Source organism: Acinetobacter sp. 25-47-130, assembly GCF_056779705.1.
Genome location: NZ_JBWYII010000003.1, coordinates 57,672 through 173,014, shown reverse-complemented (window position 1 = coordinate 173,014; position 115,343 = coordinate 57,672). Strand labels below are relative to the sequence as shown.

Below are 115,343 nucleotides of genomic sequence, written 5' to 3'. Positions count from 1 at the left end.
GACATAAAGCCCACCAAAAAGTGAGCAATATTTAGCACCGATCTATTTAATTGATCATAACCAAGATTTCATCATGATCAGATCATAAAATATTCGTATACTGATTTAAAAATGTGTTTTTAGAACGGCACTGGACAATGAAAATTCAGTCGTTCACCGGTAACAGGATGATTGAAACTTAACTGCTCTGCATGCAAACAGAGTCGATCTTTCAAAGCTTGTTGCGCTGGTGTTGCATACAAAGTATCCCCTACGATGGGATGCCCTAAATGCTGCATGTGAACGCGAAGTTGATGTGCTCGACCTGTGATTGGCGTTAATTTTACGCGTGTCACCCACTGATCTTGAATTTGAAATTGTTCAATTGCTTCCCAATGCGTTAACGCTGCTTTATTGTGATGCGCATCTACGATATGCAATGGCGGACGCGATGGGTCGTAAATCACAGGAATATCTACAGTTCCTTGACCTGTTACATATCCCGCGACTAGTGCTTGATAAGTTTTATCCGTTTCACGTTCTTGAAATTGGCGAGAGATCGATTTTTGACCTGTTTTACTGAGTCCAAACACCAATAAGCCGGATGTATCACGATCTAAACGATGAATCAGAAGCGTACGTGGTTCTTCTTGAAGAAGACGATTAATAACGCAATCTTGAAGGTCAGGCGTTTTGCCTGGAACAGAAAGTAATCCAGCTGGTTTGTGAATCACCATAAAATCTTGATCACGATGAATGAGATGTTCCTGAAGAAAATGACTCAAATTTCTATTCCTAGCAGATCGTGAAAACAAGGCGGCAATAATAGAAAGCTTAGCGATAAATTACAATCTTGAAATCGACAAACAGTGATGATTTTTCCGATATCTGATACAAATTAAATCAATCTGACGATTCAAATGAATTAAGTTTTGTTTGTGATATCTAGCTGTCTTTTCTCAGGATAGGAAGCAATTGAGAAAGTGTACAATTTTGCCCAAATGATTCAAAATCTATATGTGCGCCATTGGCTCTCCACAAGCCAATCAAACTCACCATTGCGACCGAATCTAAGCCATAGCGCCTTAAATCTTGAAATGGATCAATTTCTAAAATATCGAATTCAAGGTATTCAGCAATAGACAGTAATATACCCTTTTCAGAAAGAATAAATGAGGACGGCGCACTCAATTCCAGCATTCGAATCATGGCAGAGGTGTTCATATGATGAATACCTTGTTCTACACAGTTCTCAATCCACTGTAAATGTTGGCTCTTCGTTTCTACATGAACAGCATCGTTCACCACACAAATTTGAGGAGTAATCGAAATGATATGCTGTAAAAGTTGCTTTATAGGTGAATTGATCATGCCAGACACAATGAGTTGTTTCTTTTCTGCGAGTAATTCACCCAACTGCGCTACTTTAGAAAATGATTGCTGCTCTTCAATTTCAATCACTTCAATATCTAAAGCCTGCGCTTTTTTAATTAACCGATTTAAATGAATTAATAATTCTTGATGTTGGTCATTGCTATATTCAGTTAAACCTTGAAATCCAAAAACCACCAAGACGCATTGTTCAGCTTCAATGGACCACTTTGCCAAACTCGCGCTGAGTTCAATTTTTTTGGGTGGTGTATAAAAATATGACATTGCCACTTTAATCAGCTAAAGCCAAGAAAACTTCAATGGCATGCAGCGCAATTTCAGCATCTTCAAAAGATTTAGCACCTGAAACTCCCACGGCTCCCACCAATTGCCCTTGATAAATAATGGGTTCCGCACCTTCTAACATTCCCGACAATGAGTGAACAGTCAGAAAACCCAATTGCCCATCTTTGATCAGCTCTTCAAAAATTTGAGATGGGTGGCGGCTCAAAGCTGAACATTTTGCTTTTTCAGCTGACAAATTCGCAGTCATCGGAGAGGCACCATCCATACGTTTCATTGCAAGTAAACTTCCAGTTTCATCTACAACAGAAATACTGACATTCAACTTTTTATCAATCGCATATTGTTGCGCACGCGTCAGTAAAAACTCCGCGTCTTCTAAAGTTAAATAATGTTTTAATTTCATTTCTATTTTAAGTCCGTGAATTTTATACGTGCAAAAAAGCCTACAGTATTTACACTGTAGGCTTATGTTAATAGATTTTCAAAAAAATTCTATTTTAAACGCGCAAATACATTCTTAGCTGCTTGAATAGTGAACGCAATATCCTCATCGGAATGCGCACTTGAGATAAAACCGGCTTCAAAAGCAGAAGGCGCTAAATTTACACCTTCATCCAACATGCCATGGAAGAATTTACGGAACATTTCAACATCGCATTTCAACATTGAATCAAAGCTAGTGATATCTTCTTGATCAGTGAAATACAATCCAAACATACCTCCAACCTGTTGAGTCTTAAATGGTATACCTGCTTCATCAGCGGCAGTCTGTAAACCAATCAATAACTTTTCAAGCTGTGCGGTTAGATTTTCATAGAAACCTGGTTGACGAAGATGTTTAAACATCTCAATCCCAGCTCTCATTGCCAGCGGGTTACCTGACAAAGTTCCTGCTTGGTAAACTTTACCTAGAGGCGCAATACATTCCATCACCTCCCGCTTACCACCAAATGCACCTACAGGCAGACCTGCACCAATAATTTTACCTAGCGTAGTTAAATCAGGTGTAACGCCGTAGTGTGCTTGAGCTCCACCTAATCCCACACGGAAACCGGTCATCACTTCATCAATAATGAATACTGAACCATGCTCATCACACACATCTCGAATGGCTTGCAAGAATCCATCAATTGGTTTAACCAAGTTCATGTTACCTGCAACAGGTTCAACAATAACACCCGCAATTTCGGAACCGAATTTAGCAAAGCATTCTTTTAAAGTCGTAATATCATTGTATGGAAGCGTCAAAGTATGTTTTGCAAAATCAGCAGGAACACCCGCTGATGTAGCCTCGCCTTCACCACTTGTGAGTAGACCAGAACCTGCTTTCACTAAAAGTGAGTCTGAGTGACCATGGTAACAGCCCTCAAACTTAACAATCTTGTCACGACCTGTATACCCACGTGCAAGACGAATCGCAGTCATTGTTGCTTCTGTCCCTGAGTTGGTCATACGTACCAATTCAATCGACGGCATAATTTCACAGATAATATCTGCCAATGTCGTTTCATGCACTGTAGGTGCACCAAAACTTAGACCATCAACAGCGGCGTCTTGAACAGCTTTAATAATCGCAGGGTGTGCATGTCCTAAAATCATTGGTCCCCATGAACCCACATAATCTACATAGCGTTTGCCATCTACATCATACAGGTAGGCACCTTGAGCTTTTTCAATAAATACCGGTGTACCGCCTACACCATTAAAAGCGCGTACTGGCGAATTCACACCACCAGGAATATGTTTGCTGGCTTGTTTAAATAGTTGTTCTTGCTTAGGAGATAAACTCATGAAAATCACTCAACTCAAAAAAGTAAAAAATTTAAGCTTGTTTAGCAAACAGCTCTGACCAATCATAAACACGTTGACCTACGGTTGACATCGAACGACCCAATACATCGCTAATGACAGCACAAAGATCTGCTCCAGCAGCAATCACTTCAGCGCCATTTTCAACCGTCAAACCACCAATCGCGCAAATAGGTACATTTAGTTTTGCTTTTGCAGCTTTTAACGTTTCTAAACCAATATTGCCTGCTTCAGGTTTGGTTTCTGTCGCATAAATTGCGCCAAATGCTACATAATTTGCGCCGTCTGCGATCGCTTGCTCAGCTAGTTCAATAGAATTATTACAACTACGTCCAATTAAGACATTTTTTGGCAATCGTTCTACAGCCTCATGGATTGAACCATCATCTTGACCAAGATGCACACCCACGCCATATTTGACTGCGGCCTCTAAATCATCATTGATGACAAAAGGAACCTTATATTGATTACACATATTCTTCATGTATTCAATTTCATAAGCTTGATCTTCTTTCGCAACGTTTTTACGACGATACTGAAGTACTGCAACTTCATAAGTTGCCATCGCTCCTTCAAGCTTTGCTAATAGAAGTTCAATAGGATCATCGTTGGTGATTAAATACAAACCGCGCATAAAGAATAACTCTAGGCAAATACTAAAAAATTTAAAACATTATAGGACAAAGCCTTCCAAGAACACATTGATAAAATGTAGAAATTAACAGGCTGTATTGTTGACTAAGCGTATTAAAGATATTGATTGAAATGAATTTGAGAAATTTAATCCAAGAAAAAATTGGCTCCAATACGTTTGAATATATTCCATCTAGTTCTTCGAAAGACACACTTAAGTACATAAAGGAAATTTGCGAAAAAAGAGATATGTTGCCTGCGAAGGAGCCTATACCTGGCATTAGTTATAAACGAATCAGTATGAAAACACCTTTTAGCATGTCATGCACAGCAAATGCTTAAGGGATTCCCTCTTCCATTAAAGTACAGTCAATAATTTTGTATAATCTCAATTATGTTAAATAGATGCGTTTAATTATTTGATTCAGTACTTAATTCATAATGTTTGATAACTTCATCAATAATCAATCGTAAAACTTGCCGGCAACTAATGGACATAAATAGCTTCGTCAGAAAGTTTTTTAAAATTAACAATTTGATTGTTTTCTCTTTCAGAGATCTACTGAGGGTAACTCAGATTAAGCCTTTAATTTTCCTATTTTTATTTGTTTATTTAAAGCGCTCGAATAGTATCAAAATGAGTGAAGCACCAATATTATCAATACATTTTCTTAATTCATTCAATTTTATAAAACGTTTTCATATAAATTAATTTTATCATTCATCATAAGCCCCCATTATTTATTCTATTGATGGCTCGCTCTAATTCATCATAATGATGAATACTCTCATCTGTAATTGATTTTTTTAGTATTTTATTTGGGTGAAAAAAAATAGTTTTCATACCAACATTTTTTGCACCTTCTATATCAGCTTTAGGATTGTCACCAATAAAAATACAATCAGAAGGTGTACAATTTAACTGGTTACAAGCGTAAGCAAATATTTTTTTATCGGGCTTTCTCAAGCCAATCGCTTCTGAAACTATGATAGTCGAGAAATATTCGGTAAGACCTAAAGCATAAAAATTATGTTCCTGAAATGGGCTTTTTCCATTGGAGACTAACCCAATCTTATATCCCTTTTGATAAAGATCTGAAATGACTTTTTGGACGTCATCAAAACCAATTGAAAATTTATTGAAATCAGTAATGTAAGAATTAAGTAATTCATCAACAGTAAATTTTTTTATATTAAAATCTTTGATTAATTGACTGTAAACGATATCTTTCCAAACATTTCCATTATCATCCAATTCAATAAATTTTTTTATAAATGCATCTTTTAGTTCTTGTGGTACTAATTGGAAAAAATTTACTTGCCAACTTATAAAACGAATAAGTGACTCATTCCTATTCAAAATAGTTTGATCCAAATCAAACAGAAGTATGTTTCGCATTAAAAATACTCACTCTCATAATAAAAGTTCTATATATAGTTCATCTTCTTTTTTTTCAGTATTATTTAAATTAACATAATATGTATTATATGCGGTTTAACAGAATAATACCGTTAACTCATCTAACTGAATACGTTAATTTTTTTTATTTAATCCCAATATTTATAATTTGGATTTATTCATTGGATCTTAAGCCTTTCCAGCTATCATATAATCATATTTTTGTGTAGCTTTCTTAAAACATTTCATGACAAAAAAAGCCCAGAATCTGCTGAGCGTTTTTAACAATATATAAATTTAGCTATCAATTTTATCAAATTTACGATCTTTCAAACTCAAGTTTCCGCGCAAAATATCCGATAACATTCTCCAGTCTGAAATAAAGCTATACAACGGTTGTTTAAAGCTTGCTGGCTTATTTTTTTCAAAAACAAAATGCCCCACCCACGCGCATGCGTAGCCTGAAACTAATCCGTAGACTAGATATTTAGCTTTACGCTGACGAATCGCTTGAGTAAAAAAATAAATACCGATTGAGCTACCTGCTGCATGTAAACGACGACTCATAATGCTGCGGTGTTCAGTCAAATAAAAACGATAAAATTCTGAGTAATTCTTGATGGGTAATTGAAATTTAGCTTCTTCTTGCGATGAAGACGGCTCTACATAAGCATTCATTGTTGTATTCCTGTCCTTTTTTAGACCACCTTAATTCAAAAAATTGCACTTGAAAAGCTTATCTTACAAATATTGTGATTAATCATTCATTCAAGTAAATGTAAGTGAATTGTCAAGATTGTGGTTCTAACTGAATCAGTTACAATTCCCTTAAATTAAAAGGCAATCAAATGTCTTACTTCTATGAAAATGATTGATCAATTAGGAAAATCACATGCTTGAAATTGAATTAAAGTTTCAGATCCCAGAAGCTCGACGGAATGCGATTTTAAAAGCAATCGATCCAAAAAAGTCTGAACTCATTCAAATGCAAGCAAAGTACTATGACACTCCTGATCGCCTACTCTCTCAGCATGGGATAGCCATTCGACAACGTCTTGAAAATACCAATTGGGTTCAAACCTTAAAAGCGACGAAAAGTAAAAGCCATTTACACCGTTTCGAACATAATCATGATTTAGGTAATCTTGAGGCTGCACCGAATTTAGATTTATCTATTTATTCAGATAATTCCGAAGCTTATGAGGTCTTAAATGACGCATTGAAAGGTGATTTTGACCAATTAGTCTTGCAGTTTGAAACAGACATTCAACGTACAGTTCGAGTGATTAGCTTTGAAGATGCTGAAATTGAAGTGTGTCTAGATATTGGCGTTGTACGATCAGGTGATCGAGAACATGAGATTCATGAAGTAGAGTTTGAACTCAAACAAGGAAAAGTTGAAACATTACTAGCGTTTAGTTTTGAGTGGGTCAAAAAATATCAACTTTGGCTAGATGTTCGAAGTAAAGCTGAGTTTGGAAATTTATTGGTTTCAAATTTAGTTGTAAGCCCAGCGCGAACTGAAAAAGAATGGATCGTTGCAAAAAAAGAAAGCGCAGAAAAAACGATTCGAATGATGATCGGTCATCATATGCAACATTTGCTGCCGAATATTGCTGCGATTTCTGCGGAAGTGGCTGAACAGGAACACATCGAACAAGCACATATTGCTTTGAACTATTTGTTTTTAAGTCTATCTATTTTTAAAGACTGGACATCAAAGAGCACAGATAAATGGGCACATCAGTTATCTGCATTTAAAAGTCATTTTGAAAACCTAAAACATTATGAGCATATGCAACACACCTTAGGTGCTATTCTGCAAAACCCTAAAACTGCTGAAATGCTCAGCAAAGATGTGCTCTACGCCCGAGAAAAATTAAACAACTTAGTCAAATCTACCCAAAACGTTCAACACTATCTTGAACTTTTGAGTTTTAGTTTAGGCAGTTCTAAGAAGGTGCAACCCCAAGACCTCAAAACCTATGCTCAAAATACGCTTCAACAACAGTATAAAGTTTTACAGGAATGTCTAAATGAAGCTGATCCCTCTAACTTTGAAAGTCTTGACCAATTGGCAATACATTTAAGTGAATTAAGATTCAGTTTCCCAGTCTTAACACAAATTTTTGATGTGAAAAATTTACAAAAATACGGCAAGGCGCTTAATGATGCACATTATGCAGCTGAACAATATCAAGTATTATCTTCCTCATCATCCTACTTACAGCAAACAGAATTAGAAGCCAGTGACTGGTTCGCCTTAGGTTGGTTGACGGCAAAGCAAGAAATTTACGCTGAAAAACTTTTGGAAGCGACTGAACAATTCCTAGTCAGTCGAAAATTTATCAAGTCATAAAATTCAAGTCAGAACTTTTCGTCAATGAGAAGTTCTGACTTAAAAACAATCCCAAGTTTGCATCGCCATGTGTACAACACTTTCCAATTGTTCAAAAGTTGCTCCATCACGTGCTTGCAAGCTTAGCCCTTGTAAAATCGTCATATAATAATCTGTCATTGCCTGAATATTAGTTTGTGCACTAATTTCACCTGAGGCTTGGGCAGCTAATAATTTTTCAATTAAATTCGATTTAGATAGCTGTCTTTTTTCCGAAATTGATTGTTGTATTTGTTGATTTTGAATCGAACAGTTCATTGTCGACACGACCAACATACATCCTTTCGGTTTGTCTTTCTGCACCAGTCGTTTTAGATTTTCAATCAAATAGAGTTCCATTGCTAATTTTATGGAATGTGCCTGTTTAAAAATCATTTCCATCGAGCATGATTCATGCTTGAGATAATAGTCAATGCAACGATTAAAGAGCTCAGATTTATCACCATACGTACTATAAAGACTAGGTGCAGTGATTCCCATGGCGAATGTTAAATCACTCATTGACGTGGCTTCATAACCGTATTTCCAAAATAGTGTCATGGCTTTTTCAAGTGCTTGTTCTTCATTAAAACACTTAGGACGTCCACGCCCCTTAGATATTGATTTGGCACTATCCATTTGATTTATTGGCTTTGAACTTTCCTGCATATTCAACCCAATTAATTTTATAATGATCATTAATAAATTAATTGACCCAGATCTTAAATTCAAATATTTTATTTTTATAACAATCATTATGAAATTATTTTCAAGGAGCGTTGGTCAATGAATTCTGAATCTCATCTGACTGAAACCGCTGTTAATTCTCCATCTCCTACAAAAAATCAAGGAAATTGGTTTGCTGTTATTACACTTTCTATCACCGCTTTTATATTAGTGACCAGTGAGTTTCTCCCTATTGGTGTGCTCAATGCAATCGCATTAGATCTCAACATTTCAGTCGGTACTGCTGGCCTGTTCATTACCCTTCCAGGCGTGATGGGTGCTTTCGCAGCACCGCTTATCTCGGTCTGGGTGAAGCAACTTGATCGACGCTATTTATTAATCGCACTCACAGCGGTCATGGTCATTGCAAATTTCATTACGAGCTATTCAGAAAGTTTCACTTGGATTCTATTGAGTCGCTTTTTCTTGGGTATCGCGATAGGCGGATTCTGGGCAACTGCAATCGCCTTAAGTGGTCGTGTTGCACCTCCTCACCTACCCATCGCCAAAGCAACAGCTATCGTCATGGCTGGCGTGACTCTGGCAACTGTGCTGGGTGTTCCGGTTGGAACATGGCTAAGTGAAATTTACGGTTGGCGTAATGCCTTTATGATCACCTCGGTGATTGGTGCCATTATTCTGTTTTTTGAAATTAAATTCCTACCGAAATTACCGCCGACTTCAGCTATTCAATATAGTGATCTACCCGCATTGTTTCGAGATCCAAAAGCTCGTAAAGGGTTAATCATTGTTTTATTTATCGGATTAGCGCATTTTTCAACATACAGTTACTTGGCGCCTTTCTATAAAAATGAAGCAGGATTTGATGGTTCAACCATCAGTTCTTTACTTCTTATTTATGGAGCAGCAGGCTTCGTAGGCAATGCATTCTCCGGTTATAGCAGCAATATCAATGTCCGCTATACGCTTTTTGCTGTTGCATTGTGTTTAGCAATCGTATTCCTTACATTCCCTGTTTATGCCAAATTCTTAACTGGTGCATATATTCTTACAGCATTATGGGGTTTTGCTTTTGGTGCCTTTCCTACGACAGCCAATATCTGGATGTTTTTACATGCGCCACATGCGGTTGAAAAAGGGATGCCTCTTTTTGTCAGTATGTTCCAAATCATGATTGCAGCAGGCGCTTTATTTGGTGGTTTTATGGTAGATCACTTCAATACCAGTACCTTAATTTACAGTGTATTGATTTTTATCTCTTTAGCTGTAATTGCTGTATTTACACATAGTCGAGGATTGAATAATCCTAAAGCTCAGCAATGTACATCAATTAATTGAGTTGAGTTGAGTTGAGTTGAGTTGAGTTGAGTTGAGTTGAGTTGAGTTGAGTTGAGTTGAGTGTAATTTTTTACGCTCAATTCTTAAATAATTCTATGAAATATAAACTCATTTCGTTGAGTGAAATCAATTCAAGAAATTAACGCGCTAAATTCTCAACCATCATTCAAATCGATCAATGCACCAATTCGGTGACATTTGCACAAAAATGATGAATTTTTTCATGAAAAATCCGTTAATCACTCCTCCATATTATTAATTATACCTAAATTATATATTTATCATTATTTATTAGTTGGCATACAAAATGCATTCATTATGATGAGTCTATCGTTTAACGCTAGTTATTCGATTTACTTGAAAATAAAATCAAACATGAATGGTGAATACAATGAATAATTCAAATCCAACAACTTTAAAAGAACTTACATTAGATGAAATTGAAGCAGTATCTGGTGCAGGTTTAGTGACTAATTTGCTTGGTACTGTCGGTTCTCTTGTAGGATTAAAAGATCCTTTAGTGAAAATTGGCACTGGCGTAAATGAAACACTTAATGGAACAATTGATTCACTAGGATTAGGTGTATTAAAAGGTGTTGTAGACACGTTGATTTAATTTTAAAAATCTTATGAACAATAGACTTTTTAATCTTTCAAATCACTCATCAAAAGGCTCGTGAATGAGCCTTTTGATTGATATCCTACAAGATTTTGAACTAGAATGCTCTATACATGGATTGTTCAGCAATACAATAATTTTCCTCTATTTATGGCATCTAAGTTCGGGGTTAATGTGAATTCTTCCGATGAGAAGCTTACTCAACCATAAGATTGGTAAATTCTGCTGCTAAACTTATATACATTCATCCCTAAAAATACACATCAAAAGCTGAACTTTTCTCACTTTGATTAAGTCATTATTTTAAAAAGTAGCAATTTCATACTCGATAATTTTCATTATATTGATAAATTAAATATTTAATTTTTAAAGGTGCGAACTTGAAGACAATTGGTTTATTAGGTGGGATGAGTTGGGAGTCGACTGATTTGTACTATCAACAAATCAATAAGATGGTTCAAACGAAACTTGGCAAGTTACACTCTGCTAAGGTTATTCTTATTAGCGTTGATTTCGCTGAAATTGAGGAGTTACAACGCAAAGGATTATGGGAAGATGCAGGAATCTATTTAAGAGATCAAGCCATACAATTAGAAAAAGCAGGTGCAGATGGCATAGTACTTTGTACAAATACAATGCACAAAGTAGCAACTTATATTGAGGAATCAACCAACGTACCATTTATTCATATAGCAGATGCGACAGCCATGGAAATCATGAGCCAGAAAATTACAAAAATTGGGCTGCTTGGTACTGCATTTACGATGGAACAAGATTTTTATAAAAGCAGATTGGAGGAAAAAGGACTTAAAGTAATAACACCTAATAAAGCGAGTAGAAAAATTGTTCATGATATTATTTACAACGAATTATGTTTAGGCATAATTAGCGAAGCTTCGCAAAAGAAATATATTCATATTGTCGAAGAATTAATATCTTCTGGCGCTGAAGGAATCATTTTAGGATGCACTGAGATTTGTATGCTTATAGGAGATCTAAAATTCTCAGTCCCTCTATTTGATACAACTTCTATTCATGCGCAAGCAGCTGTAGATTTTGTATTATCATAAATATTTCATAGCATAAAAATCATTCAGCTCATGCTAAAAAATATTTAACTGACATCAAAATCTATCATCAAGTACATGAATCGTTGCTCAAGACTAAATTTAATCAAATAAATACATATTTTAAAAATCGCTTTTTTTGATTGATATTCATGCCACAACAATCATCATTTAATCCTCATCGATAGAATTTAGAATGATGTTGAAATCAATAATTTCATCTGCGATTTCTGTCGCCATACGTTCATGAGAAATCATAATGACCGTTTCAACTCGCTCTTGAATAATTTTTAAAATTTTCGAAATTGTTTTCTCATCTAAGGCTGCTGTAGGTTCATCTAAGATCAGAAGCTCTGGTTGTTTTAATAATGCACGAATGATGTTTAATCGTTGTTTTTCACCACCAGAGAAGTTTTTATAAATTTCTTGTATATCATCGTCTAACTCAATTTGATTTTTTTCCAGCAAATGGAGTAAATCGAACTCTTTTAGCCAATGTTTAAGCTCCTCATCAGAATATTTGATCTCAGTATTTTGAATCAAATTTTGTCTTAATGAGGTTGAATAAACGATCGGAGTTTGGCTGACCACAGCAATCTGATCAAATATCTTTTCTGAAAATACTGAAGTGATCTCTAAACTTCTAAAGAATAGTCGTCCAGATTTGATCTTTTCTATTCCCACCAAATAATTGAGGAAACTTGATTTTCCAATACCTGTTCGACCTTGAATTAAATATATTTTTCCACACACGATGTCTAAATTAAAATTTTCAATCGTCTGCTGACCTAGATCAAATGTCACATTTTGAAATGAATACGCCACCTCACTTTCTTTCTGTTCCTCAGCTTTTAGATCATTCGTACTGAATGACTCATGTTCCAATTCAAAATATTCTAGGTACTGATCAATAGCCACAATATGACCTTTCAAATGAATGATATTTTGAGACATCATCATTAACGGAATGGTTAAACCTATAATATAGGTACTGACTAAAACAAAATCACCTGAACTAAAACTTTGATATTCAAACATATAGACTGATAAAACCATGAATACCAAAAGAAAAAATGACACAAATAACAGTTGATATATCATGAGATACTGAAGCTTTTTATAGGTATCCTGAGTCTTTATTTTATAGTCATCGATTCTGCGGCTAAACTCTTCAAATTCGTAATATTTCGAATGACTGAGTTTGATATCATAACTTTGTTGGAGTTTTTCAATCACAAATTGATTCAGTTGATTTCGAGCACCATACATAATCGTAAAGATATCTTGTGTCTTAAAGGTAATGATGAGCGATAAAGCAACTGTACAAGCTGAGAATACGAAAAAATACACACCAAATTCAAGATTGATCGTATTTCCGAGCACATACACCATACCTAAGATTTTAAATACCGTAGGTACAATGACAAAAAATATAGTAAAAATAATTGTACCAAGTGCTTCGCTGCCACGAATTAAATTGGCATTAAATACACCGATATCTTGTTGACGTTGATCTTTTAATTTCAAATCTAGAAAATTAAATACACCAGCTTTAAGCATGGATGCATCAACATTTCTGTTCATCATAGACATGGCAAAATTATTTACATTCTTCATCCCTTCATTGATAAACCAAGCGAGTGCATAAGCTACGGCGAATAAATAGAGTAGATGAATTTGAAAAAAATCTTGAATCGAATAGTAATGATCAGGTTCACTGGTCTGGTCAATCAGCAGCTTAAACAAATACGGTAAACCAACACTCGTACCAATAATTAAAATTTGAAGTATGGCTAAAACGAAGAATACACTTAATCCATTTTCATCATGTTGACGGAATAACATCCACGCCTTTTTAAATTGTTTAATCTTTTCAGTCATCATTCTTTAAATTAGTTATTTTTTGTGATGACTATTTTAAACAATACTAATCAATAAGTTTGGATATTGATCGTAGAAGCTTTGTACTTATAAAGTAGCTAATCATTGATTCTAATGTCTAAAAACTAAGTTCAATCAGCCCAACTAACGATATTTACCATAAATACGCCACGTGTTGTTATCCGCCAATGGATCGCTATATGAGTCATTTCGTTGCTTACGTGGTTTATCGCGAGCATCAACCAACTCGAAATGAGGCTCAACACTTAAGACAATACCATTTACATAAAAACGTGTTCTCGTATATTCACTTTGCCCATGCTGAAATACATAAGTTCTTAAATCTATAAATTCGCGATGCGCAACTAATGCAGCAGTGTCATCATGATCCAACCAGCGACTCATTGCTAAAACTTGTTCAGGCTCAAACTGCCCACACTTCTCTAACACACTGGCAATACCACGAAAAGTCTTTGATTCCTTTGCACGTGTTTTGTTAATGCGAATTCGATCTACATGAAAATAAAACAGCGGTAAATTTAGATGACTCGGTAAATGAATGGCATCTAAAACCTCGTCTTCCATAAAAGGTTGAAATAAATCTTGTGCCCTTTCGATTAGACCTGTCCACTGCTGGTAATATGCAGCAACTTGCTCTTTGCTACCATAATAAATGGGTAGACCTTCGACATTTGCAAGATCGACAGGTGGCCAAATATTCTGTCTCAGTAACGCAATATCACTTTTTAAATTTTGAACTGCGATAGCATCTTGCATAGAAAGGCTCATAAAAATTACTTAGGCTATTTTTAGATTAAGTGAAAGGTTTAGTTTATGCAAGCCTTTGCCTATAATAGTGCTTGAATTAGGTTATTTATTAGGAACAATTCATGGTTCAAAAGATTCAAGCGACTGATGTCACTGAAGAAGAAGCATTGAATGCGATTTTCTTCGAACGTGCTGATGAATTTATTAAGCAAGCCAATGAATTTTGCCGTGTTGAAAAAGGTTCTACTGTTAAACCAGCCGATGCTCGTGGTCAAGTCAGTGCTGCGATGCTATTTGGTACTGCTCGTTTTAATACATGGGTTGCTGCCAATAACTTTAAAGATGGCAATGAAATGCGTGATGCTAAAGAACAAGTGATGTCTTATATCATGCAACAGTTTCATATGATGCTTGAAGATAATTATGACGAATACTGCGAACAGTTTGAGAACTACCTTCGCTTCCGTCGTAATGAAGAGTTTCATGCAAATAAACATGACCACGAACATTAAATAGATTTGCATTGTGTGCATTGGGCCTCCTTTAGGGGGCTTTTTTAATGCTTAAACTCTAATATTCAAACGAAAATGCAATTCAAAAATTGATCAATTTCTCGTATGTTATTCTTATTGATGACTCAACTAAGGATAGCGATGAATCAACTCAACTTTCCCATCGTCGATGCTCATATCCATCAATGGGATCCTTATCACACACCGCATGCTGCCGCTTTAGCTGTTAAACTTTTTGGAAAACATCCAAAAATCTTGGATAAAGTCGTTCGTCTCGTAAAACCTAAAGATTTAATAGAGACAGTAGGACTTACAGATTACATCACAGCACCCTATTTACCAGCGGATTACCACAAAGACATTGGACATTATACTGTGAGCCGCGTTGTACATGTCGAAGCCAGCTGGCATCATAAAAAAGGAACTGGCGTTGTAGAAGAAACGCAATTTATTCAGCAGCTTCCTTTTTCTCAAGAAAACATCAAATTGGCTGGAATCGTTGCAACAGCTGATCCTCGTGAAAGCAATTTCAAAAAAATTCTTAAAATGCATAAAAAGGCATCTCCGCATTTTCGTGGTATTCGAAAAATGGCTGCACATCATGAAGATCCCGGAATTCATGCTTGGAACGATGATCCCCATCTCTACACTGATCGAAAATTTTTAAAAGGTTTTGAAGCCTTAGCCCAGTACAATTTAAGCTTTGATGCTTGGGTTTATTCTAGCCAGCTTAAAGATGTTATTGCTTTGGCAAAACGTTTTCCTGAGACTGCGATTGTCTTAGATCATTTGGGCACACCAGCAGGTTTATTCGGCCCAGTAGGTAAACACACAGGAATCACCCAAACTGCGCGAGACAATATCTATTTCCACTGGAAAGAAGATCTTGCAGAATTAGCTCAATGTCCGAATGTATATACAAAAATGTCTGGACTCTTCATGCCAGTTTTGGGTCATCAATTTCATACACGACGAACACTAGCATCTAAACAACAAATCATTGAATTGGTCTCTCCTATGATTAATCATGCTTTACAATGTTTTGGACCTTATCGTGTCATGTTTGCATCCAACTTTCCAATGGACAAAGTGAGCACATCACTTACAAATATCATTGATGCCTTTAGCGACATAATCGCTGCCTATAATTCAGAAGTTGTTGAACAGATATTTTGTAAAAATGCGCAGCAATTTTATAAGCTTTAAAAAAAAAGGCTCATTCACGATCGAATGAGCCTTTTTGAATCGTACATTGTGGCTCTAAGTTTTAGGCTTTGAAATCATGTCAGGTTGTGGTTTACCATACTGATCTGCCATAACTTCAACCAAAAACTCAGGCTTAATATATTTTTTGATCGCTGCATCTATATCTTTCTTCGTCAGTTTTGCAAATGCCTGATCTCGCTCTAGTCTTGAAAGCTGTGTTTTATTTTGCTCAAGCTGACTGTTCAATCCACGATGAATACGGCGCTCATCCTCTAAATTCGTGACACGCTGTTTCATAATATTGGCTTTAGCCGCTTCAAGCTCTTGCTCCGTCACACCATTCTTTAATAAGTCAGTAAATACTTTATGCACACCTTGAGAAACTTGAGCTGATTTTCCTGCTGCATAATTAGCACTTACACCTAGAGCACCAGCATTGATAAAATTATCCAAACTCAAACTACTTCCAAAGCTGTAAACCAACGCATTTTTTTCACGTAACTCCATGGCAAGGCGTGATGATAATTGTGACTCGCCTAGAATATGGCTCAACACATATAATGCTTCTGCATCAGGATGATTATTACCCACTGGAATGGCAATAACCGCTTGATAATTACCAAATTGACGCTGTTCAGCCAGCGCATGAACTTTTTGAGCAGGATAATCTATATGACTGCCCTGCAAACGTTGGTATGGTTCTTTTGTCTTAGACTGACCTAAAGATGAATTCAAATATTTCAGAATGGCTTTGTCATCAAAATCACCAGTCACCGATATTTGACCATTTTGAGTTGTAAAATACTTTTGGTACAAAGCTTTAATTTGATCATTGGTGATGGTTTCAATTTGCTGCTTTGCTAGCTCAGGTTCAAAATGATATCGCAAATCATCTGGTTCATATCGCTCTACGATTCTAGCGATAGTCAGTCCTGCAACAGTTTCAGGCTCTGTATATGGTCGATTTAATGACGACAATGTTTGCGATTTGATGAGGTCAAACTGACTTTGCTCAAATTTCGGATTATTCATAACGTCGACAATAAACTTGAAGAATTCTGGAAATTTTTCTTTCTTCGCAGATACGTTAATCACAATACCATTATCAACAGCTGAAGCAGATGCTCGACCACCCGCCTCGATTGATTTGTCTGCAATATCTTGCAGGCTATACTGCTCAGATGCTCTCAATAGCAAATAAGACATAAAGCCTAGTGCTTCACCTTGATGCTTGAGTGATTGTGCTGTCCCGAAATTTAAAGATATCGATGCGTAAGTTTTGTCATCGCGTGTTGACGTTGGGAATAGTGCATAATGCATCCCATTTTTCAAAATACCACGCTTGATTTTTTTCTCTAACTTTTCAACATACTGTTTGGAATTTTTTAAGTGCTCAGCCACTTCAGCCTTATACACAGCTGGGTCTTTTAAAGGCTCTTCTTGAGTTGTCACTTGATCTAAAGTTTTTGATTCTTGCTCATGAGCGTCTAGCTCGAGTGCCTTTTTTTGATCCTCAGGCGTAGGTTGTATGTCTCCCGAAATGCGATGCTCAGCAACCAAGAATTGATTTATTGCTTGATTAACTTGATCGACATTTAAACTTTGTATCTCTGCTTGATCTTTAAAATATTTTGCCCAATCCCCATTGGATGAAACCACATAATCACTAATGAAACCGCCCACAGAAGAAGCATTGGTCATCATGCTCTCTTGACCATTTTTAATCATGTTTTTGACACGATTTAATTCTGTTTCATTAAATTGATGCTTTTTCTCAATTCCTTTCTCTAGAGAAAGGGCAACTTTTTTCTCGTCGTGATTAGGAGCATACACTGCCCCCATAAAAACAAGATTAAAATCTGGTGTTAACCATGTCGTCGATTGAACCTGTGTAGCCGTACCTGTTTCTACAATATCTTTGTACAAATGACCACTAGGTTGCATTGTAAATAAATAAGGTGCTAAAGCGAGTGCAGTCTGTGTTTTTTGCTGGGTGCCATTGAGATAAATATTGTATTTGCCTAAATCACTTCCCTTTTGCACGATAAATTGACGATCTTTGATCTTGGTCGAATCAAGCATTGGAACTTGGGTTGACTCAGGAATTTGACGCGCAGGAATTTGATTAAAATTTTTATCCACTGCTTTCAGGATATCCGCTTTATTAAATTTACCTGCAATCACTAGAACTGCATTATTCGGTGCATACCATTGTCGGTAAAATTGATTCAGTTCCTTCATGTTGATTGACTGAAGCTCAGTTAAATCACCAATCGGTAGACGACCTAGATACTGATTTCCGTAAGCAGATTTCCAAATTTGATCCATCAATACTGAAAAAGGTTGATCCATTCGAACCTCACGCTCTCGTTTTACGATTGCGATTTCTGACGGAACAAATTTTTCCTGAAGTACGAGCTTATCCATTCGCTCTGCCTCCAGATACAACATTTCATCAATGGCTTTTTGTTCTGGACGGATGACACTCATATACTGGGTAGAATAGTAGTCAGTCATCGCATTACTCATGAGCGTATGCTGATCTAGACGACGTTGAAACTCATCTCCTTTTACATTTTCTGTGCCTTTAAACGCGAGATGCTCAAGTAAATGTGCTAAACCACCTTTACCTTGTGGGTCATTCAAAGCTCCCGTTAAATACACCATATTCATAAAAATTTTATTTTCTTTAGGTATCGGTGCCAAAATCACCCGTAAACCATTTTCTAGTTTGTATTCTTCAATATTTTGTTCATTCTTGACCAAAACAGGTTGTGCTAAACCGCTAGAACTGACCGCAACGATCATTAAAGTAAGTGAAAGTTTTTTAAAACGAGTTAGCATTGTTCTTCCAATTATTGATATAAAAAAATTGATCACACGCCTGACAAGGGTATGATCAATAGGGTTTATGCTTTAAAGGTAAATTTCAGCTTTCATATAAAGTTTGGCATAGCCAGAAATTTCAATTCTTTGATTCTCTTTAAGTTGGCAATACAACACGCCACCTCGTTCTGAGCTTTGAAAAGCAATAAGTTCTGTTTTATTCAATTTCTCAGCCCACAAGGGTGCTAATCCTGTATGCATAGAACCTGTTACAGGATCTTCATTGATGCCTTTATGTGGTGCAAAATAACGTGCCACATAATCATATTGTTCTGATGCTGCAGTTATAGCAATATCGGGATGATCGGATGCTGTAATACAAGTGCTAACCTCATATGCTTCAGCAATTGCATTAATATTGGCTAAATTAGGTTTGGCATTAAGCACATCTTGTTCACTTTCCAAGACTAAAATATAAGCTTGTTGATTTAGATAAATTTCCTTGATTGGGCGATCGACCACTTCTTTTAATAATTCAGGAAACTCTTCAGTTAAATGAGGGATTCGAACAGGGAAATTCATTGTAATTTTTCCATCATCTTGTCGCGTGATGGTAAAAATTCCTAAATCTTTGACATGAAATTTAATTTTTTTCGCTTGAGTATACTCATTAAAAAGTACATAACTGCTCGCTAAAGTGGCATGACCACAAAAATCGACTTCAACTTTAGGTGTAAACCAACGGATTTCATAATTTTCATCATCAATAATTTTAACAAAAGCCGTTTCAGCCAAATTATTTTCAAATGCAATATTCTGCATGAGTGATGTATCAAGCCATTCTTCACTGACCACTACAGCTGCAGGATTCCCCTTAAACAACGCTGTAGTAAAGGCATCAACTTGATACATTTTCATAAATACACCCCTAATATTTCCAAACTTCTAATTGAGAATAATAATCTTTTATCATTTCAAATCATAGATTAATTTCAATCTTGACTATAAATTATTGCTTCACAAAGATTCGTTCATAAACTGTATATCTCTAATGATCTTCCATAAAAAAACCCTCACATGAGGGTCTTTTGCTATTTACGCTTTTTGAGCGCTTTCTTTAAATCTTTTAATTTAGATTCATGTTTAGAAATTTTCTTAAGTCTCGATTTAATTTGATCTTTCAAATCTTTAATTTTTAACTTGGACTTATTCGCCATATCTTATCTTCCTCGTGTCATTCACTTTAAATTGTTAATGCTTGAATTTACTGACAAGAATGGGCATTCATCCCTAAATTCCCATTCAATTCATGATTAATGGATTAACGATTTTGTTGATCTAAATCAGATTGCTGTTGTGATTGTTGACGGGACTGTTGCTGATTCTGCTGCTGTTGATCTTGTTGCTGTTGCTGCTGATTCGGTTGTTGTTGATGTGGCTGTTGACCTTGTTGACGTTGTTGGTGATTTTGTTGCTGTTGCTCATTTTGATCTTGATTGTATTGATTACTCATTTCATATCTCCATGATTATCAGTTTTTTGATACGGATCTTGAATTCTTTTTTTACTTGAATTAGACCAGTACAAATAACCATAACCCTTTTGCATGAAACTGCGAGCATAGAGCTGTATCAAAATACTGCATCGTAACTTCCATTGTGTAAGCTATATAAATTTCAGAGGATTAAAATTGATATTTGTTACGAGGCTTACAAGGCTCTCTCATTTGTTTACTTGTATTAACGAGACTTATTCCTCTGGTTTTAAATATGGATATGGATTTGTAGCACCATTCGTTAAATAAATTCCATAATGTAAATGTGGAGGTGTATTGATCGCATTGCCAGTATTTCCCACATATCCTAATACTTCACCGACTTCAACCCAGTCACCTTCTTGGATGTGTGCTGCATATTCATCTAAATGTGCATAGTAATGGCGACTTAACTGAGGTCCTACCACCCAGATGACTTTACCTCCCAAACTATTTGTGCCGATACGACTTACAATACCTTGTGTTGTACTCAATACAGGCGTACCTCGTTTGGCAAAAATATCAATTCCTTGATGTGTACGACCATTTGAACGTGCTGCCCCCCAAGTATCTGCTATTTGAGTTACTTTGACTCCTTCAACGGGTATCGCCAACGGCTCTGTCAACGCTTGCTGTTGAAGTTTCCAGTATAAATATGGATATTGTATTCCTGCTGTTGCGCCTGAATTTGGGGGCTGACAAGCAGTAAGCATCCAACTGATTGCAATGAGTGATCCGATAATCCTTTTTTTCATATACAACCTAACATCTTAAATTGAGTTAAATTTTAGCGTCTGATCGACGTTTGCATTGTATTGTTTAAATTAAAAGCACTTGTCAGAAACCAATAAAAGCCTGCTTATACCGATTAAATCGTCAGAATTACATATTTTTTTTGATCAATACGATACTTTCTTTTTTGAATCACGCATAATAGTCACCAATTCCCCGATTTATTTTGTTTGACTTCAATGATCGAATCCTCAGATCAATTCAGGATGTTCATAAATTCTTGATAAGTCAGACCTTTCACTATTTGCACATTATTGAAGTTTTTATATGAAAATCGTCATTCTCAATAAACCTTATGGCGTTCTCTCCCAGTTTCGTAAAGACGAAGCGCATATGACAATGTCTGATTTCGTTGACGATCCGACTTTACGTCTTGCTGGACGTTTAGACATGGACTCTGAAGGTCTAGTGTTTTTAACCAACCATGGTGGTTTAAATCAGTATATTACCAACCCTGCCAATAAGAAATTTAAAACTTATTTGGTTCAAGTTGATGGTGATGTGACTGAAGAGGCTTTAGAACAGCTTCGTAAAGGTGTAGAGCTTAAAGACGGTATGACTCTACCCGCAAAAGCTGTAAAAGTTGAACAGCCTGAGTGGTTATGGGATCGTGATCCTCCTGTTCGTTTCCGTGCTTCTGTACCTACTTCTTGGGTTGAAATTTCGATTTGCGAAGGTCGTAACCGCCAAGTTCGACGTATGACTGCAGCAGTAGGTTTCCCAACTTTACGTCTTATTCGCACTAAAATTGGATCAATCGACTTAGTACAGATGGGTCTTGAATCTGGCGAAACTAGAGAAATTGAACCATTACTTTATCCTGACTTTCAAAATGTTCCTGCAGAAGAGCCATACCGCTCACGCTCTTATGTGAAGAAACCAGGCGGTACAGGTGGCAAGCCGATTAATAAGAAAGTCAATAAAGATGGTACTAAGAAAAAATCGGGTACTAAACGTATTTGGCAAATGGAAGAACATGAGAAACCACGTCGTAAGACCAATGGTACTACTCGCCCAAATACAAAAGCTCCACGTGGACGCGCACGCTAAGCTCAAGCTATTGTATAAAAAGTAAAAAGGATGCGATTGCATCCTTTTTTTATACATAAATTAACTTAAATAATCTCTCATTTTAAGTACACTTTTTCGATTATTTGCTTATTGTGAGTTGATACTTATGAAAAAATTTACGCTTGCTCTTTCAGGTTTTGCATTTTCAACATTCACTTTGGCAAATCCTTTAAGTGTTCATGTGCTTAATCAAGAAACTGGTCTTCCATCCTCAAATATTGCAGTTACCCTTGAAGCGCAGCAGGGTGAAAAATGGGTAAAGCTCAACGAAGCTAAAACGGATGAAAATGGTCGTATCAAGGCTCTATATCCAGCTGAAACAGATCTTCAAAAAGGTGTTTACAGAGTAACTTTTAAAACTGGTGACTGGTTTAAAGCAAACAACAAGCGTACTTTCTTCCCAGAAGTGCCAGTGGTTTTTTTGATTGATGGTAGTTTAGATCATTACCATATTCCGTTGTTATTAAGTTCATATGGTTATTCAACCTATCGAGGGAACTAATGTTTTTTGTTGATCATTTATGACACAAATTTAGCTCACATTATGTGAGCTTTTTTATTTCTTTATTAATTTTAAAAGTTTAATTATCCTATTCAAAAGAATAAGGATTTCTTATGAACATAAAAAAAGCTTTCCTAAAGGCTATTACGCTTCTTTTATTTTTATCAATTCTTTACTACTTCTTTTATGCATTGAATGAAAACAAGTTATCTCACTATTGTGATAACTATATTTGTCTTGAAATCTTATCTTTAGCTGAATTTCTTGGGATAATCACAGCTTAGATCAGCCTATATTTCGTACTGAAGTCCCTAGAATCATGGAAAGATGCCTATAAATTCCATAGAGCAATTGAAACTTTATCCAAGTTTGAAGAACTCAAGATTATTTCAAATCAATATCACACCATCTTATACCAATTAAAAAACTCACTCATCCGCGCTAAAGGTCATGAATTATACAGCTCATTTGATTTAGAAGAGCAAAAATACGAAGATAAATTCAATAATCTGTATTACTACGACAAATTAATAAATCTTCAACAGTGGCTTAATCAAGAAAAAAATGTGAACAAGCATAAAGATTTTAAAGAAGTTTTAAGAACTTTTGAAACTGCTATAGATTCTGCTCATAGACTTGTTTCAGAAGCTCATTTAAGTGAGGTAAATTATGGTCAAAATTACGCCTCAGAAACCGACATAAACAGAAGAAAAGAATCTATAAAAAAGGTTCAAATTGCTTTTGAAAAATACTCAAAAGACAAAACAATATTTGAAAAGCGTTTGGAAGTTCTAAGACGAGAACTGGAGTTATGAAAAACCCATAGCTAAGCATGGGTTTTTCATGAATTTTATGACCTAGGCAAATTAAGCTTTAAGCCATTTCTCAGCTTTAGATTGATCTGAAACCTTAAGATCTACTTCAGTGAGTTCACTAGCACCCGATTGAACTTCAAATTGCATTAATTCATCACGACGGAAAGCATGCACATTAAAAGTACCTTCCAATTTTGCATACTTATCGAGTTGCTTAGTGGTCGCCTTTAAACCATCAACTGCGATAATAATGTCATGAGCAGAAAGCCCAGCTTTAACACCTGCGCCATCACGACGAGCAGACTGAATTAATACACCTTCAGGTTTATCTACAAGTTTTAAACCAAATGGTAAAGATTTATCATGCTTTAAAACATAGTCTAAGCCAAATTCAGGGAACAATTGATCAAGCGGTAACTCATCCGTGGTATTAATCAAATGATTAATTTGTTCAGACCAATCATCACCTGTTAATTCTTGGCATAATTCATAGATGGTACGTTCATGAACCTGTATACCCTTTTGCGCATTTTCATACAGCTTACGCATCAATGCATCAAGACTTGAACCTCTTAAACGTAAACCTAAATCTAGACACAGCGCTACTAAGCAACCCTTGTTATAGTAACTTGTGCCAGCATTGTTAGAGTTTTCGTCTTGACGATAGAATTTGACCCATGCATCAAAACTTGACTCTGCAACAGTTTGAACAAAACGACCTGGATTTTGCAAATAACGATCGATCTGCGCCTTTAACAACTTCAAGTAAGATTCCTGAGAAATCACACCACTACGCAGTAGAATCAAATCATCATAGTAGGACGTAAAGCCTTCAAAAATCCATAACAAAGAGGTATAGCCTTCTTTGTCTAAATCATAATTCACAAAATTTTCAGGGCGAATAAATTTCACCAACCATGAATGAAAATATTCATGGCTACACAAACCTAAGAAACGCTGATAATCAGCGGAAGGTTCAACAGGCTCATTGGACTTAGGTAGATCATCACGTGGAGAAATCAAACTGGTTGAGTTCGGATGCTCTAAACCACCATAACTATTACCCGTCGCGATGGTCATAAAGGTGTAGTTTTCGAAAGGTGCCGAACCAAACATCGATATTTCTGTCGCACAGATTTTCTCAATGTCTTGTTTCATACGTTCGATATTCATCGCATGTTTGCCAGAGACCACAAACTCATGCGGAATACCATTTGCTTCAAAAGCAAAACGAGTTTGATCTGCAAGCTCAAATGGTGCATCAATCAATTCAGCGTAGTTTTTTGCCTTAAGCGTATAGCGACCACGCACTAAACTTTTAGATGCCAATCCTGTAGCGAGTTGGAAATGTTTCAATTCATCTGGCAAAAATAACTCAACTTCTACCGCTTTATCTTCTTGTCCTTCTAAACCTAAACATGCACAAGCAGGATTCACATATAAGCGTGTTTCATCAACATAAGCACCACGTACTGAGAGGTCGTATGCATAGACGTCGTACTCAACCGTAATCAGCTCAAAATCAGTATTAAATAACTGCCACTTATTTTTTTCATTTTTACGAATCTTGAGTATTCGACCATCTTCATCATAGGCACGAACAGACTCAATATGTTTTGAAAACTCTCGAATGAGATAACTTCCTGGAATCCAAGTTGGCAAGCTCAATACTTGAGTTGGTTGAGCAACGAAACGAACAGTAACGTGAATGAGATGCTGACGAAAGTCGTCAAATTCGATCTGATAATGCAACATAATGTCTTAATTGAGAAACTATAGAACCAACTTGTATTTAGAGTAGCATTTTTTTACTTGGAGTTGCGCGATTCGTATTAATTGTCTACAAATCTGACTAGAGTTTCAGAAAAAAAAGGCATAGCATGCGGTGTGCTTGATGATCTATGCCATTGGATTGGCTTATATAGGTAAACCCGTTGAAACTCTACTCTGCTCTACTCATAATTTTTAGTTTTTTTATTGTAAATATCACACATGCTTCCTTGTTCGAAGTTGCACCAGAAAGTTTAGAAGCTGAAGCATGGACTGTCTTAGATCCACAATCAGGTCAAGTCATTACTGAACACAATAGCCATGTCCAACGTGCACCAGCTTCGTTAACCAAAATGATGGTGGCATACATCGTTCTGAAAGACATTCAAGCAGGTAAAATTAACAAAAATGAAGTTATTACTGCCACACCAGTTGTCAATGTAGTTCAATGGGATGAGTCTCAGATGTATCTGAAGCCGACTCAACAAATTACGATTGATCAGCTTTTAGCAGGCTTAATTATCATGTCTGCCAACGATGCTGCTGTCACATTGGCTGAACGAATTTCAGGATCAGTGCCTGCATTTGTTCAACGCATGAATCAAGAAGCCAAAGCAATTGGCATGAAAGATACAAACTTTGCCAATCCTGCGGGCATTACAATGGATATGCACTATTCAACAGCGCATGATTTAGCCGTGCTCGCACAAGCACTCACCAATGAAACACCCGATTACCTTGACTACTCGAAACAGCAAAGTTTTACTTACAATCAGCATTTTCACCGTGCAACGAATATCTTACTAAAACAAGATGCTACTGTTGATGGTTTAAAAACAGGGTTTACTCGTGCTGCAGGCTATAACCTTGCACTTACAGCCAACCGACCAACTCAACAATTTGAGCTCAATCAAAGAAGACTTATTGTTGTGGTACTCGGTGCTCAAAGTGGCTTCAAACGCGCTGAAATCGCACATCAACTTTTAAACCTATCCTATGCTTATACACGCAATGAAATTGCAATTAAAAATAAGCAACTAATTGCTGAACTCCCTGTAGTCGCATCGACCTTAAAAATGTTCAGAGTCGAAACTAAAAAGCCAAGTATCGTGACGACCTCTTTGTATAACACGAATCAAATGATTGATATGCGTAATTTTGACAATCAAACTCATCGTTTGATTCAAACAGATGCTTTTGGATTCACTTCAGCTCTTGAGCCTTTACAGCAAACTCAAACGCATATGAACGTCGAGCTACTAACACAATCATTAACCGCACCTATAGCGCAAATTCAGCAGTTGGCACGTATTCATATCTATCAAAATAATCGACTCATTCAAACGGTATTGATTGAGGATGAACTTCAAATTGATGAAGCATCATGGTTTGAAAGTATTTTGAATTGGTTTAAACAATTATTTAGTTTCGGATCTAGCAGTGCAAATCAAGCAAAAATCTATCCTTTAAACTGATTGCAGTTTTTTATTGTAAATCTGTAACTTGTAATACAAAAAGAACAATTCTTTAAAAAAGAGATGGCATATTAACCCCCATCTCTTTTTTATTTATGACGCTATAAAAATAGGAATATTAAATGTCGAATCTTCATCATATTGTCATTGTGGGTGGTGGTGCTGGTGGCTTAGAACTAGCAACACAACTGGGTGACACGCTGGGCAAATCTAAAAAAGCAAAAATTACATTAGTTGACCAAAAGCTTACACATATTTGGAAACCACTTTTACATGAAATTGCAGCAGGTACGTTAAGCCCAAGTGATGAAGAAACAAACTATTTTGGTCATGCTGCGAAGCATCATTATGAGTTTGTATTGGGTAAATTCGAACAATTAGATCGTGAAGCCAAGACCATTCAATTGCTCAAACCTGTGGCGTCAACCTATGATCAATCGACTGATCATTTAACGCTAAGTTATGACACTCTTATTCTAGCGGTTGGTTCGGTTTCCAATGATTTCAATACTTCAGGTGTGCAAGAACATTGTCACTATTTAGATAATCCAAAACAGGCTGAACAGTTCCAGCAGCATCTACTTCATCTTTATATCGAAGCTCAAAATAATAATGACCATCGTGAGCTGCATATTGGCATTATAGGTGCAGGTGCAACTGGCGTTGAGCTTGCAGCTGAATTAGTTCAAGCCAAACAAAACTTCTTTAAATACGGTCTTAATAAAATTGACCCTAAAAACGTCAAAATTTCACTAATTGAAGGCGCGGATCGTATTCTACCGGCTCTTTCTGAAAAAATGTCAGACCATAGCACCAAGCAGCTTAAGCGCATGAATGTGGATATTTTAACGTCTAAGCGTGTCGAAAAAGTGGATGCTGATCAAATTTACTTTAATGATGGAAGTTCAATTCCAGCACAATTAAAAGTTTGGGCTGCAGGCATTAAAACTCCAGCAGTGATTCAAAACCTAGAAGGCTTCGAAAAAGATCGTATGGGTCGCTTACACGTATTTGCAACACTCCAAACAAAAGCAGATCCGAATGTTTTTGCTTTCGGTGATTGCGCATACTGTATTTTAGATGCCCGTGAAACAGCTTTAGGACCGCGTGCGCAAGTTGCAAGTCAACAGGCTGCTTTCCTCGTTGATGCAATGAAAGCGCGAATTTCAGGAAAATCACAACCGATGTTCAATTTTTCTGACAAAGGCTCACTTGTATCTTTAAGTGAGAATAAAGCAGTCGGTGAATTACTTGGTCAGGTCAATGTTCAAGGATTTGTGGCGAAGTCGATGTATGTATCGCTTTACCGACTGCATCAAGCCACGATTTATGGTTATGCACAGGCAGGGTTACTCACAGCCAAAGATTTTGTGACCAGAAAAATAGCACCTAAAATCAAATTGCATTGAAAAATCTAAAAGACGCCCCAATGTAATATTTAAGCGTTATAAATTATCGAAACTGCATTTTTTTTAGAAAATTGTCTACAAAAATTGGTTTTCACTTTATGATGTACCCTTAAAATATTTGAATGGATCATTAACATGACAGTTATTGCAAATGACCTTGTGGTTTTATTTAACTATAAATTGACTAATGCAGAGGGTGAAACTCTCGATCAATCTCAAGGTGAACCACTTGCATATTTGCAAGGCGCTGGCAACATTATCCCTGGCTTAGAAAAAGCAATGTTAGGTAAAACGACTGGTGACAAATTCACAGTAACGATTCCTGCTGCTGAAGCTTATGGTGAGTACAACACTGATTTAGTTCAAGAAGTACCTAAACAAATGTTCCAAGGCGTAGACAACATCGAAGCTGGTATGCAATTCCAAGCGCAAACTGATGATGGCGTTCAAATTGTGACTGTTAAAGCTGTTGAAGGCGAAAACGTAATCGTTGATGCTAACTTCCCACTTGCTGGTCAAGACTTAACATTTGATGTTGAAATCGTTGAAATCCGTGAAGCAACTCAAGAAGAGTTAGATCACGGTCACGTTCACGGTGTAGGTGGTCACCACCACTAAAATCTACGGATTTTAGGACAAAAGGTGAGGCTTCTGCTTCGCCTTTTTTTTATGCAAAAAATTACAATGCTTAACGATTTAAATGACTCAAATTCTTATAATTTCCTGAGGATATTTGGATATTAATCATATGAATCTCATTTGGTTTCGTCAGGATTTAAGAGTTAGGGACAACACGGCGTTAATGGAGGCAAACCGGCATGGGAATACTTGTGCAGTGGTGATACTTTCGCCTGAACAATGGAAATTGCATGATGATGCAGTGATTAAAATTGACTTTTATCTTCGCCAACTTAAATCACTTGAAAGTGAGTTAAAGCAATTCAATATCCCACTTGTAGTGGAAATCGTTCCCCAATGGGATGATGTACCAGCTAGATTATTAACTTTCGCAAAAAAATATCAAATTACTGCGATACACGCTAACATCGAGATCGGCGTGAATGAGTTGAATCGTGATGCACAAGTCCAAACCTTATTAGAATCGCATCAAGTAACTGTAGAGTATTATCATGACCGCACAATTTTCCCATTTGGATCAATTCGTAATAAGACGCACCAGCCTTACCAAGTTTTTGGTGCTTATAAACGTGCATGCTATGAGATATTGAATATCTCTGTTCCTCAACCACTCGCTGTACCGAAAGTACAGCCTCATGAGCTTATACAACGCTTTCATACCTCCAAAATTCCATCGATACATGATTTTTATCCTGATGCTCAGATTAAATATCAATGGCCTGTTGGAGAATCATATGCACGACAAATGCTCGAGAAATTTGTTGACGAGAATTTAGAGCCCTATAAACAACAACGCGACTTTCCAAACATTGATGCAACCAGTCAATTATCACCGTATTTAAATCTAGGAATTATTTCGATTCGACAATGTTTGGCTGCAATTTTTAGTCGCTCAAATGGCAATTTTCATCTCTACTCTGATGGTCAACAAACTTGGTTAGATGAGTTATTATGGCGAGAATTTTATCAACACATCCTGTTTGACTTTCCAAGATTATCGAAATATCAACCATTCAATTTAAATACATCTAATGTGCCATGGCGTGATGCACCCAATGAATTAAATGCTTGGAAGTTTGGACAAACGGGTATTCCAATTGTGGACGCTGGAATCCGTCAAATGCTTCAAACAGGATGGATGCACAATCGTGTCAGAATGATTGTCGCCATGTTCCTTAGTAAGAATTTGCTCATCGACTGGCGTAAAGGCGAACAATGGTTTATGCAACATTTGATAGATGGGGATTTAGCGGCAAATAATGGTGGCTGGCAATGGTGTGCTTCAACAGGTACAGATGCTGTACCTTATTTCCGTATTTTTAACCCCATTAGTCAATCACAAAAATTTGATAGTCAAGGTGATTATATTCGCAAATGGGTACCTGAATTAGCTCATCTTGATGCGAAAATCATTCATGAGCCTTATGCTAAAAATCCGAATCTTAAACTCAATTATCCAAAACCTATTGTTGATTTAAAGATGAGTCGACAGCGCGCATTAGCTGCTTTCAAATCAGCCTAACGAATGCTCGCTCTAAATTTTGTTTGGCTTGATTTTCTAATGTGTCATGAAAATATTCTGTTTTATAAATGGATTCCATTTGATAAAAGCTATTAAGAATTTCATTTCGTTTTAGTGTATAAAGTTCAGAGGGTGCCCAACTGAATTCTTGATGAATTTGCTGCTGATATTCTTCAAAACGTTTGGCGTTTGAACCGAGAATTGCAAGATCAATATCAAGTAAATAGTTAAGGTCTGAATCAACTGAAGCACGATGCTCTTTGGTCGCTAATATCCACTGATAAATTTTCTCACATCTCCTCATCTCCATGTGGGGAGATATGATGTTCAGCATCAGATCAGCACTTTGTTGTTCATTATCGTGTGCCTTAGGCTCATAAATGACATCATGAAACCAAAGAGCTATAGAGACTGATAAAGGATCTTTTAAATTTGGTAGAACCAATTGTAAGTGATCCATACATTCAACGATATGCTGCACTGTATGATAATGCCGATGAGGCTCACTGTAATGAACTTCTAATCTATCAAGAATAGATATGGAATCCTCTGAGGATAGTTCAAGCTGTTGTGCAGTAGCGGCCCAGTATCTTCTCAACTGTTTTAAATATGAATCAATCATCAGACACCTTGCCCAGCTACCGCCTATTTATTTTCAAGCAGCCTGCTCATCACGTTTAAATACGAGCTCACCTTTCAAAGAACTTTCAGCATCGAAATAATAGCCATCCGTATTGAATGATTTAAGATCATCCACAGTATTAGGTTTATTTTCGATAATATAACGTGCCATCAATCCACGCGCTTTTTTTGCATAGAAACTTATTACTTTATATTTTCCATTTTTCTGGTCTAAAAATACGGGCTTGATAATTTCAGCTTTAATTTTGCTTTCTTTCACCGATTTATAATATTCATCGGATGCGATATTGACCAATAAATCACTCTTGGCTTCTGATAAATCTTGGTTGATCAATTGGGTAATTTCATCTCCCCAAAATTCGTAAAGATTGTGACCGCGTGGATTTGCTAATTTCGTGCCCATTTCTAAACGATAAGGCATCATCAAATCCAGTGGTCGAAGTAATCCATAGAGACCCGATAGCATTCTTAAATGGCATTGAGCATATTCTAAATCAGCTTGCGTAAGCGAATACGCATCCAGACCTGTATAAACATCGCCCTTAAAGGCAAATATTGCTTGGCGTGAATTTGATAAATCAAAGTCTGATTGCCAATCTCTAAAGCGTTCCACGTTCAGATTCGCAATTTTTTCACTCACACTCATTAATTTGGCGATTTCTGAAGCAGACAGTTTACGACTTACGTCTATAAGCTGTTGTGAATGGTCAAGCAATCTTGGTAAAGTATGTTCATCAGTTGGAAGTGTAGATTCATAATCTAATGTCTTAGCAGGAGAAATTAAGGCAAACATAGAAACCTGATCAAAAAACAATTAATCAAACTATAACAGTAGACTTATTTTATTTCCAATTGTGTTTTTTTTAATTATTGACGTTAAAATATACGATTCTCCTGCACGTTAATCGGTATTTTTATGTCTGAACAAATGTTCATTCAAGGCCCTGTTGGCAAAATTGAGGTTTTTGTAGATTATCCTCAGTCTGAAGTAAAAGGATTTGCGGTCGTTTGTCACCCTCACCCGCTTCAAGGTGGTACTCCTCAGCACAAAGTTCCCACTCTGTTAGCTCAAATGTTCCTTGAGCGTGGTTATATCGTTTATCGTCCAAGTTTCCGTGGATCAGGTCAAAGTGAAGGGGTTCACGATGAAGGATTTGGTGAAACAGAAGATATTTTAGAAGTCATTCGTCAAGTACGTGCAAAACACCTTACATTGCCTTTCTATGTTGGAGGCTTTAGTTTTGGTGCACATGTTATGGCGAAGGCATATCATGCACTACCTCAAGAAATTCAACCTGAACAAGTCATTCTATGTGGTTTACCAACAGCCACAGTTGCTGGTATCCGTCACTATGTTACTCCAGCAATTAAAGGTGATATTCTGTTTATTCATGGTGAGGCAGATGAAGTCACTTTATTGTCCGATTTAATTGAATGGGCAAAGCCTCAACGCCATATTATTACAGTGCTACCTGGTGCTAATCACTTCTTCACAGGTTATTTGAAGCAACTTCGCGTCGCGATCACTCGCTTCCTTACGGCTTAATATAAATATTACGTGTTTCAGAAAAACCCAGTGTAGATTCTTTACATTGGGTTTGTTTTATTCCTCGTTAGGATTTCCACTCTAGCGACTGGAACGACTCATCTTCTTTTAATGTCTGCTCTACTGCTTGCGCAAGTTGTTTAATCACACTCTGCGTCTCAATTTTTTGGAACCAATCCTGTTCCTCATCTGCATGCGCACTTATTTCACATACAAAATGTCCTTCGCCATCTGGTTGATTACAGTTCACCCCTAAAGCGATTGGGTGATCAGAGACACTGACTTCTAATTCATGCGGATTCGTAGTTTGAGTGTGAAATCCATGTTGCACCAACTGTTCAGATAACAATGCTGTAACGTAAGTTTGTGCATTATCATGAGAATGACTTGAATGAGCCTTAGCGTATTTCGTTTGATCAACTAAAAATTGTAATTTTTTCATTTCCTCATCCAAAGGCTTTTTAATTATATAGAATTAGAATAAGCAATATAAACAAAACAGCCAAGCTTTTGCTTGGCTGTTTGAAAAGAAATATACAAATCTTTGGTCGTATTATTCACTAACTTGAATAGATAAACCCGCTTGTTCAGTGAGTTGAGTAAATGTTGGGAAACTTGTTGCAACGGTTTCAGTTCCCACAATTTTAATTGCGCCTGAAGTACGCAGACCCGCAATAGAGAAACTCATGGCAATACGATGATCATGATGTGACTCAATTTCACCACCTGTAAAGATAGCAGACCAATCACCAGACTTACCTTTACCTTCAATAATAATACCGTCATCCGTAGGCGTACAATCAACACCCATTGTTTTCAATCCATCAGCCATCACTTGGATTCGATCAGACTCTTTTACACGAAGTTCAGCTGCACCAGTTAACACTGTTTGACCTTCAGCACAAGCTGCAGCAATAAATAATGCTGGGAATTCATCAATCGCTAAAGGTACTTGATCTTCAGGCATGTGGATGCCTTTCAAAGTACGAGTGCCACGAATTCGAATATCAGCGATTGGTTCACCACCTGCAATTCGTTCATTCTCGACTGAAATATCAGCCCCCATTTGCTTCAAAATTTCGATCACCCCAGTACGAGTAGGGTTAATACCCACTGCCTCAAGTGTTACATCTGAATTTTCAGTAATGGCAGCACCCACCATAAAGAACGCAGCAGATGAAATATCTGAAGGCACTTGAATATTCGTGCCAACTAACTTACCACCACCTTTTAAAGAAATACGGTTACCTTCAGTTTTCACATCATACCCAAATGCACGTAACATACGCTCAGAGTGATCACGTGTCGGTTCTGGCTCAGTCACCGACGTTACACCTTCTGCCCATAAACCAGCGAGCAGAATGCCAGACTTCACTTGTGCAGAAGCCATCGGTAAATCGTAATGAATACCTTTAAGTTGCTGATTACCTGTGATCGATACTGGCGGTGTGCCACGCTCACCTGTTGTTTGAATTTGAGCACCCATTTCACGGAGTGGCTTTGCAATACGTTCCATAGGACGTTTGCTCAACGATGCATCACCAGTCATTACTGAGTCAAATTTTTGCGCAGACAACATCCCTGACAGAAGACGCATCGAAGTCCCAGAGTTACCCATATAAAGCTCACTTGCTGGAGCTTTAAGGCCATGCATTCCTACACCATGAATGGTGACTTCACCATTTTTTGGACCTTCAATATTTACACCCATATCACGGAATGCTTGAAGTGTTGCTAAGGCATCTTCACCTTCTAAGAAACCAGTAACATGTGTTGTACCTTCAGCGATCGCACCAAACATGATTGAACGGTGTGACACAGATTTGTCACCTGGCACGCTAAATTTTCCAGAAAATGATTTAGCACCCGGCAGAATAGTAAATTGCTGTGTCACAGTTTTGTTCTCCATTAAAGGTTTCTTGGCAAGCATATGGTTAAAATGTTGGCGTGCTGCTTGAGCATGTCCAAGCAATCCCATGAGTGCTTTTGAATCTTCGTTTTCAATGAGCTGTCGAATATGAGCCAATTGGTTCTCAAAGCCATCAACAGCATTCAAAATCGCTTTTTTATTGGCAAAGAATATGTCATGCCACATTTGTGGATCACTCGCCGCAATGCGAGAAAAGTCTCTGAAACCACCAGCTGCATAGCGGAAAATGTCCAGATTATCTTCACGATTTGCCAGTTGCTCAACCAAATTGAATGCCATTAAATGTGGCAGATGACTTGTATGCGCAAGCACTTCATCATGCTTTTCCACATCCATACAAATTACTTCAGCTTGAGCAGCTTGCCATAACTGAATCAGTTTTTGCACTGCCCACTCAGCACTTGTTGCTAACGGCGTTAATATCACTTTGTGGTTAGCAAATAAATCTACTTTACCTGCATGAACACCAGTATGTTCAGCACCAGCTATTGGATGCCCTGGAACAAAACCTGCGGGTAAATGCTCACCAAAAACCGCAATTGCAGCCTCAACCACATTGCCTTTGGTACTGCCCACATCTGTAATTATAGTATCAGGAGTAATCACAGATTTGATCGAGTTTAATACAGATTGTGTAGCTCTCACGGGTAAAGCAAGAACAATTAAATCTGCATCAACCACTGCATCTTTGGCATCAGCATATCCTTCACTAATCAAACCTAAAGCTTTAGCATCTTCTAACGTTTGAACAGATCGCGTAGATGCCACAACATTTTCAGCAAGACCATGTGCTTGAATGACACGTGCTAAACTTGATCCAATCAATCCTAGCCCAATAAATGCAACTTTTTTAAATAAAGGTTGAGACATATCTAAGTTTCAACTCTTTTTAAAGTACCGCAATTGGGTATGAACCAAGAACACGGATTTCTTTGACTAATGGACGAATTTCTTCGACAGCCGCACGTACGTTCTCTTGTTCGATATGCCCTTCTAAATCGATAAAGAATACATAAGCCCATTTTTCAGGCAAAGCAGGTCTTGTTTCGATACTGGTCAAGCTAATGTTATGTTTAGCGAACGGCGCTAAAATTTCTAATAACGCACCTGCACGGTCATGTGCAGAGATCAATAAAGAAGTTTTATCATTACCACTTTGTGGTACTTTTTCACGCCCAATAACTAAGAAGCGTGTTGTATTTTCTGGATTATCTTCAATATTGCTATGTAAGATTTCTAAATCATATAAGCTCGCAGCTGTTTCAGATGCGATTGCCGCAGAATGCCATTCATTACGGATACGGCGAGCAGCTTCAGCATTCGAACTCAAAGCCACACGTTCAACACCTGGATAATGAGCATCGAGCCAGCCACGACATTGAGCTAAAGTTTGTTGATGCGCATAGATTTGTTTAATGCTGTCTTTACGCGTATTTGAAGAAATCAAAAATTGATGATGAATACGTAATTCAACTTCACCAATCACATTTAAATGTGACGCTTTAAAACAATCAAGCGTGTGGTTAACCACACCTTCGGATGAGTTCTCAACAGGAACTAAACCATAATGTGCACTGCCTGCTTCGACTTCACGGAACACTTCATCAATTGTAGGAAGTGGGCGCACAACCGCATCATGTCCAAAATGCTTCAGTACTGCCGAATGGGTGTAAGTTCCTACTGGACCAAGGAAAGCAATGCTTTGTGGTGCTTCTAAAGCAAGGCACGCAGACATAATTTCTCTAAACAAACGCGCCATCGTCACGTCAGATAAAGGACCTTCATTACGCTCCATCACATTACGCAAAACTTGTGCTTCACGCTCAGGACGATAAAACATTGGATTTTCTTCAGAAGCAAATTTTGCTTTTGCTACAGCTTCAGCAAGTCGTGCTCGACGGTTAATCAGTTGTTGGAGTTGTTGATCTACTGAGTCGATATCTTCGCGGATTTTAGCTAAGTCTAAAGAATTCGTCGTGTTTTGATCATCGTTGATCATTGTAATGTCGCCTTACAGAATCAGTTATGTAAACAGTATAACAATAGTTAGCTTTCAAATGTTAAGCAACCAAACTTTATGGCAATAAGACTTAAAAATATACAGTTGAAATAATCATCAATCCAATACGCGCTATAAATTAGAAAAAAGACAAGAACATTGAATAGGATAGCTTTAATCTTTTTTTTAAAATCAGTTCGTTCTATAAGTTTTAAAATTGAAAACACATTCGAATACATCTCGCTTGTATTCCTCAAGCAAGATGTAAATACGGATAAAAATTAACGTCCTAGCATGCCACGTGCTACGATTTCTTTCATGATTTCGTTGGTTCCGCCGTAGATTCGTTGAATACGTGCATCCACAAAGAAGCGTGAAATAGGATATTCCGTCATATAGCCATAGCCACCAAAGAGTTGCAGTAGATTATCCGCCACTTTCATTTGCATATCTGTACTGAAACTTTTTAATGCAGCTGCTGTTTCAACATCCAATTTCCCTTCTTTATACAATGCTAGGTTTTGATTATAAAAAGCGGCTGTAGCCAGTTCATCGATTTTCGCTTGTGCTAAAACAAAACGAGAATTTTGGAATTGTCCAATTTTTTGACCAAAAGCCTGACGTTCTTGGACATATTGAACTGTCACATCAATTGAACCTCGAATTGCTCCTAATGCTGTCGCAGCAATCGCTGTCCGCTCACGTGGTAATTCTTGCATCAAATAGGCAAATCCCTGACCCGCTTGACCTAAAAGCTGATCAGCTGGAACTTTAACGTTGTCAAAAAAGAGTTCCGAGGTATCTTGGGAATGCAAACCGATTTTGTCGAGATTTGTGCCTTTTTTAAACCCTTCTAAATGAGTATCAACCAATAGAAGTGAGACGCCTTTAGCACGTGCCTGAGGATCTGTTTTAACGGCAAGCACAACCAAGTCTGCATGCTGACCATTTGAAATAAAGGTTTTAGAGCCATTCAAAACATAATGATCACCATTCAAAATGGCATTCGTACGGATGGCTTGTAAATCAGAACCAGCACCTGGCTCTGTCATTCCAATTGCCCCGACCACTTCACCAGAAACCATTTTTGGCAACCAATATTTTTTTTGTTCTTCATTTGCAATGTGCAAAATATATGGTGCTGCAATTTCTGAGTGACATGAAATACCTGTCGATAATGCGCTATAACCTGCACGTGCCGACTCTTCAACCAACATTAAAGAATATTCTGTTGGGACACCATAACCACCATATTCTTCAGGAACATCTACGCACAAGAAGCCATTTTCACCAAGTGCATTCCACACTGAACGTGGCATTTTTCCTTCACGTTCCCACTGCTCATAATGAGGAGCAACGTGCTCACTCATAAAACGTTTGAAATTATCACGGAATAATTCTAAATCTGCATCATATGCCAACATTCTTGTGTTCCTTACACTTCATTTTTTTATAAGTTTTCATGCTATCCCGTTTTTTTCCAGTTGTCATGGACAAAAGCGCTTGAAAATTCATACAATTTGGTCAGTCTCAAAAGCTAAAAATAATGCTTGATCATTGAATTTGATATTTAGCTTTTATTCGAAGCATCATTCCACGTTACACTGTCATTAAGAACATCCAACTGCATTGATCATGAATACAAAACGTAATTTATATAAAGACTTTGAACATCCATTTGCGCAATTTGTTCGTATTCTTGGCAAAGGAAAAAATGGTGCGCGATCACTGACCTATGAAGAAGCCTATCAAGCATTTGAGATGATTTTAAAAAATGAGGTATTAGACGTTCAGCTGGGTGCTTTTTTAATGCTTTTACGAGTGAAAGAAGAATCTGTAGATGAACTGGCTGGCTTTGTGCAAGCGACTCGTGATCAACTTAAATTTAGAGCTATTGATGTCGACCTAGACTGGTCTTCTTACGCGGGGAAACGCAAACACTATCCGTGGTTTATCTTATCGGCGTTAACCTTAGCAAAACATGGTCATCGTATTGTAATGCATGGGGCTTCTGGACATACCATTAATCGATTATATACAGAACAAGTTTTAGAGTATTTAGGTTATACCATTTGTCAAAATGAAAACGAAGTGGCATCAGAACTGAATCAGCATAACTTTGCCTATATACCACTCGAAGCCATTTCACCTACCTTGAGTGACTTAATTGCATTACGCAATATCATGGGCTTACGCTCACCCATTCATACGCTTTCACGACTCATCAATCCCTTCAATGCCAAAGCCACTTTACAAGCGATATTTCACCCTGCGTACCGCAGTTCTCATCAACAGACTGCCGCCAAATTAGGTTACGTTAACAGTGCGGTGATTAAAGGTGAAGGCGGTGAATTTGAACGAAACCCAGATGCAAAAACCTTAATTTGCGGTATACGAGACGGTGAACTGTATGAGCTTGAACTTCCGAAACTCACAGCTGATCGTTCAGCAATTGAAGAAGAGTTGAACTTAGATACTTTCAAAGAAATATGGTTAGGTGATTCCCAACATACTTACGGAGAGGTGGCTGTTATTGAAACTATGGCAATCGCACTTTACACCATGAATGTGGCTGATAAATTTACACAAGCGCAGACTTTGGCTCAAGAATACTGGCAATCACGTCATCGAGTTTAACTTCGGATTAAAAAAAGACACCATCAGGTGTCTTTTTTAAGCATAGAACATTATACAAAACGTATAGGTTGAAATTCTGGCTCTGGAACATGTGAATCACATTCATCACCTTCCTCTTTATGACCTTTATCAATATACCCTGATCTTTCTGTTTCTGGCAGATTTTTAGCTTCCCAAGCAATGACTGCTTGCATTGAAATCTGACGCTGCTCTTGAGTTAAAGCTACACCGTTTGGCCATTTACCGATTTCAACGGCAGTTCTTAAACGAGCAACGATGTCTGCATCCAAAACTGATAACATTTGTTCAATATTCATGTTTAGTCCTGCTGATGAAATGAATCGTAATCTTGATTCCATCCTAGTTTGGTACGACATGCCATATAAAAGTCGTATCCAGGTGGATGTAATAAAGTAAGTTTGAAAGGATGTTTGCGAATATGCAACCAATCACCTTCATTTAAAGAAACACTGTGTTGCCCATCAGCACTCACCATTGGCAACACTCGATTCTTACGAATTTGAATTTTAATTTCACTTTGACCACCCACCACAATCGGACGAGAAGAAAGCGTATGCGGGTGCATTGGCACTAGCGCGATCGCATCCATACTTGGGTGCAAAATTGGACCGCCACCAGAAAGTGCGTATGCTGTTGAACCCGTAGGTGTCGATACAATCAAACCATCACTGTGTTGGCGATAAACATATTGACCATCAATATGAAGATCAAACTCAATCATATGGACTGACTTACCTGAATGCAGCACCACATCATTCAATGCTATTGCATCATAAATCAGTTCATTTTTACTACGAACTTCGACTTCTAATAAAAAACGGCGATCTAGCTGAAACTCACCTTTCAAGACTTGATCTAATTTAAATAACACTTCTGTCGGTTTGATATCTGTTAGGAAACCTAAACGCCCACGGTTTACCCCGATGACGGGAGTATTGTATTTCACTAAAGATCTAGCCGCTTGAAGCAATGAACCATCACCACCTACGACAATCACCAAATCTGTAATTTCACCCAATAAAGCTCGACTGACCGTTTGCGAATTTTTATAAGGGACCAATTTAGCGGTTTCTGAATCAAAAACTGGATGCAAACCTAAACTAATCAAATGGTCATGAATTAGACTTAAAGTCTCAACCACAGATGATTTATCTGGTCGTCCAATTAATCCAATATTACGAAATGACTTTGCTGAAAGTTGCACGTATGCTACGGCTCCAGATGAATTGTTGAGTATCATATCATCATCATTCTGTGACTTACATATTTCAAGCCTGTTTCATGTTATGAATTTCACGAATAATTTCACATTTCCCCAACTTAAAATCTTAATTTTCTCCTTAATATTGAATTAGATAAATCATTACATTTATCTAAAAAAGGCATAAATTCACAGTTTAATTATTGCAAATTATAAAAAAGCTTCGCATGATGAGCGCAATAAAACAGGGTTTTGCTTTTTGATCTATGAAGTTTGAACGTGGTATTGGCTTAATTGCATTGATTTTCTCAGTGCTGGTGATTTCTGCATTTGTGGCTTTTAGTATTTATCTAATCCGCTTAGATAATATTATTCGCGATAAATTTGAAGGCAATCGTTGGGATATTCCAGCGAAAGTATATGCACGCCCCTTGGAAGTTTATGCTAATGCACCCGTTGAGCAACAAAACTTCATTCAAGAGCTAGGTCTGTTGGGTTATAAAAACGCTGAAGACTATACCAAGCCAGGTAATTTTTTGGTTCAAGGCAATACTATATATGTCCACACGCGTGGCTTCGATTTTGGTGATAGTGTAGAACCAGAACAAATCCTCCAAGTCAGTTTTGGCGCTAGTCAAATTTCAGAGATTAAAGCAACAAAACCATCGAGTACGGGGATTGCCCGTCTAGAACCAATGTTAGTTGGGGGAATCTACCCTCAACACAACGAGGACCGTGTTCTCATTAAACTCAATCGTGTTCCTAAACCTTTAATTCAAGCGCTTATTGCCACTGAAGACCGCAACTTCTATCATCATCACGGCGTCTCGTTTCGTGGTACAGCACGCGCAGTTGTAAGCAACGTTACTGGTGGTAAGCGTCAAGGTGGTTCTACACTCACACAGCAATTGGTTAAAAACTTTTATTTGACCCCTGAACGTACAATCAAACGTAAAGTGAATGAAGCCTTTATGGCGTTGTTGCTTGAGTTTCATTATGACAAAGATGAAATTCTGGAAGCATATTTGAATGAAGTTAATTTAGGACAAAATGGTAATTACTCGATCAATGGCTATGGTTTAGCGTCTCAATTTTATTTTGGTTTACCACTTAGAGAATTGAGTATAGCGCAACAGGCTTTCCTTGTCGGACTCGTTCAAGGTCCTAGCTTATACAATCCTTGGAGAAATCCTGAAAGTGCATTAAAACGCCGTAATGTTGTTTTAAACAATATGTTAGTCATGGGATATTTGACTGAAGAGCAATATGAAACTGAGTCAGCTAAACCTTTAAACGTGATTAAAAAACCGACTTTAGGCCCAGCTCGCTTCCCTGATTTCCTAGACATCGTTCGTCGTCAACTCAAAACAGAATACCAAGAAAGCGATTTAACGAAACAAGGTCTTCGAATTTTCACCACATTAGATCCAATCGCACAAATCAAAGTACAAAAATCATTTACAGATTCAGTATCAAGACTGTCTAAGACCAATCCTGCACGCTTGAAAGAGCTTCAAGGCGCGGTATTAGTTTCTCACCCTGAAAATGGTGAATTGATTGCAGCCGTAGGTTCAGTATCTGACTTCACAGGTTTTAACCGCGCAGTTGATGCAAAACGTCAGGTAGGCTCATTATTAAAACCTGTTATTTTCCTAACTGCTTTGGAATCTGGTCGTTATAACTGGGCGACGGCAATCGAAGACTCGCCAATTAGTGTGCCAGTCGATCGCAATCAGACTTGGACACCCAAAAATTATAGCGGAACTTCGTATGGTTACGTCCCAATGGTTCAAGCTTTAGCCAATTCGTATAACCTATCTACAGTTCGCTTAGGACAAGAATTTGGACTTTCTTCATTTACCAATCATTTAATGAAGTTTGGCGTGACTTCACCTATTCCAAATTACCCATCGATTTTCTTAGGGGCTGTTGAAATGTCGCCTATGGAAATCATGAATATTTATGGCAACTTTGCAACTGGAGGGTTTAAATATCCTACAAAATCTATCCGAACAGTTGTTGATACCAATGGGCAGCTCATTAATCGCTACAGTTTAAATGTTCAACAAACGATCGACCCATCGGCTGCTTATATTTTAAATTACGGATTACAACGTGTGATGTCGGCAGGTACAGGACGTGCTGCTTATAACGGCCTCGCTCCGAATCTAAATCTAGCGGGTAAATCAGGTACGACCAATGATACAAGGGACTCGTGGTTCGCGGGGTATTCAGGTAATCATTTGGCAGTTGTCTGGCTTGGATTAGATGATAATAAAGTGACAGGCTTAACGGGCTCATCTGGCGCTTTACCCGTGTGGACCAACGTAATGAAGCAACTGAAGCAAAAACCTGTCAATTTACGTCAACCTGATGAAGTACAGTGGCATTGGATTGACTCAAATAGCGGTAAGCTTTCAGCACAAGGTTGTCAAGGTGCGCTCTATGTACCGATACTTAAATATACTGTTCCTCGTCGCGCAACAGCATGTGGCTTACCACACTACCAAGTAGAGCCGACTTACGTTCCTGAAACGAATGCAGAAGAAATTCCAGCAGAAGACAGCATCGACCAATATATTCGTGAGAGCGAAACAGAAATGGAACGGGATTTAAATACGAATGCCACTCGAGTACTTTCGAGTGGAAGTTATAATCCTTAAAATAAGTTTAGGAGGAGTTAAGGTTAATGACAAAACTGAATTTTAGCGTACTATTCGCCAGCATATTACTCTTAGGCGGTTGCCAAACTTTAACCTCCCCTAAAAACTCACAACCGTCTCAGAAACCTAAACAAGCTGAGACTAAAACAACACCATCTCAAAAAGATGCCGATGGTATTAAAATTACGCCTTATGATCGACCCGAGATTAAACGGGAACAATTACAAATTGTTATTCCTGAACAGAAAAGCTCAACTCAAAAATTCGATGATGGCCGCCAACTTCCCGCATTTAAAAATCTAATGCAACAAACCCATCATGCATTTCGTCAAGCAAAATGGAGTGAAGCTGAGAAAGCCGCACTCCAAGCACAAAGACTTGCCCCTCAATCTGCAGAGACCTATATGTATCTCGCGATGATTGCCAATCAAAAAAATGAGGCAAAAAATGCTGAATCGTTGGCAAAACGAGGTCTCAGTTATGCTCAAACAGCAACGATGAAGCGACAACTTTGGCAAATTATTTTGAAATCAGGTCAACTCCAAAAAAATCAAAAACTCATCCAAGAAGCACAAAACCAAATCAAGAAATTTTGATGTAAGCATGAATTTTGCTTTTTTAATGCCTTTAAAAAGCACGAATACCAGCAATTCCATAAGCTCCATGTTGTATGGCCTGATCTAATAATTCAGGCTTCATACCGCCTAGCGCATAAACTGGTATATGTATATCTTTTGATAACAATTCAAACTGCGTCCAACCTAAGGGTGCTTGCTGAGGATGCGATGTTGTACACAGTACTGGACTTAAAAATATTGCATCAAAACCTAACGCTACAGCTCGACTGACACTAGAATGGTCATGACAGGATGCGATGCGTTTAATGCCCTTCCATTCCTCCATAAATGAATCAGAATTTAATTGCATCAATTGATCATGTTTAAATTGTACAGCAAATACTTTTTTCTGATTTGATTCTGATAATCCTATCCACACATCACGATTGATAATGAGCTGATCCAGTTGATTATACTGGTTGAGTTGCAGCGCAAAATCTAAAGCATTTTCAGTTCTCAAATAGCTAACTCGATTAAGATCAATGGTTGTATCGAGACGATCTATATTTTTTATTGCCATTTTATTCGGCCAGAGTAGTCGTTTAACAATGGCATCATTGGCTTTAGGAAAATTCAAAATGGTTAGTGCTGAACGATCATGCCATGTCCAAGGACTTTCAATATGATCTAGTAGAGACTGATCTACATAAGCCTGATAAATGTGCAATTTTACGATTAGATCTTCATATTCATGCGTAATAATATCGAATAAATAGACATGATCTAGAAAAATTCCCACCTCTTCTTGAACTTCACGCTTGCAAGCTTGTTCAGGAGTTTCACCTAACTCCACTTTTCCTCCAGGAAACTCAGCTTTATCCCCCTGATGTAAAGAGACTTCTCTCCACCCGACAAGAACTTGATTTTTGTGGAATAACAACGCTATAGAAACATTAAGAGTTTTTTTTGACATGATTATCTTTCAAAAAATGAGTGCTTAATTGTAAGCATTTTATGTTTTTTTATAAATGAGAAAAATTATCGTTGACAGCCCTATTCGATAATGATTATCATTTAAATCGTTCACCACATACCACGGAGTCCAAGGAATGAACGCACCATTTAGCTTATTCACACGTAATAACGAAAACCACCAAGCATTACCAATGCTTCACTCAAATAATCTATTTGCTCTAGGCAGAGAAATTCGCATCATGCATGCAGGAGAAGAATATCGCCTTCGTCTCACACGAAATAATCGACTCATTTTGACAAAATAAAAATTCTAAAATTTGATAATAATAATCGTGGAACTAAGCAGTATGAATCAGCGCATACTGCTTCTTTAATTTTATTTCTTCAAATTTGTTGATAATTAATTTTAATGAAATTTAATTTCAACTTTTAACCCACCTAACTCCGATTTCTTAAATACAATCTCGGCTTGATGTAGTTCGACAATTTTACGGCAAATTGATAATCCTAATCCTGAGCCCGATGTACGTGTGCCTAACTTACGATAAAATCTTTCTCCCAGCCGATCAATTACTGTTTGCTCAATGCCGTGACCTTCATTTTCAATCACAAATAGAATTTCATTATTATTTTGTTTGATTGAAATATCAACGATTCCATTCGGTGGCGTATAGCGGATTGCATTATCGACTAAATTTCGGATGCAGCTAAACATTAACTCAGGATTTGCATTAATCGCATGATTTCCTAACTCAGTTTTAAACTGAATGTTTTTTTCTTGGCTCAAAGGTTGTACTGAATGTAAAACCTCTTTCGTCAAACGGTCTAAATCTATGGACTGTATAGGTACATCTTGCGTTGAAGATGGGTCAAGTCTAGCCAACAAAAGTAAATTTTCTAAAATATTTGAGCCTCTACTCACATCTTTTAGAATCTGCTCTAAGTCTTGTGACAAATCCTCATGATCAGACTGGTATTTTCGTTTTAAAAGTTGTAACCGCATTTGAATCGCTGAAAGTGGCGACCTTAATTCATGGGATGCATCTGCTGTAAAACGTTGTTCCGCAGTAATTGCCCGATCTAAACGCTCCATCATTTGGTTTATTTGACTCACAATAGGTTGCAGTTCTTTTAGTTCTGGTTTTGAAGGTGTAATCGGTGATAAATCCTTAACGGTCTTTTGCGATATTAATTTTGAAAGTTGGTGAATAGATCGAAACTGACGTCGTATAATAAAGTGTAGAATAAACCATTGAATGCCCCATAAAATAATGAGAACACCACCGTAGCCCAGCAAACTTTTGAATAACTGATCAACACGCGCTGACATGGGTTGAAGCATAGTTAGAATTTGCTGATCGCTTTGCTCACTGTAATAACGAAATAATCGTCCTTCTAGCCAAACAAAACCAAAGTGATCATTCTGAAAAAAGACCTTGGAACCAATTTGACTGAAAGCAAGGTCTTGCGATTCAATCAAAATAAGTTCATCGAGCTTTAATTCATATTTGATATCAAATTGTTCACTTAAATCATCTAACTCATTTCCCACATGACTTGAAATATCACTGACCAAAATCAAATCGGCGATTTCATCCATCATATTGTCATGGGTCTGCATGTTCTGGTAAAGCGAGATCACCAATAAAAGAATTAATGCGACAACGCCCGCCAACATCGAACTGAGCATTGAAGACTTAACAAGACGATTCTGTAAAGAAATAGGGTGCTGATCCAACACTGTTCTACCTTAAGTCTGATCTAGATTCATTCGATAACCTAATCCACGAATCGTTTTAATCATGGTTGAGCCTATTTTTTTCCGAATCTGATAAATAAAAACTTCAACTGCATTACTTTCAATTTCATCACCCCAAGCATATAAGGACTCTTCTAGTTGCTCACGTGTCACAACACGTTCAGGATGTTGCATTAACTTATATAAAATTTGGTACTCTTTCGCTGTGAGATTGACAATTTCTGAATTTAATTTAACAACTTTGGCTTGGGGGTCCAAACTCACGGATCCAAACATTAAGATTTGAGACGTGCCTTTGTGCTGAGTACGTAGTTGTGCTCTCACTCTCGCCGAGAGCTCATCTAAACTGAATGGTTTAACTAGATAATCATTAGCCCCCAAATCAAGTCCTCCAACACGATCTTGGATACTGTCTTGGGCTGTAATAAAAATAACTGGTGTATTGTGTTGGTGTTTTCTTAAATGTGTCAGAATGTCATCACCAGTTGCTTTCGGTAATCCACGATCAAGTAATAAACAATCATATTGATGCTGCTCAATTGCTAATATCGCATGATCTCCACGCTCGACCCAATCAACACTATATCCATCCATTTCTAACCAAGCTTTGATACTTTCAGCTTGTGACACATCATCTTCTGCTAATAATATACGCATGTCTCTCTTCACTAAGCCACAATTCATTCACTATAAAGTTTTTCAAAAAAAGATGCATAAAAAAACCACATTTCTGGAGAATGTGGTTTTTTTGGTTTGAGTACTTAAAAGCCATAAATCAAATACTCAATTCAGTAAATAGCTCATTAAAATTGAACTTGATCTACATCAATTTCTACACGCTTAGCAGGCTTATAATCAATATCCACTTCACCAATTAATACAACAGGTGTTTTTGCAGAGATTGGTTTACCTTGCCAAAGTTCATCATCAATATCCACAGTGATCACACCTGTGCTATCGCGGAATTGATATTTTTCATCACCAGTTGCCTTAACAATATAGCCTTTTAATTTCACTGGCGTATCATCTTTGGCAGTTAAAGCACTTTTAACAGTCGTAATTGCTTGTGGTGCAATGGCTGCATGATTAACAGCACTTTGGTTCACTGCCGTATTAGCCATTGCAAATGTAGTTGCACCGACTAAAGCTGTCGCAATTAAAGCTTGATTAAACATTTTCATTTTCTATACCTTTTCAAGTGATGTTTGTTTCGATAAAGCTATTAAAACAAACAATGCTGAAGCGAATCTTAAGAAATATGAATATTTATTAATCTTTGACAATTAACTTAGTGGTACGACTCTTAGCACCTCTTCTAATGTCGTTACCCCTTCAAGGACTTTTCGAGCACCCGCAATACGCAACGGTTCTACACCTTCTTTTTTTGCGTGAGCACGTAATTCATCTAAATTAAGATTAGCACTGATTTTTTGTTTTGTTTCTAGAGACACAGGCATAAATTCATATATACCCACCCGCCCCTTATACCCTGTGTGACGACAATGTTCACAACCTTTGGCATGATACACTTGAGCAGGCATCTTCACTAAATACCCATAGGTCAGATGCTCCCATTCTTGAGCATTAATTTCCCGTTTTTCTTTACAATGAGAACATAATTTTCTGACTAACCTTTGCGCCAATACCCCTAAGATTGTTGCCGCTGTTAAAAATGGCTGCACCCCTAGATCATGTAAACGAGTCAAGCTTGAAGGTGCATCGTTTGTATGAAGTGTTGAAAGTACGAGATGACCTGTTAACGCAGCTTGAATCGCCATATTCGCTGTATCTTGGTCTCGGATTTCCCCTACCATGATAATGTCTGGATCTTGGCGCATGAGGGCACGTACACCATCGGCAAAATGAAGATCAATTGCAGGGTTTACCTGCATCTGATTAAAGCTCGGCTCTATCATCTCGATAGGATCTTCAATCGTACAAACATTTAATTGCTCAGTCGCAAGTTGTTTCATTGATGAATACAGGGTTGTGGTTTTACCTGAACCAGTTGGACCTGTCACTAAAATGATGCCGTGACTATTTTTGGTAATGGCATTCCATTGCTCTAGCAGTTTTCCTTCAAAACCCAGTTGTTGGAAACTCCTCACTAATACTTCAGGATCAAAAATTCGCATTACCATTTTTTCGCCTGCTGCAGTAGGCAGAGTTGATAAACGCAGTTCAGTTTCTTGACCCTTAGGTGTACGCGTTTTTAAACGCCCATCCTGAGGACGTCGTTTTTCTGCAACGTTCATACGACCCAGAATTTTAATACGAGAAATTACTGCCGTGAGTGTATTGCTAGGCATGTTATAAATCGTATGCAGCACACCATCGATACGGAATCTAACACGTCCTTTCTCCGCACGAGGCTCAAGATGAATATCACTCGCACCCTGTTCAAAGGCAAATTGAAGCAACCAGTCGACTAATTTTACGATGTGCTGATCGTTGGCATCAGGATTTTGACTATCACCCAATTGTAAAAGGGATTCAACACCTCGGCTCTGTCGGTCGTAAGCTCCTGAATATTGAGAGGAGTTTACTGCTCGGCTCACTTGATAATATTCAATCAAGTAACGTTGTAACTGCTCTGGATTCAATAAAACCTTAACAATTTTTTTAGGACTTAAGCTCTTTTCTAAATTCTTGACCCAATCATCCAAGAATGGTTGATCTGTACCAATTAAGATCTGATCAGGATGCACTTCCACAGCAAGAATTTTATTTTTGAATGCATATTCTTGTGACATGACCTGAGTCAGTGCTGCAACATCTGCTTTAAGCGGGTCGATCACATAATATTGGAGTTGTGTTTTTAATGCTAACCACTCACATAAGCGTTGCAATGTTAACTTATGTTGAGGTTGAACTTGATCTACCAATTCAAAATGAGCAATCCACTGCAATGGATGCCATTTAAATTGATCTTTTTGGCGGTGTCGGGTTTGTATGAGCAACTTATCTCGCTCTAAAATACGACCATCTTTTAGTAGTTGTTCTAAACACCATGTTGTATCAATTTCAAAATTAAAATTCATTCAAATTGCCCCATTCCTTGAGCCCAACTATAGCAAATTCTTTATTCAACATTAGCCTTTAGCCTATTCAGAATTTACAATTAAATTCATTAGATCAAATTCAGCTTTAAATACATCAGTCCAACAATTTATTCGTTTGCACAAAGTTCCAGTGCAACGATCTCAACCTCAGTATCCACTTTAAATTTGACATTTAAGAGGCCGAAACTTAGCCCATAAATTCGCTCAGGATCATTTTGATAAGATGGTCTTGGATCAAATGACAAAACTTGCTCCAATTCCTTGATTAAACTTTCAGCGACACATTGTTGATCCAACAGTTGATTTCGCTGAATTTCAGCAGTTTTTGACCAAACAACTTTTTTTTGAATTGGCTTATCCTGTGCATAACCGCTCGTCGCCTCAACCACGGCATCAGAATATTGAATATATGGTTTGATATCGATAACGGGTGTTCCATCTAGTAAATCACTGCCAGACACATACAATCTCAAAGAATCACCTTCTTTAAAAAGTTTTTTGAATTGTACGACTGACATACCGATAGGTGCTGGACGGTACATGCTTCTTGTCGCAAAGACCCCCATTTTTTTATTTCCACCTAAACGTGGTGGTCTGACTTGAGGCTTAAATTTTTGATTATTCTGATTTTTATTATCGTGAAACTGCCAAATCAGCCATAAGTGACTGAAATCATGTATACCTTCAAAAGCCAATTCATCATTATATGGCGCCAATAGTTCAATATAACTTTCAACATTTACTAAATTTGGCTGACGTGGAATACCAAACTTTTCTTTGTAGGGAGATCTCATTATACCAATCACAGGTAAAGTCAGCTCATTCATAATCACTTTTTTTGATAAGCTCAATTAAATATATTCAGTTTATCGAGAATGGTTTTAGTTTAGAATAGCAAGCTGTTCTAATTTGATAATTTATTGAGACCTTTAATGGCTGCTTTTAACGTCGAAAAGATTACTCACGTACACCACTGGAATGACACATTATTCAGTTTTAAAACGACTCGCGATACAGCATTGCGTTTTAAAAATGGTCAATTTGTGATGATTGGTTTAGAAGTCAATGGCAAGCCTTTAATGCGTGCGTATTCGATTGCTAGCGCGAACTATGAAGAAGAACTTGAGTTTTTCTCTATTAAAGTTCCAGATGGTCCTTTGACATCAATCCTACAAAAAGTAAAAGTTGGTGATGAAATTTTAGTTTCTAAAAAACCGACTGGTACACTTGTTCTTGATGATTTAAATCCTGGTAAAAATTTGTATCTTTTATCATCAGGTACTGGTTTAGCTCCTTTCCTTTCAACTATCCGTGATCCAGAAACTTATGAGCGTTTTGAGAAAATCATCGTTGTACACGGTACACGCTATATCTCAGAATTGGCGTATCAAGACCTTATTCAAAATGAAATTCCAAACCATGAGTTCTTTGGGGAACTTGGTGCGAAAGAAAAGTTAATTTATTACCCAACAGTTACACGTGAAGACTTTCATACTCAAGGTCGTGTTACAACTGCGATTGAAACTGGTGCTCTTTTCGAGAAAATCGGCTTACCTCGTTTTAATCCTGAAACTGACCGTGCAATGTTATGTGGTTCTCCTGCATTCCTCGACGATGTAGCTGCACTTCTTGATCAACATGGCTTAAAAGAATCTCCACGTATGGGTGTTCTTGGTGATTATGTGATTGAACGTGCTTTTGTTGAAAAATAAAAACTTGTACATTAAAAACCGAGCTTTTTTGCTCGGTTTTTTTATGGAGTGTTTTATTTTCCTATTATTTAAATCGATTTTATCTTGATTTAACTCTGTAGTAACTTTATTCAGCAATGCTGAACTAGAAGCAATATCGTCATTTCAGATATTCAACATGCACAGTAATCACTAACACTTAGTTTCTAATGTATTAACTTTAATACTAGTAAACAATAGGGTTCTTTCATAAATCATTTTTTAATCAGTTCTAAATTATAAATCCCTGTGATTAAACTGAATCTTAATCCCAATCTTTTGCCTCGATTACGATATCGCTCAGCAAGGATTTTGAAGGTCTGCAAAGTCCCAAATACATGCTCAATCCCAATTCTTCTTTTATTGATTTCTTGATTGTAAACTTTTAGCTCAGGTTCTAGTTTACAGTGCTTTTTTTGCTTTTAATGGCAATAGACTATTTGGATACACCGTATAAATCCCTTGATAGCCTTTATCTGCAAGGATAAAAGACCCTTTACGAATTTGATTCAGGTTACGTTTGAAGAGCTCGAAATCATGTACTGCACCACGACTCGTACATAAACTCAGAATTTGCTGAGTCTTATAGTGGATGATGGCTTGTACTTTGAAAGTATGTGCCTTCTTCTTGCCACTATAGCTTTTCTTCTGTTTTTTTAGGTATTTGTATTGGAATTTCTGTGGCATCTACGATCACCACATTCCAGTCGATACCTTCGCCTTCAGGCAAACTCTTGGGTAAATTAAATAGATTGGACTTGATCAGGCAATTCTCTACGTGGCGGACGATTCTTGAAGCACTAGGCTCTGACACACCAAAGCTTGTTGCAACATGGAATAAGGTTCTGTATTCACGCCAATAACTTAAGCACAGAAGGATTTGATCTTCTACACTTAACTTAGATGGTCTACCTTTAGCAGGTACAAGCATTTTTAGCTGTTCAGTCATTAAATCAAAGGTTGACCATGAGATACCTGTATATCGCTTAAACTGTGTTTCAGAAAGCTTCTTTGAGTCGATGTATTTCGTTCGCAAATTATGCATGAAGATTTAAAATTATTCGGTACAAATAGTCAGCAAGGGATAGATCTTTTTTTGATTTATGAAAGAGATCTAATAGAGCTATTATTTTCTAATAATATATTTTCCCAATAATTTATTGAATCCTTATCTTTTTTATTAAGACTTTCATAACCCTTACTCATTTTAATTTTTTTATTTTTAGAATTAAATTTGTATTATCCCTCTTTGATAATAATTCATTTAAAAGCAACAAACCACCACCATTATACTCTAAATTTTTTGAGCCCAATATTATTATTGAATAGTAAAAATCATCTTGGTCTTTTTGATTTTTTCTTTCAATTTCTAATGACTGCTTTTCTAACCCACCAAATAAATAAAAATCTTTAAGGAAAAAAGACATTAAAACTTTAGATGACTCTAATTGAAACCTCGAATCAATCGATTTAAATTTATATAATAAAGCTAAATATAATATCAATATAGCCAAAATTAATACAAAAAAAATGTAAGAAATTTTTTTTAAAATCATAACATATTCCATTCTAATTTATTTAACATGTAATATTCCATAAAGTTTAAGCTGTCTATTCTTTCTGTACCATTTATCCTCATACTCAATCGTTGAAGTCGATGTTTTGTCAAGCATTTCCTTTAATTTACCCCAACTCTCTCTCCCTTGTTGATCAAAACTACTGATTGTTACACAACCATGACTAACAGTACCCGGATGAAGGCGAAAACCGAATCGTTTATTACCATATTGGTCTATAGTCTCATCATCTATTTTTTCATCAATTTTTAATAACCCGTACCAATGATTATTATTCGGTCTGTCTGGATTAGGATATTCCGTTATATAATATGATCCTGGTGGTATTGGTTTTTCGTAATTATTTCCATTAGCGTTAAATACTCCCTCTTGACTAATATGACCACCAGTGAAAGCACCTATCCTCATTGATTCTTTCGTATCAACATCTGTAATAATCATTGTATTATTTTTACTACTAAATCCTATTCCAACTTGCAACCCCTTTGGATCGACCCACTGATTCGGATCATTTACATAAGCCGAAGTATTAATACCCCCCAGTAGTCCAATCGGGTCTTTTGATATATAACGTGCACTATTAATATCTGTAACGGTTGTAATGTAATCCTGTTTCCTCATCGTAATATTGCCCTTGGAAACGGATATCACTTTGTTCTAATGGGTTCTCTTGGTGCTTCACTTTGATCTGTTGTGTTTGTCCCCATGTATTCAGTGTTAACTCCCAAATACATTCGCCTTGTTCATTACTTAAGGATTGAGGTGTTCCTACTTGGTCACAGTAGTAAAACGCAATTCGTTCTAACTCTGCTCTATTTTTTCTTGTGTCTGTTCGCCAAACAGGGTCTTTATGAATTGAGTATGACTCTGTTTTAAATCTTTCTTAATTCGATGTTTCTATCAGTTGGATAAAAAAGTGTTGATACCCTGCTTTAAATAGCGTTACAAAGCTATTCGGCTCATAGATATAGTGTTTGGTATAGCTTTGCTTGCTTTGTTCTGTGTTGTTTTTATCTAATGAGTGCTCGGTTATATGCAGGCCAATTGGTTGTGCGGTAGATTTTGTGTGTAAACTTCTTCATTTGAAAATTATATGGCTGAAGAAGCCCTTAAGAATAGCTTTGTGCAACAAAGCCATAAACACAATAAAAATTCTAGCCTACTATTTCATTTTTTTAAAATACAATATCAATAGGCTTTAAATTTACTAATTTTGATTTAAAACATCTAGTCTTTCTAAGTTTTCTTTAGCTAATAAAAATCCATTACTCAACGAGAGTTTATACCAATATTTAGCTTTAACCATATTTTTTTCGACACCTTCTCCATGCTCATACATCCAAGCTAAATTATTTTGTGCTAATGAATCATTCATATTAGCAGCCAGTTGAAAATAATGGAACGCCTTATTATTATCTTTCCGAATTATCTTTCCATCGTAATATTGTACTCCAAGCTCAGTAATTGATGGCAAGAAATGGTTTTCAACTGAAAACTCTAAGTTTTCCAACATTTTATTACTATTATTTTGATCTCTATAAATTAAAGCCAATTTATAAGCCCCTAAACTATCTCCCAAGTTTTTGGCAGACAAAAACCACTTCTTAGCTTTTTCAACCTCATTTTTTTCTAGATACAAAAAACCTAAGGAATAATGTGCCGGCGAAAAACAATATTTAGCTGACTCTATTAAAAAAATCTCAGCCTTTTCATAATCTACTAGAACATTATTCCCAACCAAATAAGAATAACCATAATAATAACTTTTATAAAAATTATCATTCATTTTGTTAATATTATATTTAACTTTCTTATTATTTCCCTGTAAATTATATAAACTATTCTCCATAACTTTATCCGCTATCGAATAATCAATATCAATACAGTTTGCATATACAAAAAAAAGGGGAAAATAAAAATATAAACAAAAATTTAATCAAAGATCACCTCAACATAACAAATATAGAAATTAAAAACATGACCAAAAATACTATTTGCACTATATAAAAAAATTTTATTTTTTCACTATAATAACCACCACCCCCTCCTTTAAATAAAATTTTTTTTATATATACAATATGATTTATACTTTTTAAGTTAAAATCAATATAACTTTCAACCTCTCCTTTTTCTAAAAGATATTTATACAAATAAAACCGAACCAAACAAAAACTTATTATAAAAAAAAGCAAACTCAAAATAAAAATTAAAACAATTAAACCATCAGTCATTATCTTAGCCCCCCGAAATCTAAAGGTTTTGTTGGAAGCATTCTTTGATTTTGCCTAATTTGATCATAATCAATTTTTGTTTCAGGAGCCAAGGCATTTTTTGATCTTTTCTCCCCACTTACTCCACTTACAGCTGCTCCTAATCCCACACCCACTGAAGCATTTCCATAAATCCCTCCCCCCCTTGAATAACCAACACAAGTTTGTACTGCTAATCCTAGTCCTGCGCTAGCACACAATTCATAATATTTACCATCTGTTTGCGTACCCGCATTAATAACCTCTCTTGTTGAAGTAACTTCCAAAGCAACTCCGTATGCATTTCCGCCTCTAACATTATACTTCCCATTACCATCATAGCCTGCAGATGCTGTTACACCAACTAAAGCTGCAGCAGTAGCGTTTACATTCATACCAGTTAGTACCCTATCAGTCATTTGATATAGTTCTGGTGCATCCTTAAGTCTAGTTGGTATTTTTGCTCCAGGAATGCGTTCAACAAATGCCTCTCTCATAGCGCTACCAAGAGTTTCATCCAACCCCAGTGGATCTATCCACTGATTCGGATCACTTACATAAGCGAAGTTATTTAAACCACCTAATAGACTGATCGGATCTTTGCTTACATAGCGCGCACAAAATGGTTCGTAATATCTGTAACGGTTGTAATGTAATCCTGTTTTCTCATCGTAATATTGCCCTTGGAAACGGATATCACTTTGTTCTAATTGGTTCTCTTGGTGGTTCACTTTGATCTGTTGTGTTTGTCCCCATGTATTCAGCGTTAACTCCCAAATACATTCCCCTTGCTCATTACTTAAGGCTTGAGGTGTTCCCACTTGGTCACAGTGGTAAAACGTAATCCGTTCTAACTCTGCTCTATTCTTCCTTGTATCCGTTCGCCATACTGGGTCTTTATGGATTGAGTAGGGTTCTATTTTAAATCTTTCGTAATTCGGTGTTTCTATCAATTTAATGAAACTTTGATACCCTGCTTGTAATAGAGGTACAAAGCTATTTGGCTCATAAATATAGTGTTTGGTATAGCTTTGCTTGCCTTGTTCTATGTTGTTTTTATCGGTTGGATATAAACTGGTTTTTGATTCCCAGATCATTAAATCACAATCCCAACCAAATAAGGTCAGGCTGTTATTTGCTTTGTTGGCTTTATACAGGCGTCGCCCAAAGACATCGTAGCCGTATTCAGTGATTTGCCCGTTGTGGTCGCTTTCGATTAAGCGATTTAAGTTGTCCCACTTCAGTTTCAACTGTTGATCTGCCTGCTGGGTTTCAATCACATTACCTTGGGCATCGTATTTGTAGTGTTTGCCTTGATAGTGTTTCACCAAGTTGTTTTTGATTTCTGCACTTTGCGTTGCAACTGGATCTATTAAGTTGCCCGCTGGGTCAAAATGGTAACGTTCAGTTTGCTTTGAGCTTTGCGCTTGTATTAAGCGACCAATCTCATCGTATTGATAACTAAGTTTACCTTTTTGACTATCTTGAACTTGAGTCAACAAATAGTTGGCATCATAAGTGTATTGGCGTTGTGACTGATGTTGTGTTCTATTGGCTGTTTCTTGTTCTACATATATGCGCTGTGCAATCAGTAATCCAACGTCGTTGTATTGGTTGCTTTGGCTTAAACCATTGGCAAGGTAACGTTCTGTTTCTCGGTGTAGGTCATCACGTTTAAAACCAACCATGTCTTTTTTATTTAGGGCAATACCGTAGATATGTCCTGATCCATAAGTTAAGTGGCTAATTTCCTGACCATCCGGACGAACAGTTTTGATGAGATTGCCGAGTTCATCGTATTCATAGCGTAGTACTGCAGTCATTGGTTTCAGATTTGGCACTTGGTAGTGTTGGTGTTCTCTAACCAATTGTCCTATCGCATTATGGTAGAAGTCGTTTTGGCTCTGTTGGTTCTTTGCTTGAATTAACTGGCTATTCAGATTGTAAGTAAACTCTTCTGTTTGGTGTTGTTTGCTTTCGCGGTGGATGTAGGTTTTTGACGCAATTTGTCCGTCTTCATAGTAGCCAAATTGTGTGATGATATTCGGTTGTTGAATGTGGCTAAGTCGACCAAGCTCATCGTAACTATAGTGTTTTTCTTCACCATCAAAGGCTTGTTCTCGTGTGAGATAACCATAACTGTTGTATTCGAATACATATTCTGCATGGTTTTGGTGGAATATATTGATTCAAAAAAAATTCTAAAACATCATATACCTAAACTTTCATTTACTAATTTTATAAATAAAAGTTATTTTTTGAAAGCTATATTACTGAATAGACTAAAAAGAACCTAATTCTCCAACTTATTCAATCGCTGTCTTGCAGCTAAATTACCTTGATCTGCTGATTTCTTTATCCAGAATTTAGCTAATTCGATATCTTTTTTTACACCTAGTCCCTCAGCATACATACTGCCTATTAAATATTGACCATCAGGATCATCTTGTTCAGCTGCTAATTTAAACAAATCAAATGCCTTATGAATATTTTTTTCAATTCCATATCCATTTAAGTACATACTTCCTAGATTAACTTGTGCTACAGAATATCCCTGATTAGCTGATAATCTATACATTTCTACAGCCACTTCTAAATCTTTAGGAACTTGAATACCATCCCTATAATAGTTTGCAAGATTATTCAATGCTTTAGAATTATTTAACTGAGCTGATACAACATACCAATTTTTTGATTTTTCCAAATCTTGTAATTGTCCATATTCATTATTACTATAAATTACTCCTAAATTATATTGAGCATCAGAATCACCATTTTCAGCAGCTTTATTTAACCAAAATATAGCATCATTAATATTCCTCTTGAAATTATTATCTCCGTTTAAATATAAAACTCCTAAATTGTACTGGGCAACAGTATCACCACCTTCTGCTTTTTTAATAAGCACTTCATATTTCTGATTATCTTGTGTTATTTTAGAAGAATTATGACATGCCGTTATAAATAAAAGGCTTAAAAAAATTATAACACAACTTATTTTTTTCATACTTAACCTTCTACATTAGAGTTAGAATAAACCATGATTTACTAAATCCAAAGTATGATAACCCATTTTACTTGGAACTTCAGCTGGTCTAGGTATAGGTGGTAATTTTAGATCTGTTGTCGTTTGCTTGCCTTCTGACAACTTGACTCCAGCTACTTTACCAGCAATGGCTTTTTGTGTATAACCATATGTAGTTTGATCATCATTTATTCCACTACAATACTGCTTTTTGCCAGTGGCACCACACCCTTCATAATATTTACCATCTTGCCTTTCTCCCCAAACATATTTCTTGTCCTTCATTATTGCAGCTCCCCCATACAATCCAACACTTCTTTCCAAATTACTTTCTATGACTCCATCACCCTTATAGCTGGCACATCCCCCCCCCCCTACACCAGCTGCAACACTAGCACACATTGCTTTACCAGATGCAGCTTTCTCAATCAATGCGGTTACGTAATTTGGAGAAACTCCATTATTGGAATTTTTTCTATTTTTTTGATTTCTTTCATAAGTTCTTAGTGCATCATTTGCTCCTATTGAATGATTAAAACCATGATCGCTTTTTTGGAGTTGCAACCCCAGTGGATCGATCCACTGATTTGGATCACTCACATAAGCAAAGTTATTTAAACCACCTAATAGACCGATCGGATCTTTACTTATATACCGTGCACAAAATGGTTCGTAGTATCTGTAACGGTTGTAATGTAGTCCTGTTTCCTCATCATGATATTGCCCTTGGAAACGGGTATCACTTTGTTCTAATGGGTTCTCTTGGTTCTTTGTTTTGATCTGTTGTGTTTGTCCCCATGTATTCAGCGTTAACTCCCAAATACATTCGCCTTGTTCATTACTTAAGGCTTGAGGTGTTCCTACTTGGTCACAGTGGTAAAACGCAATCCGCTCTAACTCTGCTCTATTCTTTCTTGTATCTGTTCTCCATACTGGATCTTTATGGATGGAATACGGTTCCGTTTTAAATCTTTCGTAATTCGGTGTTTCTATCAATTTAATAAAACTTTGATAACCTGCTTGTAATAGCGGTACAAAGCTATTCGGCTCATAGATATAGTGTTTGGTATAACTTTGACTATTTTGTTCTGTGTTATTTTTATCTGTTAATTTTGAACTGGTTTTTGATTCCCAGATCATTAAATCCCCATCCCAACCAAATAAGGTCAGGCTGTTATTTGCTTTGTTGGCTTTATACAGGCGTCGCCCAAAGACATCGTAGCCATATTCAGTGATTTGCCCGTTGTGGTCGCTTTCGATTAAGCGATTTAAGTTGTCCCACTTCAGTTTCAACTGTTGGTCTGCCTGCTGGGTTTCAATCACATTACCTTGGGCATCGTATTTGTAGTGTTTGCCTTGATAGTATTTCACCAAGTTGTTTTTGATTTCTGCACTTTGCGTTGCAACTGGATCTATTAAGTTGCCCGCTGGGTCAAAATGGTAACGTTCAGTTTGCTTTGAGCTTTGCGCTTGTATTAAGCGACCAATCTCATCGTATTGATAACTAAGTTTACCTTTTTGACTATCTTGAACTTGAGTCAACAAATAGTTGGCATCATAAGTGTATTGGCGTTGTGACTGATGTTGTGTTCTATTGGCTGTTTCTTGTTCTACATATATGCGCTGTGCAATCAGTAATCCAACGTCGTTGTATTGGTTGCTTTGGCTTAAACCATTGGCAAGGTAACGTTCTGTTTCTCGGTGTAGGTCATCACGTTTAAAACCAACCATGTCTTTTTTATTTAGGGCAATACCGTAGATATGTCCTGATCCATAAGTTAAGTGGCTAATTTCCTGACCATCCGGACGAACAGTTTTGATGAGATTGCCGAGTTCATCGTATTCATAGCGTAGTACTGCAGTCATTGGTTTCAGATTTGGCACTTGGTAGTGTTGGTGTTCTCTAACCAATTGTCCTATCGCATTATGGTAGAAGTCGTTTTGGCTCTGTTGGTTCTTTGCTTGAATTAACTGGCTATTCAGATTGTAAGTAAACTCTTCTGTTTGGTGTTGTTTGCTTTCGCGGTGGATGTAGGTTTTTGACGCAATTTGTCCGTCTTCATAGTAGCCAAATTGTGTGATGATATTCGGTTGTTGAATGTGGCTAAGTCGACCAAGCTCATCGTAACTATAGTGTTTTTCTTCACCATCAAAGGCTTGTTCTCGTGTGAGATAACCATAACTGTTGTATTCGAATACATATTCTGCATGGTTTTGGTTGATAAGTTTCTGTACACGCCCTTGTTTATCCCACTGATAGGCAATTTGGTGTTTGTTGGCATCAAGGCGTTTTTCTAATAGACCCACTGCATTGTAGTGGTATTGAGTCACCTGTCCTTTGGTATCAATGTGTTTGAGAAGGCGTCCTTCTTGGTCATGTTCAAAGTGTTCTTTTTGTCCATCTGGATAGATGATGGATTTAAGTTGTCCTTTGTCTATACCTTGATCACTATAGATGTATTGCACACATGTTTGGTCTGCGGCTTGTTGTTGTTTAAGTTGTCCTTCTTCATCATATTGCCAAGCACTTTCTTTACCCGAACAATCGGTATATGACGTCATTTGCCCAAGGTCATTATACTGGATTTTTTTAGAGCCACCTTTGGCATCAGTAATTTCAATCAATTGACCTTCGGCATTGTATTTATATTGTGTTGTGTGACCCAATGGATTGATTTCTTTGGTCATCAAGCCATCTGCATTGTATTCGCGTTTCCAAATATGACCTTCAGGATCTTTTATTTCAGTTAGATTTTTATGTTCATCATAAGCAAATCGAATCACTCCGCCATTTGGTTGAATGATTTTAATCAGCAGACCTTCTTCATTGTATTGCTGTTGAGTTTCACGACCACTGTAATCAATCTCTCGAGTGATACGTTTATGTTGATCACGTGAATACCATTTTTCACGACCATCTGCTAATCGAATACGATAAGTAAAACCATCTAAATCAAAGTAGTAATAGGTCGGCACGTTGTAAGCATCATATACAGCGACTTGGCGCAGACGAGGATGCCATTTTAAAGTTGTTTTAAAGCTTCCATCATCCGCCCATTCTTCAATGGCTTTTGCATTTGGTTCATTCGAATCATAACGAATATTTTGACCACGACCTGATCGATCGGTATAACGTATTAATTGATGATACGCATTGTATGAATACTGACGAGCGTGACCATTCTCATCATATGCTTCTACTAAATTTCCGTTATGATCGTACCCATAACGAGCAAGTGGTTGTTCTTGATCATCCACAAAAATAGCAATAATTTTTGCTTGATCATTGTAAGCAAATTTCAAAATTTGCTGAGTCTTCTTAAAATTAAAATGGACGGTTTGTAAATAAGCTTTGCCATTTAGCAAGATATAACGAAGATCGACTTGTTCTTGAGTTGATGAATTTCTCTCTTGCGTAAGCTGATAACTTTGACCTTGATCGAATGTACTAAATTGATAATCCCATTCTGTTCCAAAATTTAGGACTAATTCACCCTGTTCATTTAGATGTGTTGTAATACCTTGGAATGGAACTTCATAGGATTCACGCATAATGATCGATGGCAATTGTTGTTTTCTGCCTTTCGCATCAATAAACAAATAACCCTTTTCATTTGGAACAATCAAATTAGAAAAAGGCATTAACCAACGAGCACCCAAAGCACCGTTATCGAATTCCGCCATTTGGGAGTTATAAAGTCGATTGAATACTAATCCCAGCTTAGGTAGGCTGAAGTCTACATGGGAAACTCGTTCAGCACCTATAGAATAGCTAATACTATGAGCAGTATTGGTTTCAGCACTTGTTGTTGGTTCAGCTGGATTCAAACATGGAGGATCCATTAATGCATCTGCTTGCAAACTGACAAATTCAAGGATATCGCCATCAGTTTGACGCTCAAACTCACCAGTTTGATTAATCGGAACACTGGCATTTCCCTTATTTTGATGATCTTGAATAGCCTTAAGTGTTTGTTGAATGAGCCAACCAAGACTGTATTGCAAGCTTGGGTTTGTCTGATTCTGCAAATCGTTACTAATCGAAGTAATCGCCTCTACAAGTAAATTTTCAAAATGACTCGGAGTTGATTCAATTTTAGGCGTTAAATCTGCTCGAGGCTCAACACTGAGTAAATCTATTAATGGTATTGCCCAATTTTGAAATTGTAAATTTGGATCTCTTTTTTCAGCTGATGCGCTCGATGTTATTTCCGTTACAACAGACGATGATGAAGATGATTGAAGAGATTTTAGAATCTGAACAGCCAAGGCATTTGCATTCGTTAATAAGTCCGCTAATTTAGCTTGTGTCTCTTTTAGATAGGTCTCTAAATTCCCTGCCATTCTTGCATTAAGATGTAATTCCATACGTCGAATGTCAGTTGACTTAATTTTACCATTTTCAGGATATAGACATTCAGCCATTAATCCTAAAATGGGACGTAAACCCATCCTTGCATGTGCTTCATGTTTAGGCTCTGCAAACAATCCAATTAAATTCGCACCAAGTAAAGCATTTCGTTGTATTGAAAGCACTTCTGTTTGAGGAGACATTGCATACAACAATAAATCAAGCACACTTCCACTTAAAGCATATATATTAGCTACAGTAGTTATATGGGCATTTGCTTTGACTTTAAGTAATGATGTTTGGCCACAGACCACAAGGAAATTTTCAATTTGATTAGCAATAACTTGTAAGTCAGCTAAACTACTCACACTGTCTAAATTAAATACAGCAAGTTCAACACTCGATTGTGCATTATTAGAAACTTGTTCGTTTTCAGTTGCCATGACTAACCTATATATTTTTAATCTTTTAAGTTTTTCGCGTTATATTGTTCTAAATCAGGACGATCATTACTCGTTTTTAATCGAGTTGTTTCCGTATATTTAATGCCGCCAGATTGATAATATTTTTGTGAAATAAACTGATCATCTGCTGATGTTGAATTGTTTGTACTCACATCTACTTTATTCACTTGTATAGGATTATTAATCTCAACAGTCTTTTGATTTGTTAACAATGGAGCTGGATTCGATTTCGTACTGATTCTTGTTGTTTCGGTATACGTTAATCCGCCAGATTGATAATATTTCTGTGCAATGTAGTCATCAGTTACAATGACCTTTTCAGATTGATTCGTAATATTTTCCTGATCCAATGCTGTATCAAAATTTGTATTTGGCATAAACCCAGTTGAATTCATAAAATTCGGAATCAACTTCGATGTGGCCTGCTGAGTTATAAAATCAACGCCTTGCGTACGAATCATATCTAGTGATTGAGAAGGATTTACTGCCATTTGGCTTATAGTCTTCAATTGATCAGGACTTAAACCTAAATTTAATTTTTCTGAAATTCCACCTAAAGTAGAACTTGCCACTTGATTTTTGAGTTGCCCAACAGTTTGGTCTGCTAGACCTTTTAAAGCATTCTTGCCTATATCCTTTAAATTCATACTATCAAGTTGAGTCAAATTATTTTTAACTTGAGCCATTAAATTCTGACCCAGCTGATTTAAGCTCGAGTTCACAAAATTAGATGCACCAGGAATTACTGCATCTGCCCAATCATAACTTCGCGAAAAATGACTTGATAATGCCCAAGGACTTCGCTCATCTTTATCAAAAATCACTTGTGCACCACCAGGAGCAATTCCTGTTACTTGAGCAAAACCATTCGCATCTAATTTCCCTGTTATTGTCTTCCCAAGAGAGTCAATAACTTTATATCCAGCTCCTTTAAAGAATTCACTTCCACCATAACTTCTTAAAAGATTCAATGCGCCTTTTAACGGTTGCATTGTTGGCAATTGAGCTGAAGTACTTACACTCGCTCCCGGCTTAAATAAATGTTGTCCAGCTTTGACTTCAAACTTACCAGCTGTGGTCGGTAAAACTCCCGAACTGCTAATTTCAATCTGTGAGCCGCCACCGATCAACACTATTTTTTTTGCCGCTTTAATTTCAATTCGATCTTCCGTGGAAATAATCTGCACACCCTTTCTGGCAATCAGATCAGCACCATCCCCTTGAGCTTGAATCTCGATCTTGCCTTTGCCTGCATACAGTCGTGCCCCTTCTTGCGCTGCAAATAAGCTGATCTTTTTGCTGGCATGTCCGATGATGCTGTCTTGCGTGCTGGTGTTAATGCTTCCTTGTGCAATTTGGTTGATCTGTCCATCTGCACTGAGGTGGATGTCTTCGTTACTTTCTACGGCAATTGAACTTGGTGAAGCCAAGAGCATGATCGCTTGTTTGAAGGCCGCGGCTTTGCTTTGGTCTTCGCTCTCTAAGTTTTTGAGATAGCCTTGTAGGTTTTCGAGTAAGCTCAGTGGATCAGTCTGTTGATTCTTTGCCACTTCACTGAGGGCTTTGGCGTTGTTTAAGCTACTTTCGAGTTGTTGTTTGGCTTCGCTTGCATCTAAATGGTTTGCTTTGGCTTCTTCTTGTTTGTAGGTGGAGATGAGTATGCCTTCGCCTGCTCGTACTGCACCCCATTGGTCAGTTCTGAGTTCGAAACCTTCACCACGTCCTTCACTTTCTGCGGTTGCTTTGGGATGACTGAGATTCCCTAGGTTGAGTTGGCTCGCCCCGTGGGTGTTTTGCAGTTGGGTGGAGATTTGTCCTGTGGTGTCATCAAAGCGGAGTTGTCCATAGCCTTCGCCTTGGACTTCTTTACTTTTAATCCCTGCGAGTTTTTTAGTGTCCGGCAGTTGGCCTTGACTGTCAAATCGGGTTGGGCTGCGTTGGGCTTCATGTAGGCGGCCTACCACAAAGGGACGGTCGATGTTGCCGTCAAAGAAGTCGATGACCACGATTTCATTGATTCGAGGAAGGAAGCGTGCGCCATAGCCTTCGCCTGCCCATGGGGTCAGTACATCGACCCAAGCTGAATCGGTATCGTTGTTGTTACTGCCTGCACCGCCATCAAATTGGTGGTCTTCTGCTCGGGTAAACAGGAAGCGTACTTTGATGCGTCCCCATTCATCGACATGGATTTCTTCTCCTGCAGGTCCCACCACTTTGGCGCGTTGGGGATGGGTGCTAGGTCGATGTTGTAGTGGGTTGTATTCGGGTACGGTTTTGATGTTGCGTCGTTGTAGGATGAGTTCGCTGGCTTGGCGTTCTTGGTCCGTGTGGGTTGCTTGGTTGGTGTTTGTCTTGTGTTTTGGCGTCCATTGGCTGCGTTGTAGCAGTTGTTGGACTTGTTGGTCTAAGTCTTTGGGTAGGTTGTTTTGGTTGTAGTAGCGTTTGCCAACAATGAGGAATTCTTGATCAGCTCCGCTGTGTTGTTCAATTTCTGGATGGCCATCGAGTTTGAACCAGTAGCCGACTTGGCTGTCTCTGACGCTGGCTTTGGCGATGAATTGTTTGCTTTGTCCGGCGTAGTAGTCGCTGAGGTGTTGGTTGAGTTTTTCGACTTGGCTGTTGCCTGAGGCGGTGGCTTGGTCTTCGCCTTTGAGGTCTTGGATCCATGCAGGGCTGATGTGCCATGCTTGTTCGAGGCCTAGGCTGGCATTGTCTTGGTGGTCACTGTGTTGGTGTTTGCTTTGGACTGAGCCTGCACCTTCTTCTTGTTCGAGGGCTGTGGCTTGCCAGCGTTGTAGGTGGACTGCGGTGGGTTGTAGGCTGCGTTGTCCAATAAAACTGGTGATGGTATCAAATTGTTCTGTCGCATCACTGCGGTGGTAGCGAATGTTGCGTCGGTTAAGGGCTTGGTATTGGCTGTTGTCGTCAATCAGGCGGAGCTTTTGTGCTTCGATCGGGCTGTTGTTGCTCGGTACAATCGGTTGGGCTTCATCAATGAGCCAGTTAATGCCTTCACTGCGTAGTAAGCGAGTCAGAAAGTCGTAGTCGCTTTCGTTGCTTTGCATGATGAAGGGTCGGATGTCGTATTGTTGTAGTCCACTGTGGTCTAGGCTGAGGCTCGAGGCAAAGAGTGGGCTTTTGTTTTGCCATTCTTCAAAGAGGATTTCCACCACTTCGACCACGGATTTGTTCATAAATACGCGGCTGTTGCGGCGTTTGTGCCAAAGTGAAGTTGCATCGTTGAGCGTGAGTTTGTAGAGGGTCAGTGCCCCATCGCTTTGTCCTTGTGAGGCTTCGGTGATGATACCAGTGGTTCTAAACAGGGTTCCTTGATCAGTGACTTGATCGACGGCCACTTGTGTGCCGATGAATTGTTTGAGTGGAATTAAGGCATTGGTCGAGAGACAGATGAGTTCTGCTTGCACGCCTTCGTTAAGGGCATGGCTGCCATCAATGCGTTGTAGGAAGACTTGGCTATTCAGTTGTGAATGACTGAATTGGATGTGGAGGGCTCTGTTTTGGGCGGTTAGACCGAGCTGTTCCAATGCCGAAAAGATGTTGGCAAGCATGGTTATTATCTGTCTTTTATAATTTAATAAGGCTAAAGAATTTCTTAATATTTAAACAAAAAATAGACACGATAAACAGGTCGTGTTACACAAAACACCCATTTATTGTGAAATAAAATTACAAATAAAATACAGATTTGATTTAAAAAATAATATAAAGCAAGTGAATGATTACAAAAAAAGAGGCTGAAGTGTTAGCATCTTCAACCTCTGTAAACTACAAAACTAAGAACTTCTTATTTAAAGAATATGATTGAACTACTGTCCAGAACGAATGATGTAATCAAACGCTGACAGTGATGCTTTCGCGCCTTCACCAGTGGCAATGATGATTTGTTTATAAGGTACTGTTGTACAGTCACCCGCAGCAAATACACCTTTTACATTGGTTTCGTTGCGATCGTTAATCACAATCTCACCACGGTTGGTCAATTCAACTTGGGTTTCTTTTAAGAAATCCGTGTTGGGTAACAAACCGATTTGTACGAAGATCCCCGCCAATTCAACTGTGTGCTCTTCATCTGTCGCACGGTCTTTGTATTTCAGTGCAGTGACTTGTTTGCCATCACCAACAACTTCAGTAGACAACGCATTTTTGATGACAGTCGTGTTAGGTAAGCTGTTCAATTTATCTTGAAGAACTTGGTCAGCACGTAGTTTAGTATCGAATTCAACTAATGTTACATGTTCAACGATACCAGCCAAATCAATCGCAGCTTCAACACCAGAGTTACCACCACCGATCACAGCCACACGTTTGCCTTTGAACAATGGACCATCACAGTGTGGGCAGTACGCAACACCACGTGTTTTGTATTCTTGCTCACCGGGTACATTCATTTCTCTCCAACGTGCACCTGTAGACAGGATGACCGTTTTCGATTCAAGTTTTGCACCATTCTCTAAAGTCACTTCAACTAAACCGTTGGCAGTTTCATCCGCACCTTTGATGTCAGACACACGTTGTAAGTTCATGATGTCGACACCGTATTCACGAACATGTGCTTCCATTTCAGCCGCAAACTTAGGACCTTGCGTCTTTTGCACTGATGTAAAGTTTTCAATGTCCATGGTGTCCATGACCTGACCACCCATGCGCTCAGCAACGATTCCTGTACGGATACCTTTACGAGCCGCATAGATTGCAGATGTGTTACCTGCAGGACCACCACCGATCACAAGCACGTCAAATGCGTCTTTGGCATTGAGCTTTTCAGCATCTTTCGCAGCAGAATTAGTATCGAGCTTCGCAACAATCTCTTCCAATGTCATACGACCTTGACCGATATGTTCGTTGTCTTGGAACACCATTGGTACAGCCATGATTTTGCGTTCTTCTACTTCGTCTTGGAAGAATGCACCATCAATCATGGTTGCTGTTGTGCCAGGGTTGTAGATTGCGATCAAGTTAAGTGCTTGAACCACATCTGGACAGTTATGACAGCTTAAAGATACGAATACGTCAAAGTCAGATTTGATTTCTAAAGCTTTGATGGATGCCAATACTTCATCAGATACTTTTGGTGCATAACCAGAAGTTTGTAGCAATGCCAAAATCAAAGAAGTGAACTCATGACCCATTGGTAAACCTGCGAAGAAGACACGCGGTTCTTCACCTGCTTTTGCAATACCAAAGCTCGGCGCACGTTTATTTTGACCATCAAAACGAGCTGTGACGAATGGAGAAAGTGCAGCCACTTCTTCCACAAGTTCTTTGATTTTTGCAGATTTGTCTGAATCATTTAAAGTCGCAACCAATTCGATTGGACCTTCAAGGCGTTCTAAAAGCGTTTTTAATTGAGCTGAAGTATTTTGATCTAACATTGCTAACGTCTTCAAAGGAGTAATATTTATTTGATAAAGTTATATTAGAAGAAATACAAAAATAGGTAAAACAGTTAGTTTGCATAAAGACTATCGAAAAATTGAATTAAAAAATCATTCATTTAAAAATGAATGATTCTTTTATGATGGTCGTAACAGTACAAACTTTAACTATATCTCCAAACGTTGAGTGATCGTTTGAATTCTGCTTTTAAAACTACGAGCTAATCCAAAGAAAATAAGCATTAACAATAACATGATGGCTGAGAACACCATTAATATCATCTTGACGACTTCTGAAATTTGTCGTGCCTGATTTGCCCGATGATCTATCGCTTTTGCCCAAGGAGTAATAGATTGACCATAAACTTGTTGCTGCATTGACCATAACTGCTCTGCATTAAAACCATATTCGACAAACTGTTTTTCATTTCTTTCAGCTTGCGCAAGTCGAGCTAAATATGCAGTTGCTAGCTTGGTATCTTCAGGTTTGTGAATCAAAGCCACTTGCGCAAGGACGTAGGCTTGTATAATTGGATTGACCTGTTGTTCAGTCATGATGACAGCAATCTGACTTTCGTGAATCGATTTATCATAATGACTTAATTGATATTGTTGTTCCAACGACTCATCATTCAAGTCATATTGAACATAGGTCAAACCTGACCAAATTAAGATGACAGCAATGAACCAACCAACAAACTTAAGTACAAATGATTGAAAGCGCACATAGAAAAAACGTATTTTCTTTAAAAAATGAACGATAAAAAAAGCACCAATGACTGAGCTAAATACTTTTAGAATGAACCAACCTAACCAAGATATCAAATTAAAAAAATAGTCAGGCTGATGTTGGTACACGTTTACGACTTCATCTAAACTATGTGGCAAATGAAGCTGCTGAACAGTTTCACTCATACCCATAAAACCATAAATCATGTCCTGATGAATAAAAAGCGACACAACTGAAATAATGAGTACACTGGTACTCAAAAATCCCCATAAATTAAGTATGCGATTTCGTTTGTACAATTCAGGCAATCTTTTCTGAATCTCAGTCTGCGCCACAAGATATTCATTGGTTTTATTCAAATTTAAACCTCAAGAAATTAGTGTTTTGGCTGATTTTGACTCGAATCCAAAACAAGTTGTTGAAGATTTCCTTGCAAAGCCTTAATACGGATTGATGCCTCTTCACGTTTTTGCATCCCTTCTTTCTGAATACTAATAACATCATTCACTGTTTTAATGAGGGTATTTTGAACATGTTCAAGTGTTTCAATGTCAATCACTGAGCGTTGATTTGCTCGAGCAGTATCTACTGAGTTCTGGTGTAATAAATCTGCATTTCGTTTAAGTAACTCATTCGTCGCATCATCAATAGTATTAGCCAATTGGACGCTATTTTTTTGTTCCTGTAATGAAATCGCTAAACTAATTTGATTTTTCCAGGCAGGAAGCGTGATATTTTTTATCGCATAAAACTTATCAACCAACATTGAATTATTTGATTGAATAATTCGAATCATCGGTAATGTCTGCATCGCAGATTGTTGCAATACCTGTAAATCACTCACTCTTTTTTCCAAGTTGTTTGCTAAGTGATTTAAGTCGTAGATTTTTTGATTAGTTTGCGCATCTTGTTCTAGCGTACTTAATTCAGCTATTTGCTCCTGAACTTCTTGTTGTTTAATTTTCCCTGCAGCAATATAAACCCCTAATTGTTTATATTCGTCCTGCACACCATCAAACATACGATCCAATGTATTTACACGGTCTTTTAACCCTTGTTGAGAGGTTTCAATTTCTTTAACTAAAGCATCTATTTGTTCTTTAGTGGTATTGAACTTTTGATCAAAACTCTGTTTAGCACCCTTAAATCGATTTAAGATACTACCCAAGAAGCCTGAACTTTTAGCAGGACTTAAAATACTGTTTGTATTGAGCTGTTGAGCCACTGTAACGACTTCATTTAACTTTTGACCTGTTGCATCCAAATCTTTATTTTTAACTAGATCCAGTAATTCATCCGTATAAGTCGCTGTTTTAGTCGCGATATTTTTCCCATATTCAGCAACCGTAGCATGATTCATATCAGCTAGTTCTTGGTGAACTGATTCGACTGCTGCAAGGTCTGACGTCGTCAACCCAATTTCTTTTAAATCTAACTTGGAAAACTTTTCCTCCGTAGAGATTAAGCTTAAGGATTCATTTTTCTTTTGAATTGGAAAATCAGACATAACACACCTTATTCTTTAATTAGTGATTTTTTTAGAGATCGAATCAGTTGTTCGCGACTTTGATCTAACTTTTCAATATCGACTGCGCCATTTTTAATTTGAGTTTGCTCAAGATGATATTGCCAAGCTGGGATTAATACTTGCTGCGCTTCACGAAAACGATCCGTCAGAGTTAATGAAAGTTGTTGAGTCAATTGCATTTGCATGAGAGAAATATCATTGTTTGCTTGTACCGACTCTAATGTTTGTATTTTTTTAGCCAATCGCTCCTCAAAGTTATCGAGTGGATGGCGATGATGAGAAAAATCTGTGTATTCTGTTAAAAATTGTCTTGCTGCTTGAATGTAGCGCGCCATTTGCTCTCTCAAACCAACTGCTTGCTGAAATCGAGAACTAGACTTTTGGATTTCAATGTGAATACGTTGGGACAGCTGATCAGCATCTAGAATGAGTCTATCTAAATCACGAATATAAGAAATTTGACCCGCACCGAACTCCAAATCCAGACCTAACCACTTTTGGAGAGCATTAAATTTTTTTTGTTTTAATTTCTTTTTGGATTGATTCAATTTTTGAATAATATCTGAAATTGTTTCGCTTAATTTTTTATTTAAAGTGGGGTCTATACCTACCAATAGAGCATTTTGTGCCTGCACAATATGTTCAGCATATAAATTAAGTTTAGACGAATCAGTCAATAAAGGAACAAGATCATGCCTCTTAATTGGGAGTAAATCCGAGGGATTAACTTCAATTTGATTTAAGGGTATAAGCTCATTAAAAGATGACATTAGCGTAATTTAAGCAAGTAATCAGCAATCCTCAAATGTAGCAATAAACTGTTCAAAATATACTATTTTTTTGCAAAATATTACACAAAATCAAATACAAAAAAAGCCAGCAAATGCTGGCTTTTTTATTAATGAGGTTTAGATTTTCTCATTCTAAGCCAACATAAACCAATGAGTCCTAAAAGCCCAAACCCACCTAGGCTACCCCCTCCACTCGTACGAGAACTTCCAGGCCCTGTTTCCGTATTTAGAACAGCTAATGTTCCCTCACCTGATGAAGCGCCGTCTGCGTCCAATACTGAGTACTTAAGATCATAGGAAAAGACATCCAAATTATTGTTCAACTGAACACGAATGTTTCCACCATAGCACTTCTTAAAACGGTCATTAGCACATGGCTCTACCCGATCCGCGATAATTGAAACGGGATTCGGTACTCTTGCAAAATAAATTGATACCTCATCTCCATTAGTATTATGGTAAAACTCCTTTTTATTTGGAGGATTGATTGCATTTCTGTTGCCATCACCAGCATCACTCGCTTCAGCCAGTAAATTTACACTGATTTGAGTCGATTTTTTTGGATTGATTGTATATTCCACACGTTCAGGAACAGTTGGCACGATGTTGATAAAATTACCAATTAAATATGCACTTGATGTTTTTTTACTGTCGCTTTTTGAAGTAAGCGTATATGTACAGAATTCAGAGTCTCCACTCGGTGTTATGCGACCATCTGTTCTATACATGACTATCTGCTTAAGCTGCGGTTTCCACTCACATTTCAACCGCTCATCAAACTTACCTAAGAACGTTTTATCGATATCTAATTTCCCAACTCCCACAACCTCAACTTTGACATCATAATTATCAACATTAAGATGCTCAATTTTTCGCACCGTACCATCAGGAGAAACAATTTCATCTGGTAAATTCAATTTAAATGGATCGAACAAAATTGGACGATATTGATTAAGATTATTTAACTCATTCAAAAATGCTTTTTGATCGGTGAGCTCCTTATTATAATAATCAATCACTTCTTCTTTGGTTTCAGGATCGGCAATAGCATCTTCGAATGCTTTAATTCTATTCTCAGTTGATTTCTTTATCTGAACCAGTGATTCATTTGCTTTACTTAAATTGGAAACAGTCAACTTTAAGGTTTCTATCGCACCAATATCGCAAGTATTGGGAGTCGCATCTAAACTGTTGAGCGAGTCCAATCCAATCCGATTAATACCTCGTTGATCAAGCAGCGAACAACCATCAGTACCAAAATCAACTAAATCTGTACCACTAGAATTAATCTTCGGAAAAAAGACAGGATGAAAGTTAGTATTCTCATCATTAACTGGTAACGATGTTGAAAACAGATCATTAATACTCAATTGACTAACATCAAGACTATTTTTTTGTGCATTTTCTGACGCTTTTGCTGGTAGATCACAGTCTATAGATGGATTACTCAGTGGAATAGCATTTGCCAATAATTCAATACCTGCTGACTCAACTTGGCTCACATCACCGTGACTATATATACAGGCTTTAGCCTGATTAAAACCTATCACATTATGATTTAAGGCTTTTACACCTGTATTTCCATACCAAAGCACAGATCGCGCGGTATTCGCGATAATCGTATTACTATCGAGCTTCAAAATAGAATTGGGACTCAAATTTATTTGACCCCCATCTGTTAAACGATCACTAAATTGAAAAATTTGACCTTGTGTAGTATTTAATACATTGGAAGAGATTGTATTTGCTTGCAATTGAGTTGTAGGTTCACCACAAAATGAGAATAAACTGTTTGAAGCTGTATTTCCATTTTCGGTAATAGACATACGGGATAAATCAATCTTACGACGTGTGAACACAAGATTATCCAAACAAGACATCGCGATAACAGCGCCTTGCTGAGCTGTATTACCACTCACCCACCCGACCGAATAACTTAAAGAGCTATCACTGTCATTCAAAAATATCGCTCCACCTCTTAATGCAGAAGAGCTAGTGATATTTACATTATATAAATCAGTCTCGCCTCCCAATAGCAAAGCGCCACCGTTGGTAGATGATTTACCATTTCTCAGCTCTATATTTCTTAAACTCAAACTCGGTCGATTTAGATTGGTCGTATTAAAAATTCGATGTGTATTTTGACCATTAATTATAGTTTGAATTTTAGTTTGCGCAGGATAACTATTTGAAATGACATTCGGTTTGGAATAATCGACAGGCTCTTTACCCCTAATAATCACTGAAGAAGTTGGCTGAAGCTCTGCATTCAAGCTATAGGTACCAGCTTCAAGCTGAATAATGTCAGTTTGTACTCGATCCGTATTACCTTTAGCACAACCTCCATAAGCTCGATTAGTCGAAGCAGCCGTCAACGCTTCTCTGAGTGAACACTTTGCATCATTAGTACCGTCTTCATCATCAAAGGTAGTGACATAAATTATTGTATCTTCAGCAGCCATCAATGACATTGCAGAAAGGACTGCTAAGGTCAAAAAAGCTTTTCTACTTTTCAACATACGGTTACCTTATTATTTTTTTCTACGTATCGCGATTAAAGTCATCAGACCTAATACGGAGATTAGACCTAGCCCCCCACCAGAAGTTTTTACTTTATCGCTTGTATAAGTATCTCTGGGGTCTTGTTTAATGACAGTTGGAATTTCGATATAAGGATTCATTGACTCATTTAACTGACGTGTAGATACAACGACCAAAACTTTAAAATCATCAGTTCCGTGCCAATTCCCTTGAGGTGTATACGTAAACTCTCCATTTTGGAGTAGTTCAGCTTTACCCTTACTTGGAGAATTATTTTGTTGTATGATCATACAGCCCGCTTGCCATTCTTCTTTTTTCGGATGAGGTCCGACTAAGGCATCACATTGACTAGCAGGTATTAGCTCACCATCTCCTAGAAAATCATTAATATTTAACTTAACAATCTCTCCATAAAATATATCCTTGCCAAATCTGCCTGAAGACGTACTTGACTGAATAAGTTCGATTGCGCCTCGATCACACAAAATACGATCCTTACGTGCGTTGCCACGCTGATCAACTGTTTCACATGATGTACCATTTGAATCTGGTCCACGATTAATGATCGGAGAATCTGTCAATTGTCGATAACTAGGCAACACTCTTGGACGGAAATATCCTAAAGCATAGCCAGAATAGACTTTGAACGGACATAAAATGCCAGATGAATTAACATCACATTCACCTTCTACATTAGTCCCAGCTAATAATGTGCGCTCGCCCAGTTTTTCTGAAGCTGTGCCCTCACAACCAAAACCATATAAATTATTGTTTAAATTTGATTGATCGATTGCAGTCTCTACACGGCAGTCTCGATTGCCATTTTTTGCAATTATATTGTTAGTAAGCGATGCCTTCTTAAACGGTGCATTAAAAACCAAGCCAAAATCATTAAAGACCAGCGTATTGTTATTAAGCGCAATACCATCCTTCACATTGATAATATAGCCCTTATTATTAAAAATTGTTGAATTAGTCACTTTGGCATAATTGAGATTGGTCACCTTAGTTTCATCTTCACTCAACACTTTATGGCTATAGATTGCGAAACCTTCTGAATCTGTTGTTTTATTACCTTTAATAACAGAAGCACTAATGTCAAAATCAGGATATTCACTATACAAAACAGCACCTTGTTGTGCTTGATTGTTTTCCAATAACGAATTAACTAAATTCACTCGCGCGGAACGAATTTTGCTGGTTTCGGATTCAATAAATGATTCAACATTATAAATCGCACCGCCAAAATTCGCTTTGCCATTGATAAGATGGCTTTTATCTAATTTTAGCCGTTCATAATTGAGAATTAATCCACCTTTGTCTTTGCATACAGATGCAGTACAACCTTGCAAGGTAATTTCGTAAAATTCCACACCAATTGCAGCATCTCTAATTTCATCATCAGCTTTAGGACGAATTCGCTCAATATGGAAAATTCTATCAGTACCCTTCATTGTTATGACGGCATTTTTTGTACCAGGAATATCGTCAACAATGGTAGTTTCATACTGCGTTCTAAAAACCATCGGTTTAGAGATGCGAACTTGCTCGTTTAGGAGATATTCTTTCGTAGATAAGATAATATTATCTGTGGCATCTTTACCACCACAGCCATTGAGACCTGCTTCAGGTTTACCCTGATTAATATATTCAATTGCTTCACGCAACGAACATTGATCATCATTTTTGGTGATATCTTCAGTGGTCGTAACCACAATATCTGCACTGAATACATGCCCTGTTGCACACAACAATACAAGACCTAAGCCCCGTCTGAGCATTACCATCTCCTTAATTTTTCTTTATTTTTTTAAGTAGCGAACTTTAATTATGTAGCGCTATTTGTCCATTTTGACTAATCTGTCACAAATTTTTAGAATTCTCAATTATTTTTAAGTAAAAAATTGCCGAGTTCAGATAAAGTCTACATTTTGAGTTTTGAATAACATTTAAAAAGCATTTAAGCACTATACTGATCGATGAGCGCGTAGATTTGCTTAAGGGTTGCGTTGGATAACTTAACTTTTTCACCCTGTAGTAACTTTGATAATTGATCAACCGTTTGTAATAAGGTACTGGTCTGTATCGGGCCATTGGTCAGCAGATAATCAATAATTAAAGGATCAAAATGCACACCTTTACGATCTAACACAGAATGTAATAAGGCATAGCGGTCAGCGTAGGATTGACCTGTTGGCACTTTAACACTCACCGCTTGAGTTAATCTCGACTGAAGATCTGGTAATTCAAGTTTCAGTTCAATTGGCGCAGATCTAGATGAAAAGACTAGTTGTCCTCCACCATCATTATTATTATTTATTAAGTGAAATACCGCTTTTTGCCAATGCGGTACACCACTGATCGCTTCAATATCATCTAGTGCGACCAAATCATAACGATCCAATGAAGTAATCGCCTCAATTGGAGCATCGAGCAATTCTAGCAATGACACTTTAATTGCAGATTTCCCCACATCTAGATATGAGTCACATATTGCAGTTAATAAGTGACTCTTACCTGTGCCCGCACCGCCATAAAGGTAAAATCGATTCATTAATCCAGCATGAAGTTGGCGAACTGCATCAATGACGGGTCCCCAACCTGGGCCGGAAAAATCACTGATCCGTGCATCAAGTTGAGGTTCTATATCAAGTTGCAGTTGCCGCATAAATGCTTGGTCACCTTAAGGTTCTTTATTTTGTTTCTGCACATCGATTTTTTCAGATGTTGCAATATCTTGTTGATTATTGATTGATTGTGGTTTGAGATCAAGCTCAATATCAACCTGATCGGTTTGGATTGTAATTTCACCACCACCATGATCAGCTACGGCAACTGGTGGCGTACCATAAATTGTACTCCTTTCATAAGTGTCACGTGCATGTCGGAGCAGTACCACGATTACAGCTGCAACAGGTAATGCAATCAACATACCCAAGAAACCAGCCAATTGTGCACCAGCCAATACAGCGAATACGACCGCTACTGGAGAAAGACCAATTTTATCTCCCAATAAGAATGGCTGAAGCACATAACCTTCAACAGCTTGCCCTACCATGAACACCACTGCAACTAAAAGGAGTTGAGTCCAATCCATACCAAATTGGAAGAAAGTTGCTATCACGGCAGCAATAATTCCTACTGCAAATCCTAAATATGGGATGATACTTGCCAAGCCTGCAATCATGCCAATAATCAAACCAACTTCCAGACCAATCAGTTGTAAACCAACAGCATAAACAATCCCCAAAAGGATCATCACGAGGAATTGTCCTTTTACAAATGCACCTAGTACGCTATGGCATTCACCTACGATTTCAAGCGTTGAAGCTTCATAAGGACGTGGAATGAGTCGACGCAAACTATTGAGCATTCGATCCCAATCTAAGAGGAAATAAAATGCAATAATTGGAATCAGTACAATTGTCCCACCAATCTGAATAAAATTCAGACCAGATTGTGCCAATTTGAGTGCCATCGCTTGGATACTGTCAGCACTATAATTGGTTTGAACATACTCCATAACAGCTGCTGAAATCTGATCTACATCTAATTCTAGTGGCACTATATTGAAAGTATCTGATAACCACGGTAAGAAGCTAAAATTTACCCAATGAACTACTTTCGGGATACTGGATTTAGCATACATCAGCTGTTCCCAAATTAATGGAACCAAATACCACATTGCCCATGTGATCACGACACCAATACCAATAAATACCAAACTGATAGACAACCAACGAGGTAAACCTATCTTATGCAATCGATCAACCAATGGACTGAAAAGATAAGCTATTAAAAATGCACCAATAAATGGGATTACGACCGGTTTTAATAAGTATAAAATCCAGAGAAATAAAGCTATCCCTGCAAGGATAAAAACACGGCGTAGGGTACGATCTACCATAGAAACTCGCCTTTTTTAAGATTATTCGTTATGTAAAGGAAAATATTTTAGTAAAGATAACATTTTAGTGCATAAATAACATAAGAGTTTCGTATATTCGGGTTATAATCCCCGCGCGAATGCGGAGACTTCAATATGAGCAACTCAACTTCTACCCCAAACACTGGTTTAAGCTACAAAGATGCAGGTGTCGACATTGAGGCGGGCGACGCGTTAGTCGATCGTATCAAATCTGTCGCTAAACGCACGACTCGTCCTGAAGTAATGGGCGGTCTTGGTGGCTTCGGTGCACTTTGTAAAATTCCTAAAGGTTATGAAGAACCTGTTCTCGTATCTGGCACAGACGGTGTTGGTACAAAATTACGTTTAGCATTGAATTTAAACCGTCATGACACAATTGGTCAGGATTTGGTTGCAATGTGTGTGAACGATTTACTTGTCTGTGGTGCTGAACCACTTTTCTTCCTTGATTATTACGCAACTGGTCACCTCAATGTTGATGTCGCAGCTAATGTAGTGACAGGTATCGGTCAAGGTTGTGAGCTTGCTGGATGTGCATTGGTCGGTGGTGAAACTGCTGAAATGCCAGGCATGTATGAAGGTGAAGATTACGATTTAGCTGGTTTCTGTGTAGGTGTTGTAGAACAAAGTAAAATTATTGATGGCTCTAAAGTTAAAGCTGGTGATGTATTAGTTGGTGTTGCTTCAAGCGGCGCACACTCTAATGGCTACTCTCTTCTTCGTAAAATTTTAGATGTAAAAAATGTTGATTTAACTCAAATTGTTGATGGTCGTCCACTTGCTGATGTAGCAATGGAGCCAACTCGTATCTACGTTAAACCTATTCTAGAGCTTCTCAAACAGGTTGATGTTCACGCGATGGCACACATCACAGGTGGCGGTTTACCAGGTAACTTACCTCGCGTATTACCAAATGGTGCCCAAGCTGTAGTAAACGAATCTTCTTGGGAATGGCCTGAGCTGTTCAAACTTCTTCAACGTGAAGGTGGTGTAGAACAATTTGAAATGTACCGCACATTCAACTGTGGCGTAGGTATGGTTCTAGTTGTTGATGCTGCTGAAGCTGATAAAACAGTTGAAATCTTAAATCAACTCGGTGAAAAAGCATGGACGATGGGCCACATTGTTGACAATGCTGAATCTGTCGAAGGTGCAGACGAAAAAATTCGTGTGATCTTCGCTTAATCAGTTTATTGTTAAAACATGATTAAAATTGCTGTTTTAGTATCAGGTAACGGATCAAACCTACAAGCATTAATCGATGCAAACCTTTCAGGTCAAATTGTCGGTGTGATCTCGAATAAACCTGCTGCTTACGCACTTGAGCGTGCTGCTCATGCCAACATTGCAACTGCAGTGATTGAACATAAAAACTTCCCAGATCGTGAAGCGTTTGATGATGTTATGCACCAGCAACTGCTCGACTGGGAAGCTGATCTTGTGGTTTTAGCGGGGTTTATGCGCATTTTAAGTGCTAAGTTCGTTAAAGCATGGGAGGGTAAAATGATCAATATCCATCCCTCTCTGCTGCCACATTACAAAGGAATGCATACACATCAACGTGTATTGAATACTGGTGATCTATGGCATGGTTGTACTGTACATTATGTCACTGCAGAACTAGATGCAGGTCAAGCACTTGCTCAAGGCGTACTCAAAGTTTCTCACCATGATAATGTTGCATCTTTAGCAGATCGTGTACATCAACTTGAACATTTAATTTATCCTCAAGTTGTAGAATGGATTTGTAATCAAACCATTCAAGTCACATCCGAAGGCGTGCACTATAAAAATCAAATTATGAAAGGTCCGATACAGTTCTGTCATATTTGATTTAAAAAACGCAGCTTAGGCTGCGTTTTTTAGTGGCGTCAAAATAGTTTTTAAATGCGCAGCCAATTGCTCAGGATGTTCAAGTGGGAACATGTGTCCACCTTCAAAAATACTAAAAGGCACACCAAACTTTTTTCTCACTTTATGAGGGAATTTACGCGCTAAGAATGGACCTTCAGAAGCAACAATTAATTGACTTGAAACTTTGAGCTTAGGTTGAGGCAGCCACCACAATGAAGGATTGGTTCTAAAAATATCCACTTCAATAGATTTTGGAATCGCCAATTCAACGCCGCCACGCGTTGGATCTTCAACTAATGCAAATTGAATATAGTCATTAAAACATTGCTCATCAAATGCTGCATATAATGCTTTGGGTCGAAGTAATGTTGCAGCTTGCTCTCGGCTATCCCAATGATCACGTCGACGTTTAGACAATGCCGCTGGCGACATTTGATCCACTACTTTTAACTTTAAAGACTTTGCAATATGCATAGCAAATGATTCTAGCCCCATAATAAGAGGTGGATCGAGAAGAATAGTTTGACTAAAAAGTTCTGGGCATTTCAACGCAGCTTTGAACGTCAAAACTCCTCCTAAGGAGTGCCCGATACCAATCACTTTACGACCATGGGATTTCTGAACAATATTATCAATCACTTGCTGTGTCATACTTTCCCAGTGTTGATCTACAGGATAACGTTGATCAACACCAAGATTGGTCGTATAAATCACATCGAATTGATCAGACAAAGCATCAAAAAATTTTTGATAAACTTTCGATGGAACCCCGTTGGCATGAGCAAAATGGATCAATGGTTTCATTGGATTCGATTCACCTGCTCAGATTGAATCTGCTTGGAAATTGAAGAAGCAAAACCTTGACCAATTTCACTTCCAAGTCGTCCAAGCACAGAATCAAAGGGGCTACGTTGAATAGTATAATCTACCGTTTTTTCGACTTTTAATTCGCGTTTCAGTGTATGAATATTGCCAATCCGATCTGCAATACCGAGCTTCACAGCCTGCTCACCAGTCCAAAACAAACCTGAAAATATAGCAGGGTCTTGCGATTTCAATTTATTGCCACGACCTTTTTTGACTGCATCAATAAAATGTTGATGAACATTATCCAATACACCTTGTACGTGTGCACGTTGTGCAGGATCAACTGGTTGTGTCATCGACAATAATGCTTTGTTCTCACCTGAAGTCATGGTGCGATCTTCAACGCCAAGTTTTTGCATCAAACCACTCACTCCATAGTTTGGCATAATGACGCCAATTGAGCCGACTAAACTTGATGGATTAACAATAATTTCATCCGCTGCAGACGCTATGTAATAAGCACCTGAAGCACCTGTGTCACCAATTAATGCATAAAGTTTTTTATCTTTATAAACCGACTTTAAATATTGGATCTCTTGCCAAATTTCATCAGACTGAACTGGAGATCCACCCGGAGAGTTAATATTTAAAACAACAGCTTGCGATTGCTTGCTTTCAAATGCTTTTTTCAAACCTTTGATCGTATCTGCACTATTCACACTTTGCTGGTCTGCAGCAATCGTTCCTACAATATCGACTGTAGCAATATGCTGTGATGACACCGCACTATCAGTGGAAGTCGTTGAACAACTTTTCCCCATGACCAAAACTATAAACAACAGATATGCGAAAGTAAGAAATTTAAAAAAGATTCCCCAACGTCTTGCACGTCTCTGTTCTTCTACAGATGCGAGAACAGCTTTTTCTAAAATTTGCCATTCTTTTCCGTTCGGTTGGTTATTTGGTTTTTGATTTTCATTTTGTGGTTCAGGCGGCCAAGCGGACATACATACCATCCAAATTAAATTTAAGCTGACATTATATACAAGGAATGAGGTCAAACTATTTATAAGTCAAGATTTAACATATAATAAACCCAAATCACAATATTCTATGAACTTACCAAATTTTGAATCTAATGCCTGAAACCAAAACATCGACCACAACCCGCCTGTTAAATTTCTTCAGTCGCCGTCCGATTCGTTTTTCTCGTTTTTTTGCAAAAATGCTTGCAGGGCTGATTAATACGCTAAAAATTACAAAAACTACGAATACCATCCGCCTCAATATCGACATTTGCTTACCGCATCTTTCTGATGAAGAAAAACATTTAGTGACTCGTGCAGCGGTAAGAAACGAACTTCAATCTTATATGGAATTTTTTAGTATTTGGGGAAGCTCAAACGAAACCAATATTTCACGAATACGCAATGTCACTGGTGCTGAATATTTTCATGAAGCAATGGCTGAAAAGAAAGGTATTATTTTACTCGCACCACATTTTGGTACATGGGAAGTCATGAATGCGTGGTTCGCACAATATACTAAGATGACCATCATGTATAAACCCATCAAGAATGAAGAAGCAGATCAATTTGTGCGCCAGGCTCGTAGTCGAGAACAAGCAACTTTAGTCCCTACAGATGAGAGTGGTATAAGACAAATTTTTAAAGCCCTTAAATTAGGGGGGACAACTGTGATTCTTCCAGATCACAATCCTAAACACGGTGGTGAAATGATCGATTATTTCGGCATACCACTCGAGTCCAGTAATTTAAGTGCCAAACTCATCCAAAAAACTAAAGCCAAAGGCCTTTTGGTCTATGCAATTCGCAATGAAACTGAAGATTTTGATGTATTTATTGAACCAATGGATGCTTCGATTTATGAAGGCACTCCCGCTGACGGAACGTTAGTAATTCACCGTGCAATAGAAAGCCTGATTCATCGTTATCCTGAACATGCTCATTGGAGCTATAAACGTTTCCGTGCAAATCCTGATCTACATAACATTTATCGTATCCCTGCAGAACAAGCCAGAGTAAAAATAGAGCAAGTCAGAAAAGCAAGTTAATCTATGGGGATATTCCGAGTTAACCACGCTTTTTGATCTCGATGATATCGAAATTGTACATCTCTGTTTTTATCGAAGGTCATTCGAATGCTGCCCTTCGATTGGGTATCGAGTAGCGGAATATTAAGCGCTTTTAAACGCTCTTTGACAACAGGATGTGGATGATTATAGCGGTTATCAAAACCAGCCGATGCAATGGCAATTTTAGGTTTGGTATTTTTTAAAAAGTCGTAAGATGAACTATGTCGACTGCCATGGTGTCCTAAGATTAAAATATCTACTCTAAGTTCAGGATACTGCTTTAAAATACGATACTCTGTCTCCCACCCTGCATCCCCCATAATCAGAATATGCTTAAAATCGTTAGCATAGGGTAATGTCAGATACATTACGCACGAAAGCTCATTACGATTTTGACTGACAAAATTTAATTGTGATTCAACTGGTGAAAGAAATTGTATATTGATCTTACCCAATTGTACCTGTTGATGCTGTCGACAATAATCAAATTCAACATACTGAAACCTATCATCTTTTTCATTTGAGATAACTTGATCAATTTGTATATGTTTTCCAATAGTGCGGTATGCTCCAGCATGATCTTGATCAAGATGACTGATAAAAACTTGATCTAATTTTGATATGCCACGTTGAATTAAGAAAGGGACAACTACATTTTCTCCGATACTAAATGTATTCTCATCAAAGCTCCCGCCTGTATCAACTAAAGCAGTTTTCCCTGATGACTGTAAGAGTATGGACTGCCCCTGCCCTATGTCCAAAATTTCAATGATATCGTATCCATCATCACGTTTAGGCATCAGCAATGCCACACCTAATACGGGTATCCATAATCGAGGGATTACATTCTTTGGCATAAAGAACATGAATACTGCCAATGCGAGCAAAAACATTTGTGCTTTCGTTAACGCTACCCATTTCAATGGATTGTCTAATATTGCTCCCAGCTTAGTCAGTAGCACCAAAAGAACCGATATCAATACATCAGCCAGATGAAATAAAAATTGACCAACAAAAGGAATAAAGCTGAGACAATAGCCCAGTACTTCCAATGGCACGATCAAGGTCCCAATCATTGGAACAGCAACTAAATTAGCAAATGGCGCAAATAAAGAAATCTGTTGAAATATCAGTAGAGTGAGTGGTATCAGTGCAATAAATATTTTCCATTGGGATTGCAAAAGTATTTTAAGATACATTTTTGCTTTATCTATAAAACGATGCTTATTGATTAAAGCAGTGTTTTGCTGTTCATGAACGATCGTTTGGTATACACGAATCAAAATCAAACATGCGCCGTACGAAAGCCAAAATGCAGCAGATAAAATACTAAAAGGGTCTAAATAGAGCATTAAGCTTGCACTGATAAGTAATAGTACAAAAGGCTTAATCTTAAATTTAAATAAAATAGCGATACTAATTAGACAAACTGACAATGTAGTTCTTAATGCAGGAATTTCGAGCCCTGAAAAAAAACTATAAATAATTACCCCACATACGAAAGGGATTAAAAGTAAATATGGTTTGGGAACTTTTAGAAAAATATGAGGACGAAAAATTGATACAAGATACCCCATGAACCATGATAATAAGCCAGCAAAAATTAGAACATGTGGACCTGAAATAGCCAATAAATGCGTAATGCCTAGTTTTTTAAATAATTCTTCTTGTTGCTCCGTCAGTAGACTCTTATCACCTGTGAGTAACGCGACTAGCAACCCCTTATTCCTGAATACTCCCTGTTCGATATCATCCCTAAAAGCTAAACGTGCTTTTTCAATGCTCAGGCTCAATAGTGCCAAAAGGCTCCGATGCACATCGGTTGAAGATAAATAACCTTCAGAATATAACATCGCTTCACTTACAGGTACGATCCAATCTACACGCATTGTTCCAGCTATATTTTGCTGTAACAACCATTTCTCTTGATCAAATACCCCATCTACTGCATAACTATGTGCGGGTCTTAATTTTCCCATAACTTTATAATAGCGCCCTAGATCTAATGTCGTATCAAGTTTTGACTCTCGCAAATATAATAAGAGCGTTTGAGATTGTCCTTGCTTCTTGTCGATCACTTGCGCACGCTGCTGTATTGATCGACCTTCCTGATCCATTTTCAGCTGATTAATTTTATTGATATAGACAACTATTTCTTTTTCTTCAATATATTGAACACGTTTCTCTAAACGATCGTGTAAGGCTGTTTTTGCATATTGATGCCCCAAAACAAATGTGATCAGACAAATTCCCGTTAGCACAAGCATTCTTGATGATGACTGGACAATACTTGAGGTGTGAGGATAAATGAATCGATCAGGTTGCCTCATTAATCGTACAAAGTAACCCATGATCAAAATGATACTTGCCATACCCAGCAAGAGAGTTGAATATTCAACTTCACCCTGAAAGCTGATCGTAGCAACACCAATGATCCAAAAGATGAGAATAAATATTAAAAACATCTAACTTTTATGTTTATTTTTCTTAAATAGATTAAAGCCCACCTAAGTGGGCTTTAACAAGACTGTTAATCGGATTTTTAGGCTATACCCACAATCCATCTTGCATATGCAAAATCTTATCAGCAGTTTGTGCGAGCTGTTCATCATGGGTCACGATGAGCATTGCCATATTAAATTCTTTACGCAGATCGGAAAGCAATTCAAAAATTGTGACGGCAGTTTTACGATCTAAATTTCCAGTAGGCTCATCTGCCATCATCAATTTGGGTTGAGCCACTAAAGCCCGTGCAAGTGCAACGCGTTGTCGCTCACCGCCAGATAACTCACCTGGTTTATGCGTTAAACGATGTGATAAACCCACTTTATTCAACAAATATTCTGCACGTTCTTTTACTTCTTTAAAATTTGCATCTTTACGTAACATTAGCGGCATTGATACATTTTCTAAAGCCGTAAACTCAGGAAGTAAATGGTGAAATTGATAGACAAATCCCAGGTGTTCATTACGTAGGAAACCGCGTTCAGCTTCGCCTAAAGTGTCAAAACGCTGACCATTAAGCATCACTACACCTTCGGACGGACGATCAAGCCCCCCTAATACATGTAACAGCGTACTCTTACCCGAACCACTTGATCCGACAATCGAAACGAATTGTCCTTGCTCAACAACCAAGTCCAACCCCTTAATCACTTCAACAGTTGATTTACCATCTGTAAAATGTTTATGAATATTTTTGGCTTCTAAGACAATATTACTCATAGCGTAAAGCCTCTGCTGGTTGAACTTTAGCAGCACGCAGCGCTGGATAAATTGTTGCAAGGAAACTTAGCGCTAGTGATAAGCTAACAATCACCACCACATCTTGCCAACGTAGATACGATGGTAAATAGTTAATGAAATATGCATCGAATAAATTTAGTCCAAAAGCGGTGTTCAGCCAGCCAATAAATCCACTGATACTCGTTGCAAAGATGATACCTAGTGCTGCTCCTGCCAGTGTTCCTACAACACCAATCACCGTACCCTGTACCATAAAAATCTTAGTGATCGTTGCTGGTGAAGCACCTAAGGTTCTTAAAATAGCAATGTCGGATTTTTTATCAGTAACCACCATCACCAGTGAAGATACAATATTAAATGCTGCAACCAAGACAATCAGGAAAAGTAAAAGGCTAACCATTGCTTTTTCCATCTGAATCGCACTAAAGAGATTACCGTGCGTATAAGTCCAATTTGATGGATAGAAATTGCCTGGTAAATCCATAACAACTTCTTCAGCGACTTGTGGTGCTTTGAAGATATCATCTAGCTTCATACGGATACCTTGTGCACCATCCGGCAGTCTCAACAATGTCGAAGCATCATTTAGCGCGATGTAACCCATCATCGAGTCCACTTCCGCACCAATACTAAAAATACCGACAATTTTAAAACGTTTAAATCTTGGAACAACGCCAGCGGGTGATGGTGTCGCTTCAGGTAATACCAATGTTACATTGTCATTGAGACTTAAACCTAAAGCATCCGTCATCTGCTTGCCCAAAACAATCCCGAACTCACCTTTCTTTAATGAGTTGAGGTCGCCTTGAACCATATGATTTTGAATAATAGATACATTTTTTTCATAGTCAGGCTCAATACCCGTGACCATTATCCCTGCGACCTGTCCTTGGGCTGTTAACATCCCCTGCAACTGTGTAAAAGGTGCAACACCCGTCACATGTTCATGTTGGTCTATTTTCTTTGCAAGCTCAGGCCAGTCTGTTAGAATTTGTGTAGAGGAAACAGTCGCTTGAGGTACCATTCCCAAGACACGGTTTTTTAATTCACGATCGAAACCGTTCATTACAGATAACACAGTAATGAGAACAGCGACGCCCAAAGTCAGACCGATCATGGAAACTAAAGCAATAAAAGAAATAAAGTGATTACTTCGCCGTGCGCGAGTGTATCTCAACCCTATATACAGCGAGATCGGTTTAAACATACCATCTAGTCCGAGGTGTTTTAATGAAAAATCTTCAGCATCAAAGTGGCAATATTGAAAGACGCGTCATGTCACGTATTGATGCTGCCTTAAGAATAAATTATCAGATCATCACTAAAGATGTCGCTTTGAATGATCCCTATGATTCAAATTTTGTACTACCGCGCTATTTTCTCTTACTTGCAGAATTAGATCAATTTGATCATGCGCTTATGTACGAATTAGAACAATTAAATCAAAAAGATCAACAAATTGCTCGGATATTATCCTTATTTAATCAAAAATTAAACCTGATTACGGGCTCACTTTACGACTCTATTGTACAAACCATGTTACCAGTACCTACTCAAGTCAATTTGTCTGAAACGGGTTTTAGTTTTTATGCTGAGCAACATATCCCTGAACAAACCTATATTCATATCACATTGAGTCACCCTGAAAATGATTTTCATATCGCTGCAACTGCACAGGTTGTCTACAGCAATCAAGAAGAAAATGGGCTGTTTAGAACCGGTGCATATTTTCTAACGTTACATCCCCAAGACAAAGTAAAGTTAACAGAAGCCTTGAAGCATTTAAAAAACTCACAGAATCGCTGAGCATCCAACTTAAGGCTTTAATACTTTTTGTTTAAATTTCTGATTCGCTTCTATATCCCGATAAAAATACATAAACAATCCCAGAAGTAGGATCATTGCTCCCAGTATCATACCTAGCGTTAATTTCTCATGATTAAATGCAGCGCCTACACCAAGTGCTAGAACTGGAGTCATTACATTTGTCAGTGACAATGTCGTCGGTTGGATTTTTTTGACCAAATAGAAATAACAAAACATAGCCACTAATGAAGCCATAACAACAGAATATATGATCGCAAGTAATGACTTCATTGAAGGTAATTCAGTAGGTAAATATTTCCATATAAATGGCACAATTAAACATGCAACAAAGGTAGAAACCAGTATTGAACCTGTCGCCTGTGCCATCGGTGCTACATCAGCATTTATTTTTTTTACCCAAAAAATTGACATTGCGTATGAAAAAACGCTAAGCAACATTAAACCAATTCCAATGGGATGGATATGTTGTGATGATCCAGTAAAACTGATCACTACGAGCCCAGTAATCGCGACGATCATTCCTAACCATTGCAGCTTATGCAAATCTTGTTGAAAGATAAATTTTCCAATAAGCCCCGCCATAATTGGTGCTAATCCAAACATCAGTGCAATCATGCCAGAACTTAGATAATCAGTAGCTACATAAGTAAAAAATTGCGAACCAATCAAGCTAAATGAACCAGCAAAATAACTATGCAATGCAATTGAATTTAAAGGAAATTTCACCTTTAAAACTATGAGAAGTAATGCCGCGATAGGCAGTGCCAAGCCTAATCGAATCACCAATGCCCACATTAAATAAATATCTTCTACACTCCACACAATCGCAAGTGGAGTTGTTGCCCAGATGATGACCAATAAGGCATAAATGAGCATAAGTTTAGATTTTTCTGGCATGTGAACTCGATTGATAAGATAAATCAGGCAGTTTTTCTTTTTTGTTTTTGAATCGTTTGATCCAAAGCACTTGAAAATTCACGCTTATCTCTTTCTGAAATTGGCGGTGGTCCACCGGTTTGAACGCCAGCCCCTCTCAAAGTTTCCATGAAATCACGCAAATGTAATCGTGCCTTAATATTAGCTTCTGTCCAAATTTCACCACGTGGATGAATTGCAACGCCACCCTTTTCGATGACTTGAGCTGCTAGAGGAATATCCTGCGTCATGACAATATCATGCTCTTTCATACGTTCGATAATTTCTTTATCAGCTTGATCTGCTCCACTCATCACCTGTATTGAATTAATACGAACAGAAGGAGTTATTCCTACATTTTGATTGGCGACAAAAGTTACTTCAAGTTGATAACGATCAGAAGCTCTTAAAATGACTTCACGCAAAATTTTAGGTAATGCATCAGCATCCACCCAGAGTTTAAATGGCAACACGCCTCTTTCCTTCGTTGTCTTACCACGTCATCTTATCAAATTTTACAGATGGCTGGTTTGATATGATGAATATAAAGCGGATCGTTTTTTTATAGTGAGGACCTTCTCTCCATGTTATTTAAATACATGAAAAATCTTATTGTTGTCAGTTTAATCAAAATTAAAACTAATTGATTGTTTTTGCTTAATGTATGAACGATTAAAACTTTTTTTGATACGAAGCTTTTGACAATTGAAATGTCTATCCTTAATATACAAGCACCTCGCAACGTCCCTATCGTCTAGAGGCCTAGGACATCGCCCTTTCACGGCGGTAACCGGGGTTCGAATCCCCGTAGGGACGCCATTATCGTTTCATACGATCACTCAATATTCAAAATTACTATTATTTCATTGAAGAATTGTAGTTTTTAACTACAATAACTCGCTTCATTTGTTTCGAATTTTCAATCCTATGCACTCATCTCCGAATGATGCTTCGCATCAGGGCAATTCTGCGCCTTTACAACGCGCTATGAGTACTCGACATCTGGTTATGATTTCGCTTGGCGGCGCAATCGGAACTGGACTTTTCTTAGGTTCGGGTGAAGTCATTGCACAAACGGGGCCTGTAGGTGCCATTATTTCTTATATCCTTGGCGGGATTATCGCCTACATGGTTATGCTGTGTTTAGGTGAGCTTGCCGTTCATATGCCTGAGTCTGGTTCGTTTGGTGCTTATGCCAAAAGATATATTGGACCAGGAACAGGCTATACCATCACTTGGTTATATTGGTTAACTTGGTCGGTTACATTAGGAACTGAGTTTACAGCCGCCGCCCTCCTCATGCAGGAATGGTTCCCAGATAGTTCCATGTGGATGTGGACTATAGTCTTTGGTGTATTCGTATTTGTTTTAAATATGATTTCCACAAAATGGTTCGCAGAATCTGAATTTTGGCTGGCCTTAGTTAAAGTTATTACTGTTGTTGCATTTATTCTCTTAGGCCTACTCGCAATTTTTGGTGTAATTGGCTATCAAGGTTACAAAGCGGCGCCTTTATTTAGCAATTTAACTGCACAAGGTTGGTTCCCTGAAGGTCTATTCCCAATTTTTGCTACGATGCTTATCGTAAACTTCGCATTCTCTGGAACAGAATTAATTGGGGTTGCTGCTGGTGAAACTAAAGACCCAGCTAAAAATGTTCCTAAAGCGATTAATACAGCGATTTTTCGTCTGTTGATTTTCTTCGTAGGTACAATCATTGTAGTAACGTCACTTCTTCCACATCAAGAAGCTGGCTTAGCTGCTGAAGGTGTGAGTAGCTCTCCATTTGTGACTGTTTATCAGCATATTGGTATTCCCTATGCAGAAGATATCATCCGTTTTGTAATTATTACCGCTTTATTATCAGCTGCTAACTCTGGTTTGTTTGCTGCGTCACGCATGATGTGGTCTTTATCTTACAAAAAGCAGCTCCCTGCAGTATTTTCTAGAGTGAATGCACGTGGTATCCCCTATGTTGCAGTGATCGTGACAATGATCGGTGGGTTACCAGGCTTATTGTCAGAACAATTCGCACCTGAGACTATTTTTACCAATTTATTAGGTATTGCTGCTTTTACAATGGTCGTTGTGTGGATGAGTATTTGTTTAAGCCAATTTAATTTCAGACGCGATTGGTATAAGCAAGGGCGCAAAAAAGAAGAGCTGGGCTTTGCTGCTCCATTATTTCCAATTGTCCCAATCTTAGGTTTTGTGTTCTGTTTTATCACATGCTTAAGTATGGTATTTGATCCAAGTATGCGTATTAGCTTTTTCGGGTGTTTAGCGTTCATTGCTGTATGCTATGCCAGTTATTACCTGTTTTATCACGATAAATCTTGATTTTGAAATAGCGACTTCGGTCGCTATTTTTTTGCTTAGACAGTTCCTATTTTCCCAATGCTTTTCTAATATTTCTTGGATATTTGATCTAAATTTAGCCTTTAAATTCAATATTGTTTTATTTTCATACGAACACACCATTTTTTTAATTTTTTTGCTGAAATGCGTTTGACACCCCCCTATTTTCACCCTATTATACGCCCACCTCTGAAACGTCCCTATCGTCTAGAGGCCTAGGACATCGCCCTTTCACGGCGGTAACCGGGGTTCGAATCCCCGTAGGGACGCCAATTTTCAGAAGTAGATTTTATTAAGTCCCTATCGTCTAGAGGCCTAGGACATCGCCCTTTCACGGCGGTAACCGGGGTTCGAATCCCCGTAGGGACGCCATTAATTTCAATTGAAATAACATGGTTTAAAATATATTTCTGCACTGTCCCTATCGTCTAGAGGCCTAGGACATCGCCCTTTCACGGCGGTAACCGGGGTTCGAATCCCCGTAGGGACGCCATATTCGAGATGAAACATCTCATAAAAAAGCCCAAGCATCTAAGACTTGGGCTTTTTTTTATAACTTAGTCACCCTAAAAATCGAACACAAAATAAACAACATTATCATTTTTGAAGGTTATGGTGGTTTAAACCCTTAATAACGCTTGGAGAAGATGATGTTGGACAACACCGTACTTAATCCCCTAGCATCCCCATCACAATTAAATACAATTAGTCCTAAAACAAATAAAGACTGGGTTGAGTTTTTTTTAGACCCTAAAGTGAATCGTGAATGTAAAACAGAATATGCTGAAACCTATGTTCTTTCACTATTCGATCAACTCAATACGACTCATTTATCGTGGATTGATCAGGTAGACCAAGTTAGGCAACATATTCAACACGAACATGATCAAACTTGTTCTAAATTTCAAAGTTATCTAGATCAACGAAAATCAGGGCTTGGGCGTGACTACTTTCCAACCATCTCTCATGCTTTAGAATTTTTATATAAAGTTGCTCCAGTTAAATATGTAGATGGCTCATGGCTATATTCATCTCTTACGCACCCCTCTCTGTTTAAAAGCAAAGATCTAAGCTATATCTACTTAGAAGAACTTGGCTTGGGAGATGCTAAAGCAAATCATGTTTGCATGTATCAAAGCTTACTACGACATTTCGAGCTTGAACCGTACATTAATTATTTAGATGATATTTATTTTGAACAAGCCGCTGTTCAACTTGCTCTCGCATATATATCACATGATTTATTTCCACTGGTAATTGGATTTAACTTGGGTTATGAACAATTACCACTACACCTGTTAATCACCAATTATGAGTTAGCAGAACTTGGAATTGATCCTCATTATTTTAATGTTCATATTACAATTGATAATGCACACAATGGACATGCTGAAAAATCAATAGAGGCATTTATTGATCATTATCATCAAGCTCAAGATAAATCAAAATATCTTGAATTGGTTAAAATGGGTTTCCAAATGAATGATCTTGGCTTGAGCTCAACAAATATCATCCGAGAAATTGATCTGACTCAAAGCGTTTATCAACTTCTGCAAAGAAAAGCAGTTGTCGGTCAACATATCCATAACCAAAAATGTCAATTTAATGGCAGATCAATTAACGAATGGCTCGCTCAACCTGAATTAATATCTGAATTTATTCAAATCTTAATTGATAAACAATGGATTATTAAAAACAGGCCTGTCGAAGAAAGTCGTTTTTGGAAACTTATTCACGATAGTGATGGCAAAATGTTTGGTGTGTTTAATGCAACTGAGAAAATGCTGATCAAAGACTGGATTCAAGGGGAATCATTAACTGTTCGTTTAAAAAGAATGCCTGTAACAGGAGATCAAAACTGGCTATCAAAATACAATAATCAACATGAACTTGAACAGATCAAACATCAATGTCATTCATTAGATGATACAAACGATAAACTCGCATTATTAATTCCATATCTATCACCTTACTATCATCCACGAGCGATCGGATTATGGGCAACCCAAGAAGTCTCTAAGTTACTTTTCCCTTTTCAAACACTTGCGCTTTAGTTTTAACTCGCCGCATAAAATAAGGAGCCATAAAGGCTCCTTATATGTATTGATTTATACTATGCAGATTTTCTTGAATTAACTTTGCCCTGAATGATAGCCTTCACATTTCCTTTTGCATAATTCAGAAAAACTTTTAAAGGTGAAAGTTTTGGATTAGGTTGATTACCCTCACCAATCGCTTTGAATTGTGCCGCATACCAAATAATTTCCATAATTGCCATTTTATCAATAAATGGAATCCCTGTTTTAATTGGTTTTACTGCATATCTAACATCGTGTCCTGCAATCAAACGATCAGTTAAATCCGTTTCTACAGCGAGCGGGCGTGCAATTCCAATAAAGTCACATGCACCACTTTCTAAAGCATCATTCATCCCTTTAACGGTTCTGAATCCACCTGTAACCATCAGTTTGCATTTTACTTCTTGACGTATTTTCTCTGCGAAATCTAAAAAGTAAGCCTCACGTGCAATGGTACTTGCTTTACGCTGTTCAGCTTTAGCACCTGCCATTGCGGGCGCTTCATACGTACCGCCTGAAATTTCAATTAAATCGATTCCTGCATCATCAATAGCTTTAAATACTTGAATCACTTCTTCTTCAGTAATTCCACCTCGTTGAAAATCTGCGGAATTCAATTTCACTGAAACGATAAAATTCTCGGATGTTGCAGCTCGAACAGCTTTATAAATTTCTAATAAGAAACGCATACGATTTTCAATGCTGCCACCCCATTGATCATTACGCTTATTGGTCAGTGGCGATAGAAATTCACTGATTAAATATCCATGAGCACCGTGTAATTGAACACCTTCAAAGCCCGCTTTTTCGCAAATCGCTGCAGAGGTTGCAAACCTTTGGATTAGATCTAGGATTTCCTCATGCTCGAGAGCCCGTGGAGTAGCAAAGGTAGTAGCCAACATAGCACTAAATGGAACAGCAGACGGTGCAACAGTTTCTTTATTTAAGCCTTTAGGACACTGTCTGCCCGGATGAGACAATTGAACAAGCTGGACCATACCATAACGTTTACCTAGGTCAGCCCATGCCTTTAATTTAGGTAAATCTCGCTCATTTTCGACCACGACGACACCAGGCTCATTCTTCGCACGTAGATCAACCATCACATTTCCTGTGATTGAACACCCTAAACCTCCTCTTGCCCAAGCTTCATACAAGCCTGTGTGCAAATGATTTGGTTCACCAGCAGCATTCGCTAGAGCTTCACTCATTGCGCCTTTAATAATGCGATTTTTGAAAGTTGTATTGCGAATTTGAATCGGCTCAGCAATTTTACTCATCTTGAAGTTCTCAATTTTGTGCTTATCTAAACCTAAAACCAATTAGGCGTGACTTCCCTGAATTTCAGTCTAGAATTGACAATCCTTCTTGTCAAATAACTTTTATAAACTACTTTGTATAAGATGTTGCGTATAAGCATGAATCGGTGCACGGAATAAACGTTCTGTCTCTTGAATTTCTAAAACTTTTGCATCTTTCATCACCATAACTCGATGGCATAACGCTTTCACAATTTTCAGATCATGACTAATAAAGATGTAACTGATCCCTGTTCTCTGCTGTATATCTTGAAGTAATTTCACCAATTTTATTTGTGTATTGCGATCTAATGCAGATGTTGGCTCATCCAGAATGAGTAATTGAGGTTTCAGAATAAGTGCTCTGGCCAGCGATACTCTTTGTCGCTGTCCACCCGACATTTGATGAGGATAACGATCAAGAAATTCTTTTGTGAGATTAACCTCTTCAAGGGCTTGAATCGCGAGATTTAATTTTTCACTCTTTCTCAATTTTTTTAATCTTAACCCTTCAGTTAATAATGACAAAACATCCATTCTTGGATTGAGACTCGAAAAAGGATCTTGAAAAACGATTTGAAAATCTTTTCGATGCGCTCTTAATTGCTTGTCAGACAACTGATTAAGATTGATACAATTTAACTCAATGGTACCTGTTGACTCTATGAGTCGTGCAAGCGCGAGTGCAGCACTGGTTTTTCCAGACCCACTTTCACCTACAATACCAAGCGACTCTCCTTGTTTAAGCTGGAAACTTAAATCTTCCACCGCTATAAATTGAGTTTTAAATACATTCAGAAAATTCAGCTTAGGTGGATAGCGCACTCGAAGATGTTCAGTATTTAAAAGTTCTTTGGGCTGTTCACTGATAGGTGAAATCGAATCAAACTGCTGATTAAGGAGCAGTCGAGTATATTCATGGCGAGGCTGCAGGAATATTTGAGAGACATCACCCTGTTCAACTGTGACACCTTTAGACAAAACCAATACCTGATCAGCATATTGTTGCACCAACCTTAAATCATGACTAACCAAAACTAAGGCCATATTTTTTTGATGCGCTTGGTCTTTAATTAAATTTAAAATTTGTTTCTGTAGTGATACATCAAGGGCTGTTGTTGGTTCATCTGCAATTAAAATTTCAGGTTCCGAAATCAGAGCTGTTGCGATCATTACCCTTTGACGCTGACCACCAGACAACTGATGTGGATATCGCTTGAGGATGTCTGATGAGTTCCCCAACCCTACATCACAAAGCACTTCTTCTATTTTTTTTCGAATGTCTTTCTTCTTAAGCCCCTTCGACCATAATGGTTCTGAAATAATTTTTTTAACTGTATGTAATGGATTAAGCGCTGTCATTGGCTCTTGAAATATCATCGCGATCTTATTGCCACGTATTAAGCGCAACTGATCTTCGTGTTTTAGACGCAGATCTTCATTTTGATATATGATTTCACCACTTAAGTCTAGAGCGCGATCTTGAAGACCTAGAAGACTTAGACAAGCTAAAGATTTTCCTGAACCACTTTCACCAACAACCGCTACTGTCTCACCCGCATTTAGCTTAAAAGACAAATCAGTTAAGATTTTTTGTTCATTCAACTGTATATTGAGCTTGTTGACTTCAAGTATTGGTTTAGCCTCTTGGATCAAATGCATCTCGAGCAGCCTCTCCAATATAAATAAGAATAGATAACACAACTGCTAGACTAAAAAATCCAGATAAAACCAACCACGGTGCTGATAGATTATTCTTACCCTGCAATAAAATTTCACCAATTGAAGCTGTATCAGGTGGCAAACCATAGCCCAGAAAATCTAATGCTGTAAGTGCGGTAATATTAGCGGTAAGAATGAAAGGAAGCTGTGAGAGTGACGAACTTATAGCATTGGGTAAAATATGTTTGATAATAATTTGACTATCTGTAGCACCGAGTGATCTCGCAGCTCGCACATAGTCCAAATTTCTGGCTTTCAGAAACTCTGCACGAACAAGACCAACTAACGCAGTCCAACCAAACATCAGCATAATTAAAAACAGCCAATATACGCTTGGTGTAAACATGCTCACTAAGATCATCACAATAAATAACATTGGTAGACCACCCCACACCTCTAACAGCCTTTGACCGATCAGATCCAACCAACCGCCAAAGTAGCCTTGGACAGCACCAATGGTAATTCCTATGAATGCAGATCCAATAGTAAGTGCAATGCCGAACAGCAAAGAGATACGAATACCATATATTAATCTTGCCAAGACATCACGACCTTGATCATCTGTGCCTAACCAATTCACGGAGGTCGGTGGAGATGGTACAGCTTCTGCCAATTCATAATTAGGTGTTTGATATGAAAATGGGATGATAGGCCAAATCTGCCATCCATGCTCATTAATCAATTCTTGAACAGCTGGATCTTTATAATCAGACTCAGTCTCAAAGACACCACCGAATGTTGTTTCAGGATAAGGCTTAAAAATTGGGAAATAAATTTCTTCTTTATAATAAATAAGTATTGGTTTTTCGTTGGCAATAAACTCTGCCCCCAAGGATAAAATAAAGATCGCGATAAATAAAATGAAGCTGAAGAATCCGAGTCGATGTGACTTAAATTTTGAAATTCGTTGATCGAAAAGTGGAGACATTTTTTATGCTCCTTGACGATCAAAATTGATTCTTGGATCAATCAATTGATATAGAACATCACTGAGTAATCTCAAAATTAGACCGACCAACGTAAAGATAAACAATGTTCCAAAAATTACAGGATAATCACGCTGCTGAATTGCCTCAAATCCGAGCAATCCCAAACCATCAAGATTAAATATAATTTCTACAAATAGATTGCCAACAAAAAAAATTCCGATCAGTGCTTCAGGTAATCCTGCTATAACGATCAACATGGCGTTACGGAAAACATGATTGTATAAAACGCGTGGCTCGGTCAGACCTTTAGCACGAGCTGCCGTCACATATTGTTTATTTAACTCTTCCATAAAAGAGTATTTTGTTAGATATGTGAGGGTCGCAAATCCACCTAATATAATAGTAAGGACAGGCAATGTAAGATGCCAAAAATAATCTTTTACTTTATCAATGAAGCTGAGTTCAGCGAAATTCTCAGAGACCAATCCTTGTAATGGAAACCATTGCAAATACGATCCCCCCGAAAAAATCATAATAAGCAGAATAGCAAATACAAAAGTTGGCACTGCATAACCTACGGCCAATACTAGGGAGGTCGTTTGATCAAACAGACCGCCATGTTTATTCGCTTTTCTAATCCCTAGAGGAATGGCGATACTGTAGATCAGTAAGGTACTCCATAAGCCAAGGGAGATCGTGACTGGCATTTTTTCCAAAATTAATGTTGTTACTGATTTATTTTTAAAAAAGCTCGTTCCAAAATCGAGTTGAAGATATCCTTTGAGCATTTTAAAAAAGCGCTCATGCACAGGGCGGTCAAATCCATATTGCGCTTTGATCTGCTCAACCATTTCAGGACTGAGTCCTCGTGTACCCTGATAATGACTCTGGACTTCATTGATGTGAGATGTCGAACCAGACACAACACCAATGCCTTGAAACTGTTCAGCTCTCTGTATTGCCTGTTCAACAGGTCCACCAGGAGCAATTTGAACGACGGCGAAATTGATGAGTAATATCAAAAATAAGGTGGGAATGATTAGCAAAAGTCGTTTAAGTATATAAAGACCCATAAATTTAACCTTTAACGTGAGCCTTTACTTTGACCAAGATAAGCAGCCACTTTGCGAGCTTGATTTTGATCTACCCACCAATAATCCTCACCAACAGCAAGTTTTGGTTTAATCTGTGGCTGTTTATACATATTCCAATACGCATACCATTCACGATCATTTCCATAAGTAAGTATCTGATAATATCCTGCACGTAATAAACGATCCAAGACACGTGTATTTAATATTAATTTTTCTCGATCAGGTGCATGGATAATACGCTTTATAATTTCATCTATAACGCTATTTTTCACACCAGAAAAATTATAATTTCCCTCTTCATTTGCAGCATGACTGCTCCAAAATTGCGCTTGCTCATTCCCAGGATTTAGTGACTGAGGCATCACCATCGTGGTTAAATCAAAATCATATTGACGCATCCGCTGTAAATATTGAGGCATATCGACTTGGCGAATCGAAACCTGAATACCCAATTTTTTTAAATTTCGAATATAAGGCATGAGCGTCCGTTGTAAGCCCTCTTGATGAAGAAGCAACTCTAATTGAATTGGTTTTCCATCACGCGCATGCAAATTACCATTTTTAAATGAATACCCCTGGTCAATTAAAATTTTCCGAGCAGTGAGTAAGCCTTTACGATTGTAGCCTGTACCATCAGTGACGGGATATTTCCACGCTTTTAATACCCCTTCTCGTTGTAAAGGATGTAACCGAGATAAATAAGGTTTTAATATTGTTAATTCTTTTGGACTTGGTACTGACTTTGCTTCGAGCTCACTAAACTGAAAATGACTTTGTAAACGTTGATATTGTTGATAAAACAATGCTTTATTTTGCCATTCAAAGTCATAAGCATAGGTCATTGCTTGTCTAAAATAGATATCGTTTAGCGGTTTTTTTCGTGTGTTAAAAACGATACTTTGTGTCGGAGCAGGGTTTTGTAAAGCTACACTATATTTTTTAACCAATCCTGAGTTAAATGCTGGAAAGTTGTATTCCGTCTTCCATTTACGAGCAAATTTCTCTTGGTGAAATGTATATTGTCCAGCTTTAAATCCTTCAAATGCAATGTCCGAACTACGGTAATAAACATATTTAATTTGATCAAAATTATAACGACCGCGATTTACAAGTAAATCCTTAGCCCAATAATGGGGATTACGGTGATAGGTAATACTACGACCAGCATCAAGATTTTTAATTGTATATGGCCCTGATCCTAAAATGGGTTTGAGTGTTGCTCGACTAAAATCTTTAGATTGCCAATCTTTTTTAGAAAAAATTGGCATCTGTGAAAGTATTGCTGGCATTTCAGTATTTCTTTCTGATTTAAATACCATTTTTACGGCATGTTTAGACAGAACCTGAATTTTATCTAAATCAGACAAATACATCTGTAAACCGGGATTGGTTTTGGTTAAATACATTTCAAACGTGAATTTAACATCCTCAGCCAGTACAGGAGATCCATCACTAAATCGAGCACGTGGATTTAAATGAAAAATCACAAATTGTGTTCGGGTTGGATCAAACTGAATTTTCTCAGCCAAAAGTGGATAAAACACATTTGGTTCATCTAATGACTTGGAAAATAGCGTATCGAACAAGTAATTTGTACCTTCAACCCAACTTCCTTGCCCATTCATACCGTTTAGATTATCAAATGTCCCATCAGCCGCTTTCACCAACTTTCCACCCTTTGGTGCGTCTGGGTTGGCATATGGCATCGCATCTAAATTCAGATATTTCGGTTTTGACTGTAAAGCAATATAAGGCGTCGTTTGAAGATTTGCCCATGCACTGATATGAATGGGCAAAAAGAGGAGAATAAACTTTGCTTTTGACAAAGTTGATGAAATGCACATCTCGAAATGAAATTCCTGATTGCTTAAGCAGACTTAAGAATGTGGAACTTTAATCGTAGCACCAATCTGTAAAGGTGTGTTTGGTTTCAAACCATTCATTTCTGCAAGCTGATCAATGTCTATACCAAATCGATTCGCAATTCTGTACAGGGAATCACCACTACGGACTTTGTAATCTGTAACAACTTTAGGAACTTGAATAATTTGACCTCTTTGCAATCCAGCACGTAGGTTCAACTTATTGAGATCTGCAAGTTCTTTTGCAGTCATATCAAATCGTGTAGCAATAACATGGAGAGACTCACCTGATTTGACAGCATAATCCTCTGTATCACGCGATTTTGATTGACGGACTGGTGTTTTTTCAGTACTCGCAACCGCCTTTTCAACATTGCCACTTACTTTTAATTTTTGACCAATTTGAAGGACTGATCTCGCATTTAGATCATTCAGCGTAAGTAATGATTGAAGCGACATATCATATTGTCGCGCAATACTTGCTAAGGTCTCTCCACTCTTCACAGTGTGAGACTCCACTTTCTCAGCAACCGAATTATTTCGTGTTGAACTCTGCTTAGTGGAAGCTTTATTTTCATCTTCTTTCAAATTCAGCTTTTGCCCAACTTGTAATCCAGCATTCGTTCGCAAGCCATTCATTTCTGCTAACTGTGCAACAGAAAGATTATATTTTCTTGCAATGGCATTCAGGCTATCGCCTGATTGAACAACATATTGCTCTGGTACTTTAGATCCCACCGGTACTTTAATGGTTTGACCAACCATCAATCCTTTTTCAATATCCAAATTATTCAGTGTCGCCAACTCAACAACGGTTAACTTATTCGCATTTGCAATGTTGTACAACGTATCTCCTCGTTGTACGCGGTAAGTTTCAGTCTGAATTTCAGGTACAGTTTTAGCATTACTCGCGCGAGTCGTAGATGAAGCTGTAGCAGATTGCACTTCTTCTAAAGGAACATTAATTTTTTGACCCGCATAGAGGCTACTATCAGCTTTCAGTCCTGAGCTTAATGACGCTAACTCTTGAGTCGAAAGTCCGTATCGATCAGCGATTAACTTTAAGTATTCGCCACGTTTAACCGTATAAGATTTCGTTTGAACCTTTGTTACCGCTTGTTCAGTTTTGCTTGATTTAGATGCTTGAGACTGGGTTAGATTTAACTTCTGCCCAACCAGTAAATTACTATTGATAGTTAGACCATTCAATTCAGCCAATTGTTGGACACTCAAATCAAACTGGTTTGCAACACTAGTCAGACTATCATTTGCTTTTACAATATAACTTGCTGGCTTTACATCCGTTTTCTGAGCAGATGCTACTGGTTTAGCATCGTAGAGATATAGGGTCGCACCTACATATAAGGTTGCATTTGGATCTACTTGGTTCCATTTTGCAATATCTCTCCAACTTACGCCGTTTTTCATTGCAATAATTGCTAGCGTGTCACCAGGGAGTACCGTATACGTACTACGCTTACCCTTAGGTGGTTCTACAACCACTTCACTTTCAGTTTTCTTAAATGCCTTACCTTGATTAAGCTGGGCTTCCTCAGAAGTAGGCAAAGTACTTTCTGCTACAGATTTAGGATAAGCAAAGCCAACTTTAACTTCTGAACCTTGTCCTGCTGCCACAGATTGACTTGTTTGAATCGCAGTTAATTTAATCTTGCCATCCAACGGATCAACAATCTCAGTACCTTGGGGTGCAATGGCACTAATCTCTCTAACGACTTCCGCTTTTTCTGCTTCAGTGGCCTGTGGTTCAATGACCGAGGCAATAATTTGATCAGAACTCGTAGTTGTTGTGGTTTTTTCAGGTGCAATTGAAGCTAAGATTTTGGCTTTTTCTTCAGCAGTGATTTCTGGTTCTACACGTACAGGTTTAACATTTTGCGCCGGTTTAACAGCAACAGGTATACGAGGTGCGCTTGGCACCACTGCCGAAGCAGCAAAAGCTGCCAATGCATCAGAACCAGAAGGAGTCCTACCCTTCGAAGTTGAAATTGTTGTAGATACTGAAGGTGTTTGAGTATTATTAACTGGCTTCGCTGTTTGAGTTGCCAATACGGAAGCATTTGAAGCTTTTGGTGTATTTACTGTCGTTGTAATTGTGGTTGCTGGAGTAGATGTAGAAACAGGGCTTGAAGCGCTCGCCCATAGACCTGTACTGCTTGGTTTAAGTGCTTTAAGTTTACGATCAATATTTGGATTTAAATCTGCTGGAATTAAAATTCGCTGTGGACTTTGAGGATCAATAATATCACCACGATGCCCTGGATTCAGTTGATAAAGTTCTGCACGACTTAAGCCTGTCAGAGAAGCAATTTCGTTTAAACTCGCACCTGCTGGAACTGGAACTTCTCTAAAGTGAGGACGATTCGCAATTGGTGGTAATCTGACGCCATACTTTTCAGGGGATTTGATAATCTGTGCAACTGCAAGGAAACGTGGAACATAGTTCATTGTCTCTTGAGGCAAACGTAATGACCAATAATCTGTAGGCAAGCCAGCAGCCTTATTACGGTTAATCGCTTGTTGAATACGTCCAGGACCAGCGTTATAAGCCGCTAAAGCTAATTCCCATGAACCGAATTGGTTATATAAACTTCCTAAAAACTCGTAGGCTGCACGTGTAGACTCAACTACATCACGGCGTCCATCATACAAATTGGTCTGTCTTAATCCATAAATACGACCTGTACTTGGGATGAATTGCCACATCCCTGCAGCTGCCGCTGAACTCGTTGCAGCTGGATCATAGGAACTCTCAATGACGGGAAGTAAAGCAAGTTCTGTAGGTAATCCACGGCGCTCTGCTTCCTTTACAGTATGATAAAGATAACGAGAAGCTCGAGCGGATAAACGATCCAGATAAGGCTGACGCGTAATAAACCAACTTCTTTGAGCATCAATCCGTGGATCCCACTTTGTTTCATCCATTTTAAAACCAACGGTCATACGTTTCCAAACATCGCCGTGTTTTAAAATAAGTAAACGATCACCTTCAACTGCACGCATATCAGTTGCAGATAAAAGATCTTCAAGTGAATCTAAGCTACTGGCATCTAATATGCCGAGTTGATTCGACTTTTGCGTCTTTGCAGAAGTGGGACTCGCTGTACAGCCAGTCATTACGCCTAATCCGGTTACTGCGGAAGTAATTACTGAAATTTTAAATAAAAAAGTTGCAGATGGCTGCCACACTGCGGTGGTTGTTTTAGACATACAAATTCCGAAAGACGCATAGTAAATTTATTGTATATAAGCCATTTTAGAGGAGCTCGTTGTTCAGGCAAGTCTCTTCTTGATGAGTAATTGCTTATAAATGTTACAAGACATTAAAAAATATCCAGTTATCGCACTGATGTTTCGCATTTACGTATACAATAAAATTTCCGAACTTGATGTTCAACACTTTATTCGATTGATTGGTTCAAACTATGTCTGAAATAACACTTTATGTTGATGGCGCATGTCGTGGTAATCCTGGGCTAGGTGGCTGGGGTGCTTACATCATCACTAAGGATACAGAACATAAAATATGTGGTGGTGAACCAGACACGACCAATAATCGTATGGAGTTAACCGCTGCAATCGAAGGAATCAAATTTTGTCCTGTTGATGCAAAGCTGATCATTTGGACAGACTCAAACTATGTAAAACGCGGTATTACTGAATGGATCAGTGGTTGGAAAAAGAAAAATTGGAAAGACGTAAAAAATCCTGATTTATGGCAAACTTTGGATCAAGTTTGTCAAGGTCGAGACATTGAATGGAACTGGATTAAAGGTCATGCAGGACATCCAGGCAATGAAATGGCAGATCAGTTAGCTAATCAAGGCGCTGACCAAACGGCTGAACAATTTAAAAATTCCCTGCAAGCGAATGATAAAAAAAAACAGTCTGAAGATTGGTTGCTCAATGATCCGTTTGGTTTAGATCTCAATGATCAAGATGAAGAAGTTGAAATTGATTTAGCAGAAAATGATGATCAAGCTGAATACAGCACGGACGAAGTCACCTCAAACTCCTCAGATATTATTAAGGATATTATTAAGACAGTTGATGCACAGGACTTAAATTCTGAATCTGTAGATCAAAGCGTTCCTCAGTTAGCTGAAAAATCGCATCCACATATTGTGGTCACACCTGCTCGTTTAAATTTACAGGGACCACGCCAACTGATTTTAGATACGGAAACTACAGGTTTTTATTATCAAGATACAGACCGTATTATCGAGGTAGGTGCGATTGAAATGATCAATCGTAAACTGACAGGAAGTTCAATTCACATTTATATCAATCCCAAAAAACCAGTCGGTGAATCTGAAGCAATTCACGGTATTTCTGATGATTTTTTGAAAGATAAACCTATATTTGAAGAAATCGCTGCTGAACTGTACGAGTACTTAAAAGGTGCAGAAATTATCGCACACAACGCAACTTTCGATATGAACTTCTTAGATATGGAGTTCAAACGTGCTGGCTTTGGTACGCTTTCAGAAGTCTGCGCAGTGACCGATACACTTGCAATGGCAAAAGCGAAACATCCAGGTCAAAAGAACTCATTGGATGCATTAGTGAAACGCTACGAAGTTCCACAGCGTGATCGTACCTTCCACGGCGCCTTACTGGATGCAGAAATTCTGTCAGATGTTTATTTAGCCATGACAGGTGGTCAAGTTTCATTTGATATCGATGCACTCTCAGCGCATGATTATCATTCTGAAACTGGACAAAATCAGTACCAAAAAATTGAGGTAGATTTACCAATCATTTATGCTTCTGATGAGGAATTAGCAGCACACCAAAAATGGATCGAAGATTACCAAGAAAAAAATGGCGAGCCGTGCTTATTTGCTAAATAATCTTCCATCTGCTTGATTCATTTTGTAAAGTACGATCAGTTCGGCTATATTCATTTAGAGCAAAAATTCCCCTTATCTGGGATCTGAGCAAAATTAATGGCCAACATAGGTTTCGATCGATGTCTTATCAAAGTTCAATTTATTTTGACCCTACAGCATTACTTATTGTTAAAAAAGAAATTGATCAAATCATCGATCAGGTCGAAAATACAGTATCAGAGCTTATCGAGGATCAAACACTTCCTTTTGGGATAGATGACGCATTCATTCGACTTGAGCAATCCAATCAAGTTTTTGCCATGATCGAACTTCCTCATCTCGCACAACTTGCACACTACTGTGCGCAAGTCATGTCAAAGATGATGCAAAATCCAACCGCAAAAAACCTGAAATACGCCGCCGCATTAAGTGATGGCACAACAATGCTAAAACGATATATTGAATTTATTTGCTTACGTGAAGTCGATGTCCCCCAATTTCTCTTAGATACACTTAACCATCTAGAGCGAGTATTGAATATCCATTGTACAGCATTGGGTAATGGAATTCAGACCACTCAGAAACAATTAACTTTAACACCGCAAGCATCATCGAATCAGATTAATTCATCTGATTATTGGAATACACTATATAAAGATTGTTTAATAAAAATAGTGACGCAAAATGAAACTGAAGACGATTTTGATCGTTTTAAACTCATTGTAGATCATATAGCACTGCTCTCTCTTGAAACACCGAGTCAACAATATTGGCTTCTGATGCAAATCGCATTTAATCAACTTGACCAACTCATTCTCAGTGATGCACGCCTAAAATGGTTGGCTAAAGTTGGCAGTCAGATCCGAGAGTTTTTAAATGCACCCCAGCATTTTCAGGTCGATGAAACTGACTTTGCTAATGCTTTAGCGATTTGTATTAGCCAAGAAAACTACGATTCACAAATGCTTCGTGAGTATTTTCAAATCTCGGACAACATTTTGACTGATGTTCAACTACAAATTTTTAGTCGCCATCTGTTTGGACCTGATCAAAGAACAATCGATACCGTTGCTCACTTGATTACAGAAGAATTGAATCAATTAAGGTTAGATATTGAAAGTCACTATCAAAGTTTTACTGACGATCAAATTTTAGATATTCGCTTAAAGCTGTATCGTATGGCAAATATCTTTTTAGTCATGAATCTTAATGAAGCTTATGCAGAGATGAAACTGCAAGCAGATCATTTTCATCGAACCTATATTCAACAAAATGCCGATTTTGCTCAACGATTAATGAACAGCATGCTATCGGCTATGAACTCTATCGGGATTTTGAAGCGAAATTTCGCACCAACTCGCATTCAACTTGATGTGAATAATATGAATATATCACTGGATCGGCTAGATGATGCACATGAAACGCTGCAAAAAGAAGCTCGAATTCTCTTGCAAGAACTAGGCGATAAACTTTTTCAAAGCAATGATGTTCAAGACACAAATGATTTATTAAACATCACAACCAATTTAAGACAATTAAGCGGAGCTGCTCTATTTCTTGATGCTCAAATATTAAGTAATGCGCTAAAAAATAGTGCTGAGGCGGTTGAACACTATTACGATATTCAGAAATCACTCACCCCCCAACAACTTCAGCACATTCTAGATGTGCTTGCCAGTCTAGAGCTTCATCTTGATGGCTTGAAGTATGATTATCCTATTCATAAATCAGTATCTGAGACTGCACTCATCAGCAGTCAAAAAATTAAAGCGGTTGCCTAATGTCTGAACTCTCTGTTGCTTATATTTTTAAACAACATCAACTTCTCGTCGATGAAAACTTCCAATTACCACGTGTTGAACGTTTAGAGAGTGATCTGATTTTCAAATCTGGTGATCAGGTAATTGCACGAGATCTACATATTGAAGAAGCAATTCCTAAAGGTTATCAACTTGTGCCAATCCGACAGTTGATCACTCAATGGTCTAAGCAACAATTTGAACAAGCGAGTCGAGCAGTTCAATTATTAGAATGGCGTCGTAATCATAAATTTTGCAGTCATTGCGGTACAGAAACGGATGTTCACCGTTCAGAATATGCCATGATCTGCCCAGCATGTAATTATCACCAATACCCTCGTGTTCAACCTTGTGTTATCACCGTAATCACACGAGGTGACAATGAAATTTTGCTGGCGAAAAATGCAAAAAATAAATCCAATATGTATGGATTAATTGCAGGTTTTGTCGAAGTTGGTGAAACTTTAGAAGAGGCTGTGCAACGCGAAACCATGGAAGAAATTGGTCTAAACGTTAAAAATATTCAATATCTTGCCAGCCAACCTTGGCCATTCCCAAGTAATTTAATGATTGCTTTTCGAGCCGAGTATGATTCAGGTGAAATTGTGCTTCAAGAAGATGAAATTAGTGATGCCCAATTCTTTAAATTTGATGACTTACCAGAAATTCCATTTGCAGGAAGTATTGCGCATGCCATGATTCAACATGTCATTCACAATACTCCTTTCAAATCTGAATAAATCAAATCCGAATCGTTATAGATTTATTTGAAGGACTCTTCTAAAACTTTCAGGATGAGAGATCGAGTTTTGAAGAGTCGATCAAATAATGTGGCAGTTGTTGCCATGATTGATACATGTCCAGTACGAGGCACCCGAATGAGCTGGCTATGATTCTCTACAGCTAACAGTGCTTGATGCATCTCTTCAGAATTATGATCTTTTACCAACGTATCTTGATCTGCTAGAAAAATATAGTGCTGAATATTATTTTTCTCTACAAAATAGTATGGCATCACCGCTTTGAAATTTACTGCTTTATCGAATGCATGTTCAGATAAATGATCACCTAGATAGTTAAAGTGATAAGGTCCAGCCAAACCAATCAACGCTTTAATTCGATCTCGTCCTTCAAAGTCAATGAATGAAGGATGGTAAATCAGTGACATCACATTAAAAGCACCAGCAGAATGTCCGATAAGCGCTATTTGATCTGCACAAATACCATATTTATCAGCACTTTTGATTAAATATTGAATTGAATCTGCAAGGTCAGTTACGTAACGAGGAAAAATATGTTCTGGCGCCAGATGATAGTTTATTACGGCGAGGTTATATCCAGCACGAGTCAAACTTTCTCCAAGAAACTTGTAATCGTCTTTGCTTCCTCTACTCCATGCACCACCATGCACGAATATAACTAAAGGTTTATTCGCTGGCACTTGGCAAACATAAAGATCCAGTCGTTGCCGAGATTTAAGACCATAAGCAATATTTCTTTTTACAGAATAGCCTTTATTTGAGGTCAATTGATTTAATGCCAAACCACCCAAATTATATGGGCGAAAAGCATTCAGTTTTTGATTCAATTCGGTCAGTTTTAACTGAACTGATTTCGGAAAAAATTGCGCAATCTTATTCGACATTATTGGTAACTGACACCAGCATCAGGATCAATTGCAACGGGTGTTTCAACATAAGGTTGAGTACTCACCGCTGAAGGGTTCATAAGTGATGATGATTGAACACCTGCGCCTACTTGAGCAGATTCCACGTTATCAATCAAAGTAACAATTTTCGTGACATTCCCTACTCGTTGTAAAACTTCAATGAGATCTTGCTCTTCAGCTGTATTTAAGCGTCCCATCACATATAACACGCCATCTTCAGTATGAACCAAGACTTTACTGTCTGAAACAACTGGCGCACGCATAATTAAGCCACGTGTATTCGCTGTCGCAGTCGCATCTTGCATGATGGTAGAGTAACCAATTTGAGGACCAACAGTGATGTAATTATGAATAGATTTCACATCACTCATCGCTCGAACGTTATCTTCTGCTAACTGTTTCAAATGCGCATCAGGCACTTGACCTGTTAACAAGACATTACTGTGAAAGCTATTCACATTGACTCGAGATTGTTTAAAACGAGCATCCAATTTGTATAAATTGATCTTTGCTGTACGTTCAATTGAAGAGTCAATAAATACCTGACCTAAAGAACGAGCTCCACTCACCACCCCAACTGGTTCTGCGCCAGTTCCACCTGAAATAAAACTTGCACAGCCTGAAAGACTAGCAACACACGCCATCGAAATTACAATACGCTTCAACACTCAATCCGTCTCCTCGTGAAACTTGAATTTTTTCTATTGTTGGAAATGGCTTAGCTCATTCGGTTCATAGATTAATCAAGTCTGCATTTATTGTAAATGCATTTTCAATCCACTCGAGATCATAATCTATATCAGAAATTTCATGCTGTAACGGTTTTGCAATTTTTTTATGAAAATCAAAACAAAACACATCAAAACGATAATAAAACTCTGTATAGCTTGGAAATTTTTGAAGAAATGACATTGCTGTTTTCGCAATTTTAATTTGCTTGCTCGATGATATTGATTCTAGTGCTGAAGCATAGGTTGTTTTTGATCTGGCTTTGACCTCAACAAATATAAGCTCAAGATCACGTTGAGCAATCAGGTCTATCTCACCATAACGAGAATGAAAATTTCGAGCCAGCACAATATAACCCTGTGAGATCAAGACTTTTTCAGTTTGGTCTTCAGCCCATATACCTAATTGTTGAGAACTCATCCATTTAAGTCCTCTTAAATATTTTTTAATCTAAACCATGTTTTCTCGAAGCACGCAGGTTTTCTTTCGATCCGATGCTCTTTAAAACTCAAGTGCCCAGTCTGACCTTGAATTGATATTTGATCAGGATTCTTCGTTTTCAACATCAAATCCGCCAAACGCCAAACATCTTGACCGAAGGCATTGAGACGTTGGAATGCAGCAGTATTTTCTGTTGTTTGATTAGGTTTTTTTAAAAATTGAACCATGACTGGAACATCACAGAATTTAGTTCCCTTCGGAATATCCATATTATGATCAATAGCAAAAGCCTGAACATACAAACGTTTTGAAGGCTTATTCTTCAATGAGTTGATCCACGCCATACTGCCTAAAAGCAACACACCTTCATTTGACTTTATATCAGGCAATTGTTGGACTAGAGAAAATTTACCATGAAAATTTTTAAACACGGCATTTACAAAGCTTAAGCTCTCAGACTCAGTACCAGACTCACGCACTATATAGAGATGTTGAACTCGATCCTTTTCAATCTGTTTAATTAAAACTTGAGCATCATCAGTTTTCGATAAACTAAACTGCCACACTTTTGCATGCTTAGAAGGAACTTCATTCAGTGCTAAAACAGGAATTTTAAGCGGTTCTTTCATTATTGCTTCGACATCCTGTCTGGCTAATGGACCAATAATAAGTTTGGTGTTTTGACTGACTTGCGTCTTTAGGATCTCTTTTAATCGTTTTTGATCCGAATTGACATATTTGATTGGCATTTCACTTTTAGACTTTTGATAAGCCTCATCAATACCATTTTTAATACTATTACTTGCTCGCACCATAGGGCCTGAATCAGGTAAAATAACCAATACTTCCGCTTGGGCTTGGAAAATCATTCCACATAAGCCAATACCAATGAATTCTTTTTTTATTCTTAATAGATCCAACATGGAGAAACCTTATGAGTGCTCAGTTATTTGTTGTAGCGACGCCAATTGGGCACTTAGATGACATGACCTATAGAGCAATTGATGTTTTAAAGTCTGTCTCTCTTATCGCGGCAGAAGACACACGTCAGTCCGCTCTTTTAATGAAACACTATAATATCTCAACTCCGCTTACAGCGTGCCATGATCACAATGAAAGTAACAAAATTGATATAATTATCGATAAGTTAAAAAATGGTGAAAATGTTGCACTCGTCAGTGATGCAGGTACACCATTGATTAGTGATCCTGGTTTTAAATTGGTTCGTGCAGCTCAGGAGCATGGTATTCGTGTCGTTCCTGTTCCAGGTGCATGTGCAGCTATTGCAGCATTAAGCGCTGTAGGTCTACCCAGTGATCACTTTAGTTTTGAAGGATTTCTATCTTCGAAACAATCACAACGTCTTATTCAATTAAATAAACTGAAAGACAACACGCATACCATGATCATCTATGAGGCACCACATCGAATCCTAGACTCTGTAACGGATATGGTCTCTGTGTTCGGGGCTGACCGTGAAGTCGGGTTTGCACGTGAAATTACCAAAACCTTCGAAACAATCAAAAAAATGACCCTTGGAGATTTACAATCATTTATTGCAAATGATCATCACCAGCAAAAAGGTGAAATTGTACTGGTCATTGCTGGAGCAGCCACTGAAAAAGACATGCAGCAAGAAGAATTAGACAAATTACTCAATCGTTTATTGCAAGATTTATCTGTAAAAGCAGCATCTCAACTTGCAGCTGATCTCATCGGAATCAAAAAGAAAGTCGCATATCAACGCGCGCTAGAGCTCAGTGGTGCGAATGATTAAGCAAAATAAAAAAAGCACCATATTGATGGTGCTTTTTTTATTAATCTTTTATTGATTCATCAGGTGGAACTTCAGTAATACGACCACCACGTGCTAGAAAAGCAGCAACTTCATCTTCCAGTGCCTGACGTTGTTTGAGTTTAGCTGTCACTGTTAATGTTTCAGCTTCAGCGACATCGGCATCAGATACAGTAACGTCACTTACGGCCGCACCTTTTTCTGCTGCTTGTGATTCATTTTCGTCTACAACACTGTCTTCGTTGTCATCAAAATCATTTGCGTCTGTCATTTCAAACTCCCCATCAATGTTTTCACGCACCTGATTGGAACGTGCTTTGATTTTTAGAGAAATGTATCAAGCTCTTTATCATTCGCATAGTATCTAAAGCACCTCATTTGTATATTTTTTAATCATATTGGTAAAAAAATATATATTGATGATTCTTTTTAGATCAGATTTCAATTCACTTGATATCTTGTATTACTGAGCTGACTCAAACCATTCGCTTGCGACATAAACGCCGATTTTAACGCACTGATATTTTCAACTTGTTTCAAACCAAAGTTTCTCGCCCAAACAATAGGAAAAACAGGAGCAGATTCCATCCACCCAATCATAGACATACTATGCATCATGGCATCGTTTTGAAATTTTCGTCGATGCTCATATTTCAATAAAGTTTGCTCATGAGCCCAAACGCCACGGGCGTAGTCAGAAAGTAGCACATCGCATAGAATTGCTGCATCAAGGCAACCAATATTCACCCCCTGACCAGCAAGTGGATGAATAACATGGGCTGCATCACCAATTAGCGCTAAGCCATCTTTAATATAACGTTGAGCAGCTCGTGCTTTCAGTGGGAATTTTGCTCGAGGCGTTGCGGCTAATACTTTACCCAACATATGATGACTCTCTCGTGTCAGTAATTGTACGAAATCTTCATCTGAGAGTGACGCAAATTCGTCTGCATAATCATCTGGTAAAGTCCATACAATAGATTGCCAATGACCATATTCTTGATCTTCTAAACTTGCCATTGGGAGAAAAGCCAGTGGCCCTGTTTCTAAGAAGATTTGTCTCGCAACATGTTGATGCGCTTGTTCCGTCTTGATCGCACAACTAATACCAGCCTGATGATAATCCAAAACATCCAAATCAATCATGGCTTGTTCACGTACGAATGAGTTTGCACCATCCGCACCAATCAAAAGTTTCGTTTTCAATTGAGTTTGATCAGCGAGATGAAGAATCCAACAGCCATTTCCTTGCTCAATATGTTTCACTTGAATCTGAGTACGGTAATCATCAATCTGGTCGATCATCATGCTCTGAATCGCAAGGTTCAAGATACTTGGTTCGACCATTGAACCTAATATTTGTGCTTGATCAGGTTTAGAATGCGCTGATGTTCCAAAATTGATTTCACCAAAGCCATTTTTGTTCCACACCTGCATTCCCGTGTAGGGTTGTTGACGAGCCAACTTATCCCATACATCAACATGCTTAAGCAAATGAATAGTGGCTTGACTCAATGCAAGTACACGAGGATTCAATGATTTTAAGGTCTTCTCGTGATCCAATATCGGTGCTGCATCAAGTACAGTCGCTTGAACTCCACCTTTAGCCAGCAATAAAGCAGCTAATCCTCCGACTAAACCACCGCCCACAATCACGACATCTAAAATAGCATCATTCATGCTTTTAACCCCATTGCATAATTGGCAACGAGTGGCTTAATACCTGGAATATTTTCAAAGCACATTAGACCTGTATTTCGCACAAATTTTAGGATTGGATTTTGATTACTAAAGCCTCGCACCACAGAATCACAAAACTTAATCACACGTTGCTGATCTTTGAGTCGAGATTTTTCATACTCTTTCAGTACAGCAGCTTCACCTAAATCGGCATTTTTGATGACTTGTTGTTTTAAATATCGGGTCAATACATATGCATCACGCATACACAAATTAAAACCCTGACCTGCGACTGGATGAATGGTATGAGCAGCATTACCCATAAGTACAACACGTCCTACTGCTTGTTTTTCAGCCAATACTTGAGATAAAGGAAAACTAAATCTACGACCAGTTTTCTCAAATTTACCAGCTCGGTCGCCATACGTTTTTTGAAGAGCATCTAAAAAATGCTGATCATTTCCATCACCTAGCCACTCTCCCTCAGTACCTTTAGGCACTGGCCAAACAACAGAGCGACGGTATTCACCAGGTAAAGGCAACAATGCTAAAGGACCAAGTGGGCTGAAACGTTCAAAACCGACATGGGAGTGAGGTTTGGATGTCTGCACTGTAGTGACAATCGCCACTTGATCATAATCATACACTGATGCACCAACACCGAGTGCTTTTCGACAGAAAGAATCACGTCCATCTGCTGCTATGACTAATTTGGATTGAAACTGCAAATGTTCATTCGCTTTTAATGCTTCAAGATAAGCTAAATTCTCATCCTGTTTAAGCGACGTCACTTGAACACCATCAATTAACTCAATGAGTGGATTTTTTTTGACCTCTGATAACAATACTCGTCCAAGCCATGCATTCTCAATCACTTGACCAAAGCTCTCTACTTTCTCTTGAGCCGCGATTAAACGTGCCTTACCGAAGCTTCCTTCTTCTGTGATATTTACTTCTAAAATAGGCGTTGCATATTGTTGCAGTGAATCCCAAATTTCCAATTCTTGATAAATTTGCACGCTTCGACGTGACAGCGCACTATTACGGGCATCAAAACTTGAATGATATGGTGCAAGGTTAGCATCATCATAGTTAGGATAGCTGATCGCCTCTAACAATTTCACTGCAATGTTAGTTTTAGCCAGCATAAGAGCAAGGCTTAATCCGACCATTCCACCACCGACAATGATGACTTCTTGTTGCATGTTTTGATCCTTATAAAAGCAAGCAATAGCTGCATACACATAAATTCTTAATCAAATTCATCTTACAATAAAGTTTTTACTTTTTATAATGAATTAGCGTTATTGAAGATGAAGCCATAATTCATTTTTCAATATTGAATATGACATTAAAAAAAAGCCGATGTTTCCATCGACTTTTTAGATTTGTGAAAATGGTTAACTCGCCATCAAGGCTTCGATATCTTCAATGGTTTTTACTACTTTAGCAGTCAGGTTTCTCGGTCCATCTTGAGTGACAACAATATCATCTTCAATGCGAATACCAATCCCTCTCCATTTTGGATCGACAGTTTCATCATCAGGGGCAATATATAAACCTGGTTCAATGGTCACCACCATACCTTCTTGATATGTTCGCCATTCTCCATCGACTTTATATGCCCCTACGTCATGAACATCCATGCCTAACCAGTGACCAGTTCCATGCATATAAAATTGACGATAGGCTTCTGTCTCAATGATTTCATCGAGATCACCCTGCATGATTCCAAGATTAAGCAAGCCTTGCACTAAAATACGAACAGCAACGTAGTGTGGCTCTTTATAAGAGTTACCAATTCTAACCGCATCTATTGCAGCGATTTGTGCATCGAGCACTATATTATAGAGCGCCTTTTGTTCAGGATTAAATTTACCATTTACTGGAAACGTCCGTGTGATATCTGACGCGTAAAATTCATATTCACAAGCTGCATCTATTAAAACTAAATCGCCGTCATTAAGTTGTTTGTTATTTTCAACATAGTGCAATATACAAGCATTTTCACCACCACCCACAATACTGTTATACGATGGTACACAACCATTTTTACCAAAAATATAATTCAGCTCCGCTTCTAAAGCATATTCCATCATTCCTGGTCGTACAGATTTCATCGCTTGCGTATGTGCTTGAGCAGAAATATCAGATGCGATTTGCATTAACTCTATTTCTTTTGGCTCTTTGTGTAGACGCATCTCATCTAAAATTGTATCTAACTGAATCAATTGTGTCGGTGCAGCGGTACCACGTCGGCTTTCACCACTTGCTTCTGCAATCCATTTTGTAATTTTTGCATCAAAACTGGCTTGTTGACCAATTCTATAAAATAATCTTTCTTTTCCTTGAAGCTTTGCGATGATTTCTTCGTCTAGTAGATCAATCGCATAAGCTTCATCCGCATCATAATCATCGACTGCACCATCAATCCCTGCACGGTAACCTGTCCAGATTTCCATCTCTCGATTGCGTTCACGACAAAATAAACTGTAGGTATAACCTTCTTCTTCAGTATCAAATGTTTCAATTACAGCAACTGCTTCAGGCTCTGCAAATCCTGTTAGATAAAAAAAGCTGCTATCAGCGCGATATTTATAATCAGCATCACGATTTCTAAACATTTCTTCACGTGTTGCAATAATTGCAATGCTTCTTAGGCCTATTTCAGCGGCTAATTGATCAC

Annotated in this window: 97 protein-coding genes, 4 tRNA genes and 2 pseudogenes (1 of these 103 only partly in view); 33 read left to right on the top strand and 70 right to left on the bottom strand. The window is 37.8% G+C overall.

Annotation, left to right across the window (positions count from 1 at the left end):
• Positions 1-119 precede the first annotated feature (119 nt).
• From AC1M83_RS06520 to AC1M83_RS06490, 7 genes are all read right to left on the bottom strand, one after another.
• Entirely contained in the window at positions 120-764 is a 645-nt protein-coding gene (locus tag AC1M83_RS06520; RefSeq protein ID WP_481590280.1) for an RluA family pseudouridine synthase, read from the bottom strand.
• Positions 765-924: 160 nt separating this feature from the next.
• Entirely contained in the window at positions 925-1,641 is a 717-nt protein-coding gene (locus AC1M83_RS06515) for an acyl carrier protein (RefSeq protein WP_481590279.1), read from the bottom strand.
• 1 nt (position 1,642) lies between these two features.
• Complete coding sequence (locus AC1M83_RS06510) at positions 1,643-2,059, bottom strand: GlcG/HbpS family heme-binding protein (RefSeq protein WP_035267160.1); 417 nt, start codon at positions 2,057-2,059, stop codon at positions 1,643-1,645.
• 89 nt (positions 2,060-2,148) lie between these two features.
• Positions 2,149-3,447: a glutamate-1-semialdehyde 2,1-aminomutase gene (gene hemL / locus AC1M83_RS06505; protein ID WP_481588998.1), complete on the bottom strand. Its 1,299-nt coding sequence runs from the start codon at positions 3,445-3,447 to the stop codon at positions 2,149-2,151.
• Positions 3,448-3,478: 31 nt separating this feature from the next.
• The gene (gene thiE / locus AC1M83_RS06500) at positions 3,479-4,099 is read right to left on the bottom strand and encodes a thiamine phosphate synthase (RefSeq protein ID WP_180028825.1); all 621 of its coding nucleotides are present in this window, start codon (positions 4,097-4,099) and stop codon (positions 3,479-3,481) included.
• 723 nt (positions 4,100-4,822) lie between these two features.
• Positions 4,823-5,497: an HAD family hydrolase gene (locus AC1M83_RS06495; protein ID WP_481590278.1), complete on the bottom strand. Its 675-nt coding sequence runs from the start codon at positions 5,495-5,497 to the stop codon at positions 4,823-4,825.
• Between the two features lie 297 nt (positions 5,498-5,794).
• Complete coding sequence (locus AC1M83_RS06490) at positions 5,795-6,175, bottom strand: Mpo1-like protein (protein WP_180028595.1); 381 nt, start codon at positions 6,173-6,175, stop codon at positions 5,795-5,797.
• Positions 6,176-6,389: 214 nt separating this feature from the next.
• Between AC1M83_RS06490 and AC1M83_RS06485 the strand changes: the two genes are divergently transcribed.
• Positions 6,390-7,856, top strand: coding sequence for a CYTH domain-containing protein (locus AC1M83_RS06485; protein ID WP_481590277.1), 1,467 nt, complete (start codon positions 6,390-6,392; stop codon positions 7,854-7,856).
• Between the two features lie 39 nt (positions 7,857-7,895).
• Here the strand turns inward: AC1M83_RS06485 and AC1M83_RS06480 are convergent, their stop codons facing one another.
• Entirely contained in the window at positions 7,896-8,543 is a 648-nt protein-coding gene (locus tag AC1M83_RS06480; RefSeq protein WP_180028593.1) for a TetR/AcrR family transcriptional regulator, read from the bottom strand.
• Positions 8,544-8,660: 117 nt separating this feature from the next.
• Between AC1M83_RS06480 and AC1M83_RS06475 the strand changes: the two genes are divergently transcribed.
• From AC1M83_RS06475 to AC1M83_RS06465, 3 genes are all read left to right on the top strand, one after another.
• On the top strand, positions 8,661-9,899 hold the full coding sequence (locus AC1M83_RS06475) for an MFS transporter (protein WP_180028592.1): 1,239 nt from the start codon (positions 8,661-8,663) through the stop codon (positions 9,897-9,899).
• 391 nt (positions 9,900-10,290) lie between these two features.
• The gene (locus AC1M83_RS06470; RefSeq protein ID WP_180028591.1) at positions 10,291-10,515 is read left to right on the top strand and encodes a hypothetical protein; all 225 of its coding nucleotides are present in this window, start codon (positions 10,291-10,293) and stop codon (positions 10,513-10,515) included.
• A 383-nt stretch (positions 10,516-10,898) separates the two neighbouring features.
• Positions 10,899-11,588, top strand: a complete 690-nt coding sequence (locus AC1M83_RS06465) for an aspartate/glutamate racemase family protein (protein WP_180028590.1) — start codon at positions 10,899-10,901, stop codon at positions 11,586-11,588.
• Positions 11,589-11,756: 168 nt separating this feature from the next.
• On the opposite strand, the gene AC1M83_RS06460 is transcribed toward AC1M83_RS06465, so the two are convergent.
• Together AC1M83_RS06460 and AC1M83_RS06455 are read right to left on the bottom strand one after the other, a co-directional pair.
• Positions 11,757-13,466 carry an ATP-binding cassette domain-containing protein gene (locus AC1M83_RS06460; RefSeq protein WP_481590276.1) on the bottom strand — a complete coding sequence of 570 codons (1,710 nt, stop codon included), beginning with the start codon at positions 13,464-13,466 and terminating at the stop codon, positions 11,757-11,759.
• A gap of 144 nt (positions 13,467-13,610) precedes the next feature.
• Complete coding sequence (locus AC1M83_RS06455; RefSeq protein WP_481590275.1) at positions 13,611-14,243, bottom strand: hypothetical protein; 633 nt, start codon at positions 14,241-14,243, stop codon at positions 13,611-13,613.
• 113 nt (positions 14,244-14,356) lie between these two features.
• Here AC1M83_RS06455 and AC1M83_RS06450 point away from each other — a divergent pair, with 113 nt between their 5' ends.
• Both AC1M83_RS06450 and AC1M83_RS06445 read left to right on the top strand, forming a co-directional pair.
• Positions 14,357-14,746, top strand: coding sequence for a DUF3144 domain-containing protein (locus AC1M83_RS06450; RefSeq protein WP_092767127.1), 390 nt, complete (start codon positions 14,357-14,359; stop codon positions 14,744-14,746).
• 141 nt (positions 14,747-14,887) lie between these two features.
• A complete protein-coding gene (locus tag AC1M83_RS06445; protein ID WP_481590274.1) occupies positions 14,888-15,952 on the top strand; it encodes an amidohydrolase family protein in 1,065 nt (354 codons plus the stop codon).
• A gap of 54 nt (positions 15,953-16,006) precedes the next feature.
• Here the strand turns inward: AC1M83_RS06445 and AC1M83_RS06440 are convergent, their stop codons facing one another.
• The 4 genes from AC1M83_RS06440 to AC1M83_RS06425 all read right to left on the bottom strand — a co-directional run bounded on the left by AC1M83_RS06440 (position 16,007) and on the right by AC1M83_RS06425 (position 21,067).
• Complete coding sequence (locus AC1M83_RS06440; protein ID WP_481590273.1) at positions 16,007-18,796, bottom strand: M16 family metallopeptidase; 2,790 nt, start codon at positions 18,794-18,796, stop codon at positions 16,007-16,009.
• Between the two features lie 72 nt (positions 18,797-18,868).
• Positions 18,869-19,696: a PhzF family phenazine biosynthesis protein gene (locus tag AC1M83_RS06435; RefSeq protein WP_481590272.1), complete on the bottom strand. Its 828-nt coding sequence runs from the start codon at positions 19,694-19,696 to the stop codon at positions 18,869-18,871.
• 403 nt (positions 19,697-20,099) lie between these two features.
• Positions 20,100-20,291: a hypothetical protein gene (locus AC1M83_RS06430; RefSeq protein WP_035268717.1), complete on the bottom strand. Its 192-nt coding sequence runs from the start codon at positions 20,289-20,291 to the stop codon at positions 20,100-20,102.
• A gap of 236 nt (positions 20,292-20,527) precedes the next feature.
• Entirely contained in the window at positions 20,528-21,067 is a 540-nt protein-coding gene (locus AC1M83_RS06425) for a M23 family metallopeptidase (protein ID WP_481590271.1), read from the bottom strand.
• Between the two features lie 304 nt (positions 21,068-21,371).
• Between AC1M83_RS06425 and AC1M83_RS06420 the strand changes: the two genes are divergently transcribed.
• The 3 genes from AC1M83_RS06420 to AC1M83_RS06410 all read left to right on the top strand — a co-directional run bounded on the left by AC1M83_RS06420 (position 21,372) and on the right by AC1M83_RS06410 (position 23,492).
• Positions 21,372-22,154 carry an rRNA large subunit pseudouridine synthase E gene (locus AC1M83_RS06420; protein ID WP_481590270.1) on the top strand — a complete coding sequence of 261 codons (783 nt, stop codon included), beginning with the start codon at positions 21,372-21,374 and terminating at the stop codon, positions 22,152-22,154.
• 127 nt (positions 22,155-22,281) lie between these two features.
• Positions 22,282-22,677, top strand: a complete 396-nt coding sequence (gene uraH / locus AC1M83_RS06415) for a hydroxyisourate hydrolase (protein WP_481590269.1) — start codon at positions 22,282-22,284, stop codon at positions 22,675-22,677.
• Between the two features lie 566 nt (positions 22,678-23,243).
• Positions 23,244-23,492 (top strand): hypothetical protein, encoded by a 249-nt coding sequence (locus AC1M83_RS06410; protein WP_481590268.1) that lies wholly within the window; start codon positions 23,244-23,246, stop codon positions 23,490-23,492.
• Between the two features lie 51 nt (positions 23,493-23,543).
• Here the strand turns inward: AC1M83_RS06410 and AC1M83_RS06405 are convergent, their stop codons facing one another.
• A complete protein-coding gene (locus AC1M83_RS06405; protein ID WP_481590267.1) occupies positions 23,544-25,247 on the bottom strand; it encodes a M61 family metallopeptidase in 1,704 nt (567 codons plus the stop codon).
• Positions 25,248-25,426: 179 nt separating this feature from the next.
• Here AC1M83_RS06405 and AC1M83_RS06400 point away from each other — a divergent pair, with 179 nt between their 5' ends.
• The 4 genes from AC1M83_RS06400 to AC1M83_RS06385 all read left to right on the top strand — a co-directional run bounded on the left by AC1M83_RS06400 (position 25,427) and on the right by AC1M83_RS06385 (position 30,307).
• On the top strand, positions 25,427-26,737 hold the full coding sequence (locus tag AC1M83_RS06400) for a D-alanyl-D-alanine carboxypeptidase family protein (RefSeq protein ID WP_481590266.1): 1,311 nt from the start codon (positions 25,427-25,429) through the stop codon (positions 26,735-26,737).
• Positions 26,738-26,859: 122 nt separating this feature from the next.
• Positions 26,860-28,146 carry an NAD(P)/FAD-dependent oxidoreductase gene (locus tag AC1M83_RS06395; RefSeq protein WP_035267310.1) on the top strand — a complete coding sequence of 429 codons (1,287 nt, stop codon included), beginning with the start codon at positions 26,860-26,862 and terminating at the stop codon, positions 28,144-28,146.
• A 135-nt stretch (positions 28,147-28,281) separates the two neighbouring features.
• The gene (locus AC1M83_RS06390) at positions 28,282-28,764 is read left to right on the top strand and encodes an FKBP-type peptidyl-prolyl cis-trans isomerase (protein WP_092767151.1); all 483 of its coding nucleotides are present in this window, start codon (positions 28,282-28,284) and stop codon (positions 28,762-28,764) included.
• Between the two features lie 130 nt (positions 28,765-28,894).
• Entirely contained in the window at positions 28,895-30,307 is a 1,413-nt protein-coding gene (locus tag AC1M83_RS06385; RefSeq protein WP_481590265.1) for a cryptochrome/photolyase family protein, read from the top strand.
• Here AC1M83_RS06385 and AC1M83_RS06380 read toward each other — a convergent pair.
• Together AC1M83_RS06380 and yaaA are read right to left on the bottom strand one after the other, a co-directional pair.
• Positions 30,294-30,929: an HD domain-containing protein gene (locus AC1M83_RS06380; protein WP_481590264.1), complete on the bottom strand. Its 636-nt coding sequence runs from the start codon at positions 30,927-30,929 to the stop codon at positions 30,294-30,296. The genes AC1M83_RS06385 and AC1M83_RS06380 overlap by 14 nt on opposite strands.
• Positions 30,930-30,962: 33 nt before the next feature.
• Positions 30,963-31,742, bottom strand: a complete 780-nt coding sequence (gene yaaA / locus AC1M83_RS06375; RefSeq protein WP_092767157.1) for a peroxide stress protein YaaA — start codon at positions 31,740-31,742, stop codon at positions 30,963-30,965.
• 123 nt (positions 31,743-31,865) lie between these two features.
• On the opposite strand from yaaA, the gene AC1M83_RS06370 reads away from it, so the two are divergent.
• A complete protein-coding gene (locus tag AC1M83_RS06370) occupies positions 31,866-32,495 on the top strand; it encodes an alpha/beta hydrolase (protein ID WP_035267316.1) in 630 nt (209 codons plus the stop codon).
• A gap of 67 nt (positions 32,496-32,562) precedes the next feature.
• Here the strand turns inward: AC1M83_RS06370 and AC1M83_RS06365 are convergent, their stop codons facing one another.
• The 4 genes from AC1M83_RS06365 to AC1M83_RS06350 form a co-directional block, all read right to left on the bottom strand.
• On the bottom strand, positions 32,563-32,937 hold the full coding sequence (locus tag AC1M83_RS06365) for a hypothetical protein (RefSeq protein ID WP_481590263.1): 375 nt from the start codon (positions 32,935-32,937) through the stop codon (positions 32,563-32,565).
• Between the two features lie 111 nt (positions 32,938-33,048).
• A complete protein-coding gene (locus AC1M83_RS06360; RefSeq protein ID WP_481590262.1) occupies positions 33,049-35,295 on the bottom strand; it encodes a bifunctional prephenate dehydrogenase/3-phosphoshikimate 1-carboxyvinyltransferase in 2,247 nt (748 codons plus the stop codon).
• A gap of 19 nt (positions 35,296-35,314) precedes the next feature.
• A complete protein-coding gene (pheA, locus tag AC1M83_RS06355; protein ID WP_035267321.1) occupies positions 35,315-36,424 on the bottom strand; it encodes a prephenate dehydratase in 1,110 nt (369 codons plus the stop codon).
• Positions 36,425-36,705: 281 nt separating this feature from the next.
• Complete coding sequence (locus AC1M83_RS06350; RefSeq protein ID WP_035267322.1) at positions 36,706-37,848, bottom strand: acyl-CoA dehydrogenase family protein; 1,143 nt, start codon at positions 37,846-37,848, stop codon at positions 36,706-36,708.
• Positions 37,849-38,059: 211 nt separating this feature from the next.
• Between AC1M83_RS06350 and AC1M83_RS06345 the strand changes: the two genes are divergently transcribed.
• Positions 38,060-39,061 carry a glycosyl transferase family protein gene (locus tag AC1M83_RS06345; protein WP_481590261.1) on the top strand — a complete coding sequence of 334 codons (1,002 nt, stop codon included), beginning with the start codon at positions 38,060-38,062 and terminating at the stop codon, positions 39,059-39,061.
• 50 nt (positions 39,062-39,111) lie between these two features.
• On the opposite strand, the gene AC1M83_RS06340 is transcribed toward AC1M83_RS06345, so the two are convergent.
• Positions 39,112-39,378 carry a YeaC family protein gene (locus tag AC1M83_RS06340; RefSeq protein WP_035267325.1) on the bottom strand — a complete coding sequence of 89 codons (267 nt, stop codon included), beginning with the start codon at positions 39,376-39,378 and terminating at the stop codon, positions 39,112-39,114.
• A 2-nt stretch (positions 39,379-39,380) separates the two neighbouring features.
• A complete protein-coding gene (locus AC1M83_RS06335; RefSeq protein WP_481590260.1) occupies positions 39,381-40,322 on the bottom strand; it encodes an NAD(+) kinase in 942 nt (313 codons plus the stop codon).
• A 227-nt stretch (positions 40,323-40,549) separates the two neighbouring features.
• On the opposite strand from AC1M83_RS06335, the gene mrcB reads away from it, so the two are divergent.
• Positions 40,550-42,946, top strand: a complete 2,397-nt coding sequence (gene mrcB / locus AC1M83_RS06330) for a penicillin-binding protein 1B (protein WP_481590259.1) — start codon at positions 40,550-40,552, stop codon at positions 42,944-42,946.
• 26 nt (positions 42,947-42,972) lie between these two features.
• On the top strand, positions 42,973-43,542 hold the full coding sequence (locus tag AC1M83_RS06325) for a tetratricopeptide repeat protein (RefSeq protein WP_092767171.1): 570 nt from the start codon (positions 42,973-42,975) through the stop codon (positions 43,540-43,542).
• A gap of 31 nt (positions 43,543-43,573) precedes the next feature.
• Here AC1M83_RS06325 and AC1M83_RS06320 read toward each other — a convergent pair whose 3' ends face one another.
• A complete protein-coding gene (locus AC1M83_RS06320; protein ID WP_092767173.1) occupies positions 43,574-44,476 on the bottom strand; it encodes a thiamine phosphate synthase in 903 nt (300 codons plus the stop codon).
• Between the two features lie 136 nt (positions 44,477-44,612).
• Here AC1M83_RS06320 and hemP point away from each other — a divergent pair, with 136 nt between their 5' ends.
• Entirely contained in the window at positions 44,613-44,783 is a 171-nt protein-coding gene (gene hemP / locus AC1M83_RS06315; protein ID WP_035267337.1) for a hemin uptake protein HemP, read from the top strand.
• Positions 44,784-44,884: 101 nt separating this feature from the next.
• Here hemP and AC1M83_RS06310 read toward each other — a convergent pair whose 3' ends face one another.
• From AC1M83_RS06310 to tsaA, 5 genes are all read right to left on the bottom strand, one after another.
• On the bottom strand, positions 44,885-46,219 hold the full coding sequence (locus AC1M83_RS06310; RefSeq protein ID WP_322853435.1) for a sensor histidine kinase: 1,335 nt from the start codon (positions 46,217-46,219) through the stop codon (positions 44,885-44,887).
• Between the two features lie 9 nt (positions 46,220-46,228).
• Positions 46,229-46,894 (bottom strand): response regulator transcription factor, encoded by a 666-nt coding sequence (locus AC1M83_RS06305; protein ID WP_481590258.1) that lies wholly within the window; start codon positions 46,892-46,894, stop codon positions 46,229-46,231.
• Between the two features lie 146 nt (positions 46,895-47,040).
• Complete coding sequence (locus AC1M83_RS06300; RefSeq protein WP_373683345.1) at positions 47,041-47,412, bottom strand: NirD/YgiW/YdeI family stress tolerance protein; 372 nt, start codon at positions 47,410-47,412, stop codon at positions 47,041-47,043.
• 108 nt (positions 47,413-47,520) lie between these two features.
• On the bottom strand, positions 47,521-49,278 hold the full coding sequence (gene tfpB, locus AC1M83_RS06295) for a type IV pilus assembly ATPase TfpB (protein ID WP_035267342.1): 1,758 nt from the start codon (positions 49,276-49,278) through the stop codon (positions 47,521-47,523).
• 128 nt (positions 49,279-49,406) lie between these two features.
• On the bottom strand, positions 49,407-50,126 hold the full coding sequence (tsaA, locus tag AC1M83_RS06290) for a tRNA (N6-threonylcarbamoyladenosine(37)-N6)-methyltransferase TrmO (protein ID WP_481590257.1): 720 nt from the start codon (positions 50,124-50,126) through the stop codon (positions 49,407-49,409).
• 105 nt (positions 50,127-50,231) lie between these two features.
• Here tsaA and AC1M83_RS06285 point away from each other — a divergent pair, with 105 nt between their 5' ends.
• Positions 50,232-51,011 carry a ferredoxin--NADP reductase gene (locus AC1M83_RS06285; RefSeq protein WP_035267346.1) on the top strand — a complete coding sequence of 260 codons (780 nt, stop codon included), beginning with the start codon at positions 50,232-50,234 and terminating at the stop codon, positions 51,009-51,011.
• A gap of 233 nt (positions 51,012-51,244) precedes the next feature.
• Here the strand turns inward: AC1M83_RS06285 and AC1M83_RS06280 are convergent, their stop codons facing one another.
• The 20 genes and pseudogenes from AC1M83_RS06280 to cxpE form a co-directional block, all read right to left on the bottom strand.
• Positions 51,245-51,355: a hypothetical protein gene (locus tag AC1M83_RS06280; protein ID WP_481590256.1), complete on the bottom strand. Its 111-nt coding sequence runs from the start codon at positions 51,353-51,355 to the stop codon at positions 51,245-51,247.
• A gap of 76 nt (positions 51,356-51,431) precedes the next feature.
• The gene (locus AC1M83_RS06275) at positions 51,432-51,716 is read right to left on the bottom strand and encodes a transposase (protein ID WP_481590255.1); all 285 of its coding nucleotides are present in this window, start codon (positions 51,714-51,716) and stop codon (positions 51,432-51,434) included.
• On the bottom strand, positions 51,664-52,074 hold the full coding sequence (locus AC1M83_RS06270) for a transposase family protein (protein WP_481590254.1): 411 nt from the start codon (positions 52,072-52,074) through the stop codon (positions 51,664-51,666). Before AC1M83_RS06270 ends, AC1M83_RS06275 begins: the two co-directional genes overlap by 53 nt.
• A gap of 157 nt (positions 52,075-52,231) precedes the next feature.
• Positions 52,232-52,585 (bottom strand): hypothetical protein, encoded by a 354-nt coding sequence (locus tag AC1M83_RS06265; RefSeq protein ID WP_481590253.1) that lies wholly within the window; start codon positions 52,583-52,585, stop codon positions 52,232-52,234.
• Positions 52,586-52,603: 18 nt separating this feature from the next.
• A complete protein-coding gene (locus tag AC1M83_RS06260) occupies positions 52,604-53,014 on the bottom strand; it encodes a tlde1 domain-containing protein (RefSeq protein ID WP_481590333.1) in 411 nt (136 codons plus the stop codon).
• Positions 53,015-53,083: 69 nt separating this feature from the next.
• Positions 53,084-53,606 (bottom strand): annotated as a pseudogene (locus AC1M83_RS06255) (RHS repeat domain-containing protein); the annotation flags it as partial.
• A 207-nt stretch (positions 53,607-53,813) separates the two neighbouring features.
• Positions 53,814-54,455 (bottom strand): tetratricopeptide repeat protein, encoded by a 642-nt coding sequence (locus AC1M83_RS06250; protein ID WP_481590252.1) that lies wholly within the window; start codon positions 54,453-54,455, stop codon positions 53,814-53,816.
• A 94-nt stretch (positions 54,456-54,549) separates the two neighbouring features.
• The gene (locus AC1M83_RS06245; protein WP_481590251.1) at positions 54,550-54,837 is read right to left on the bottom strand and encodes a hypothetical protein; all 288 of its coding nucleotides are present in this window, start codon (positions 54,835-54,837) and stop codon (positions 54,550-54,552) included.
• Positions 54,837-57,038: pseudogene (locus tag AC1M83_RS06240) on the bottom strand (RHS repeat-associated core domain-containing protein); the annotation flags it as partial. The pseudogene AC1M83_RS06240 and the gene AC1M83_RS06245, both read right to left, overlap by 1 nt.
• A gap of 110 nt (positions 57,039-57,148) precedes the next feature.
• Positions 57,149-57,862: a tetratricopeptide repeat protein gene (locus AC1M83_RS06235; RefSeq protein WP_092768994.1), complete on the bottom strand. Its 714-nt coding sequence runs from the start codon at positions 57,860-57,862 to the stop codon at positions 57,149-57,151.
• 21 nt (positions 57,863-57,883) lie between these two features.
• The gene (locus AC1M83_RS06230) at positions 57,884-62,674 is read right to left on the bottom strand and encodes an RHS repeat-associated core domain-containing protein (RefSeq protein WP_481590250.1); all 4,791 of its coding nucleotides are present in this window, start codon (positions 62,672-62,674) and stop codon (positions 57,884-57,886) included.
• A 17-nt stretch (positions 62,675-62,691) separates the two neighbouring features.
• Positions 62,692-66,264, bottom strand: a complete 3,573-nt coding sequence (locus AC1M83_RS06225) for a type VI secretion system Vgr family protein (RefSeq protein ID WP_481590249.1) — start codon at positions 66,262-66,264, stop codon at positions 62,692-62,694.
• A 258-nt stretch (positions 66,265-66,522) separates the two neighbouring features.
• Entirely contained in the window at positions 66,523-68,088 is a 1,566-nt protein-coding gene (gene ahpF, locus AC1M83_RS06220; RefSeq protein WP_481590248.1) for an alkyl hydroperoxide reductase subunit F, read from the bottom strand.
• 171 nt (positions 68,089-68,259) lie between these two features.
• Complete coding sequence (locus tag AC1M83_RS06215; protein ID WP_481588962.1) at positions 68,260-69,180, bottom strand: hypothetical protein; 921 nt, start codon at positions 69,178-69,180, stop codon at positions 68,260-68,262.
• A gap of 17 nt (positions 69,181-69,197) precedes the next feature.
• Positions 69,198-70,328 carry a toxic anion resistance protein gene (locus AC1M83_RS06210; protein ID WP_092766783.1) on the bottom strand — a complete coding sequence of 377 codons (1,131 nt, stop codon included), beginning with the start codon at positions 70,326-70,328 and terminating at the stop codon, positions 69,198-69,200.
• Between the two features lie 8 nt (positions 70,329-70,336).
• Positions 70,337-71,119, bottom strand: coding sequence for a tellurium resistance protein (locus tag AC1M83_RS06205; protein ID WP_481590247.1), 783 nt, complete (start codon positions 71,117-71,119; stop codon positions 70,337-70,339).
• Positions 71,120-71,247: 128 nt separating this feature from the next.
• Positions 71,248-73,659 (bottom strand): CSLREA domain-containing protein, encoded by a 2,412-nt coding sequence (locus AC1M83_RS06200; RefSeq protein WP_481590246.1) that lies wholly within the window; start codon positions 73,657-73,659, stop codon positions 71,248-71,250.
• 12 nt (positions 73,660-73,671) lie between these two features.
• A complete protein-coding gene (rbtA, locus tag AC1M83_RS06195) occupies positions 73,672-75,462 on the bottom strand; it encodes a rhombotarget A (protein WP_481590245.1) in 1,791 nt (596 codons plus the stop codon).
• A gap of 179 nt (positions 75,463-75,641) precedes the next feature.
• Positions 75,642-76,349: a DnaA regulatory inactivator Hda gene (hda, locus tag AC1M83_RS06190; protein WP_035266869.1), complete on the bottom strand. Its 708-nt coding sequence runs from the start codon at positions 76,347-76,349 to the stop codon at positions 75,642-75,644.
• A gap of 15 nt (positions 76,350-76,364) precedes the next feature.
• Positions 76,365-77,588, bottom strand: a complete 1,224-nt coding sequence (gene cxpE, locus AC1M83_RS06185; RefSeq protein WP_092766788.1) for a chloramphenicol efflux transporter CxpE — start codon at positions 77,586-77,588, stop codon at positions 76,365-76,367.
• Between the two features lie 135 nt (positions 77,589-77,723).
• Here cxpE and purM point away from each other — a divergent pair, with 135 nt between their 5' ends.
• On the top strand, positions 77,724-78,794 hold the full coding sequence (gene purM, locus AC1M83_RS06180) for a phosphoribosylformylglycinamidine cyclo-ligase (protein WP_035266866.1): 1,071 nt from the start codon (positions 77,724-77,726) through the stop codon (positions 78,792-78,794).
• An 18-nt stretch (positions 78,795-78,812) separates the two neighbouring features.
• Positions 78,813-79,442, top strand: a complete 630-nt coding sequence (gene purN / locus AC1M83_RS06175) for a phosphoribosylglycinamide formyltransferase (RefSeq protein WP_481590244.1) — start codon at positions 78,813-78,815, stop codon at positions 79,440-79,442.
• A 15-nt stretch (positions 79,443-79,457) separates the two neighbouring features.
• Here the strand turns inward: purN and AC1M83_RS06170 are convergent, their stop codons facing one another.
• Together AC1M83_RS06170 and sppA are read right to left on the bottom strand one after the other, a co-directional pair.
• Positions 79,458-80,267, bottom strand: coding sequence for an alpha/beta fold hydrolase (locus AC1M83_RS06170; RefSeq protein ID WP_481590243.1), 810 nt, complete (start codon positions 80,265-80,267; stop codon positions 79,458-79,460).
• Positions 80,264-81,277 carry a signal peptide peptidase SppA gene (gene sppA, locus AC1M83_RS06165; RefSeq protein WP_481590242.1) on the bottom strand — a complete coding sequence of 338 codons (1,014 nt, stop codon included), beginning with the start codon at positions 81,275-81,277 and terminating at the stop codon, positions 80,264-80,266. The genes AC1M83_RS06170 and sppA overlap by 4 nt, the downstream gene beginning before the upstream one ends.
• Before the next feature lie 131 nt (positions 81,278-81,408).
• Between sppA and AC1M83_RS06160 the strand changes: the two genes are divergently transcribed.
• Entirely contained in the window at positions 81,409-82,344 is a 936-nt protein-coding gene (locus AC1M83_RS06160) for a lysophospholipid acyltransferase family protein (RefSeq protein WP_180027907.1), read from the top strand.
• On the opposite strand, the gene AC1M83_RS06155 is transcribed toward AC1M83_RS06160, so the two are convergent.
• The 3 genes from AC1M83_RS06155 to AC1M83_RS06145 form a co-directional block, all read right to left on the bottom strand.
• Positions 82,341-84,830 (bottom strand): DNA internalization-related competence protein ComEC/Rec2, encoded by a 2,490-nt coding sequence (locus tag AC1M83_RS06155; RefSeq protein WP_481590241.1) that lies wholly within the window; start codon positions 84,828-84,830, stop codon positions 82,341-82,343. The two genes, AC1M83_RS06160 and AC1M83_RS06155, sit on opposite strands and share 4 nt — an antisense overlap.
• An 82-nt stretch (positions 84,831-84,912) precedes the next feature.
• Positions 84,913-85,590 carry a lipoprotein-releasing ABC transporter ATP-binding protein LolD gene (gene lolD / locus AC1M83_RS06150; protein ID WP_035266856.1) on the bottom strand — a complete coding sequence of 226 codons (678 nt, stop codon included), beginning with the start codon at positions 85,588-85,590 and terminating at the stop codon, positions 84,913-84,915.
• Entirely contained in the window at positions 85,583-86,818 is a 1,236-nt protein-coding gene (locus AC1M83_RS06145) for a lipoprotein-releasing ABC transporter permease subunit (protein ID WP_092766794.1), read from the bottom strand. Before AC1M83_RS06145 ends, lolD begins: the two co-directional genes overlap by 8 nt.
• A gap of 23 nt (positions 86,819-86,841) precedes the next feature.
• Here AC1M83_RS06145 and AC1M83_RS06140 point away from each other — a divergent pair, with 23 nt between their 5' ends.
• Complete coding sequence (locus tag AC1M83_RS06140) at positions 86,842-87,417, top strand: PilZ domain-containing protein (protein ID WP_481588954.1); 576 nt, start codon at positions 86,842-86,844, stop codon at positions 87,415-87,417.
• Positions 87,418-87,426: 9 nt separating this feature from the next.
• On the opposite strand, the gene AC1M83_RS06135 is transcribed toward AC1M83_RS06140, so the two are convergent.
• Positions 87,427-88,335, bottom strand: a complete 909-nt coding sequence (locus AC1M83_RS06135; protein WP_481588953.1) for a DMT family transporter — start codon at positions 88,333-88,335, stop codon at positions 87,427-87,429.
• Positions 88,336-88,358: 23 nt separating this feature from the next.
• On the bottom strand, positions 88,359-88,826 hold the full coding sequence (locus AC1M83_RS06130; protein WP_035266848.1) for a YaiI/YqxD family protein: 468 nt from the start codon (positions 88,824-88,826) through the stop codon (positions 88,359-88,361).
• Positions 88,827-89,096: 270 nt separating this feature from the next.
• Here AC1M83_RS06130 and AC1M83_RS06125 point away from each other — a divergent pair.
• The 6 genes from AC1M83_RS06125 to AC1M83_RS06100 all read left to right on the top strand — a co-directional run bounded on the left by AC1M83_RS06125 (position 89,097) and on the right by AC1M83_RS06100 (position 92,765).
• Positions 89,097-89,172: transfer RNA gene (locus AC1M83_RS06125), tRNA-Glu, on the top strand.
• Between the two features lie 108 nt (positions 89,173-89,280).
• Positions 89,281-90,693 carry an amino acid permease gene (locus AC1M83_RS06120; protein WP_481590240.1) on the top strand — a complete coding sequence of 471 codons (1,413 nt, stop codon included), beginning with the start codon at positions 89,281-89,283 and terminating at the stop codon, positions 90,691-90,693.
• 214 nt (positions 90,694-90,907) lie between these two features.
• Positions 90,908-90,983, top strand: a tRNA-Glu gene (locus AC1M83_RS06115).
• Between the two features lie 24 nt (positions 90,984-91,007).
• Positions 91,008-91,083 (top strand) — tRNA-Glu (locus AC1M83_RS06110).
• A gap of 45 nt (positions 91,084-91,128) precedes the next feature.
• Positions 91,129-91,204, top strand: a tRNA-Glu gene (locus AC1M83_RS06105).
• Between the two features lie 157 nt (positions 91,205-91,361).
• Positions 91,362-92,765: an iron-containing redox enzyme family protein gene (locus AC1M83_RS06100; RefSeq protein ID WP_481590239.1), complete on the top strand. Its 1,404-nt coding sequence runs from the start codon at positions 91,362-91,364 to the stop codon at positions 92,763-92,765.
• A 59-nt stretch (positions 92,766-92,824) separates the two neighbouring features.
• Here the strand turns inward: AC1M83_RS06100 and AC1M83_RS06095 are convergent, their stop codons facing one another.
• The 6 genes from AC1M83_RS06095 to AC1M83_RS06070 form a co-directional block, all read right to left on the bottom strand.
• Positions 92,825-94,069 carry an NADH:flavin oxidoreductase/NADH oxidase family protein gene (locus tag AC1M83_RS06095; RefSeq protein WP_481590238.1) on the bottom strand — a complete coding sequence of 415 codons (1,245 nt, stop codon included), beginning with the start codon at positions 94,067-94,069 and terminating at the stop codon, positions 92,825-92,827.
• Positions 94,070-94,171: 102 nt separating this feature from the next.
• Complete coding sequence (locus AC1M83_RS06090) at positions 94,172-95,749, bottom strand: dipeptide ABC transporter ATP-binding protein (RefSeq protein ID WP_481590237.1); 1,578 nt, start codon at positions 95,747-95,749, stop codon at positions 94,172-94,174.
• Positions 95,727-96,737, bottom strand: coding sequence for an ABC transporter permease (locus AC1M83_RS06085; protein ID WP_481590236.1), 1,011 nt, complete (start codon positions 96,735-96,737; stop codon positions 95,727-95,729). The genes AC1M83_RS06090 and AC1M83_RS06085 overlap by 23 nt, the downstream gene beginning before the upstream one ends.
• Before the next feature lie 3 nt (positions 96,738-96,740).
• Positions 96,741-97,811: a microcin C ABC transporter permease YejB gene (locus tag AC1M83_RS06080; protein ID WP_481590235.1), complete on the bottom strand. Its 1,071-nt coding sequence runs from the start codon at positions 97,809-97,811 to the stop codon at positions 96,741-96,743.
• Between the two features lie 11 nt (positions 97,812-97,822).
• A complete protein-coding gene (locus AC1M83_RS06075) occupies positions 97,823-99,676 on the bottom strand; it encodes an extracellular solute-binding protein (RefSeq protein WP_481590234.1) in 1,854 nt (617 codons plus the stop codon).
• 33 nt (positions 99,677-99,709) lie between these two features.
• Positions 99,710-102,922: a LysM peptidoglycan-binding domain-containing protein gene (locus AC1M83_RS06070; RefSeq protein ID WP_481590233.1), complete on the bottom strand. Its 3,213-nt coding sequence runs from the start codon at positions 102,920-102,922 to the stop codon at positions 99,710-99,712.
• A gap of 215 nt (positions 102,923-103,137) precedes the next feature.
• On the opposite strand from AC1M83_RS06070, the gene dnaQ reads away from it, so the two are divergent.
• The 3 genes from dnaQ to nudC all read left to right on the top strand — a co-directional run bounded on the left by dnaQ (position 103,138) and on the right by nudC (position 107,083).
• Positions 103,138-104,565, top strand: a complete 1,428-nt coding sequence (dnaQ, locus tag AC1M83_RS06065; protein WP_481590232.1) for a DNA polymerase III subunit epsilon — start codon at positions 103,138-103,140, stop codon at positions 104,563-104,565.
• A gap of 119 nt (positions 104,566-104,684) precedes the next feature.
• Complete coding sequence (locus AC1M83_RS06060; RefSeq protein WP_481590231.1) at positions 104,685-106,325, top strand: chemotaxis protein; 1,641 nt, start codon at positions 104,685-104,687, stop codon at positions 106,323-106,325.
• Entirely contained in the window at positions 106,325-107,083 is a 759-nt protein-coding gene (gene nudC / locus AC1M83_RS06055; RefSeq protein ID WP_092766807.1) for an NAD(+) diphosphatase, read from the top strand. The genes AC1M83_RS06060 and nudC overlap by 1 nt, the downstream gene beginning before the upstream one ends.
• Before the next feature lie 23 nt (positions 107,084-107,106).
• Here the strand turns inward: nudC and AC1M83_RS06050 are convergent, their stop codons facing one another.
• From AC1M83_RS06050 to AC1M83_RS06035, 4 genes are all read right to left on the bottom strand, one after another.
• Positions 107,107-107,988: an alpha/beta hydrolase gene (locus tag AC1M83_RS06050; protein WP_481590230.1), complete on the bottom strand. Its 882-nt coding sequence runs from the start codon at positions 107,986-107,988 to the stop codon at positions 107,107-107,109.
• On the bottom strand, positions 107,988-108,680 hold the full coding sequence (locus AC1M83_RS06045; protein WP_035266827.1) for a BON domain-containing protein: 693 nt from the start codon (positions 108,678-108,680) through the stop codon (positions 107,988-107,990). Before AC1M83_RS06045 ends, AC1M83_RS06050 begins: the two co-directional genes overlap by 1 nt.
• Before the next feature lie 64 nt (positions 108,681-108,744).
• Positions 108,745-109,161, bottom strand: a complete 417-nt coding sequence (locus tag AC1M83_RS06040; protein ID WP_481588941.1) for a YraN family protein — start codon at positions 109,159-109,161, stop codon at positions 108,745-108,747.
• A 14-nt stretch (positions 109,162-109,175) separates the two neighbouring features.
• Positions 109,176-110,105 (bottom strand): penicillin-binding protein activator, encoded by a 930-nt coding sequence (locus tag AC1M83_RS06035; RefSeq protein WP_481590229.1) that lies wholly within the window; start codon positions 110,103-110,105, stop codon positions 109,176-109,178.
• A gap of 11 nt (positions 110,106-110,116) precedes the next feature.
• Here AC1M83_RS06035 and rsmI point away from each other — a divergent pair, with 11 nt between their 5' ends.
• Positions 110,117-110,959 carry a 16S rRNA (cytidine(1402)-2'-O)-methyltransferase gene (gene rsmI, locus AC1M83_RS06030; RefSeq protein ID WP_481590228.1) on the top strand — a complete coding sequence of 281 codons (843 nt, stop codon included), beginning with the start codon at positions 110,117-110,119 and terminating at the stop codon, positions 110,957-110,959.
• 40 nt (positions 110,960-110,999) lie between these two features.
• Here rsmI and AC1M83_RS06025 read toward each other — a convergent pair whose 3' ends face one another.
• The 4 genes from AC1M83_RS06025 to pepP form a co-directional block, all read right to left on the bottom strand.
• Positions 111,000-111,248 carry a hypothetical protein gene (locus tag AC1M83_RS06025; RefSeq protein ID WP_035269751.1) on the bottom strand — a complete coding sequence of 83 codons (249 nt, stop codon included), beginning with the start codon at positions 111,246-111,248 and terminating at the stop codon, positions 111,000-111,002.
• Positions 111,249-111,418: 170 nt separating this feature from the next.
• Positions 111,419-112,657, bottom strand: coding sequence for an FAD-dependent monooxygenase (locus AC1M83_RS06020; RefSeq protein ID WP_481590227.1), 1,239 nt, complete (start codon positions 112,655-112,657; stop codon positions 111,419-111,421).
• Positions 112,654-113,862 (bottom strand): FAD-dependent oxidoreductase, encoded by a 1,209-nt coding sequence (locus AC1M83_RS06015; protein WP_481590226.1) that lies wholly within the window; start codon positions 113,860-113,862, stop codon positions 112,654-112,656. The genes AC1M83_RS06020 and AC1M83_RS06015 overlap by 4 nt, the downstream gene beginning before the upstream one ends.
• 195 nt (positions 113,863-114,057) lie before the next feature.
• Positions 114,058-115,343: the 3' portion of a Xaa-Pro aminopeptidase gene (gene pepP / locus AC1M83_RS06010; RefSeq protein ID WP_180027929.1), read on the bottom strand. Its footprint extends 34 nt past the window's final position; the window shows 1,286 of its 1,320 coding nt (coding positions 35-1,320); its start codon lies off the right edge, out of view — the gene reads right to left on this strand; the stop codon is at positions 114,058-114,060.

Coding starts and splice junctions, on each gene's coding strand:
- tsaA (WP_481590257.1), bottom strand. CDS start 50,126: ATGAATGAGCTGACTTTACCTGTGATTGGTATAATGAGATCTCCCTAC.
- AC1M83_RS06145 (WP_092766794.1), bottom strand. CDS start 86,818: ATGTTTAAACCGATCTCGCTGTATATAGGGTTGAGATACACTCGCGCA.
- lolD (WP_035266856.1), bottom strand. CDS start 85,590: ATGAGTAATATTGTCTTAGAAGCCAAAAATATTCATAAACATTTTACA.
- AC1M83_RS06260 (WP_481590333.1), bottom strand. CDS start 53,014: ATGAGGATAGGTGCTTTCACTGGTGGTCATATTAGTCAAGAGGGAGTA.
- AC1M83_RS06420 (WP_481590270.1), top strand. CDS start 21,372: ATGAAAATCGTCATTCTCAATAAACCTTATGGCGTTCTCTCCCAGTTT.
- uraH (WP_481590269.1), top strand. CDS start 22,282: ATGAAAAAATTTACGCTTGCTCTTTCAGGTTTTGCATTTTCAACATTC.
- purN (WP_481590244.1), top strand. CDS start 78,813: ATGATTAAAATTGCTGTTTTAGTATCAGGTAACGGATCAAACCTACAA.
- AC1M83_RS06225 (WP_481590249.1), bottom strand. CDS start 66,264: ATGCTTGCCAACATCTTTTCGGCATTGGAACAGCTCGGTCTAACCGCC.
- AC1M83_RS06235 (WP_092768994.1), bottom strand. CDS start 57,862: ATGAAAAAAATAAGTTGTGTTATAATTTTTTTAAGCCTTTTATTTATA.
- pheA (WP_035267321.1), bottom strand. CDS start 36,424: ATGATCAACGATGATCAAAACACGACGAATTCTTTAGACTTAGCTAAA.
- AC1M83_RS06380 (WP_481590264.1), bottom strand. CDS start 30,929: ATGATTGATTCATATTTAAAACAGTTGAGAAGATACTGGGCCGCTACT.
- AC1M83_RS06300 (WP_373683345.1), bottom strand. CDS start 47,412: ATGTTTAATCAAGCTTTAATTGCGACAGCTTTAGTCGGTGCAACTACA.
- AC1M83_RS06230 (WP_481590250.1), bottom strand. CDS start 62,674: ATGGCAACTGAAAACGAACAAGTTTCTAATAATGCACAATCGAGTGTT.
- mrcB (WP_481590259.1), top strand. CDS start 40,550: ATGAAGTTTGAACGTGGTATTGGCTTAATTGCATTGATTTTCTCAGTG.
- AC1M83_RS06020 (WP_481590227.1), bottom strand. CDS start 112,657: ATGAATGATGCTATTTTAGATGTCGTGATTGTGGGCGGTGGTTTAGTC.
- AC1M83_RS06100 (WP_481590239.1), top strand. CDS start 91,362: ATGTTGGACAACACCGTACTTAATCCCCTAGCATCCCCATCACAATTA.
- AC1M83_RS06270 (WP_481590254.1), bottom strand. CDS start 52,074: ATGCATAATTTGCGAACGAAATACATCGACTCAAAGAAGCTTTCTGAA.
- AC1M83_RS06365 (WP_481590263.1), bottom strand. CDS start 32,937: ATGAAAAAATTACAATTTTTAGTTGATCAAACGAAATACGCTAAGGCT.
- hda (WP_035266869.1), bottom strand. CDS start 76,349: ATGCGGCAACTGCAACTTGATATAGAACCTCAACTTGATGCACGGATC.
- AC1M83_RS06460 (WP_481590276.1), bottom strand. CDS start 13,466: ATGACTGAAAAGATTAAACAATTTAAAAAGGCGTGGATGTTATTCCGT.
- AC1M83_RS06200 (WP_481590246.1), bottom strand. CDS start 73,659: ATGTTGAAAAGTAGAAAAGCTTTTTTGACCTTAGCAGTCCTTTCTGCA.
- AC1M83_RS06170 (WP_481590243.1), bottom strand. CDS start 80,267: ATGAAACCATTGATCCATTTTGCTCATGCCAACGGGGTTCCATCGAAA.
- AC1M83_RS06265 (WP_481590253.1), bottom strand. CDS start 52,585: ATGATTTTAAAAAAAATTTCTTACATTTTTTTTGTATTAATTTTGGCT.
- AC1M83_RS06140 (WP_481588954.1), top strand. CDS start 86,842: ATGAAAAATCTTCAGCATCAAAGTGGCAATATTGAAAGACGCGTCATG.
- rbtA (WP_481590245.1), bottom strand. CDS start 75,462: ATGCTCAGACGGGGCTTAGGTCTTGTATTGTTGTGTGCAACAGGGCAT.
- AC1M83_RS06160 (WP_180027907.1), top strand. CDS start 81,409: ATGCCTGAAACCAAAACATCGACCACAACCCGCCTGTTAAATTTCTTC.
- AC1M83_RS06440 (WP_481590273.1), bottom strand. CDS start 18,796: ATGCTAACTCGTTTTAAAAAACTTTCACTTACTTTAATGATCGTTGCG.
- AC1M83_RS06475 (WP_180028592.1), top strand. CDS start 8,661: ATGAATTCTGAATCTCATCTGACTGAAACCGCTGTTAATTCTCCATCT.
- hemL (WP_481588998.1), bottom strand. CDS start 3,447: ATGAGTTTATCTCCTAAGCAAGAACAACTATTTAAACAAGCCAGCAAA.
- AC1M83_RS06485 (WP_481590277.1), top strand. CDS start 6,390: ATGCTTGAAATTGAATTAAAGTTTCAGATCCCAGAAGCTCGACGGAAT.
- AC1M83_RS06015 (WP_481590226.1), bottom strand. CDS start 113,862: ATGCAACAAGAAGTCATCATTGTCGGTGGTGGAATGGTCGGATTAAGC.
- AC1M83_RS06430 (WP_035268717.1), bottom strand. CDS start 20,291: ATGAGTAATCAATACAATCAAGATCAAAATGAGCAACAGCAACAAAAT.
- AC1M83_RS06495 (WP_481590278.1), bottom strand. CDS start 5,497: ATGCGAAACATACTTCTGTTTGATTTGGATCAAACTATTTTGAATAGG.
- ahpF (WP_481590248.1), bottom strand. CDS start 68,088: ATGTTAGATCAAAATACTTCAGCTCAATTAAAAACGCTTTTAGAACGC.
- AC1M83_RS06285 (WP_035267346.1), top strand. CDS start 50,232: ATGGCTGCTTTTAACGTCGAAAAGATTACTCACGTACACCACTGGAAT.
- AC1M83_RS06060 (WP_481590231.1), top strand. CDS start 104,685: ATGTCTTATCAAAGTTCAATTTATTTTGACCCTACAGCATTACTTATT.
- yaaA (WP_092767157.1), bottom strand. CDS start 31,742: ATGTTTGCCTTAATTTCTCCTGCTAAGACATTAGATTATGAATCTACA.
- AC1M83_RS06090 (WP_481590237.1), bottom strand. CDS start 95,749: ATGCATTTGATCCAAGAGGCTAAACCAATACTTGAAGTCAACAAGCTC.
- AC1M83_RS06340 (WP_035267325.1), bottom strand. CDS start 39,378: ATGAATATTGAACAAATGTTATCAGTTTTGGATGCAGACATCGTTGCT.
- nudC (WP_092766807.1), top strand. CDS start 106,325: ATGTCTGAACTCTCTGTTGCTTATATTTTTAAACAACATCAACTTCTC.
- AC1M83_RS06040 (WP_481588941.1), bottom strand. CDS start 109,161: ATGAGTTCTCAACAATTAGGTATATGGGCTGAAGACCAAACTGAAAAA.
- AC1M83_RS06250 (WP_481590252.1), bottom strand. CDS start 54,455: ATGGAGAATAGTTTATATAATTTACAGGGAAATAATAAGAAAGTTAAA.
- AC1M83_RS06275 (WP_481590255.1), bottom strand. CDS start 51,716: ATGCCACAGAAATTCCAATACAAATACCTAAAAAAACAGAAGAAAAGC.
- AC1M83_RS06370 (WP_035267316.1), top strand. CDS start 31,866: ATGTCTGAACAAATGTTCATTCAAGGCCCTGTTGGCAAAATTGAGGTT.
- AC1M83_RS06385 (WP_481590265.1), top strand. CDS start 28,895: ATGAATCTCATTTGGTTTCGTCAGGATTTAAGAGTTAGGGACAACACG.
- AC1M83_RS06120 (WP_481590240.1), top strand. CDS start 89,281: ATGCACTCATCTCCGAATGATGCTTCGCATCAGGGCAATTCTGCGCCT.
- AC1M83_RS06035 (WP_481590229.1), bottom strand. CDS start 110,105: ATGTTGGATCTATTAAGAATAAAAAAAGAATTCATTGGTATTGGCTTA.
- AC1M83_RS06075 (WP_481590234.1), bottom strand. CDS start 99,676: ATGTGCATTTCATCAACTTTGTCAAAAGCAAAGTTTATTCTCCTCTTT.
- dnaQ (WP_481590232.1), top strand. CDS start 103,138: ATGTCTGAAATAACACTTTATGTTGATGGCGCATGTCGTGGTAATCCT.
- AC1M83_RS06320 (WP_092767173.1), bottom strand. CDS start 44,476: ATGTCAAAAAAAACTCTTAATGTTTCTATAGCGTTGTTATTCCACAAA.
- AC1M83_RS06510 (WP_035267160.1), bottom strand. CDS start 2,059: ATGAAATTAAAACATTATTTAACTTTAGAAGACGCGGAGTTTTTACTG.
- AC1M83_RS06360 (WP_481590262.1), bottom strand. CDS start 35,295: ATGTCTCAACCTTTATTTAAAAAAGTTGCATTTATTGGGCTAGGATTG.
- AC1M83_RS06085 (WP_481590236.1), bottom strand. CDS start 96,737: ATGTCTCCACTTTTCGATCAACGAATTTCAAAATTTAAGTCACATCGA.
- AC1M83_RS06205 (WP_481590247.1), bottom strand. CDS start 71,119: ATGTCATCTTTTAATGAGCTTATACCCTTAAATCAAATTGAAGTTAAT.
- rsmI (WP_481590228.1), top strand. CDS start 110,117: ATGAGTGCTCAGTTATTTGTTGTAGCGACGCCAATTGGGCACTTAGAT.
- AC1M83_RS06445 (WP_481590274.1), top strand. CDS start 14,888: ATGAATCAACTCAACTTTCCCATCGTCGATGCTCATATCCATCAATGG.
- AC1M83_RS06025 (WP_035269751.1), bottom strand. CDS start 111,248: ATGACAGACGCAAATGATTTTGATGACAACGAAGACAGTGTTGTAGAC.
- AC1M83_RS06155 (WP_481590241.1), bottom strand. CDS start 84,830: ATGTTTTTAATATTTATTCTCATCTTTTGGATCATTGGTGTTGCTACG.
- AC1M83_RS06210 (WP_092766783.1), bottom strand. CDS start 70,328: ATGTCTGATTTTCCAATTCAAAAGAAAAATGAATCCTTAAGCTTAATC.
- hemP (WP_035267337.1), top strand. CDS start 44,613: ATGAACGCACCATTTAGCTTATTCACACGTAATAACGAAAACCACCAA.
- AC1M83_RS06135 (WP_481588953.1), bottom strand. CDS start 88,335: ATGCCAGAAAAATCTAAACTTATGCTCATTTATGCCTTATTGGTCATC.
- cxpE (WP_092766788.1), bottom strand. CDS start 77,588: ATGGTAGATCGTACCCTACGCCGTGTTTTTATCCTTGCAGGGATAGCT.
- AC1M83_RS06450 (WP_092767127.1), top strand. CDS start 14,357: ATGGTTCAAAAGATTCAAGCGACTGATGTCACTGAAGAAGAAGCATTG.
- thiE (WP_180028825.1), bottom strand. CDS start 4,099: ATGCGCGGTTTGTATTTAATCACCAACGATGATCCTATTGAACTTCTA.
- AC1M83_RS06390 (WP_092767151.1), top strand. CDS start 28,282: ATGACAGTTATTGCAAATGACCTTGTGGTTTTATTTAACTATAAATTG.
- AC1M83_RS06470 (WP_180028591.1), top strand. CDS start 10,291: ATGAATAATTCAAATCCAACAACTTTAAAAGAACTTACATTAGATGAA.
- AC1M83_RS06490 (WP_180028595.1), bottom strand. CDS start 6,175: ATGAATGCTTATGTAGAGCCGTCTTCATCGCAAGAAGAAGCTAAATTT.
- AC1M83_RS06325 (WP_092767171.1), top strand. CDS start 42,973: ATGACAAAACTGAATTTTAGCGTACTATTCGCCAGCATATTACTCTTA.
- AC1M83_RS06050 (WP_481590230.1), bottom strand. CDS start 107,988: ATGTCGAATAAGATTGCGCAATTTTTTCCGAAATCAGTTCAGTTAAAA.
- purM (WP_035266866.1), top strand. CDS start 77,724: ATGAGCAACTCAACTTCTACCCCAAACACTGGTTTAAGCTACAAAGAT.
- AC1M83_RS06455 (WP_481590275.1), bottom strand. CDS start 14,243: ATGCAAGATGCTATCGCAGTTCAAAATTTAAAAAGTGATATTGCGTTA.
- AC1M83_RS06345 (WP_481590261.1), top strand. CDS start 38,060: ATGAATACAAAACGTAATTTATATAAAGACTTTGAACATCCATTTGCG.
- AC1M83_RS06480 (WP_180028593.1), bottom strand. CDS start 8,543: ATGCAGGAAAGTTCAAAGCCAATAAATCAAATGGATAGTGCCAAATCA.
- AC1M83_RS06425 (WP_481590271.1), bottom strand. CDS start 21,067: ATGAAAAAAAGGATTATCGGATCACTCATTGCAATCAGTTGGATGCTT.
- AC1M83_RS06335 (WP_481590260.1), bottom strand. CDS start 40,322: ATGATACTCAACAATTCATCTGGAGCCGTAGCATACGTGCAACTTTCA.
- AC1M83_RS06095 (WP_481590238.1), bottom strand. CDS start 94,069: ATGAGTAAAATTGCTGAGCCGATTCAAATTCGCAATACAACTTTCAAA.
- sppA (WP_481590242.1), bottom strand. CDS start 81,277: ATGTCCGCTTGGCCGCCTGAACCACAAAATGAAAATCAAAAACCAAAT.
- AC1M83_RS06405 (WP_481590267.1), bottom strand. CDS start 25,247: ATGTTGCATTATCAGATCGAATTTGACGACTTTCGTCAGCATCTCATT.
- AC1M83_RS06245 (WP_481590251.1), bottom strand. CDS start 54,837: ATGACTGATGGTTTAATTGTTTTAATTTTTATTTTGAGTTTGCTTTTT.
- AC1M83_RS06395 (WP_035267310.1), top strand. CDS start 26,860: ATGTCGAATCTTCATCATATTGTCATTGTGGGTGGTGGTGCTGGTGGC.
- AC1M83_RS06350 (WP_035267322.1), bottom strand. CDS start 37,848: ATGTTGGCATATGATGCAGATTTAGAATTATTCCGTGATAATTTCAAA.
- AC1M83_RS06435 (WP_481590272.1), bottom strand. CDS start 19,696: ATGAAAATGTATCAAGTTGATGCCTTTACTACAGCGTTGTTTAAGGGG.
- tfpB (WP_035267342.1), bottom strand. CDS start 49,278: ATGAATTTTAATTTTGAAATTGATACAACATGGTGTTTAGAACAACTA.
- AC1M83_RS06305 (WP_481590258.1), bottom strand. CDS start 46,894: ATGCGTATATTATTAGCAGAAGATGATGTGTCACAAGCTGAAAGTATC.
- AC1M83_RS06070 (WP_481590233.1), bottom strand. CDS start 102,922: ATGTCTAAAACAACCACCGCAGTGTGGCAGCCATCTGCAACTTTTTTA.
- AC1M83_RS06080 (WP_481590235.1), bottom strand. CDS start 97,811: ATGGGTCTTTATATACTTAAACGACTTTTGCTAATCATTCCCACCTTA.